Raw genomic sequence first — 115,343 nt, forward strand, 5'->3', positions numbered from 1 at the left:
AAAATCCCTAACCGAATGGTTGGGGATTTTTTATTGATGTTGTTTCGTTTTTATTTTGTTTAAGGTCTGCTGGTATCGTTCTTCAAAATTATTTTCGGGCATTAAATCATCTTCAACGGTAATACCATAATCTAGTATGGTGTCGTTTTCAATGTGGTAGAACTTCACATAGTTTGTACCGGTTAATCCGTAACAGGTTATAAGGTTGTTGTCGCTATCGTAACGGGGGTTAGGGATTTTCCCGAATCCTTTAATTCTTTTCAGCATGTTGTTTAGGGTATCGGTAATATATAAATTGTAAAATTCATTACTACGCGTACCTGTATAATGATGAATTAGTAAGTCGTTTACAGAATCGCCTGTAAAATCTTTATATAGCAGTTTAAAACGGTTACTTATAATACTATCCTGTATTATTGTTTTACCGTTCTGTGTAAGCGTAAAAATGGTATTATTACTGTCTTCATCTTCAAAGCTTCCAAACAGATAAAGAGTAGCTTTTGAGTTTTTTAATTGTAAAGTATCGCAGTTTACAATTACAGTATTTTCCTCCTGTGTTTCTGTAATGGCAGTTGTAGGGTTGCTGTTAACCTCCTGTACATAATTTGTTATGCGGTCTTTATTATTGCAGCTAAATAAAAGCACTGTTAGCCCAAGGCAGTAATAGTATTTAAATTGCATTTATAACTATTGTAGGATTAATATAAATCTATAAGTATTAATGAGGTGTCATCTACTTTAGAGACCTTATATTTTTTCCTGATAAGTGCTCCTCTTTCTTTTGTTTCCATCTCTATTACCGATGGTTTTAACCAACGCCATTTACCCAATACCTGAGTTTTAGGATTTATGTTAACGTCTTTATCTGTGCCACGCACTTTACTGGTGCCACAATTTACACCTTTATACTTTTCCAGTAAAATTCCGCTTTTATCAAATATAAAGGCATTAGGATAAGCACCAATGTCATTAATGGCTTCATAAGTGTAAACATCGCCATGCTTCCCGGTAGGTAGCCATGCTTTGTATAAGTTTGAGTTTTGTGCAAATCCGGATACGGAGAGCAATAAAAAAGTAATGTAGAGGAAGGTGTGTTTGATCATGATAAAATTATTTTTCAATAAGGTCTAACCATTGTTTAATTACGGTTTGTAAAGCCTGTTTTTTATTTTGCAGGTCGGTTATGTTAGTAACGGTTATCATACGGCGTCCATCAGTATAATTACCTTCCAGTATGCCTGTAGTATCATTAATAGTTGCTCCTGTAGGGAAAACAAGCATAATACTTCCGTTCTTCCTCAAATTGTATACCACAAGGTCCCTTTTGTATTCTTTAGCATCAAAAGCCTTCATTTCTCCTGTATAATAAAAGGCAGGAGAATTCCATTTTATATGTTCGTCTATTTCAGGAGAGCTTTCCAGTATCACCTCGCGTATGGCCTGCATGGTTTGAGCGACCTGTGGTGTCATTTTGGCTATGTGTTGTGTAACCTGTTCGTTTGGAGCTGGTTTACTCATAATGTATATTACGATATTGGTATTATGGCTTTGTCGGTTTTATAATATGTTCTGTTTTTAATAGTAGAACAGTCGCAGGGTAGGGTGGTTCGTGGTTTTTTTCGCATATCAATTATTACCTGTCGTTGTTTTACCCAGTAACCGCCACTTTTAAAAACTACAAGACTATCTATATTCTCATCTGATTTTTCGTCATAGTTAATATAAATCTCAGGGCATTTGAGTTTATATTTTAAGAGCCTTATTTCTTTTTTAGTTAAAGGCAAACTATCCAGATAATTTTCTCCTATTTCTATCTCGTAGTCAAAAAGCGGAAATATTTTATTGGCAATAGTTTCCAGTTCATCAGAGTGAAGCATGGCATTTCTTGGTACATTTCTGTCGGAAGCACATGAAACGAATATAAATGCTACTACTAATACTATAACTTTCTTCATGATATATGGTTTTGATACTCATGTTTTAAAAGCGAGTACATTACAGAATCTTCCATTTTACCGTTTACATTATAATGCTGGCGAAGTGTCCCTTCAAAAGTAAAATTGAAATGTTCCAGTATTTTAAGTGAACCTGTATTATAGGTTGCGGTAAGTGCTTCCACACGGTGCAGGTTCATTTTGGTAAACCCATAATCCAGTACTGTGTTAACCGCTTCGGTCATGAGTCCTTTTTGCTTATCACTGTCATAAAACAGGCCATAGCCTATTTCGGCACGGTCGTGCAACGGATACCAGGTATGAAAACCACAACCGCCTATTATACGATTGGTTTCTTTTTCTAAAAGCTGAAAATTTACAAAGCTCCTGTTGTAGGTTTGCAGTCCTTTTTTGTAACGTTCCTTTTCTTTTTTAAGAGATTCAAAATCGGCAAGGCCCAGAAAGTCGATTATGGAATGGTCATTCATTGTGGTAAAAACCTGGTCCATTACCATAGGGGTAAGTTTCCTGAGGCGTAATCTGTTGGTTTCCAAAATTTCCATTTCGGTTAGTGATTGGTTGTTTTTATACACCACCAAGTTATGGAATTTTTTGTTACATTAATTTTTCTATTCTTTTAAAGTCTTTTCTGTTTGGAGTAACCAAGGTTTTAATAAGTAGGTTATTATTGTTTAGTTCAACCTGTAATCCTTTTTGATTGCTAAATTTTTCAAGTATTTTTTTAGTATTGGTAACATCAAAACCTTTTTTTAAAGTATATGTACTGTAGTTTTCTACTTTGATATCTTCTTTATTTATAAAGCTGCCTAAAAGCTTATTTGTGGTGTTTTTGGGTTCCATAAAGTAATGCCCCGATGCATGATTTACTTTTATCCAAACCATAAGTTGTGATTCTTCATAATGAAGCTTTTTTAGCTTTACATAAGGAGAAAAAACTACTACTTCATCATTATTGATAAAACATTCGGTATAGCCCCAGTCATCATATTGGGTGAGTAGTGCTGACTGCTCTAAAAATTCGATTTGTTCGTCGTTGAGTTTTTTTGCTTTAAAGCCTTTTTCTTTTAACAGTTCAAAAAGATGCCCTGCTTCAATACCCTGTTCATTAAGGAAAATTTTCTGCTCTTCTTCATGTTTAGCTTTTTCTTCCTCTGATGGTAAATCCCAAACTCCCGACTGAGCCTGTTCTAAAGTTATTTTTGCACCTGTTTCGGGGTCGTATATAAGGTCGTCATTTATCCAGGCTTTTTGTTTTTCTTTTATAAGCTCTTTCTGTTTTTTTTCTTTGATGCCTTTAGGAGTGCGTTCACGAGCTGCTTTAGCACCCGAATTGAAGTTACTTATTATGATGAAAAGGGTAAGTACAAAAACGATTATAAAAACAATATCCATAAGGGTTTCCGGTTAAGTAGTTGGTCGGTTAATTTGTAGTTTACTCTTAATACGCTTTGTTTTGCCATGAGTTAGGGAATGTCGTTTACTAAAATTAACCCTACTAAAATATCATTTTTAAAATAAGCGGTAAAATGATAGCCGAAACTATCTTTAGCTAAGGGTTTATCATTTTGTATTTTTGGCTCCATATCAGCCATAATGTCACCAGTAAAGTTCCATGTATATTTCTCTATATCTTTGGTAGTATTAACCTCATCAGGATTATAAGGATACAGTTTAAGAATTTGCTTTTTAGTTTGTCCCAACTCAATTCCCTGTAAGGAAGTAAAGTAGTTTATATTTACAGGGTTAGCATTTTTGATATAGGATTTAAAAACCTCAACTTTATTTGAAGTATTGTGTGCCGATGAAAACCAATCGTCATTTAATAAAGCTTCGGGTATAATATTGTTGTAAAACAGATAGGTTTTAAACCTATGATAATCTGTCCCTAATTCAAAAACAAGGGTTTGTTTTAACTCTGTGTTTGTAAACCAAACATGATCGCCTTCGTGATAGGCATCTTTATGTTGAGTTAATAGATTATTTGTTATAGGGAAATTATCAGGAGTTATAGCAGGTTTAGTATCCTGAGCAAAACAACAAATGGTTAACGTGAAAAAAAGAAGTGTAAGGTGTAATTTTTTTACCATTAATCAAGTGTTTTCTTTTCCTTTTTCTTTACGATATAAACCTCATCATAACGTGTAAACTTAGGGTTGGTTTCTACCATTACCTTTTGTGTGTATGAAGAATCGGTTGTTTTTACAATTTCAACAGTAAGTATTCCGGCTTTAAGTACATCCCTGTTCCTTTCAATAGTAGTAGCAGTAGGTTTAACGGTATACTTGCAGTTATCTACCCATGTGATTTTAAAATCATAAGTTTGGTCAGAGTCTTCCATTCTCTCGGTTTGTGTATCTCCCTTACGGGTAATAATACAAACCTTTTTGGTTTCGGGATCAGTAACTTTAAAGGTACCGTTTTTAAATTTTAAACAGCCGTCATCCTGACTAAAGCCCCATAGGGGCAGGAGCAGCCCAAGTGTTAGTATAGCTGTTTTAAGTTTCATAGCTTATTTGTTTAGAAAACTGTTTTTATTCTTATTAGTTAACAGTTTTATTATTAGCATTATAACGGCGATAACCTGTATAATTGTGGCTGATATTAGCATAAGATGTGAGCCCGGCCAGTGCATTAGCTTAAAAAGAGCACCTACAATCATGATTATCGAACCCAATAAAAATACTACTATAATAGTTATGTACTTCATAATTAAATATTAAAATAAAGGCAAACCATACCGGCAATGGCGGGAACCGACTGGATATAAAAAATACTTTTTTGTACGGTGGCCGCACCAAATAATCCAGCAACTGCAACACATCCTAAAAAGAACATGGCTACATTAAACCTCCAGTCAGGAGTTTCAATAAGCAGTGACCATAACAGCCCGGCAGCCAGAAAACCATTATATAAACCCTGGTTGGCAGCCATTGGTTTTGTTTTTTCAAAAAGTTCGGCAGGAAACTTTTTAAAGACTTTCCTGCCTCTTGTTGTCCAGGCAAAGCTTTCTAACCAAAAAATGTAGAGGTGCAGCATTGCCACTATAACTATTATTGAAGAAGAAATTATTGCCATAGTTGTATGTTTTTTAGATTTTGAAATTCTTTTCGATAGCGCGAATCATCTCTCCGGCGATATCTTTGTTGGTAGCGCCTTCAATACCTTCAAGACCCGGTGAGGAGTTGACTTCCAATAATAACGGACCTTTAGAGGAACGGATAATATCTACACCAGCCACTTTAAGCCCCATAGCTTTGGTTGCTTTAATGGCAATTCTTTTTTCTTCGGGAGTGGCTTTAATAACAGAGGCCGTACCTCCCAAATGGATATTTGCCCTAAACTCTCCCGGCAATGCTTCACGTTGTATAGAGGCTACCACTTTGCCGTCTATTACAAAACAGCGTATATCCTTACCGTTTGCCTCTTTAATGAACTCCTGTACCAAAATATTGGCGTTAAGGCTCTTAAAGGCATTAATAACACTCTCTGCCGCCTTTTTGGTCTCTGCCAGTACAACACCTTTCCCCTGAGTACCTTCCAGAAGCTTAACGATAAGCGGAGAACCACCTACCATTTTAATAAGGTCGTTGGTATCAAGAGGGGAGTTGGCAAACCCTGTAGTAGGGATGTCAATACCACTGTTAAGCAGTAACTGTAATGAGAACAGTTTATCTCGTGACTGACTTATAGCTGCCGCCGAGTTAAGGCTGTATACTTTTAATGCTTCAAAATGACGGGTAAGTGCACAACCGTAAAACGTCATGCTTGGACGAATACGCGGTATAATAGCATCAAAGTCATTAAGTACCCTGCCGCCCCTGTAGTGTATTTCGGGAGTTTCGGCATCCAGTTTCATGTAGCAGTACTTAAGGTTAAGAAAGTGCATTTCGTGTCCGCGAAGTTCACCTGCTTCAATAATACGCCTGTTACTGTACAATTCAGGATTACTGGCTAAAAGCCCTATACGAAGCCCTTTTTTAGGCTCGTCGTTAGTGCTGTAGTATTCTTTAAGTTTTTCGGTAGTAGGTTGTCCCAGCAGGTATTTTTGCTCAGGGTCTACCAAAAGGCGTCCGCTCATGGCCTCACGGCCTAACAGCATACGGAAACCCATTGAGTCGCGGTTGGTAAGGGTAACCTCAATCTCCCACATGGTATCGCCCACCTGAAGGCTGGCTTTTATAACATAACGTTTTTCCCTGTATCCGCTGGAGCTTTTTACAATTCGCTTGTCAATAAGCGGAGCTTCACAGTGAATAACGGTTTTGGTATTGTTTTGTATGGGGTTAATGTCAAACTTAACCCAGTTGTCGCCATCTTTTAAAAACGGATTGATGTTAATGGCATGAAGGGCAGAGGTTTTTGCACCCGAGTCTACACGGGCTTTAATAGCCGGTATGCCAAGTGCCGGAAATGAGCACCATTCTTCACTGCCTACAATAACTTTGTCGAACATTTTAGTATAATTATATACTTCTAAAGTACTACTTTTTTTAAATAAGTAAAGGGGTGACTGTATTTTTATTTAAAATTTAATATAACTATCCTCACAAATTGACTATGAGGTTTTTAAATAATTTAAAAGAGTAAAACCTTTAATCTTGTTAAGTGATAGTAATTGCAATTAACAGAAAATGATATCTACAACTTTATTTTTCTTGATCCAGTTTGTCATACCGTAGCTCTTCGCTTATTAGCAGATAAAGTTTTCTGTTATTCATGAGTTTAAGGTTATGTTACGCAAAATAAAAAAGTTCAATTATCAGTTTATCGTTTTCTTTCCACTTAATCCAGCCATACTTGTTATTGTTGTTACTGTCTGCCCAAACGATTTGCATCCATTTGCCCGCTAACTGAACAGGTGAGTAAAAAGTATCGGGATCAAAGCTTATGGTTTTAGAATCGTCATTTGGATACTCGTGGATACTGTTTTTACTATAATCAAAACCTATAAACGGTACTTTTAAAACATGAATTTCCCATGGTTCAAACGTAAATTTATCTGATTTTTTAAGGTATAAAGTTTCGTTGTTATATTCCACTTTATAGTATAAACTATCTGTAGAAATACATTTAAAAGTGTGAATGTTATTTTCATCATTAAAAATAAACTGAGAGCTAATTTCTCCGTTTTCTTTTAAAAGTGTAATAGTATCACCAAATACAAAATTATCGTTTACAGTAGCTACTCCCTTAGCATTGTTTAATGTATTAAAGTAATAGTTTTTGTTATTGGTAAAGTACTTAATGGCTTGTTCCCTTATAGAATCGTGGTTAAATTTTTTGACCTTTTTTTGAGGGATTGAAGTTATGACAGTCTGTTTTTGAGGTGTTGTTTTTCGATCTGTTTCTTTACAGGAAATAATTAGTACAGTAACAGCCAGTATGTAAAGCTTTTTCATGGTATGGTTTTGGTTGTGCTAACATACGGATTTTTATAATTGTAAAAATTACTGCAAACAAAAAATCCCCAACAATACAGCAGGGGATAAGGGGTTATTTTGTAACCCAGTTGATGGCATAGTCAATAAATGCCTCGTTAATAAACGGAAATACCGTAACGTTAGGTATATGGTTTACTTCCAGTAAGTATTTTTGTCCGTCGTTGCCAACAATATAGTCAACACCAATCATTTGTGAGTTGAAATGTTTAGCAATGGCAATACTGTCATCTAATAGCTCGGTGTCAATTTCCATTTGGTCTGAACCGTTATTGTGTATTGATTTTAACCAGGTGTCACCGGTTAGTTTTATTTGCCATGACTTGTTGCCTATAAGCATAATTCTTACGGCTTCACCATCTATAAAATCTTCTATTACAGATGTTTCACTGCTTTGCCAGTTGCCGTTAAATTTGTGCTTGTCTTCACCACAATGCCAAATACCCCATTTTGCAACCACTTCCTTGTCGCTGTTCCATTGTTGCTGGTTAATAACCATGCTTCGGTTTAGAGTGTTGAATTTTGAGGCCTGTAACGATCTTACCAGTCCGGGTATGCGTTGCCTTAAATCCATCATCCCTAAGGCATTTGGTAGGCACGGACCATTCCATAATGCCAGTAGTGTTAAAAAATCGGCATCCTTTTCATAAATACCATGAAAAATTACTTTGTCTACTTTAAGGAATTTATCCGGCACCTGCGGACTCTCTACATAAAGCACGCCATCCATAAGCTTCACTACCGGAAGCATGTCATAATGTACGGTTAGGTATTCCCAACCTAATTCTTTACTTATTTTCTCTGTATCCCGGGGTTCAAGCCCAACGATCAATAAGCGTTTCTTTTCCATTTTAATTGAAATTGGTTTAATTTATAAATGTTTGTTTTTAAAGCCTCACGGCTTTGGTTATTAAATACTGTTGAAAACAAAAATCCCCGACAGTTGTTACTGCCGGGGATTTTTTAAATATATATCCTAAACTATTAACTAGCCGGATTCTCCGCTTTTTTAATAGTCACAGCAAGTTCTTGTTCATTATCGTCAAGATCCATAAAAATTTCGTCTCCTGCACCTATTTTAGAAGTGATAATCTCTTCAGCAAGTGTATCTTCAACATACTTTTGTATGGCTCTTTTTAGTGGCCTTGCACCATATTGCTTGTCAAAACCTTTGTCGGCAATAAAGTTTTTAGCCTTTTCGGACAGGGTAATGTTGTACCCAAGGTCTTTAATACGGGCATATAGCTTAGCCAGTTCGATATCGATAATTTTGTCGATGTCTTCTTTCTCAAGAGGATTAAACACAATAATATCGTCTATCCTGTTAATAAACTCCGGCGCAAATGTCTTTTTAAGAGCACTCTCAATAACACCTTTGCTGTGCTCGTCGGCCTGTGCTTTTTTTGCAGCAGTACCAAAACCAACTCCCTGACCAAAGTCTTTTAGCTGTCTTGCACCCACGTTTGATGTCATTATTATAATAGTGTTCCTAAAGTCAATTTTTCTGCCAAGGCTATCAGTAAGGTAGCCGTCGTCCAGTACCTGTAAAAGCATGTTAAACACATCTGGGTGTGCTTTCTCAATCTCATCAAGAAGCACAACACAGTATGGTTTTCTGCGTACTTTTTCGGTAAGCTGTCCGCCTTCCTCATAACCTACATATCCCGGAGGCGCACCTACCAGTCTTGATATGGCAAATTTCTCCATGTATTCACTCATATCAATACGCACAAGCGCATCTTCAGAGTCAAACAGTTCTTTAGCCAGTACCTTAGCCAGTTGGGTTTTACCTACACCGGTTTGACCAAGAAAAATAAACGACCCAATCGGTTTGTTAGGATCCTTAAGTCCGGCACGGTTACGCTGTATTGATTTTGAAATCTTAACAACAGCATCATCCTGACCTATAACCTTACTCTTAATAAGTTCCGGCAGGCCTGCAAGTTTGTTGCTTTCGGTTTGTGCAATACGGTTTACAGGAATACCTGTCATCATAGAAATAACATCTGCCACATTGTCTTCGGTAACGGTAACACGATTGTTTTTAGCGTCTTCTTCCCATTTCTCCTGAGCAATGGCAAGATCTTTCTCAATGCGTTTTTCGTCGTCACGAAGCTTTGCAGCCTCTTCATATTTCTGCTTTTTAACTACAGAGTTTTTAAGCTCACGTACTTCTTCCAGTTGTCTTTCAAGGTCAAGAATCTGTTTAGGTACATTAATATTGGTAATATGTACTCTTGATCCTGCCTCGTCCAGCGCATCAATAGCCTTGTCCGGAAGGAAACGCTCGGTCATATAACGGTTAGTTAACTTCACACAGGCTTCAATTGCTTCCGGTGTATAGTTAACATTATGGTGTTCTTCATACTTAGCTTTAATATTATTAAGTATAATGATGGTTTCATCTACAGATGTAGGTTCAACCATTACTTTTTGGAAACGTCTTTCCAGTGCACCGTCTTTCTCTATATACTGGCGGTATTCATCCAGGGTAGTGGCACCAATACATTGTATTTCTCCACGTGCTAATGCGGGCTTAAACATGTTACTGGCATCCAGTGAACCTGTAGCGCCACCTGCACCTACAATGGTATGAATCTCATCTATAAATAAGATGATATCGTCATTCTTTTCCAGTTCGTTCATCACCGCTTTCATACGCTCTTCAAACTGTCCGCGGTATTTAGTACCTGCCACAAGACTGGCAAGATCTAGCGTTACCACACGTTTGTTGAATAGAATACGTGATACTTTTTTCTGTACAATGCGCAGGGCCAGTCCTTCTGCTATGGCCGATTTACCCACACCGGGTTCACCAATAAGCAGCGGATTATTTTTCTTTCTGCGACTAAGTATTTGCGAAACACGCTCAATTTCCTTTTCACGACCAACAACAGGGTCCAGTTTGCCTTCTTCGGCAAGTTCGGTAAGGTCTCGGCCAAAATTATCTAAAACAGGAGTTTTAGATTTTTTGTTGGCTTTGCCACCCTGCGGGGTAGGGTTATTAAAGGTGCTCTCGCGCATACTGTCATCCTGTCCTGCATCATCATTGTAAGACTCAGCCCTTGGCTGGTTTTCCATATAGTCTTCTTCGCTTGATGTCATGTTGATAAATTGTTCTTTAACGGTTTCGTAATCGATTTTTAGCTTATTAAGCAATTTTGTTGTAGGGTCGTTTTCGTTGCGCAAAATACACAACAGTAAATGTGCCGTACTGATAGAGGTACTCTGGAAAACCTTAGCTTCCAGAAATGTGGTTCTTAGGGCACGTTCTGCCTGGCGCGTTAAGTGCAGGTTCTTTTTGTCGTTCCCGCGCTCCGCGTTAGGATTAGCAGGGCTTAATATTTCTACTTTTCTTCTTAAAAGATCTAAATCAACAGATATATTGTTAAGTATAGAAATTGCTTTGCCGTTTCCGTCCCTCAATATCCCCAGCATCAAATGTTCTGTACCAATAAAGTCGTGGCCCAGTCGTAAAGCTTCCTCTTTACTGTAGGTAATTACGTCTTTGACCCTTGGTGAAAAATTATCATCCATAATAAAAGAATTGATACTGTAAATTTAACTATTTAAATAAGATTTTACAAAAACCGTACCTACGGAAGGTCCTGTCATGCTAAGTGACAAAAAAAAAGCCAGAAAAAGAAATTATATAGCATTACTTTATTAACTGTTTAACCTATTTAAGGTGTTAATAAATGTTGGAAATTAATTGTTTTTTAGCTGGAAGATGCCAATAAAAATGCGTATATTGGCACGTTTTGTAATAAAAATAATTTTTAATATAACTATTTATGTCTGAAGGAGAAAAGTTAATTCCTATTAACATCGAGGACCAGATGAAATCGGCCTATATTGACTACTCAATGTCAGTAATTGTATCGAGGGCCCTTCCAGATGTTAGAGATGGCTTGAAACCCGTACATCGAAGAGTACTTTATGGAATGCACGAACTTGGGGTTCTTTCTAACAGAGCCTATAAAAAATCGGCAAGGATTGTAGGAGAGGTATTAGGTAAGTATCACCCTCACGGAGACTCCTCTGTTTATGATGCCATGGTACGTATGGCACAAGACTGGAGTTTGAGGTATCTTTTGGTAGACGGTCAGGGTAACTTCGGATCGATTGACGGAGACAGTCCTGCAGCAATGCGTTATACTGAAGCAAGGATGCGAAAAATATCTGAGGATATTATGGCCGACCTTGAAAAAGAAACTGTTGACTTCCAGTTAAACTTTGATGATACCTTACAGGAACCAACCGTAATGCCTACACGTGTACCTAACCTTTTAATTAACGGTGCGTCGGGTATTGCAGTAGGTATGGCTACTAACATGCCGCCTCACAACCTTTGTGAAGTGGTAGACGGTACCCTGGCATATATTGACAATAACGAGATTGAGATAGACGAACTGATGGAATATGTAAAGGCACCTGATTTTCCTACGGGAGGTGTTATTTACGGTTATGAAGGAGTTCGTGAAGCCTTTAAAACAGGTCGTGGTCGTGTCGTATTACGCGGTAAGGCAAGGTTTGAAGAGGTAGACGGTAAAGAATGTATTATTGTTACCGAAATTCCTTATCAGGTAAACAAGGCAGAGATGATTAAAAAGACTGCCGACCTTGTAAATGAAAAGAGAATTGAAGGTATATCCAACATACGTGACGAGTCTGACAGGAAAGGTATGCGTATTGTGTATATCCTTAAAAAGGATGCAGTGCCAAACGTAGTACTTAACATGCTTTATAAGTATACACAATTACAATCGTCTTTCAGTGTAAACAACATTGCGCTTGTGAACGGAAGACCTCATACATTAAACCTTAAAGAGCTTATCCATTACTTTGTGGAGCACAGGCACGATGTGGTAGTAAGAAGAACTAAATATGAACTACGCAAGGCTGAAGAGCGCGCGCACATATTAGAAGGTCTTATTATTGCTTCAGATAACATTGATGAGGTTATTGCGCTTATCCGTGGTTCTAAAGACGGGGAAGAGGCTCGTGAAAAATTAATAGAGCGATTTAAGCTTACTGAAATCCAGGCCAGGGCTATTGTAGAAATGCGTTTAAGGCAGCTTACAGGACTGGAGCAGGATAAACTGAGAGCTGAATATGAGGAAATCATGAAACTGATTGCCGAATTGAAAGCCTTATTAGAAAGCAAAGAGCTGAGAATGCAGCTTATTAAAGAGGAGCTTATTGAGGTTAGAGAAAAATATGGTGACGAACGCCGTTCACAAATTGAATACTCTGGTGCTGATGTAAGTATTGAAGATCTTATTGCCGATGAGAATGTGGTTATTACCATTTCGCATGCCGGTTATATTAAGCGTACTCCGCTTTCTGAATACAAAACCCAAAACAGGGGTGGAGTAGGTCAAAAAGGATCATCTACCCGCGATCAGGACTTCCTGGAGCACCTGTTTACTGCTACAAATCACCAGTACATGTTATTCTTTACACAAAAAGGTAAATGTTTCTGGATGAGGGTTTACGAAATTCCTGAAGGTAGCAAAACAAGTAAAGGCCGTGCTATACAAAACCTTATTAATATTGAGAATGATGATAAGGTTAAGGCATTCATCTGTACGCAGGATCTTAAAAACGAAGAGTATATTAATAACCACTACGTGATTATGGCTACTAAAAAAGGTATTGTTAAAAAGACCCTTTTAGAGCAGTATTCACGCCCTAGGTTAAATGGTATTAACGCAATTACCGTTCGTGAAGATGATGAGTTACTGGAGGCTAAGCTAACTACCGGAGACAGCCATGTGCTTCTTGCAGTGAAATCAGGTAAGCTTGTTCGTTTTGAAGAAAGCAAAACACGTCCAATGGGACGTAATGCATCGGGTGTGCGTGGTATTACCCTTAAAGATGATAACGATGAGGTAGTTGGTATGGTTTCTGTAAATGATATGGAAAGTGAAATCCTTGTGGTGTCTGAAAAAGGTTATGGTAAACGTTCAAGCCTGGAGGATTACAGGATAACCAACAGGGGTGGTAAAGGTGTTAAAACCCTTAATATAACCGATAAGACCGGTGAATTAGTTGCTATTAATAATGTTACCGATAATGATGATTTAATGATTATCAACAAATCAGGACTTACCATAAGAATGCGTGTTTCTGACCTAAGGGTTATGGGACGTGCCACTCAGGGTGTACGATTGATTAATATTAAAGGTAACGACTCTATCGCTGCTGTAGCAAAAGTTTTACGTGAAGAAGACGAAGATATCATTGATGCTGAAGCAGAAGATATCACAAATATTGATGGCGTAACAGGTGAAGCTGCTGCTCAGGATGATAACGAAAACAATCAGGAACAGGAATAAACTTAAAAAACCAGAATACAATGAAAGCTAAATATGCAATTGCTGCATCTTTATTAATTTCTGTTGGTGCTTTTGCTCAAAAAGATGAGCTTAAGGCTATGAAGAAACTAATGAAAAAAGATCCTTCTGCGGAAGTTATGCAGGAGATGAAATCGCTTATTGATAAGACTGAACCATTACTGGGAAGTGCAGACGATAAGCAAAAAGCAGATTTTTACTATTATAAAGGAAACTATGACCTATATATGGCAATGACCAAAATGGATCAAAACGCCTTAAATGGTGCTATTGCTGATTTTGACAAGGTAATTGAGCTTGAAAAAAACGGTAAAAGAGAGTACACTCCGGAAATTACAAAAGATATTTATCCTGAGGTTAGTGCTACTGTTTTAAAAATAGCAAAGAATTTCGGTCAGCAACAAAATTACAAAGCTGCTGTGCCATTATACGAAACGGCTTATAACCTGAATAAAAAAGATACTATTAACCTTTACAATGCAGCAGCTTTTGCTGTTAATGCTAAAGATTATGATACTGCACTTAGGTATTTTGAGCAGCTAGACCAGCTTGGTTTTACAAACAAAAGACTAAGCTATACGGCAAAAAGCCCTGAGGGTGAAGTTCAGTATTTTTCTGATAAAGCAACAAGAGATCTTTATGTTAAAGCACAGGGATATACAGATCCGGGTGTACACAAGGATCCTTCAATAAAAGGTGATATCATTAAAAACATTGCTCTTATTTATATCAATAAAGGTGATAATGCTAAGGCGATGAAGGCTATTGAGAAAGCTAAGAAGGAAAATCCTGATGATATAGGTTTGTTACAGGCAGAGGCTCAAATATATTATGAGTCTGGCGATATGGATGGTTATAAAAAAACAATCCAGAGTATATTAGATAAAGGTTCTAAAGATCCTAACCTATACTTTAACCTAGGTGTTACTTCGGCTCAGTCAGGTCAAAATGACGAGGCTATGCAGTACTACAAAAAAACGGTAGAGTTAGATCCTAAATATGCTAATGCTTACTACAACATGGGTATTGTTGAGCTTGCAGGAGAAGATGTTATCGTTAAGGAAATGAACGGTCTTGGTACTTCTAAAAAGGACATAGCGCGTTATGACGAGCTTAAAAAGAAAAGAGATGATATTTACAAGGCAGCTCTTGTAAATGTTAAGAAAGCTTATGATTTAGAGCCTGAAAGAGATGAGTTCAGAACACTTTTAAGTAACCTTTACATGGGGCTTGAAATGATGGACGAAGCTAAAGCGCTTAAAAAATAATAAATCATTTCAGTTTTATATTCTAAAGGACTACTTGTACAGGTAGTCCTTTTTTTATTTTTTACGTTATGGATATTTTAAAAAAGAGAGGTATTAAACTGGTTAATAAAGAGGTCGCAGGTTGTAATTATAAATGCAGTAATGGAGTAGATGCAGATATAGGCTTTATAGTAGAATACAGACATATTGATACAATTAACGAGATTATTGATGATATTGATAAGGCTTTAGCGGGAAATTTTGATCAGATAGGAAATGATTTTATTGGCACTGACGCAGGAGGTATAGCTTTTATTACGCCTAATGGTATTGAGTTTTATGATGAGGACGGGAAAAATATTTTACCTCCGGTATGTCCTTTAGATGAATTTAAAGATTTACTTATTGTATGGAGAGATTTTCTTAACAGGCCACCTTACAATGGTCAAAAAGTAAATTAAATAAAAAAGCCTCCTGTTTAGGGAGGCTCTTTAGTTTATTTATTGTTTGGTATTATCTTATCTTAACTGAGCACCGGTTTGGGTTTCCAGATTTTGTCTTATTTTATCCATTATTTTATCAATCTGAATGTCTGTAAGTGTTTTTGTGTTATCCTGAAGGATAAAGCTTACTGCATATGATTTTTTGCCTTCCGGAAGGTTTTTACCTTCATATACGTCAAACAGGTTAATATCCTTTAGTAATGATTTTTCTGTTTGTCTTGCAATGGCATAAATGTTTTGGAATGATACTTCATTGTCTACAAGAAGTGCAAGGTCACGTCTTACCTCAGGGAACTTAGCAATCTCTGTAAATTTTATTTTTGCAGAAACTACTTTTATTACTGCGCCCCAGTTAAAATCGGCAAAGAATACTTCCTGCTTAACATCAAAGTGCTTCAATACCTGTTTTTTAACCACACCCATCTCAACTAAAGTTTCACTGCCAAGAGTGTAAGCAAGTCCTTCACTAAATACATCGTTAGTGGCTGGCTGGGTTTGTACTTTGTTAATGCCTAGGCGTTGTAGTATCATGTCTACATAACCTTTAAACATAAAGAAGTCTGAAGGTTTTTGAGCCTGAGTCCAGCTTTCCTGAATACGGTTACCTGTTAGGGTAAGTGTTAGGTGCTTGTTTTCATCGTAACCTGAAGGTAGCTTGTGGTATGATTTACCAAACTCAAAGAACTTAAGGTCGCTTCTTCTTCTGTTTATGTTGAAGGAAACAGCCTCCAGTGCGCTAAACAGTAATGATTGCCTCATTGCTGAAAGATCACTACTAAGCGGGTTAAGCATTAAAACGTTGAACTCTTCTTTTAGGTTTTCGCTTAGCTTAACATAATCAGGAGTGGTAAGTGAGTTGGCCATCATTTCGTTAAAGCCAACAGAAACCAACTGGTTTGCGATTATATTTTGCAGTTTGTAATCTTCGGTACGCGCTGCGTTTGACATAGAGGCATTAAGCTTTTGTGAGAAACTCACATTGTTATAGCCATATACCCTTAATATCTCTTCAATTACATCTATTTCTCTTTCTACATCCACACGGTAAGAAGGAATAACAAGACCAATACCGGCGTCAGACATGCTGTTGATTTTAATATCAAGAGATACTAATATCTTTTTAATAGTCTCTTTGTTTATTTCCTGACCAATTACCCTTTCCACATTTTTGAAGTTTACAAATACCTGATGGTCTTCCATCTTTTTAGGGTAAATATCTATTACGTCTGATGTGATTTCGCCACCGGCAGTTTCCTGTATAAGCAGGGCTGCTCTTTTAAGGGCATATTCGGTAATGGTTGGGTCAATACCTCTTTCAAAACGGAAAGAAGCATCAGTATTTATACCGTGTCTTTTTGCTGTTTTTCTAATGGATACCGGGTTAAAGTATGCACTTTCCAGGAATATAGAAGCTGTATTTTCGTTAACCCCCGATCTTTTTCCGCCAAGAACTCCCGCAATACATATTGGTCCGTTTTCGTCACAAATCATAAGGTCGTCCTCATGTAGAGTACGTTCAACATCATCAAGAGTAATGTATTTAGTTCCGGCTTCAGCAGTTTGAACAATGATTTTATTGCCTCTTATTTTTCCTGCATCAAAAGCGTGTAGTGGCTGACCCAATTCGTGCATTACATAGTTAGTAACGTCTACAATATTGTTTTTTGGTGTAATACCAATAGCCAATAGCCTATTTTGTAACCATGCTGGTGAAGGTTGTACCGTAACGCCCGAAATGGTTACACCACAATAACGAGGTGTAAGTTTGTTATCGTCTACCTTAACATCAATTTTAAGGGTACGTTTGTCTATCCTGAAATTACTTACCGATGGAGTAATAAGTTCGGTATTTACATTACGCTGAATCATACCGGCACGCAGGTCACGGGCAACACCCCAGTGGCTCATTGCATCGGCACGGTTTGGCGTAAGTCCTATTTCAAAAACCTCATCGGTTTCAATATTAAATACTTTAGAAAGGGGAGTACCCGGTTTTAGGTCTTCGTCAAGAATCATTATACCGTCATGACTTTCACCTATACCAAGTTCATCTTCGGCACAAATCATCCCGAAACTTTCTTCGCCGCGTATTTTTCCTTTTTTGATTTGGAACGGGTTACCTTCCTTGTCATAAAGGTTGGTACCAATTGTTGCTACAGGTACTTTTTGTCCTGCTGCTACATTTGGTGCGCCACAAACAATTTGTACGGGAGCATTGCCATCGCCAAGGTCTACAGTTGTAACCCTCAACCTGTCGGCATTAGGGTGCTGTACGCATGTAAGTACATGGCCTACCACTACACCTTCAAGTCCGCCTTTAAGCGACTCAAACTTATCTACACCTTCTACTTCAAGGCCAAGATCTGTTAACAGGTTGGCAGTTTCATCTGAGTTCCAGTCTAATTTTATAAATTGTTTTAACCAATTGTAGGATATACGCATTGTATTTTTGTTTTAAAGCATGCAAAGATAATAATTGTGATTGAAACCACAGAGCCTTAAGCCTATGTTTAGCAATAAAAAATGAAAAATATTCAGACTAAAATTTTCTTAATTTTTAGCTTAAAATGATAAAACCCGTTGGTTGTCCAACAGGTTTTAGTGTAGTATTCTTATGGTTTTGCTTTTTGTAACAAGTAGCCTAGGCCTTTGGTTTGATTGGCTTAAGGTCGTTAATGTGTTCAGGAGAATTGGTTAATGCCTTTTCCTGTTGTTTCATTTCTTGTTTCCCGTCGTTATCCTGCTCGTGTGGTAATCTGCTGCACGCAGCTACTACCAATATCAGAACCATTACCGTGGGGGCAGTAATTAGTCGGAAGGTGCGTTTCATAATGTTTAAAATTTACTGAACTTAGTTTACTTTTACTTGGCTAATCTTCACAGTATGAATGTGGTTGGGGTAAAGCAAATTTATATATAAAAAGTTTTAATTGTTATTTTTAATTTAATTTTTTAACTAAAATTAGTAATATAATTAAAAAATAATTGAATCAGTCAGAATTTAATTGTGAAAGATGTAGTTCATCGGGTTTTATTGCTTTTCTTCTAATGTGAAAATTCACGGGTTTAAGTCTCTAAATGTATTAGGCTTAAAAATCTTACTTTTTTAGGAAAGTATTTATGTTTTAATAATTGAGATAAAACCATCTTAATAATAAGTTCGTTTTAGCATTACTAACGCAACTTGTGTAAATTGCTTACATTTGGTATTTAAATAAAGACCCTCAATGAAGAATTTGTTTTATAATCTGTTACTGCTTTTTACGGTAGCAGTACAGGCCCAACTACAAAGTCCGGCCGAATTTATTCCCGGTTACGGAAGTCAGGTAAGCTATTACCATGAACTGGAAAACTACTTTAACCACTTAACAGAAAATTCAGACTATATACTTAAAAAGCAATACGGCTACACCTATCAGGACAGGAGCCTTAATGCTTACTATATATCTACCCCTCAAAACCTAAAGGAGTTAGAGGATATAAGGAAAAATCATTTGTACCAAATAGGGATGCTTGCCGAAAAGCCTGCAAAAGTTAACGACAAAGCTATAGTATGGCTTAGCTTTAATGTTCACGGTAATGAACCCGGAGCTGCCGAAAGTGCCATGAGCGTAGCTTTTGAACTGATTAATCCTAATAATAAAAGAACAAAGGAATGGCTTGAAAATACCATAGTAATACTGGATCCCTGTTTAAACCCCGACGGATATTCCCGTTACGGAAACTGGCTTAGGGATGTAACCGGGCAAATGCTACACCCTGGGCATACCGACAGGGAGCACATGGAGCCATGGCCGGGCGGTAGGCAAAACCACTATGCTTACGACCTTAATCGTGACTGGGCTTGGCAAACTCAGGCCGAATCACAACAGCGCATTAAACTTTACAATAAGTGGATGCCAATGGTACATGTAGATGTGCACGAAATGGGGTATAATGAACCCTATTTCTTCCCACCTGCTGCCGAACCTATGCATGAGTACATTACTCAGGCACAAAAGGATTTTCATATGGCTATAGGTGAAATGACTTCAAAACGATTTGATCTTAAAGGTTGGAACTATTATACCCGTGAGCGTTTTGATTTGTTTTACCCTAGTTATGGTGATACTTACCCAAGCTTTAACGGAGCGGTAGGTATGACCTACGAACAGGGGGGGATTGGTGCCGGTAGGGCAGTAGTGATGAGTAACGGTAATGTGTTAACTCTGCAGGACAGGATAGACCACCATACAGAAGCAGTATTAACTGCTGTTGAAACTGCTTCCTGGCAAAAAGACAAGCTGGTTAAAAACTTCAGGGAATATTTTAAAGAAGCTCAGGATAAGCCTAAAGGGAAATACAGTACCTATGTTATTAAAAATGGCGGGAAAACTCAACAGCTTGCTGAGCTACTTGAACGTAATAACATTCAGTTTACGTTTGCTAACGATACCAAAAAACTTAATGGCTACAGTTATATGGATAATGATGATAGAGATTTTACGGTTGAGCCAAACGATCTTATCATTAATGTAAAACAACCTAAGGCGATATTGACACAGGTGCTGTTTGAGTCGGCACCAAAACTGACCGATAGTCTTTCTTACGATATTACAGCATGGGCACTGCCTTATGCTTATGGTGTAGAGAGCTATGCCTTAAAGAACAGTTTTAAAATTAAAACCAAAGCTGAAGTTAGCTACAAGGGTAAGCTGGACTTTGAAAGGGTATATGCCTATTATATTCCGTGGAATGGAAGGGCATCGGCAAAAACACTGTCATGTCTGTTAAAGAGTGGTATTAAAGTTCGTTCTGCCAGAAAGGCATCATCCTTTAGAGGAATAAAAATAAATCCGGGTGACCTTATTGTTTTAAAGGGAGACAATCAAAACATGTACGACTTTAAAAACAATATGGATATGCTGCTGGAAAACAAACCTGATTATGAGGTTATGGAAAGTGGCTTTTCGCTGGAAGGCGGAGATCTTGGCGGGGAATCTTATCCTTTATTGAGTGCGCCAAAAGTATTACTGCTTGCAGGAGAAGGTATTAGTGCTACCGATTTTGGGCAGGCATGGTTCTACTTTGACCAAATGATAGAATACCCTTTAAGTATTATCGATATAAGAAATGTGAACAGAGTAGACTTTAGCCAGTTTACTACCATAGTACTGGCAGACGGTTATTATGACTTAGATGAAAACCAGAAAGATAAATTAGATAGTTTTATTGAGGATGGTGGTAAGGTTATTGCTATTGGTAACGCGCTTACCGTTTTTGAAGACAGGGAAGGATACAGCCTAACCCGCTTCGCATCTGAAGCTGATAAGATGGCCGAAATGGAACGCAGGGAAGAGGAAACTCTTGAAGCCCGTTTTATGGATTACAAGAACGCCGAAAGAAGATCAATTTCTGAAGCAGTTCCCGGTGCTGTTATTGAAAATGTTATCGATAAAAGCCATCCGCTTTCTTATAGTTTAGGGAATAAGTATTTCAGTCTTAAAACCAGCGATATGCATTATCAGTTGTTAAAAGATGTTTGGAATGTGGCTTATGTGCCTCAAAACTATATCAGTTTCGGTTTTATAGGTAAGAATTTAAAACAAAACCTCGAGAATACCGTAACGTTTGCTGTAGAGCAAAAAGGTAAGGGACAGGTTATTTATATGGTAGATAATCCGTTATTCAGAGGTTTTTGGGAAAACGGAAACCTACTGTTTAGCAATGCCGTATTTTTAGTAGATTAATTATAATAAAATGAAAAATAAGTTATTAGATAAGGTGTTTTACATCTTTGCAATGGTTACAGCAATTACACTAACAAGCCCGTTTTTTAATTATAAACCAACAACAGAAGGAGCAGGAGAAACAGGAGATAACTGGTTTATATGGGGCGATTTTAATTTACTGGATGTAGTTACGGGTGGTTTACCAAGATTTGCTAAAGTACCTATAGCTCCGTTTTTTAAGGTACTTATAGTATTTTCTGCCTTAGTACTTGCAGCAACAGTATTTCAGTTTGTAGGTGCTTTATTCAGGCAGCGTAAACAGGTGCTTTTTGCAGCCCTTACTGTTTTTGTTTTCCTTTTAGGCGGACTTATTTATGTAACAACCGGTAGTTTTGGTGTAACAATAAAAACGGGATATTACCTGTTTATGGCATTTGAAGCCGCAGTGGTGGCTCTTGGTATATATGTAGGCAAAAAACAAAAAGCGGTAAGTGCTTAAATCAGATAAACCAACAATCAAACCAACAACCATGAAGAAATTTTTGTTTTTCCTTGCCTTTATGGCCATTCCTTTTTCTGCTTTTTCTCAGGAAACAGCTAAAGAAAAAATAAGTAGAGGGGTACAACTCCATGACCAAGGTAAGTACCGTGAAGCTATTGCTGTTTATGAAGAGGTTGTAGCTGAGGATGATAAGAACTGGGAGGCTTATTATGAAATGTGCCTGTCTTATGTATCATTAAATGAGTTTGATAATACTATTAAGTATGCCGATATCGTTATTGATTCTGATAGTGATATGGTGCCTAAGGGGTATTACATTAAAGGAGTGGCTCTCGATTATTCCGGTAAGCACAAGGAAGCAATAAAAGTTTTTAAAAAAGGTATTAAGGAAGCTCCTCAATTTCATTCATTATACTACTCTCTTGCAATAGTAGAGTGCAGGCTTGAAGAATATGATGAGGCAGAAAATTACCTTCAGGAGGGATTACAGCAAAACCCTTTACACGGCAGTAGTCATTTGTTGTTAGGAAAACTGAATTATGAGGAAAGGACAAAATCGCTTTTGGCACTATACAATTTCCTTATTATTGAGCCGACAGGGAAAAGGGCAAATGAAGCTTTAACACTTATTAAAAAACACCATAGCCTGGGGGTTGAGTTTAAGGATGATAATAAGGTAAATATCACATTAAACTCTTTGGCAGTTGATAGTGAGTTTGGAGGTGCAGAGGCCATACTTTCCATGTCACAGGCGTTAAGGAAGGGCGAGGAATATGCTGATAAATCAGATTTTGAATTTTTTGCCGATAATACCAAGTCCTTTTTCATGGTTTTGGGTGAGCTAAAGGAAAACAAGAAAAAGAAAGGTTTTTGGTGGGATTACTACGTAGATTTTTTCTATGACCTGGCTAAAAACGAAGAGATGTATGAAACTTTTATGTATTACATACATCAGGATATACAAAATACACAGGTAGAATTATGGTTACAGGATAACCCCGAAAAAGTAGATGCTTTTTTGGACTGGGTAACCAATTATAAAAGGGCATAAGCATATACACTACAACCACTATAAACCAAATAATGAAGAAACTTTTATTGCCTATCACGGCATTTTTACTGCTATCTTGCCATAATGATATGGACGATACAGGAGCGGAAAACTCTAATAATACAGGTGAAACCCCGGGTGAAACAGTTATTGATTACAGGCAGGAAATGCGTCAGCTTGTAATGAGTATCAGCGTGAAGGGGAAAGTTTCAAACGGCAATTTTGCAGTAATACCTCAAAACGGTATTGAACTGCTTACTAATGACGGAGATCCGTTTGGGTCACTTAATATCCCATACCTAAATGCTATTGACGGACACGGACAGGAAGATTTGCTTTATGGATATGATTCAGATGATGTTGCTACTCCTTCAGACGAGACCGATTATTTAATGGAGTTTTTAGACCGATCTAAGGAGTTTGGTAAGGCAATACTGGTTACGGATTATTGTACTACCGAATCTAAAGTGACAGATTCATACACCCGTAACGAAGATAATGGTTATATATCTATGGCGGCTCCGCAAAGGGAGCTTAATGCTATACCGGATCAGGCTCCGCATAACGAAAACGCTAATGATATAAACCACCTTAGCGATGCTAAAAACTTTCTTTACCTTATAAACCCTGAAAACTTTGCTACAAAGCAGGATTTTATTACTGCTGTATCGGCAACCAATTATGATGTGGTGCTAATTGATATGTTTCTTGGCGGAGAGAGTTTTACCCAACAGGAAATCACTCAGCTAAAAACCAAGGCAAACGGAGGTATCCGTATGGTAATTTGCTACATGTCTATAGGTGAGGCAGAGGATTATCGTTATTACTGGCAAAGCGGCTGGACAACGGGAACACCCGAATGGCTTGAAGCCGAAAATCCAAGTTGGGCAGGTAACTATACCGTGCAATACTGGAATGACGAATGGAAAAATATTATTTATAACACACCAGGCTCATACCTTGATAAAATACTAAATACAGGCTTTAACGGGGTTTACCTCGATATAATAGAAGCCTTTGAATATTTTGAAGAGTAATACATAAAAGCAGTTTCAGTAATGTCATTCTGAATGTAACGTAGTGAAGTGAAGAATCTCCAAATTATTTATAGGAGATTTTTCCTTCGTCAAAATGACAAAGTATTACTAACAGTACTTTTAGAACGGCTTTTTTTATTCTACTTATTTTTCATATTCATGTTTCATTTTTGTATTGCAATTAACCGAAACAGGATTTATGGATGTTTTAATGAAAATTAAAAAAACGTTCCAGTACCTCTTCCAGCATTTCGCCAGTTAAAGGTTTTGTTCTGAATGCCGAAAGTGCACCTCGTGACTTTGCTTTTTCTATATCATCCGGATTTTCGGAAGTAGTAAGCATCACCACAATCATTTTGCAGTGCAGGCTTTCATCCAGTTCAGAATATTCCTCAAGAAATTCCCATCCGTTCATTCCCGGCATGTTAATGTCAAGAAAAATAAGATCAGGATGCCTGTCACCGTTTTGATCCTTTTGTTTAATGTAATCCAAAGCTTCCTCTGCTGTTTCTTTTATTACAATATGCTTGGCAGCATGATTTTTTCTAATCACTCTTTCATGAAAAAAGTTGTCGATCTTATTGTCGTCAACCAGCATTATGCAATTTATCTGCCTGTTCATCACTTCGTTGCTCATTGTTTGCTATAAATTTTGAAATTGTAAACTTAAATATACTTCCTTCCCCGGGTTCTGATTCTACCCATATTTTTCCCATATGCAGGCCTACTATTTTATAACAGTGTGCCAGCCCAATTCCATACCCTTCAAACTCTCCGTCTTTATGCAGACTTTTAAAAATCTGGAAAATACGTTCAAAATACCTGGGGTTAATACCTATCCCGTTATCACTAACCCAAAACTCATAGTAATCTTTTTCTTCATGGCAATGAATTTTAATAATGGGGGCTACATCATTTTTACGGAATTTAATGGCATTGTTTATAAGGTTCTGGAAAACCAGTCGCAGCTCCAGCCTGTAGGCATAGAGATGAGGCATTATACCATAGCGCACTTCTGCCCCCGATGCTGATATGAGTCCGTTTAGGTCAGATACCACATCTTTAAGCACATCGTTACAGTCAATATAAACCAGTTGCCTGTTTTTACCCAAGCGGGCAAAATCCAGTAATGACCTAACTAACATGCTCATGCGCCCTGTGGCGAGGTTTATATGCTCGAGGTAAAGTTTTATTTCGGGGTTAAGTTCTTTACCATAATCTTCTTCTATAATTTGTATAAAGTTACTTACGGTTCTAAGTGGTTCCTGTAAGTCGTGTGAAGCGATGTAATTAAATTGTTCTAACTCCTCATTTTTGTTTTGAAGCTCTAAAACCTGCTGGTTTATGGTAGCTTCCTGTTCCTTACGTTTGGTAATATCTATGACCGATGCCAGTATAAGTGTACTGTCACCGGTGTTTAATGGGTTAAGTCCTATTTCTACAGGGAATTCGGTACCATCTTTCCTCATACCATGTAAATCCCTACCGGCACCAAAGTAACGTGCTTTTGGTGCAGCATGGTAGGAGTTCCTGTTTTTAGGATGACCGTGCCTGAATTTTGTAGGCACAAGCAAATCTATTTTTTGACCTATAAGTTCCTCTTTGGTATAGCCGAATATTATTTCGGTTTGTTTGTTTACAAGTGTTATGGTGCCTGTTTCGTCGGAAATGATAAAGGCATTGGGAGCCGACTCAATTACGCTTTTAAAATGTACTTCTGCAAGCTTCTGTTTCCTTTCCGACTGGTTTATGGCATTAGCAGCCTTATAGATAAAACCAAAACATATAAGAATAAACCCGATTGATGTAATGGCCAAACTTGGCTTTAATCCCATAATTGATCCGGAGTTTATACTAAAACCCGAATGCTCAAAAAATTGCAGTCTTAAGTATGTTACTATTATTATTAGCACAAATAATTGTAAAAAAAGCCGCTTTGCAATTATATTTCCTGTTTCTTTTACTGTGAATATTCTTGTAAACCCTAACTCAGGATAAAGCATACTGGCACTCATAGATAAAATACAAAAGCTTATAGCTGTATGTATTGCTATTGGTGTTAAAAAGCTGAATTTATATAGACTGGGAACACTAAAAAAATATCCTATTATACATATAGAAGATATTATAGTTACGAAATGAAAGGCATATTGGCAGTAAATTCGAAATTTTTGGGATAAGGAAGCAAAAAATAGCCCGGCTCCCATTATTATGAATAAAAAAGATGTTATGGGAGACATACGCCCAGGATAGACTTCCTGTTTTTCTATCCCTTTTAAATCAAGGAAAAAGAGTTGATCTATTCCAAAATTTACAGATAGAATTTCCTGTAATAAAGATGCTATGGCAAATATTGTTACAAATATTTCCATAAATAGTAGTGTAGCCGAAACTCTTTTAATAGAAGTAGAGGCTACAAGACAAAACGACAGTACTAAAAATGAAAACGCTGTATTGAACTTCATGGATATATATCCGTCCAAAATGCTTTTTAATATCTCTATATTAAAAACCCAACCTATTAAAACTGCTATTGCCAGGATAAAAACAAGCAGACTTCCAATAGTAACAAAGCGAATTTGATTAATTTTTTTGCTTAGCATAGTCAAACCGATGGTAAAATAATACTTACGTATATAGGATAGGATTGGATGCTAAATTATAATTAATTATTTGTATTTTAAATATTTTGTCTTTAAATAGTAGAATTGTTTCTTTAAAATACATTTTTCCTTAGATAAATGGTTTTTTTAACTAAAAAAAGATGATTTTTTTATTATATTAAATGTTGTTTAAAGCCACTTAGGGTCTAGTTTAGTGACTTTTTTAAAATTTTGTAATTTGGTTTCTGTCATAAAGTCAAAAACTACGCTTTGCCCTAATGAGTATACGGTAAATTTACCTTTTGTATTATACTTTTCGGTAAGTGCCTGAATGTTTTCAAAGAGAACATGGTCTGCCCAGTCGTTATCAAATGTTAGGTCATATTTATAGTGAGTTCCGTTAATGTCAAATGAAACCCATGCTGTTTCGTTGTCAAAGTCTATGTTGTCCTGCACATTAGTGAAATTGAGCTGACCATCGCTAATCCTTTCAAGGTTTTTAATTATATCCACATAGTCGCCTTTATTTTCGATAGACTCATAATCAAAATGCCAGCAGTTGTTTGATATAGGTTTGTCTTTAGTATCTGCAATTTCTGCCCAGGTGTAATAGAGTAAGCTATAAGGTTCTGCTTCATAATCTTCTTCATTATATAAATAAAGAAGGTCGTGTTTATCAATTTCTTTATTAAAGGTATAGCCAAGTTCTTTAAATGCAGTTAACTGCTCCTCAAAACTGGCTTTAGGTATTTTGTGTACATTTTCTTTAAAAAACTTGTAGACTTTAGGGCTGTAAAGTATTACAGCTACCGAGAGAACGATAAAAATACTTTTCATTTTAAGATGCTGTTAGGTAGAAAATCTCTTTTAAGATAAGCCAATGCTATTTCTATAGGGTTTTTATACCAATAACCTATGTCATAATCTTTGTCGTTGTCATATAGTACAATTTCAGTATAAAAATTCAGTTGTATTCCAAAAGCCGTGGTTCCGTCATTATATATAGCATAGCTATCTTCTGTTTGAGGTCCGTAAGGCATAACACATACACGCCTGTCTCGTATTTGCTGATAAAAGGTTAAATGCTTAAGTATTTTAGGGTATCTTTTTACAAGAGCTTCATAAAATCCTTTTCCAAAACCATCGTAACGGGCTAAAGCTTCTTCATAGGTTTCGGTTTTATAATCGCAGCAGTGCGACAGAAGTTCATGGTTTTCCATAATTATTTTAAAGTTTTTAAAAGTAATAAAAATTAAAATGTCATCTTGTCATATTGTTCTGTCATTTTTATAAAATTTTTCTCTTGGCATAATGATTGACTATTTACAACCAAACAATAAACATAAATCGAAAATCCAAAATAATAACTATTAAACGATATGAGTAAAATAATTGGAATTGACTTAGGAACAACCAACTCGTGTGTAGCCGTAATGGAAGGTAACGAGCCTGTAGTTATTCCTAATGCTGAAGGAAAAAGAACAACACCATCGGTTATCGCTTTTGTAGAAGGTGGTGAAATTAAGGTAGGTGACCCTGCAAAACGTCAGGCGGTTACTAACCCTACTAAGACAATATCATCCGTAAAACGTTTTATGGGTAATAAATTCTCTGAAAGTTCAAAAGAAGCCAGTAATGTTCCTTATAAAGTAGTAAAAGGTGATAACGATACTCCACGTGTGGATATTGACGGTCGTCTATACACTCCGCAGGAGCTTTCGGCTATGACGCTTCAGAAAATGAAAAAAACTGCCGAAGATTATTTAGGACAGTCTGTAACCGAAGCGGTTATTACCGTACCGGCTTACTTTAACGACGCTCAGCGTCAGGCTACTAAAGAGGCAGGTGAAATTGCCGGACTAAAAGTAAGAAGGATTATTAACGAGCCTACTGCGGCTGCCCTTGCTTACGGTCTTGATAAGGCTGGTAAAGACCAGAAAATTGCTGTATATGACCTTGGTGGTGGTACTTTTGATATCTCTATCCTTGAGTTAGGTGACGGTGTATTTGAAGTACTTTCTACTAATGGTGATACTCACCTTGGTGGTGATGACTTTGACCAGGTAATTATTGACTGGTTAGCTAACGAATTTAACAGCGAAGAAGGTGTAGACCTACGTAAAGATGCTATGGCATTACAACGTTTAAAAGAGGCTGCAGAGAAAGCTAAAATTGAACTTTCATCTTCTACGCAAACAGAAATAAACTTACCATATGTAACTGCAACTGCAAGCGGACCTAAGCACCTTGTAAAAACTCTTACAAGAGCTAAGTTTGAGCAACTTGCTGATGATTTGGTAAAACGTTCTATGTTACCATGTGAAAAAGCACTTAAAGATGCAGGTATCTCTAAATCAGATATTGATGAGGTTATCCTTGTAGGTGGTTCTACACGTATCCCTAGAATACAGGAAGAAGTAGAGAAATTCTTTGGTAAAAAACCTTCTAAAGGTGTTAACCCTGATGAGGTTGTGGCAATTGGTGCTGCTATTCAGGGTGGTGTATTAACAGGTGACGTGAAAGACGTACTTCTGTTAGACGTTACTCCGCTTTCATTAGGTATTGAGACTATGGGTGGTGTTATGACTAAATTAATTGAAGCTAACACAACTATCCCAACTAAAAAATCTCAGGTATTCTCTACAGCGGCAGATAACCAACCATCAGTAGAAATCCACGTGCTGCAAGGTGAAAGACCAATGGCACAGGATAACAAAACTATAGGTCGTTTCCACTTAGACGGTATTCCGCCAGCACAAAGAGGTGTACCTCAAATCGAAGTAACATTTGATATTGATGCTAACGGTATCATCAAAGTATCGGCTACAGATAAAGGTACAGGTAAGTCGCACGACATCCGTATCGAGGCTTCTTCAGGATTGACTCAGGAAGAAATCGAAAGAATGCGTCAGGAAGCAGAAGCTAATGCTGATGCCGATAAAGCTGCAAAAGAAAAAGTAGATAAGCTAAATGAAGCGGATGCTATGATTTTCCAAACAGAGAAACAGCTTAAAGAGTTTGGTGACAAACTATCTGACAGTAACAAGCAGCCTATCGAGTCGGCTCTTGAAGAACTGAAAAAAGCTTACGAAACTAAAGATGTTGCTACTATCCAACCTGCTCTTGATAAAATCAACGAGGCTTGGAAAAACGCATCTGAAGAAATGTACAAAGCACAGGCAGAAGCTGGTGCAGGTGCTCAGGGTGGTGCAGACCAAGGTCAGCCACAAGGTGATGCTCAGCCGGAAGGTGACAACGTACAGGATGTAGACTTTGAAGAAGTAAAATAATCCGAGTACTACAATAGTAGTACAAAGTATTTAGATAAAAAACGCCCCGCAATTGCGGGGCGTTTTTGTTTGTAGATGTTTCTGTTCTTATAGTTTGTAATTGTCATTCTGAATGCAGCGATACTAAGTGAAGAATCTAAATCAAATAAAAAAAGATTTCTCCACTCCATTTCATTGCGGTCGAAATGACAAAGCGTTATCGTTTATAATTTTCATAATGATAGAGCTTCTAATGCCTGAACCTTATTGTCATTCTGAATACAGCGATACTAAGTGAAGAATCTAAATCAAATAAAAAAAAATTCTCCACTCCATTTCATTGCGGTCGAAATGACAAAATGTTATTGTTTGTAACTTTCATAATGATAGAGCTTCTAATGCCTGAACCCTATTGTCATTCTTAATGCAGCGATAGCGAAGTGAAGAATCTAAATCAGATTAAAAGAGATTTCTCCACTCCATTTCATTGCGGTCGAAATGACAAAGCGTTATCGTTTATAATTTTCATAATGATAGAGCTTCTATCGACTAAATCTTACTGTCATTCTGAACGTAGCGACAGCAAGAAGTGAAGAATCTAAGTTTTATCATTATTTACTCAACAGTAAGCCCTAAGCCTTCAATGTAGCCTTTGTTTTGAAAACAGTTTTCATACAGGCAGTTTTCAAGAAACTGGTTTAATGCTTTTTGCACAATGCTTCTGTCGGGCATGTTTTCGCGTATTTTTTCAAACGAACTGCGGTCGCTTTGTGAGTAGCGTGAAATAGCGGCATAATCTTCGGGCATAGTGAAGTTCATAATACCTTTGGTGTTATCCATCTTTTTGTATGGCCAAAAGCACCAGTTAATATTATTTTGATCCAGCAGTAGCCTGAAATCCATAATCCACTCATCGGTGTTTTCTCCGGTTTCACCAATGTAAATAGGTACATTATGTTCGTCGCGGAAATCAACATATTTTTGAATAGCTCCCTGTTCTACATCAAACCAGTATTTGTGGAATTCATATACAATGTTATCGTCTAAAATAGATTCAAACACACCGAAATCTCCTGCCCAAACCGATCCGTTTAGGAAAATAGTATGTTCTTTATCAACCGAACGAATGTCTTTTATCATACGTTGATACAGCATAAATAGCCTGTGGTTGTAGTCGGGAATCTGTTCTGTAAAATAATGGGCAATGGGTTCGTTAACCACGTCATAACCTATAATGATAGGGTCTCCTTTATACTTTTTGGCGATTTTCATCCAAACCTCGCTCATTAAGTCCTGAGACGATTTACTGAAAAATAACCACGGGTAACCATAACTGTCGTCTATATTATCACCTGTTTGTCCGCCTGGAGCACAATGCATATCCAGCAGTACATACAGGTTTTCCTGCCTGCACCATTCAATTACACGGTCAAAATATTTAAACCCTGCGTTTTGGGTTCCCATATAGGTTTCATTGGTAAACATTTTGTAATGAAACGGCAGCCGAATGTGATTACAACCTATTCGTTTCAGGTACTTAATATCGTTTTGGGTAATGTAATTGTCCAGGTATTTGTGCCAAAAGGTGGTTAGACTATCCGGACCTATCATTTCATGAAGTAACTGATCTATTTGCCTTGGAGCGGCTACCTTACCGGTTTTAAACATATAGCCTTCGGGAACAAGCCAGTTGCCAAGGTTTGTACCTTTAAGGGTTATTGGGTTTCCGCTTGGCTCAATAATTTGTGAGCCGTTTGTTTTTGCTACTTTACTCTTTTGTGCTATGGCAGGAGAGGTAAATGCCAGGCATAAAGTAATTGCTGCGAGCAGCAGGTTTGAGGATTTCTTTAAAATCATTTAGATGCGTATTTTTAAATGTGCCCTAAAGATAAAGAATGTAAAAATTACTATCTAAAAAAATTACCTATGGAATGAAATACACGCCCGAAGAAAGTGCGTTCTCGTTCAACTACAATTAACCCGAGATTAGCATTATCTTCTGATGTAAATAAAACACTAATGTTGTTATTTGAACTAACTAATATATTTTTTGTTTTGTAACCTATAAAGCTAAATTCAAGTATATCACCTTTCTTTACTTTGATAGAATAATTTCCGTTTATATCTGTCTTTGTACTGGTTGATGTACCTTTTATAACGATATTCGCACTAGGTAAAGGTCCGGTTTCATCATTTACAGTTCCGGTTATAACAAAAGGTCCTGTTTTTTGTTCCTGTTCATTATAGTTTTTATCCTTTTTAAGTTTTATGTTTTTATGAGGACTTGATTTAACAGTTATGGTTTGGGTAATATATCCGTCAAGATAAAACTCTATAATATCGCCTTTATCAGCCAGTATTTCATAATCTCCGCTTAATAGGGAAACGGTGGTTTCGTTATTCGTTTTGTTTGTAATGGTAACATCTGCAAGGACATCGTTTTTATCACGAACAACACCTGTAAGTATTCCAACAGTTTCGTAGCTGTTGGTATAGTCAGTCTGTTCTGTTTTTATAGTCTCCTGTGCTGTAGCTTTATGAGACCCGATTGTAATAAAACTAATTACCCCGGCAGCAATAGCAGTCCATACTTTACTTTTTTCTTTCGGTACAATTAAATCCCTGTCCAGTTGAGAAGGAGAGAAGCGCCCACAAAGATTTTTATTGCTGTTAATTAACTGTACGATTTCCCTGTCTGATGTGTTTGTAAAATCAGTTACGCTTTTTTGGCAGGCAGCACAAAACCTTCCCTTGTCGGTAGGAGTCATTTCACTCCATTTTTCATGGCACGGCTGGGGGATTGCTATTTGGATTGGTTTTCTCATTACCTGAATATATTACCTATTGAATGGAATATACGCCCGAAAAATGATCTTCTAACTACTATATCACCAACAATATAATTTTCTGTTTGTTGCTCTGTCATGATTATATTGATTTCTGACGAACTATTTACTGTTATTTCTACAGGGTTGTGTACTACATATGAAAATTGGAGTATATCTCCTTTTTCTACTTCAATAGAATACCTTCCTTCTATATCTGTTTCAGTTGTTCTTGAAGTGCCTTTTATATTGATTTGGGTATAGGGTAATAGTCCTATTTCATCTCTTACAGTACCAGTTACAATCCATTTTTCAGGAAGAGTGTCTTGTGTAACAGAATCAGTTTTTACATCAGTCTGTTCTGTTTTTACATTTTCCTGTGCTGTGGCTTTATGTGACCCGAGTGCTATGAAACTAATTACTCCGGCAGCTATAGCAGTCCAGGCTGTGCTTTTTTCTTTAGGAATATTCAAATTGCTACTTAGTTGAGCAGGGTAGAGGCGACCACAAATTTTATCGTTAGTTTTAAGAGCCTCGGCAATTTCCCTGTCGGATGCTTTTGTGAAGTCCATAACGTTTTTCTGGCAGACGGCACAAAACTTTCCTTTATCGGTAGGAGTCATTTCATCCCATTTTTCATGGCACGGCTGTGGGATTGCTATTTGAACTGGTTTTCTCATTACCTGAATATATTACCAATTGAATGAAATATCCGTCCGAAGAATGACCTTCTAACCATAATACCTCCAGCTATTCCATGCTCTATGCATTCCTCGGTCATGGTTATATTAATTTCTGATGAACTATTTATTGTTATTTCTACAGGATTGTGTGCTATATATGAAAATTGTAGAACATCTCCTCTTTCTACTTCAATAGAATAATTTCCTTCTATATCTGTTTGAGTTGATCTTGTAGTTCCTTTCACAATAATATTAGTAGAAGGTAAGGCTCCTAATTCATCGCTTACAGTACCTGTTACAATCCATTTTTCAGGAACAGTTTCTTGCGCAATGGAATCAGTTTTTACATCGGTTTGTACTGTTTTTACAGTCTCCTGTGCTGTGGCTTTATGTGCCCCGAGTGTAATAAAACTAATTACTCCGGCAGCAATGGTAGTCCATGCTGTACTTTTTTCTTTAGGTACAATTAAATCCCTGTCCAGTTGAGAAGGAGAGAAGCGTCCGCAAAGATTTTTGTTGCCGTTAATTAACTGTACGATCTCCCTGTCGGTTGCCTTTGTGAAGTCAATCACGTTTTTTTGGCAGGCGACACAAAACTTTCCTTTATCGGTAGGCGTCATTTCATCCCATTTTTCATGGCATGGTGTAGGTATGGTTATTTGTACAGGTTTGTGCATGAAGTAAATATAAATAAAAAATGTAAGAAAAAAAGCAGGCTTTTTAGGCCTGCTTTACATTTAAGTTAGGTTATTATAATTGGTTAAAAATGGTTCTGGCAAAAAGGGATAAGCTTACTGTACATATCTGTAAGGGTAGCCAGATCCCAGTCAAAGTGTCCTCCGTTTGGATAAAGGGTATATTCGTTATACACTCCGGCATTATCAAGTGCTGCTTTAAGCAGTGGTCCCTGTGAGCTTGGTATTAGTTCGTCCTGACCTCCATAAAAACTGATTGTTGGCGGAGCCATACCGGTAATAAAATTAACAGGGTTTACTTCCTGTAACTGTTGTTGAGTAGGAGACGCTGTACCTACTAATGCCAGCGCTGCATTTTCATATTGCGGATGATCAGTATAAGCTTCATCAGTAAAGTCGGCAGGACCAACAATGTCACAAACGGCTTTTACGTTGTGTTCGGTATCATATTTATAAGCATACAGCATTGAGAGGTGTGCGCCTGCGCTAACGCCTACCAGTGCATAATCGTTTGAAATGGTGTAATCACTATTTTCCAGATGCTGAAACATCTGCTGAATGTCCTCAATCTGTTTAGGATAAGCCGGACTGTTTACATCGGCCAATCTGTAATTAATATTTACAATAGCATAATCAGGGAAGAATTGTTTAATGATGGGCACTGCCTGATTAAAGTCCTCTTTACTGCCGGCATACCAAAAGCCCCCGTGTATTAAAACAAATACCTTGGTATCCTCGGTTCGGTTAGCAGGCAGGTATACATCCATAGTCTGCTCTGGGTCATCGCCATATGCAACATCAAGATAGGTTGCTTCCGTTAAGGGTTGCTCGGTTTGTGTTACCTGTAAATCATCGTCATTACTGCAGCTTACAAGAAACAGCAGCATAAAAGGTAAGAATAATAGTTTTTTCATGTGGTTTTATTTAGTTGCCACAAACTAAACAAGCATCGTGCCTAAAATGAAAAATCCTGTTTCAATTAACAGGATTTTATTTTATATTGCTCATAACCGATGTTATATTATTTTCTTGATTACCCTTAATTTATGCGTATGCCTGCGGGTTTCGTTGTTATATATGCCTAAATGGTCCAATCGGTCAATACGTACTTTACCGTGCCCATGTATAATGTAGTTGTCTTCCATTATAATACCAACGTGGATAATATTACCCTCGTCGTTATCAAAAAAGGCAAGATCGCCCGGTTCGCTTTCCTCAATAAAACTTAATGCTTCACCCTGTGTTGCCTGTTGTGAGGCATCGCGTTTTAGGTGGTATCCGTTTAGTTTGTATACCATTTGTGTAAAGCCCGAACAGTCTATCCCAAAAGGTGTTTTTCCGCCCCATAGGTAAGGAGCGTTAAGGTACATAAAGGCTGTTTTAAGCAGGTTTTCTTTTGCAGTTATTCCAGATGTTTTTAATCCTTCAAACGAAAAAGCCTCAGTATTGATTTCAGGGAAATCCATGAAAGATAACGAAGCTCCCATAGGTATGGGAATAAGTAAATTGTTTGGTGTAGTTACATACTCTACCAAATCAGAATTTAATACGGCAGGGCAGGAGGACAGATTTTTATAATCTTCCTCGGTAATTGTTTTGTACTGTTTATTGTCTATCCATCCTCTATAACCATCATATGCCAGTTGTATGTGTGTCCATTTTGACTTTTGCTGTAAAATTTTAAAATGTTCACCAAATAAAACCTGTGATGTCATTTCGCTTCTGTCATTCGGTTCTAAACGAAGAGGGACAATAGCAAGATTACAAATACCAAACATTTATACTAATTAATTATTTGTTGTTTATTTTCAGTTGGTTGTTTGGAGCCTTTAAAAAAGTAACGCTGCTCCAAGCATAACCACAAATATAAAGGTTAATTCTGAAGCAGCGTTACAAGGTTTGGCTGTTTTCACAAAAGTTAATAACAGCCTACAGTATAATAACCAATTATTATGAACGTTCAATAACGATTGCAGATGCACCGCCACCACCGTTACAAATAGCAGCAGCACCGGTTTTGGCATTGTTTTGCTCTAATACATTAATAAGCGTAACAATGATACGTGCACCCGAGCATCCTAGTGGGTGACCCAGTGATACAGCACCACCGTTTACGTTTACCTTAGCAGCATCAAGGCCTAATATTTTTGAGTTAGCGATACCAACTACCGAGAAGGCTTCGTTAAACTCAAAGAAATCTACATCGTCTTTAGTTATACCTGCTTTATCAAGCGCTTTTGGTAACGCTTTTGCAGGAGAAGTAGTAAACCATTTTGGCTCCTGTTCTGCATCTGCATACGATTTGATGTAAGCAAGTGGCTTAAGTCCAAGTTCGTTTGCTTTATCTTCGCTCATTAATATAAGTGCAGCAGCACCGTCGTTAATAGTAGAAGCATTTGCAGCAGTTACAGTACCATCTTTAGTGAATACAGCGTTTAGAGATGGGATTTTATCTAATCTTACGTTAGTGTACTCCTCATCTTTAGTAACCATAACAGGTTCGCCTCTTCTTTGAGGAACCGCTACCGGTACAACCTCGTTATCAAACTTACCTGCATCCCATGCAGCAGCCGAACGGTTGTATGATTCGATAGCAAAAGCATCCTGCTCTTCTCTTGTAATTTTATATTCTGTAGCACAAAGATCAGCACATACACCCATTGCATTATTATCATAAGCATCTGTAAGTCCGTCTTTCTGTAATCCGTCAACCATAGTAGCCGGCCCGAATTTCTGACCGTTTCTCATGTGTACATAGTGAGGTATAAGGCTCATGTTCTCCATACCACCTGCAACAACTACATCGGCATCACCACACATAATGCTTTGTGCACCCTGCATAACAGCTTTCATACCAGAGGCACATACTTTATTTACAGTAGTAGCGATTACGTTATCAGGTAAGCCTGCAAATCTTGAAGCCTGTCTTGCCGGAGCCTGACCAACACCTGCCTGTACCACGTTACCCATTAACACCTCGTCAATATGCTTAGGGTCTAAGTTTATTTTTTCTAAAGCGCCTTTAATGGCAGCACCACCAAGGTGTGCAGCAGACACGGTAGAAAGAGATCCCATAAAGCTTCCTATAGGAGTTCTTACAGCCGATACGATTACTACTTTTTTACTCATTGCTATTGTCTTTAATATATTTGTTGAAGTTGCGAATTTAATGATTTTTTAGACTAAAAAAAACAAACTATTTAAAAATAAACAACAAATAACGTGTTTTATTGGGAATGATTTGAGGATATGTGGTTTTTGTATAAAAACACTGGTATTTGCACACGTTGACGATTTATTTTTACGCTTTACCGATGAGGTTTTTTAATCTTTTTTAAAACTAAATCGTTGTAAAAAACAATAATTGTAAGAAAATACTTTTTAATTTTGTGTTTGTATACTTAATTTACGTGATTTCTTACTTAGACTACGTGTTTTCCACATGGTAAAATCAGTGTTTTGTGGTATTTCACACATTCAATAAAGAAGGGATATTTGCATGTGTATTCTAACGAACAGGTAGTACCTGCTCAATATTTGAGTTTATGGTGGGAAAATCCCTCCGAAAGGAGGGATTTTATTTTAAACTCTTTTCCAAATTTTTGAAAGTAGTTTTTTATTAATAGATGCAGGATTAAAAATTGCTAAATTCCCCTCCTTACCAGGGGAATTTTCGTTTTTAGCCTTGTTCTTTTTTATACTAATGTTACGTTTAGGCTAATATCTGCATTTATAGCTTTTGATATAGGACATATCTGTTTTGCTTTATCGGCTATTTCGCTAAACTGCTGTGTTGTTATACCCGGTACACTTCCTGTAAGATCCAGTACTATAGTGGTAATGGTTCCATCTTCAAAAGTTACTTTAGCTTCGGTATCAAGATTATCGGCTGTAAATCCGGCTTCGTTAAGCAGGAAGCTTAGTTGCATGGTAAAGCATCCGGAGTGTGCAGCTGCAAGTAACTCTTCGGGGTTAGTACCCACACCATCTGCAAATCTGGTTTTGAATGATAACTGAGTGTCGTTTAATACTGTACTTTGTGTAGATACTTTACCTGTACCTTCCATTCCTGTTCCTTTCCAGTTTGCTGTTGCTTTTCTTGTAAATTTCATGATATTAAATTTTAAAAGTTGTTGTTATTATTTGTTTGTGATAATTAATTCAGTTTTTCTTTTAGGGCATCAATAGCCTGTTTTATTGCTGCTCTTGGTGCAGGCGTATTGGTAATAGGGTTTAGCATTACAAAATCGTGTATAGTACCTATGTATCTTGTAGCGGTTACTTTAACTCCTGCTGCATTCAGTTTTTTTGCATAGGCTTCGCCTTCATCTCTCAGTACATCATTTTCGGCTACTATTACAAGTGCTTCCGGTAATCCTTTTAATTGTTCAATATCGGCTCTTAAAGGTGATGCGGTTATATTATCCCTGTCGGCTTTGTTTGGAGCATAAGTATCCCAAAACCAAACCATAGCATTAAGGGTTAAAAAGTGCCCGGTTGAGAATTGCTGGTATGAAGCGGTATCAAATTCGGCATTAGTAACAGGGTAGAACAGTAACTGAAAGTCAATTTGAGGTCCTTTACGCTCTTTAGCCATAAGGGTTACGGCTATTGCCATATTACCGCCCACACTGTCGCCACCTACGGCAAGTTTTGTAGTATCAAGCCCTATGGATGCTCCGTTTTGTTTAATCCATTTTGTTGCTGCATACGCTTCTTCATTAGCCACAGGGAATTGTGCTTCGGGTGCCGGAGTGTAGTTTACAAATACTACGGCTATATTAGCGCCTACTGCCAGTTCTTTAATCAATCTGTCGTGAGTAAAGGCGTTACCTAATATCCATCCGCCACCATGAAAATACATTAGTACGGGTAGTTTTTCTTTACCTCCTTTTGGTTTTACTATTCTAATGGAAACTGTTTTTCCGTCCTGGGTAATGGTGCGTTCTTCCACATCGGCATCAGGTCTTTTATAATCGCCTGTTTGTGCATTGATAAGTACGTTGCGGGCATCTGCTATAGATAGCTCATAAATTTGCGGACCGTTACCGCTATGTACTGCTTTTAAAAATTCGCGGGTGTTTTTTTCCACGCTGTAGTTCCCTGCAAGGGTAATGTCTGTTTGACTCTGTGCAACTGTTACTCCCAGTAACATGATTGCTGATAAAAGTATTGTTCTCATCGTATTCAGTTTTAAATTTATATTTCGTTCGATTTGATGAGTCAAAATTATTGTAGTATGATATATAAATCAAATTAATAATTTTTTACCTTTATAAAAATATTTTATAATTATGACGATTCAGCAATTAAAATATATAGTGGCACTGGACGAACACCGTAACTTTGTTAAGGCTGCCGAGGAATGTATGGTAACCCAACCCGGATTAACCATTCAACTTAAAAATTTAGAAGAGGAAATAGGTATTAAGATATTTGACAGAACTAAAGTACCTTTAAAGCCTACTACACCCGGAAAGGAAATTATAAACCGTGCCAAAAAGATATTAAGGGAGGTAGATGATATAAGGGATTTTGTAATTCATGAAAAAAACCAACTGGAAGGGGAGTGTACTATTGGGGTAATCTCTACGCTGTCGCCTTACTTGGTTCCACAGTTTATTAAGAAGATGAAGGAGGTGGCTCCAAAAATTCATTTTACCATAAAGGAACTCCCCACAGGGTTATTAATAAACGATGCTCTTACAGGTGATATAGATATTGCTCTTATGGCAACACCTACGGGAGCTAATGGTTTAAAGGAACGCCCTGTATTTTACGAGCCATTTGTAGCTTATCTTAACAGTAACCACCCTATGGCTGGGGCTACTCATTATGAATTGCAGCCACAGGATAAGCCTCAGTTGTTATTATTGGAGCATGAATACTGTTATAATGCGCAGCTGCTTGATATTTGCGGATTAACGGGAAGTGCCGACAAGCACGACGGATTTACCTATGATATAAGTTCGATTGAAACATTAAAAAATCTTGTGAAAGCCGACTTGGGTTTTGCCATACTACCTTTATTAAGTGTAATTAACGAAAAGGAAAACCCGCTTTACAAGGAGTTTAATGATCCAAAGCCGGTAAGGGAAATTAGCCTGGTGGTAGCCGAAACCTTTTCGCGCAAACTGTTGCTTCAAAAAATAAGCGAAGCCCTTTACAGTTGCCTGCCTCATAGTATGAAGCAGGAGTTTAAATACAAAAAGATACAATGGAACGATTCGCCTTACTTTGTAGAGTCGGTTAAGGGGTTATTTTAATTCCAGTTCCATTTGGATATTGCAACGCTCATAAGGTGTTGCAGCCCTTTCTACTTTTACAAAGCCCGTTTTTTCGTATAGCGTAATAGCAGGGGTTAATATGGTGTTACTTTCCAGGTAAAGCCATCTGGCTCCTTTGCCTTTAGCTTTGTCAACTACGGCCTGCATCAGTTTTTTGCCAATGCCTTTTCCCTGTATGTTTGGTGAAACTGCCATTTTGGCGAGTTCGAAATCATATTTCTCATCGTCCATTTTAATTAGGGCGCAGGTCCCTACGGGTTCATTATTATATAGTGCCATAATAATGTATCCACCCTTATTAAGTATATAACTTTCGGGATTATCAAGTGCTTTATAGTCGGCTTCTTCCATTACAAAGTGTTTGGAAATCCATTCTTCGTTAAGTTGTTTAAAAGCCTGTTTGTATTCGGGAGAGAAATCGGTGATTATTACGGTGTCAGTATTCATTTTACTAAAAAATAATTCTTATGTAAAGATAGTGAATACAAGGGTTTACATGTTTATTGGAGTTATTTTTCAATTTTTTTCATAATCGTGTCCAATTTGTTTCTTTTCAGTCATCATTAGGGTGTAGTTCAATTATTAATCAATCAAAAATTAAGAAAAATGGAACAGAGAACAAATCCTTTTGAAAAACGTTACAATGCCTTGAAACCATTATTCAGCTTTGGGGCTTATTTAGCAAAATCGGCTATAGAGAAAGAGTTGCTGCATCTCATTTACTTTAGGGTGTCACAACTAAACGGATGTGCCTATTGCCTTGATATGCATGCCAAAGATTTAAGGGAACTGGGAGAGAGCGAACAGAGATTATACATGCTTTCTGCCTGGGAAGAATCGCCTGTGTATAGTAATCGTGAGCGTGCTGCTTTTACCTGGGCCGAAGCGGTAACCAACCTAGCCGAAGGTCATGTTAAGGATGCTGTTTATGCTTATGCAAGGGAAGAGTTTAGTGAAGAGGAACTTATAGATCTTACTATAGCAATAATCGCAATAAACGGCTTTAACAGGTTAAATGTTGCCTTTCGTACACCAGCGGGTAATTATGTGCCGGGTATGCATGCACATCATGTAAATAATAATTAAATGATGTTATTAAAATTTTTATATTCATCCTTAAAATTAAAACTATGAAAGAGTTTGCATTATTATTTCGCCATGTAGAAGACTTTGATACTTTACCTGAAGACGAAAAACCTGCTGTTGAAAAAAAATGGCAGGACTGGATAGGCGGTATTGCAGCACAGGGTAAACTTATAGGTGAAGCGGGTGTACGACTGGCATCGGGAGGTAAAGTGCTTAAACCCGCAGGAGTAGTGACCGACGGTCCTTTTGTGGAAATAAGAGAATGTCTTGGTGGTTTGATAGTGGTAAAGGCCGATACACTTGAAGAGGCCGTAACACTGGCACACGGTTGCCCTGCTATGGATAGGGGAGGTAGTGTTGAGGTTCGTCCTATTTTTGTATAAATACCTTAAATAAATATAAACCCGCTTAACAGGCGGGTTTCTCCTTTTGTATGGAAAACATAAACCTAAAAGAGCTTTTTAAGCAGGAATTCTCTAAAATGGTAGCTGTTATAAGTAACATTTATGGATTGGCACACATAGAAGTTGCTGAGGATGTGGTGAGTGATACCTTTCTGTTAGCTGCCGAAACCTGGGAGAGTAAAGGGGTACCGGATAATCCTACTGCCTGGCTGTATGCTGTGGCAAAACAGAAAACCCTATATCATTTTCGACGAAATAAGATATTTGATGAGAGGGTAGCTCCACATGTAAAGCATAATGCTGAAAAGACGACCGATGAACCTGATTTCTCTCCAAAACATATAAAGGACAGTCAGTTGCAAATGCTGTTTGCTATTTGTAATCCGGCTATAGCCAGTGAAGCACAAATAGGTTTGGCACTTCGCATACTGTGTGGTTTTGGTATTGATGAGATTGCCGAGGCTTTTATGTCTAACAAAGAAACAATAAACAAAAGGCTTTTTAGAGCAAAGGAAAAATTACGTACTGAAACTGTAGTAATGGAGCTTCCGCCAAAAAATGAGATAAGTGTCCGGCTGGATAATGTATTGCATATTATTTACCTGCTTTTTAATGAAGGTTATTACTCTAAAACCGAAAGTAATATTTTACGAAAAGATTTTTGCATAGAGGCTTTACGCTTGGGACTTATGCTTATGGATAACGAAATTACCAATGAGCCAAAAACCAATGCGTTGATTGCCTTAATGTGTTTTCATGCCTCAAGGTTTGATGCCCGTCAGGATAATGAGAATGCCCACATATTGTATGAGGCACAAAATCCTGACTTATGGGATAATGATATGATTCAACGGGGGATATATTATTTAAACGCATCCTTGCAGGGTGATGAGGTTACTTCTTACCATATTGAGGCTCAAATTGCCTATCATCATTGCCTTAATGACAATACGCCTAACAAATGGCAATCAATATTGCAGTTGTATAATCAGTTGTTGCTTATTAATTATTCCCCTGCAGTTGCATTAAACCGTACTTATGCATTGTATAGGGCAGATGGGAAAGAAGCAGCTCTTGTTGAAGCAGAAAAACTAAACCTGCAAAACAATCATTTTTATCATATACTGCTTGGCGAACTGTATACAGGTATTGATAATGCAAAGGCCCGAACGAATTTTGAAACGGCTTACAGTTTGGCAAAAACTACAGCCGAAAAAACTGGTATTAGCTTAAAGATAAGTAAACTGTAATGGTATAAAAGGCAAGAGGAGGCAAATGCCCCCTCTCTGGTTGTTAATTACTATTTAAGGATTATGGATTATGCTGTTTCCTCTTTAATAAATTCTCCGTCGTTTTTAAAGTATGCGGTAAGATCTTTACCGTCTTTAGTTAATATAAACTTATAGTCGGTACCATCGGCTGCTACATAAGCGTTTACTAATGAATATCCTCCGTATTTGTCTACCGCACTTTTAAGTACTTCCGGTGCAATGTCGCCCTGTTCAATTACTTTATACTCTTTTTCCTGATGATTTGCTACCGCTGTACATTCGTTAATGTTTGTTGTTGGGTTAACGGTTGTGGCGTTTAGTGCTAAAGCCAGCATTAAAGCGCCCGATAAAAATAGATTTTTCATAGTCTTTTTATTTATATTTCTCGGTTACGCTTAGTATAATGAAATAACTGTGCCGTTAGGTTTTTTTGGGGAATAGGGGCGTATTTTAACTGTTTTTATGGGGAACTGCGTGCCTTGATGTGTAGAGGTTCTACAGTTTCTGGTGGTTTGAATTCAAATTTAAGATTGGCTTAAGATTGGTTTTGGTATTCAATTTTTTTAAGGAGCTGTCCGTTAAAGAGATAAATACCGTACTATAAAATGAATAGGATAATACAACTGATTTTACTTTTACTACTTTGCCCTTATGTAGTAAAAGCGCAGCAAACCCAAACCGACACTATAACCGATACCACAGCTACAAAACACCACCGTTATAATTTCCGCCAGCTGGTAATACCCGCGGCACTGGTTGGCTATGGTGTGATAGGATTGGATAACGGACAGTGTAAAAAAATTAATTACAGTATACGTAATGAAGTGGTTGAGGATATTGATCAAAAACTTACTATTGATGACTTTATGCAGTATGCTCCGGTACTATCGGTTTATGCCCTTAACTTTTCGGGCGTAGAGGGAAAGCATAATTTTAAAGACAGGACTATTATCATGGCTACATCTTACATTGTAATGAGTAGTACCGTTCTTTCGCTTAAATCGGTTACACACCAGTTACGACCAGATGGCAGTTCGTATAATTCGTTCCCGTCGGGGCATACTGCTACCGCTTTTGCCGGAGCCGAGTTTTTATGGCAGGAGTATAAAGATGTATCTATATGGTATGGTATATCGGGTTATCTTGTGGCGACCGGTACCGGTATGTTCAGGATGTATAATAACAGGCACTGGCTAACCGATGTGGCTGCCGGTGCAGGTATAGGGATACTGAGTACTAAGTTTGCCTACTGGGTTTATCCGTTTTTAAGAGATAAAGTTTTTAAAGGTAAAAACGGCGAAAAGAAAATATCTGCCATGGCAATGCCTTATTATAACGGAGAGCAGCTGGGAGCAGCCGTAACGATAAAATTTTAGTTTTGTTTAATAGGAATTTATTTCCTTATTTTGGCGCCTTACAGATGTTAATACGACCCCTATACTATGATGAAAAAGCTGTTTTTACTGTTGGTGTTTTTTCCGTTATGGCTTGCAGCACAGGATAATAAGTTTGCTAATGATACGGTTAAGGTAAACGATTTTTCGGATGCTAAGTATCACTTTAATGTAAAACAGGTTATAATTCCAAGTGCGCTTATAGCTTATGGGGTAATTGGGTTACATAACGACGATATTAAAAAGCTGAATACTGATATAAGGACTAAGGTTTTGGAAAATGAGCATAAGGAGCGAAGGGTGGATGATGTTACCCGTTTTGTACCCATGCTTTCGGTATATGCCTTAAATTTAGTTGGAGTAGAAGGAGAGCATAACTTTGGTGACCGTACCATTATTCTAACTACATCGCTATTGGTAACTTTTACAAGCGTACGTAGTATAAAGAAGCTTACTAATGTGCAGCGACCTGATATTACATCATACAATTCGTTTCCGTCGGGGCATACGGCTACTGTTTTTGCCGGGGCCGAGTTTTTAATGCAGGAGTATAAGCACAAATCTCTTTGGTATGGTATATCGGGCTATGTGGTAGCTACCGGAACCGGACTAATGCGTATATATAATAACAGGCATTGGCTAACCGATGTGGCTGCCGGGGCAGGTATTGGTATACTGAGTACTAAAATAGCCTACTGGGTGTATCCTTTTTTAAAGAACAAGGTGTTTAAAGGAGGTAATACAGAAAGTAAGGTAACCGCTATGGCAATGCCGTTTTATAACGGAGAGCAGTTTGGCGGTAGTGTAGTAGTGAGGTTTTAGATTATTTAGTAATCACATTTCGCAATCTTTCTTCATTTTTATCACCCCATTCACCCATAAGTGTAATAACCGGGAGTAATGTTTTGCCAAAATCAGTTAGGGAATATTCAACTTTTGGCGGAACTACGGCATATACTTTTCGGGCAATCAATTCATGCTTTTCCAATTCCTTTAACTGCATATTTAAAACCCTTCGTGAAGCATCGGGGATTTTACGTTGTAACTCACTCGGACGTTTATTTCCTTCGTTAATAAACCACAGTAAACGGATTTTCCATTTGCCATATAGGACTTCTCCAATTAAATCGAGTCCGCAATTTAGGTTTAAAGGTATTTTTCTCTCATACATACTACAAAGTTACCCCAATGTTCCTAAGTGTACAATAGGGGAATAATTTATCCCTATGCAATTCGGTTTTCCGTACTTGTACAAACAATACATACTCCTGAACTTTGTATAAAAGTAATAAACGATGACACAGGAATTTAATTTTAACAAAGAACTTACAGGTAAAGTAGCTTTGGTAACAGGAGGTACTAAAGGAACCGGTAAAGCGATAGCAGAAAGGTTGTATGCAGCAGGAGCAACTGTAATTATTACTGCTAGGAACAGTCCTGCTCAGGAAAATAAAGATTTGTTTTTCATTGCGGCTGATTTAAGTAAGGCAGATGGAACTAAAAAGGTTGTTGATGAGGTTATGGCTAAATATGGCAAGCTTGATATTTTGATTAATAATTTAGGCGGATCTGATACTAAGGGAGGTGGATTTGTTTCGCTTAATGATAGTGATTGGGAAACAAGTATTCAAACCAATTTGCTTGCACCTGTCCGTTTGGATAGGGCTTTTTTACCCCAAATGATAACCCGAAAGAAAGGTGTTATTATTCATATAGCCTCTATTCAGGGAAAATTACCCTTATATGATTCTACCTTGCCTTATGCGGCAGCAAAAGCAGGATTGATTAATTATAGTAAAAACCTGTCTAATGAGGTTTCTCCAAAGGGTGTTCGTGTATTAACGGTTTCTCCAGGCTGGATTCAAACAGATGGTGCTACATCTATGATGAATGAAATTGCTGAAAGGACAGGTGTTACTTTTAACGAGGCAGTGCAAACAGTAATGGATAGCTTGGGAGGGATACCTTACGGAAGACCAGCTAAGCCTGAAGAGGTGGCAGAACTAATAGGTTTTTTAGTTTCACACAAAGCGGATTATTTAACAGGAACAGAGTTTGTAATTGACGGTGGTACTATACCTACCGTTTAAAAATTTTATATTATGGATACAACAGATTTACCAAAAGTAGTATTAGGTTTAGTAAAAGCACAAAATGATTTTGATGCTGTAGCTTATACAGATTGTTTTTCTGAAAATGCTGAGGTTTTTGATGAAGGAAAAACGTATAAAGGAAAAAAGGAAATTAAAGCCTGGATAGAAGATGCGAATAAAAGATATCAGGTTATGATGAAGCCCGTAGCTTATGCTGAAACGGGAACTGATACCAGTATTTTAAGTGCAGAAATTTCCGGTTCTTTTCCCGGGAGTCCCCTAGTATTGCAATATCACTTTAATATTGTGGAGGAGGAGATACACTCACTGGAAATAACGAGCTAAATTTTAATATACTTGTATAAACCCAAAAAGCCTTTGAGAAATCAAAGGCTTTTAAATTTATTGTATTTTAAATTTACTTTTTTGTTCGTTTGTTAAGTTATATGTAATCCCAAAAAATAATCCTATCCTATATTTAGAGGTAGTTAATTCTACACTATCATTAAGTTGAGTGGGGTCATAATCCTGATTAAGCTGGTAGTTTTCTTTTAATAGTTCAACTTTTTTGAAAGCTGGTCCGACTGTGAAAATAAATTTTTGTTTTTTTCCAATCAAGAGGCTAACTCCCGGGAAAAGAGAGTTTAGCTCAAATGTTTCAACATTTAGTGAAGCGCCAAGAGTTAGCCCAAAGCTAAAATTACCATTTTCCCTAAAGCTTGTATGAAACATTCCTGCTAAGGAAGGCTTGAACCTGTCTCGTCCTATTCCTTTAATCTGTTTACTTGTAATTTGTCCTAAAGAGTCTTTATAATCTTCAATTATATATTCTCCATAATAATAATTATTTTCGTTTTTGGCTAATTGAAAGTCAAAAACTGCACCTGTACTAAAATCAAAACGAACTCCGCCTTTGGTGTATTCTAGATAGGGGGAAAACTCTCTGTCTTTTGCTTCAGACTGTAAATCGGGATGCTTTCGTTTTAATTTAACTGAAAATGATACATAATCTTCTAAAGGCTGTATAGGGGAAGAAGCAAATTCATATGAATTTTTATTTGAGAGAATGTTATTAATAGAAATTACCTGTATTAACATATCAAAAATCTTTTTTGAAGCTATAATTTTTTGGATGTTATCAACTTCACTTTTTATTAAATTATATCTTAATAGGGTATTATCTTTAGCATTAGTTTCTAATTTGTCTAAGAGTCTCCAGTTATTAACCGCCTCCCTATAAAGTTCATTGAATTCGGTAATTTTTATTTCATACTCTTGAAGAATTTTTTTTGCTAAGTCTATTCTGTTACAAATTTTATTCTCACTTTTCTCAATATATGTATCATAGCTCAGGGTAGTACTTACAGCAAGTGCTCTATATTCGAAATAGTCATTTTCAAGTTTTAAAACTTCTTTACTTTTTGAAACAACATTTGCATATGCTTTACGTAGTTTATCAAAGGTAGAGTAGATACTTTCTTGAATACTCTCTTGAGTTCCTTTTTCTAGTCGAAGTGAAGATAACTCTTGTTCTAAATATTCTAATTTTATTTTTTGATTTTCTAAACTTTCAAAATTTTTATTTAGTTGTTCTCTTTTTTCTGTAATATCTTTTTCAGTTTTAACGAATTCTTCATCATTTTTATCTAATTGTTTAAGAAGGTTATCTAGCTGGGCGATATTAGACTTTAAATCGCTAATATCACTGTTAGTTTTTTTATATTCATCATTTTGTTCTTTAATTTTCTTTTGTATATTTTCTATTTCTTTGTCTAATTTTTCATCTGCTGTTTTACTGTTTTCTTTAATTTGTTGTGTTGTTAAAGTAGGGCTGGTTACATTTTTAGTTGTTATAGTCTCATCACTACTAGACTGTTTTGCAGTTTCTTCTATTTTTTTCTGTATTTCAGGATTAAAATATTCATCTGCAATGGCAATATCTTCCGATGTTATAGTGATGTCATAAGCCAGCCTGTTAATATTGATAATTTTATAAACAACCGGTATACCAACTCTGGGTTTTACTTTGTATCTGGTATAATGTCCTTTGCTAAAATCATAAATTATGGTTTTTAGGCTGTCGTCTTCTTTCTCTCTGAGTTTGTCAAGATCTTTTGTTATCTCACTCAATTTTTTATTGAGTTGTTCAATTTCCTGTTCAGTTTTCTTTTTTTCTTCTGATAAGCTAGAGGTCTGGTTTTTAATGTTAGTAATATTTATGTCTTTGTCTTGACCATAAATATTAACAAAAAAAAGGGCACATGTAATGAGTAATAATTTTTTCATGATAAGGTGTTTTTTAAATTGTATGTTAAAATTAACATAACAAACTGAAAAACAGCTTTATATAATTGTTAATTAAATGTAAAAATTTTAATTATTTAAGATAATGATGAGGAATAGTAAAGAAAGTATATAAACCAAAAAAGCCTTTGATTTCTCAAAGGCTTTTTGTGAACGATATGGTACAAAACTCGAACCAATTAATAGAGGATTTAAAGCTTTTAGCTGATATACTAGCTGCTTAAAAAATCAAACCACTTATTTATGAAGTAGTTTTGTTCAATTGCTTCTTTATTGCCCCTTTAAAGGCGTTTTTGCCCCTTTATTGCCCCTTTGAAGAAATATAGTATTTTCTTTCAATGAACTCCTTATGGACTTCCTATATTGGACTAAGAATAGTTTATCACAATTTACTACTATCAGTATTAATATCATTGTGCCTGATACCTATAACTTGAATGGAACAATAATTTGACGGACAAGATTAATTGACATTATTTACCATTCCAAGGTTGGGCAGATATTAAATCTTTGGATTTCCATTCTTCTAAAACGGTTAGTGCATTTTTATCGGGCACATATAAGAAATTAATTTTACGCTCATTGGCACTTTTTCGTAATTCATCAAATATAAATGTATCATCAAACCCAACTTTAGCGGCATCAGCATTTGTATTCGCATAATAGACTTTTTGAATTTTTGCCCAATAAATAGCACCTAAGCACATAGGACAGGGCTCTAATGTGGTGTACATTTGGCATTCAGATAATTGAAGATCATTGATATTTCTGCAAGCCCTTTCAATAGCGACCATTTCTCCGTGTGATGTTGGATTGACCCGCTCAAAAATTTCATTATGTCCCTCTCCAATAATTTTACCATTTCTAACAATTACACAGCCAATTGGAAGACCTTTGCCGCTCTTGTATGCCATTTTCGAAAGCTCAATTGCTCTCAACATAAATTTAGGATGATAATCCTGATCCATAATTTCGTTCATTACTTTAGCATTTGAGTTGCAAATTTATTCAATCCTTGCAGGTATCACTCTACTATAAATGAATTTTCCAGTTCACAAAAGGTATTTACCAACACCACAAACATACCTTGCATGAGCGTTTGGATTTTGGAAATCGGAACAAAGTAATTACCTGTGTGGAGACAGAGGCAGATTCAATATATATAGTTTTTGTACAATTGCTCTTTTATTGCCCTTTTGGAGACTATTTTACTCCTTTATTTCCCCTTTGGAGAATATAGTAGGTCCCCTTTCCTGTGGAACCTATTTTGGTTATAAAATTTCTATCAACAAGCATTTGTAAATCATAAGACACCATCCTCTTGGAGATTTCAAAAAGTGCTTGGTATTGTTTATTATTAATTCGACCATTCTCTTTAATAAACAATAAGGCCTTTATATGTCGAGATTCAAGATTGTATGTTTTCAGAATTTCTTCTGTATAAATATCTTTTAGAAAAATAACACTTACTCCACCTTGATCTTCCTCAATAATCGGTTCAGGCAATCCTGCCTCTTTACAGGCATCAATGATTTTATTTATCCCTCGCCCCCAGGATTCGATATAACCAGCTTTAAAAAATGCATTGGCTATATTTCGATTTCGGGGATAGGATGAATGTTCTTGTTTTAGTTTATCAATTGTCAATTCCTCTGGTAAAGTTCCCGGATTCCATAAAAGTAATCGATCATCATACACTCGAAGAAAGGTATATGTGCTGGAATAATCCTTATGAATAATAGCATTCAATATTGCTTCTCTTAATGCCGTTTCTGGATATTCCAACGGTTCCATACGCTCCAATCCCTTATAGGAAATAGGTCTAACCAAATATTTGGTTTTAAGGATTTCGATTACTTTATCAGCCATCTCAAAAATATTGGTTTCAACTATGTCTTGAAATAAAAGATCATGGCTGGACTTTCCAAATCGCCCAATCTTGAAACTTGCCGTTACCGATACCTTGATTAGATTTTTCCCAAATAATAAAACGGCGGCATTTGTTAGCTGCCCTTTTTCTGTAAGAAGTCCAAGGTTTTTGAATAGGGTTTGTTTGCCAATCTTTAGCGTATTTGGAGGAATACGATCTTTCTCAATTGCTTTAATAATAAATTTTTGAATGCTATTACCATTAAGGTCGGAAAATGTTATTCCTTCAACTGCCATATCCTCCCATTTCTTTCCCATTTTATTGAGCAACAGATTTTGTAAAGCAATTCCTTTAAGTTCTTGTTTGGTGCTTCCGCTTCGGTAGTGATAAACTCCATGATAAGCAATGGGTACATTACTAATCGGAACGATAATTTCAAGATAGTTTTTTCCTTCAGCCGCATGCAGATTCACATCAACCACAACTCCTAAATGGTTAACGGACTTATTTGGAATGTCTTCCATTAACTTTTTGTGATTATCTACGCCGATAATATTTCCATTATCATCAATACCAATATAAATATGCCCTCCTTTTGCATTGGCAAATCCACAAATCCATTTCAGGTATTCATCCCTCCAAGCCTGCTTGTATTCTATATTTTGAGTTTCTCCTCGCTCCATTTTCACTTTGCATTTTCTCAAATACAAAGCTACCTATTACGTGTTTTTTTATCCTACTCAAAATGTGGTGGGGAAACCTTGTTATTATGCGCCCTACATTCTCTTATACTATAATTCTATATCGTTGCTAAATTATATTTATTAATTGCAGAATTATCTATTTTTCTAACAATCATCAACAAGTATTTAATATGCTCCAAAAATTTATCTAATGACAGCTCATGCTGCTGATTAATAGAAAACTCACCCTGAAAGTATTGAAGAAACTTTTCATCAACAACCCCATTCTTATGTGCATATAAATGTCGAATCTGAAGTATCTTTTCTATTTCATTCTGTTCCTGATCTGTTATTGATTTGAGATCTCTTATCTGATTATTCTCAGAGATGAACCCTTTAACACTGCCTCTTTGAAGCTTGCTGAGTTTTTTCTTAGCGATATAATCAATGAACTCCTGAATATCGCTACAATTTAAAACCTCTTTTATAGAAACTTGTTGGTCCGACTTGAGAGTCTCTGGCTTTGCTAGATATATTTCATATAATAAATCCGATAAATAGGTCTCAAAGTTATCGGCACAAGATGAAAATAGTATTCGCATTAGAATTTTTCCTTCATTATTTGTAGTGGCAATGGAAGGTTGCTCTGGGTAGAGAATTTGATCAAGATCAGAAACAATATTTAATAGGCTTTTATAGTGATCTATAAATTTAGACATTGAACCGGAACAACTATTCTGATAATTATTAAGTTCAATGAATAAACTGCTAATTCCAATGTATGTATTAGTGATATTAATTTCATTGGGATTATTAAGAACATTTACAGAACCCTTTCTTTGGTAAATTTTACCTTCTATCGTAACCAAATCAGATGAAGCTTCTACCTGAATAACATAAACTCTTTTCTCTTGATGTAGATAGTAGTTGTAGTTAATATTGGGTTTCGGAGAAAGCAAATCCAGAGCTTTGTGAAGTATTGAATTGGCACGAAAATCTTCACTTAAACCATGCACAATCATTTTTCCATTTCGCTCTGTTACCCCTAATACTATTATTCCTCCTGCAGAATTAGCAAATGCACAAATAATCTGTCCCAAAGTTCTAGCAGGAGGTAAAACGGACTTGTATTCTAATTTTTCCCCTTCTGGTTTTCCAATTATATTAGAAATATCCGATATCGTTTCTTGCTTCATCTTTAAATGGGGAATTTTCTTATTTGTGCTGATTTCAAAATATGTCCTAAAGTTATTTGCTTAACATCAGTACCATCGTCAACCCATAGTTCGGATGATTCATAATCTAGCGTGTCACGTTCCGAACCATAATAGATAATAACCTCTCCACTGTAAGCAGGACGAAATACAATACTTATAGGCTGATTATTTTTATAAATTCCCGCTAAAATTGTAGTAGCCGTCTGATCATCCATCAACGATAAATCATATTCATCTAAAGTTTCCAAATGGTCGATTACTCTTTGTTTCGCTTGTGCAATAAATGACTGTGCTAGCACAAACATATCAGTAGTAGGGATAGAATCGTGAGCGAACAGGGATTTTAAATCCTTATCTTCTAACGCCTTTTTCCAATCTTCTATATTAGAAATTCCCATGCTAACTAAAAGCTCTTGAGTTATAGGTAACAAATTGTTTTCATCATTAGTGTTTTCACCAAGCAAAGCCCTTAAATCTTCTGTAGAGTTTACGTTAAACTCTTTCAATAGATCATCTAATTGTTCAGCTTTATCAATATTCTCAAGAATTTCCTCGTCATCATATAGCAAATGTTTACTTCGATATATTGTGGGGAATAATTGTTTTGCTTTTTCCGGGTACTTTCGAAAATATAATAGAAGTTGATTCAATGCATTGCGGAACTCTTGGGCTACTTCCCTGTCAATTGTTTTGGAATTCACTTCAGAAGTAATCTCTTTTATAACATAGCTTTGATCAATTATTTTGTCACCAAAATCAACGCCTATTTGATTATCTGCGAGTTTTGCTCTTATGTCGTTTCCAAATTCTTTTAGGATATCTTTAAACGTCTCCTCAATATCTCCTTTGTCTAGGCTTAATTGTGCTTTTTTCCAAAAATCACCGTTTTGGTCAGGAATCAAAACTCTATTTTCCATTATGGAGTGGAATTCTTTTTCATCTAGCTTTAATAATAAGTAGAAGTCATTGAGCCATTCAATCCCAGATCGATTTGCTAAAACTTTTTCTAAGTCACTTACCTTTTTTTTATATTCTACAAAAGCAGAAAACTGATCTAGAGTTAGTTTAGCACACTCATTCCATGCTAAACGATACCATAATTCAACTTGATCTTTTGCAGGGAGCTGGTGCGGAAACCACTCTTTTGCCAATCCCCACATTTTTTCGCGAATTTCTTTTCTATTAGAATATGGAAACCAGATATAAGCTTTATCATCATCGCCTAAAATTGCTGTTAGATTTCCATCTGCTGTATTAACTATTTTCGACCGTAAAATCTTTGATCTCAAAGGTTTTAAAACAGAATCGTTGAACCAACTTTCATTAATCCAATAAGGTGATTGTTTAAGTGGTGTTATTTCTGCTAATAAATGTAAATTTTTCCATTTGTTTTCGATGGCAAAATCTAGGAGAATAAAATATAGCTCAATAGCTTCATCGACTATTTTTTTATTCTCTTGAACTAGTGGGTTCGACCTTTGTTCTGTACTGTTAAGAAATACTCCATCCCTAGGATCAGTTGGATTAAAATTTGGATTATTAACAATAACAGGAAAAGGGAATATTTCCGTCCCAATAAGTGGGAAATCACAGAATAGCTTAGGCGTATCTTTATTAATGGGAAGGATTTCTATTTCACCCCCATTAGTATTAATGGGAACGACAATATTCGTAAAACCTTTAGTTAGCTTTACATATGTCAATTCTTCGGTAGTATCTTTATCTCCTTTTTGTATGAATACGGATCGATATTCCAAGGAAGTTTCTTCAGCTTTATTTTTATTTGTATAGTAAAGATGATTAAGGTGGAACACCTCTACAGCTTCTATTTCATTTACAAAAAGTAAAGCAAAAGGTAAACATTTTTGCAAATCTTCGAATCCAGCATTTGCTATTTGAATACTAAGCTTATCGGGTAGTGAATAAGAAAAAGACGTGTTAAGATTGTCTTTATTATATGATTTATAAGGTTCTATTTCGTCCAGATTAGCAACCGAGTCCTTTGCTTTTTGAACAGCTGTGGTAATCTCTTCAAGTTCATATCCACTTCTGTCTAATGTTAATGTAAATTTCCTGTATGGTAATTCTGGCTCTTTTGCTACTCCATTTACTGTCACCACTTCAGACAGAAGATGCGTGGTTAAGAAACCTGTACCAAACCTTCCTGTATTTTTTCGTTTGCCATCAGTATCTTTTGCCCGATCTTTTGTAGAAATTTGTTCAATTAAAAAGCGGATATTATCAGCTGTAAACGGCTTGCCATTATGTCTAAAGATAACCTTTGAAAGCAAATCATCATCTTCAAAGTCTATTCTTATATTAACACCGTTATCATAATGAACATCTTTAGCATTTTGTATTAGTTCCCATATCCATCGCCTTGGAGCTGTTACCGAATCTTGTGCTTTAGAACGTAAATCATTCATATCACGAAGAATTTTTGTGGCTATATTTTGATAGTGGGCTTTATGCTCAGACTCTTCAAATTTTTGCTTATAAGTTATTGTTGTATTAGTCATATTCCATATTTCTGTTTTTTAATTAATATTTTTATACCTATACCTGTTGTATCATATCAAAGACGTTTCAAGTCTTTCTTTCCATTTTTTCCAATCTGGCATGATTGCTTCTTGTAAAGCATAAAATGCTCGAGTATGATTATGGTGAACCAAATGGCATAATTCATGAATAATGACATATTCAATACTTCCTTTAGGAGCCTTTATCAATTCAGGGTTTAAAATTACTTTGCCTTGAGAGGTACAACTTCCCCAGCGAGTGGCCATTAGTCTAATTTGGAGTTCAGGTTCATCAATCTCAAATCGTTTAAAAAGTGGAATTGTTTTTTTTAAAGTTTCCGCAAAATGAACGAATGCTTTTTCTCTATACCATTCAGACAATAGACTTTTAGCGGATGTATTATCCTTTTTCAACACTAATAATCTTCCTCTAAATAACTTTACTTCATTAGTTTCCGACTTCTCTATTCTAAGTTTATATTGCCTACCTAAATAAAGATGAGTTTCTCCATTAACATATTTTCTTGGTGGTGTTAATGGATGATAGGATAAAAATTCAAGCTGCTGTTTAATGATCCAAGGTGCTTTTTCCCGAAGTTTGGCATCAAGTTTTTCCTCTGTGGTATTATATGGAGCAATCACCCTTACTTTACAATCAGGATACACCCGAATGCCAAGGGTTTTACGATCCTTATAAGAAAGTTCAAAGGTGATTTTTCTCGAACCAAATTCTATAGATTGTATGTTAAGCGTTTCAGACATATTTCAATTTAGCTACTTTAATTCCTTCTTCAACCAATTCATCTATTAGGTCAAAGGGCAATTCTATACCTTGCTGTGTCTTTAAATCGAATAAATAATCATCAATATCAATTTTTATCCTTCCTTCAATATCTGATTTATTTACCCAATCAATTATTGGCTTCCCGTTTTCAAATACAATAGACTTAATAACTTCGTCAATACCTTCAGCCATCAATGCAGCAATGTTTTGTGAGCCTTCCGAACGCTTTAAGTTTCCTTTAAAAATCTCATTCACTAAATTATAAATGGCAATACCGGTATCATTTCCAGTAAGGTTCTCCGGCACATTGTCCTGTCTACCATTATGAAATTGATCTTCGTATTCTCTCGCTTTATTTAAATAGTCAGCTTCTGAAATACGATGCTGGTGATAGTCTTCAATAGTATCTCTAATAAGTCTTGAAAGTTTTTTATAGTAAACTGGGTCTTCATTTATTTTCACATTGATAGCTTTTATAGTCCTGCTAGCAATATGATCGGCTTTGGCTGCCTTACTGGTTATCTTCTCAACTTCACGATCCCTTTCTTCTTTATCGAAAATATTGACCATTTCAGTAATACGAAGAATTTCACCTTCTGTGGTAATATGCTTGTCAATGAGTTTCTGAACTTGTGGCTCATATTCCTTATATTCCAGATCGTCAAAGTATCTTCGTTTGACCGCAATTCTTAATCCAAGGAAAAATTTAGCATCCTGTTTGTACTTACTTATTTGCTGCTCCGGAGTTTTACTGATAAACTCAAAACTCGATAGGGCTAGCTTTAACAAGCGAGAAAAAGCCGATACCTTTTCATAAAAAATGTGTCGAATAGCTTCATCCTGCAATAGTTCTTCGTAAGCCGGTTCGTCATACTTATTTTTCACTTCCTTGAAAATATCCCATACTTCTGAGTGAGCCTGAGGCAATCTCTTTATTTCTTCACTAATATTGGTTAATGTCCCTTCCAAATCCGCTGCATCATAGTTATCTGCTCCAGAGTAGGTCTCTAATGCCATATCCAGATTTTCCAAATTACCATAATAATCAATAATCAATCCATGCTCTTTGCCTGGAGCTAAACGATTCACTCTAGCAACAGCTTGAAGTAAAGTATGCTCTTTAAGTTGTCGGGTGAGATATAAAACGTAGTTATTAGGAGCATCAAATCCAGTAAGTAATTTATCTACTACTATGATGATTTCTGGTTGATCTTGCTTCTTAAATGAACTTATTAGTGACTTTTCATAATTCTCAGGACTACCATATTTATCCATCATGGCCTTCCAAAACTTTAATATTAAGTCGTCACTTTCTTCAAAGGCATCTTCATAATTCTCTCGAACATCAGGAGGGGAAATAAGGACTTCACAGGTTATTTTGCCTATTTGCCTGATAAACTCACGGTATCGTATAGCCGTCGTCTTATTTGGAGCTACTAACTGACCTTTAGCTTTTAAACTTCCAAAAAGTATGTCTTGAACGTTTTGCTCGTAGTGATCTGAAATATCCCAAGCACGGGCGTAGATAATCTCTTCCGCTTTATTAAGCTGATTGGTGGAACTAAACTTTCTCTTGAGAGCAGCTTTACCATAAGGTGTTAGAGGTTCGGATATTCGATCAAAATAATTATCCAAAGGCTTTTCATTCACTTCAATTAAGTTGTGGCGACCTTCATAAAGTAGGGGGACTACTGCTCCATCTTCAACTGCATCGGTAATAGAGTAAACATCTATCAAACCTCCAAAGCGATTTGCAGTACTTTTCTCTTTCTTCATTAACGGGGTTCCTGTAAAGGCTATAAAACAACCTTTAGGAAATACCTTTTGCATTTTGATATTGAATGTACCATATTGACTTCTATGTCCTTCATCTACCAAAACAAAAATGTCGGGTGAATCAAACCCTTCTTTGGCCTGATTAACAGCCGCTTCAAATTTATGAATCAAAGTAGTGATAACTGTATCACCTGTGCCGGAAAGAAGCTCTACCAAGTGCTTGCCTGTTTGAGCATTCTCTACTGGTATTTGACATTTTTTAAACGTCTCTGTGATTTGATCGTCCAAATCAATACGGTCAGTAACTAAGATGATTTTAGGATTCTTGATTTGAGGATGCGTAGCAATCAGTTGAGCCAACATGACCATAGTGAGGGATTTGCCACTTCCCTGAGTGTGCCAGATTACACCACCTTTTCTTAATCCTTCGCTATCTGTTTTTACGATCTTATCCAAGGTATTGTGAACGGCAAAGTATTGCTGATACCTAGTGACTTTCTTGATGCCATCATCATAGAGAGTGAAGTTGAAGAATAGGTCTAAAAGTCTCTCTGGCTTACAAATGCTAAATAGTAGCTTGTCTTGTTCTGTTACCGCCTGTTCTTCCTTTTCGAGGTTCTGGAAGAAAGTCCAGACGTTTTTATACCGTTCTTGAAAAAGCGTTGTTCTTTCGTTGGTAGGTAATGGCTGATTTTTTAAAGCTTGGAGCTTATCGAGCCAAGCAGTTTCTTCCGCTTTTGTTTTAAAGAGTTCTTTCCAAAAACTCCAAAACTCTTTCTGAGTGGCAGTTGTGGCGTATTTGGCTTCATTGGTGGCCAGTCCCATGGCCAAGTTGGAGTATTGATATAATGCACGTATTCCATCTTCCTGCTGATTCCTTAGATGTTGCTCAATTGATTTGTCGATTGGGTCTTTGATCTTTGGACTCTTACACTCAATAACCACAACTGGAATACCATTGATAAACAATACAATATCAGGGCGGTAATGTTCACTGCTTCCACTTCTGAGCACACTAAACTCTTCTGATACGTGATAAGTGTTGTTTTCAGGATGTTTCCAATCTATATAATGAAATGAGAAACTTTTTTTGTCCCCTAAAATAGATTGCTCAAAGCTTCTGCCTAATGTGATTAATTCATAAAATGCTTTATTGGCAGCAATAAAACCGTCCTGAATAGGTAGGTCACGTATAGCAAGAATTGCATTATTTATATTTGCATCTGAAAAAGGAAACTCCTTTCCTTTGTATTCTATAGTGTTTATTAATTGAAGTTGGTTCTTCAAAATAGTTTCCAATAGAACATTGGAGGTTCTGCCTCCACGAGCTTCTAAAGCCTGCTCTGGAGAAATGTATTTCCAGCCCATATTCATCAGTAGTTTCAATGCTGGAAGTTGTGATATATGGTCTTCTTTGAAAGATGGTACTGCCATAATTACTTTGTATTTTGGTAGCCAAAGGCTCTTAATATCATTTCTTGAAACTTGGTTTTTAATTTAGGAATAAAGTTTCCTGACAAACCTATAACTGCACCTAATCCTAAGATTAGATTCAAGTCGTTCACAAATAGCTTTTTGTCTTCAGGTAGCAATTGAAAGGCTTTATATGCTCCACAAAGAATCCCAATAATAAAAAGGTTGTATACTACAATTGAAAAAATATTGATTCGCTTTTTAAAACGACCCTCAAATTCTAATAAACGAGATACTTCATCGGCATCTCTAGGCAACTTAAACTGGATTACAATATCGAATGCACGGTAGTACACGATACGTATGAAGTCGCTGTTAAATGATTCTTTGGTGTCGCTCATTGTATTGTACGCTTCATTCAATTGGTCATTGGTTATTTTTGATTTATCCAGTAAAAAGAGAAACACCAAAACCATAGACTGATTATTGGCTTTGCTTAGATAATTACCAATCAATAAATTTTCAAAACTCGTAGTAACTTTACCTCTAGCTCGGTTTCGGATGACACCCAAAAGCCATTCTTTATCACATTCAAATTTCAGCACCCCTATAACCAATGTAAAAATCAGGAAATCGTCATGTATAAAAGGAGCTACAGAGTTCTCAGAAACTTTACGTTTTGATATTTTGGCATATTGAGACTCAAAACTTTCTTTTGAATTCTTTTTAATAGCCTGAATAGACGAGTAATAAATTGTATCAGGTTCTGAAAAGCTACCTTGAGGTAATTGAAATACCTCATCGGTAACCAAGGCAACCAAAGCAGCTTGCTTAGGTTGATTGGCTAGACTGCTCAAATAACTATGCTTTTCTTCTATAAAAACCATTTTTTTCGCTTTAAGGTATAGTTCAATTTATCAGCATCCCATTCTGGTATATGTCTCATTTTTCCAAGTAGTCTTGAAATAAGATTAGAATACAGCATAGTCGCAGGTTCTTCTCTCGGTAAAAAACCTCTCCAGGATAAATAGGTGAATGAATAAATCTGCTGGGTGATATAATTCAAATCATAAAACATCAAGTCTTTTAATTCGGGATCATCATAATTTCCTTGAGGCTTTCTTATTTTAATTTGAATAGGGGTACTCATACCATGCTTAGCCGTTTTTAGTTCCCTTGCTCCCAGCATCTGTACTAAACAGGTTTCATCATCTATAAAGACATTACTTCCTCGCTTTGGAATATACTTTCCTATAATTTGATGCGATCCATATTTTGATTCTCCTTGTTGACTAGTATCGAATAAAATGCTTGGATGGCTTTTGCTTATTGTTACGAAAGCAAACTTGATATTAAACTGTCCAATCTCTTTAACTAGCTGGCTAATAACTCCAAACTCCACATTTTTAATCGGTTTAAATATGTGAAAAATCAATCTTACAGTATCTCCTTCTTGCCATGCATATTCATCTGAAAGACGGCCAATAGAACTTTTAAGGCTTTTGAGCAATTCTTCAAAATAACTTTCGTACGGAACATCTTTTACCTTGTCTCCTAAAAGATATTGTCCGTCACTCGACATAAAGGTGGTAATTCCCACTACACGACTACTTTCAGCTCCCTTGTATATTGTACTTCTCAGCCAACTATGTCCTATCCCTATTACAATTTCTCTGTCCACCGACCTTTGGGCGGGCAATACCCACGGTGTTCCTCCTAGCTTTGCATAAATCTGAAGAGCTAATGGGTTTAATATATATTCCGTATAGTTAGATATGGTAGATGATCTTACAAACTGTACCGGTATTTCGAAAGAAAGCAGTTTCGCCTTAATCTTATAATATGGATTGTCTCTATCTGAAAGAGCTTTAAATCTATCAGGTATCTCGATTATAGCAAGATGTGGCTTCTCATTATCATAATTACTTATTATACTTAAATAGTCCTTTAAGCCATAATCAGAAATTTCCTGTATATCAAAATTAATGTCTTGAAGCTCATATTTTTTAAGTAATCCTTTTTGGAAGTATCGAGAGTTTGCTATACCATCCTTTAAATGAGACAAGAATCTTGTGAAATCACCTCTCTTGGCTCTATGACAAATACTTATTATTCTTGGATTTTTTATATCAAAACTAATGCTGTCATAAGGTCCATAATTTGACAGTCCCATATCGGCATTTATATTATTCTTTTTTGTGCCAGCATGATCATAGATAAATGTTGGTGTTTGCAAATTCATGCTATTTTGAACTTGCAATGGCGATGTATCTACTTTAAAACAAAAACCATCTCGGTTTTGAAACAAAATTGGATTATCACTATCCGAAAAAAGGTGCTTGGCAATCTTATTTATTTCAGCAAGCTGGCTAACAGGATTTTGCTTTTTAATACGTTCTTGTTTTACAGCCTCTAATATTTGATCACATTTTTGCTCATTAATAGCAAAGTTTAAATAGGCTTGAATATTTCTCCTCGTTTTACGAATAAAGAGTTCGTTCAGTTGATAACTCTCGTCACCATCATTTGTGGAAACTATCGCTATATTGTCACTGATCGATTTTATTACACCTACAAAATCTTCGTTTGGAGCAAGTATATTATCTAATCCCGGAAGCGTTTCAGTATGTAATACTTCAAAATCAATCAGATCAAAGCCTTCCTGAGATAGTTCCAAACATGAAATATTAAATACCCAGTTTCTACGAATGTTAACTAAAAAAGCAAAACCTTTAGAGTCATTAATGTTTGTTTCTCGGAGTTGTATCTCGATAAGTTTCTTGAACGCAATTTTATGTTTTAATCTTTCTGGCAGAAAATTTAAAATTAAATCATCTTTATCTTGGCGTGAATAAAACCTAAAAGGATAAAAATCAACCGGTATAAAGCCTTGAAACCTATCTTTAAACGTTCTAAAAAAAATGTGTTTTACTAAAGATGCGGTTACCTTGGCATCACCAAATACCGATCGCTTTTCTACCTTACCGCTAAGCAGGCCTTTCTCATCATCTTTATTAGAAATAACAATCAAATTACCATCCCTAAAAAATGAGTAAGAACTATTATAGTTTTGCCTCAATTCTTGCAATCGTTCATCAGAATATGTCTCCGTTATTATCTGGTAATCTGAAAAATCAAACCGTATGGGGAAGTAATTTAATTGCATATTATTTGTCCTTGTATTTAATTGATATTTATAATCTCTTTTACTGGAATACATTAAACATTATCCTCTTCGTAAACTCTCTGGCAAGAACTTGTCTATTTCAGAATCCGAGAAGGTAAATTCTTCATTTTTCTTTAATGCCTTTGAAGCGCTTTGATAAGCTTTATTTATAGTTTTCGGAGCACCTCGATAGGTATTCATGAGCTTTTCATTTAGGCCATCTCGAATTTGTTGTAATTGTTCAATTTCTTTGTTGCCAATTCTAATGTCGACCAGCAATGAGAGAAGGCTTTCTCTGATCTCTAAAATATCCTGTGCTGCTTTTTTATGTTTTTGGACAATCTCCAAAAGATTGATATCCTTAGTGTACAGTGTTAGTGCTAAAAGTATTGTTGAAAAGAAGGCAGCTATAAATTGGACAAGTTTCCCTTCTCCTAATAGTACTACAAGCAAGGTAGTAGTAGTTAAAGCAGAAAGGATTATTTCTGATAACTTGATACAATCACTTCTCCTTTTAAGTAGGTCAGCACATTTCTCATGCGTTTTGTGCGTATAAACTACACGGCCATATATCTCTCTTATTTGAGATTCAAGTAATATTTCACTTTCTGTCATAACTTTTCATTTTATTCTTCCGAAATAGGTACGTCTATTGAGTCCATAGCTACAACCATATTGTCTTTGATGATATAGCATTCAACAAAATGGCTTCCTTTAAAATTGGTGGATTCTTTTCTTTCGAGAGATCCAGCATCATCAATAATCTGTCCTCGAATGCAATCCCTCTTAATGGCTTGTTCCCCTCTGTTGGTCACCTTCCATTTCACAAAATATGGGCGAGGAACGTCCATTTGATTAATATAAAATCGTAATGATTTATTGGGCAACAGTTTGATTCTTTTGACGAGAAACTCTCGGAGTAATCCGTTTCTAAAACCATTCTGTTTTATCTCACAGTCAATTTTGAGGTCGTATCTTATATTTATTGGATAATATGATTCAATAAATTCCTCTGTATTCCTGTAGCTTTCGTTAATGTAACAAGCTTCAGACTCTTCATTCTGGTATTTTGGAAAGTTATTTCCAAATATATCTCTCCATTTTCTATGTTTCTTTTTGTCTGATACAGAGTCAATAGCCTCTACTGCTAAATCATATGCTTTCTTCGACTTTCTTCTAAAAGATTTTCGGACCTTAACTCGCTGTTTACTACCTAATGCACCATATTCTTTTTGGTCTTTTGGTTGGTCATATAAGAACTTGAAGAAGTCTCTGCACATTAAATCATAGAAGGAAAAGCTTGAGCTATCGTAATCTGTCGTTGAATGTAAAAAATTATAAGCAAGAGTATCTATTAGAAGTCCTCCCATACAAACTCCATTTTTATTCTTCCATGCCCTAGCCATTTTGCATAACCTTCGAAGGTTTTTATTCTTTTGATCCTCAGCTTCCCGCATTGCTGACATTTCTTTTCTTGGTTTTGTTATTTTCCAAGAGCCACTATTATATGTGTCGGGATATTTGTAATCCTGATCCTCTAATTCAAATACAGGTTGAACATCAATGTGAGAATCTAAAAAATTCACTGTAACCACACATCTATCTACTTTTATATCGGAAGCGGAATACGTGTTGGAAATAGCCGATTTTGTATCGTTCAATAGTTTAGATTGACCTCCGCTTACATTGTACTCAGGCCACTTGCTATTAGGCATGATGTACAACATATCCAAATCAGAAATTCCTTTTATACCAGTGTACCGTCCATAAGAGCCAACCTGCAAAGAGTTCGCTGTTTTAGAATCAGTACCACGATGCTTCTCATTAAGAGCCTTCGTAATTCTACCATACCTATATGAAATTGTATCCGCCTGATTTTCGGGAATCTTAATATTAGAGACAAACTCCTTAAATGTATCTGATGTATTCATAATTAATTTGTCAGCTTTAAATGGTTCTTATCCTTCCAGTCAAAAGTTTTTGCATCAATCCTTTCTTTTGCTCTTTCAGAACAGCTACTTGCTGCTTCAACAATTCAATTTCTTTATCGGCTTCTGATAGAACCTCTACTATTCTTTTTTGCTCTGCTAATGAAGGAACTGGAATTTTAAGCTTAGCAAACTCTCCTTGACCTAAGGTTTTGTTTCTTCCCGCTCCACCAGGAGAGGCTAAGCCTAAAAGATGCTTACCTCTGGCGGTTTTGAAAAAATAAAGCAGGTAGTCCAGATCAAGAATTTCTTTCTTGGGCTTGTACATCGGGAAACGGTGAGAGGCAATCATACTTATCTCCGCTTCTGTGGTTTTGGCAATAGCGTGTTCCCATGCAAAAACTATATTAACTATAAAGCAGTCCGGTTCAATCCAGAAAACAGACTTGTTGCCAAGACTAGCTCCGCTAACTTCTTCTTTATGAAAAATACCTTTACAGTGTGAGCGAATGCCTATTTCCCGATAATGTGTTTCAGGTTCTGGGGTGAACGGCTTTCTGACGCGCTTAACAATTTCTGATATGTACTTTAGTTCCCAATCAGAAGGAATAGCACCTAAATATGTGTTTGTCTTTTCTGTATTTTCCTGAAATTCTGCAAAGCGAACTTCCCCACGAAACAATCCTATTTCTAAGCCCTTTCTTCTCTTCAAAAGTTGATTACAAAGGCTTTCCTTTTTCTGAATAGCCAATTCCCATGTGTCAAGAATATCTACAATCTTATTTTGCTCAGATTCTGAAGGAATAGGGATTTTCAGGAATTGAAACTCAGAGATCCAGTATCTTTTATGATCATCTGCTCTAAATTTTACTGTGTTAAAAGCATTAAATATGTATTTTAAATTCAGGCTCTTTCGATTGGGTTTTAGAATTTTTGTTGCTGAACTTCTGATTTTAAACGGAAAGTCAACATACTTTCGATCTGTAGTGAAATCATCAAATAGTATTATTGGGTGCTTATCAAAGATTCCACTTGTATCGGATGAGTAGCCTAACAAGAATGACTTGTTTGAAGTAAGAACTGGCACCCCGCTTTCTGAGTCAATATCTTTTGTAATGTACTTAGTCGGTTGTTCATAATCCAATAACTCGCCAAGACGCATAGTATCCCAATCTGTAGGTATTAAACCAATATTTGTTAATCTATATCCTGTTTTGACTTCCATATATTAAAATCCTAGTTCAGATAAGTAATCATTCATTTGGTTTTCAACTAAGACAAGTTCCTTTTTTAATTGGGATATATTGCTCTGAGTAGCAAGTATATCTATTTCTTCTTCCTCTTCAAATGTATCTACATAGCGAGGGATATTGATGTTATATTCGTTTTCTATGACTTCTGATAATGGAGCACGGTAAGCATATTTTTCTTCTAAGACTTCACCTTCTTTAGAAGTTAAAGGAGTGGCTTTTTGAAATGCTTTATATGTATTAACAATCTTGTCTATATCACTATCACGAAGACGATTTTGATTTGTGCTGGATTCATATCCTTCACTGGCATCGACAAAGAGGATATCTTTATTTTTTCCTTTTGCTCTATTAAAAATTAGAATACTTGCAGGAATACCTGTTCCATAAAACAAATTAGCTGGCAATCCAATCACAGCTTCCAACAAGTTTTCTTCAATTAACTGCTTTCTTATTTTACCTTCACTACTTCCTCTGAAAAGAACCCCATGTGGCAGAATAACACCAACGCGACCTGTGTCATGATACGTAGACTCTATCATGTGAGACACAAAAGCATAATCTCCCTTGCTCTTTGGAGGAGTTCCCCTATGGAATCTGTTGAACTGATCAGAAATAGCGTTGTCAGCTCCCCACTTGTCTAATGAAAACGGAGGATTTGCTCCTACTATATTCCCTTTAAGCAGGCTGTCTTCTTCCAGCAACTTAGGATTGTTTAAAGTGTCACCCCATTCAATAGTAGCATCATCTATCTCATGCAAAAACATATTCATACGAGCAAGAGCCCAAGTGCTTCCGTTGATTTCCTGACCATAAAGTGAATAATTTTTATTCCCTACCTCTTTAGCAAGTTTAATCAACAAAGAACCTGAACCACATGTCGGGTCAATAATACGATCACCAGGTTGGGGGTTGAGCAGCTTGGCTAAAAGTTTTGAAACTTGAGCAGGTGTATAAAATTCCCCCGCCTTCTTTCCGGCGTCACTGGCAAATTTTTCAATTAGATATTCATATGCATCACCAATAACATCATTATCCTCTAAATGGGAAGGCTGTAGATCTAACGCAGAAAAGTCAACCAATAGATTTTTAAGTCTTCTGTTTCTATCTTTAGTCTGACCAAGATTAGCTTCTGAATTGAAGTCAATATTTCGGAATACACGCTCCAGTTTACTTCGGTTGGCGTCCTCCATACTTTCCAGTGCAGTGTTGATCAACTCTCCAATATTTGCCGCATTTCTGTTTTCAAATAAATAGTCGAAAGTACAAGTATCGGGCAATTGGAAACGCTCATTCCTCAAAGCTCTTTGCACTCTGATTTCATCACCGCTATACTTTTCTGCATAGAAATTTTTTTTGTCTTTCCATACATCTGATACATATTTCACAAAAAGCATAGTAAGGATATAATCCTTGTACTGGGATGGATCAATAACCCCTCTAAAGGTGTCACATGCCTTCCAAACAATATTATTAATCTCGTTTTGTGTAATTGGTTTTTTACTCATGCTAATCGTTTATTATTATATATATAGAGGTATATGATTCTATATTTTCGTTAATGAATATTTCCTTATGTTCGAGAATCCTGTTATCGGGAATTTGCACACCAAGTTTCTTTAATTCAATAGCTTCCTTTTTTGGAATCTCAAAACCTCTATTACTCTTGTGATGTGCTGTGCCATCGGTATTTACGGCATAAATCTCTTTTTTGCTATTCCTTGGGTAAATGTGATAATGTCCCTTAACAGGAATATTTTTATCTTCAGGATGATAGGTGTACCTATTCTGAGTTTTCTGGAATTTTTGATAAGTTTTATGTTCAAGAATTAATTCCGAAAAGATATTGATGTCAAAAGATATTTCAATAGCATAGCTATTCTCAATACCCATTAATTCCTTTTGCCTTTTTAATATTTCACTTAATTTTTTCATTATCTAATTAATCATAACGCCATTAATGATTTTTCCTATTATACCCTGATATACTTTTTGTTTTTCTAAAATAATCTGTTTTGATATTTCCATATCTCTATAATGCAAGGACTTAATAGCTATTGCTTTTTGTTGTAATTCCAAAGGAGGAAGCTTCACTGCAAAAGCTTCTAATTCAGATTTACGAATGGAAGGAATAGAACTCCCAGCACCAAGAGTCTGGAAATAAGCCTGCGTTTGTGGCATATTAAATAGGGTAGTCAAAAATTCAGGTATTACTTTTAAAGGATCAGGCTTGATAACAAAAAATATTGAAGATGCTATGGCTGGACCGAACTCTTTATTATAAGTCCAAGCAAAGTTCCTCATTCCTTTTCCAACCAACAGAATATCTCCATCTTCAAGAAGGTGAGCTTTCTTTTTTTGATCTATCTGAACGAAAGCGTCAACCTCATCCGTTTGATTCCCCCAATCATCAAAATGCTTAGCCTGCAAATACACCGCATCACCAATACTTTTAGGCTTCACGTATAAACCAAACTGTAATTGAGCAATATCTCCTAATTTTACCTTCATTTAATTTGTAGCTTATTTCAAATTCACTACAAATATATAAAAAACATTCAATATTTGATAAAATTATTTTGTAGAGTTTTTCAAATTTTGAAAACAACAGAAAAAATCATTCTTATCCAAGGAAAAAAAACGAATATGCTATTATTTCTTTACCACCAAATGGCTCAATCCCGGATCATTCAGCAACCGCTCCATTTCTGACTGTATAATGTCCTGAATATCCTGTTTGATTTGGAAATAGCTACGCTGTACCATACCTGAATCCAACTTTCGGATGATTTCAATGTCCTTATAATTTTGTTCCTCACGTTTAAGGCTGTCATGGTCATTAATAATCTCACAATGGAAAGCTTTTAGGTCAATCTTACAATCTGGATTATCAGCCACCATGCCCACAAATTCACCGGAGCTTAACCCTGATATTTTGGAAGGTGGTATGGCTGCTTCCAATTGTTTGGATCGGCTGATGGAAGTGTCCCCGCTGTTAATAGAATAACTTTCCCTATCCTGCATGATTTTCCCAAAGCGTTCGGAGAGTTGTTTGGCAGTATCACCTGTAACCTGACCGCTAACAATATTCCCCGTAATATTCATAATTACATCTGCCTGTTCACGACCATAATCCTTTCGAAGCTGACTAAAATCCTGAATACCCAGACAGGTAGAAACTTTATTGCTTCGGGCAGTAGCAATCAGACTATCCATATTGTTCAGGTAGATGGTCGGGAATTCATCAAAAATGAGACTACTCTTTAGCTTTCCTTTTTTGTTCACCAGCTTGATTAGCCGGTTTACATAGAGGGATAATACCGCTCCATAAATCTGTATTTTTTGTGGGTTGTTTCCCATACATACAATCTTTGGGTCATCAGGATTATTAATATCCAAATCAAAATCATTACCCGATAACACATAGTATAGTTGTGGGGATGAAAGCCTTGCCATTGCCACTTTTGCGGAAGCGATCTGACCTTCCAATTGTTCCATAACATCATTGAGGTACGCATTAACAAATGGATTAATCAGCACTTCAATTTCCTTCTCGGTTCGTAATAATGTGAACAGGCTATCATAATCTACCTGCATCAATTCAATTACATGCGGTAAGGTACAGAATTCACCATCCTTGTATTTTTTTAAATACCAGATAATAGCCGTTAAAAAGTTAATCGGGGATTCCACGAAGAAGTCTCCCTGGCGTTTAATCCATTCCCTGTTTAACCCCATCAAAATAGTGCGGGCACTTTCTGCTGCATCGGTAATATCGGTCATCGCAGAAGGCTCTAAGGGATTGCAACGATGACTACGGGTAAGGTCATCGAAATTAATCACATAAAATGCCGGGGGTTTGGTATATCGATGTTGGTTTTTCAGCCAGGTATTATAGGCTATTTTGGAAAGGTCATCAAACTTAAAGTCGTACACAAACATGGTAAATCCTTTACGGATATGCTGGGTAATTACATGACGTATCACAAAGTAGGATTTTCCGGAACCGGGAGTTCCCAATACCATAATCGCCCGGAATGGATTAATGATATTGACCCAGCTTTTCCGTTGCTTGTCTTTTAATTGGTACTGCGCCGGAAGGTTAATGGAATATTCATTTTCCAGCAATCGTTCTTCCTGAGGAAAGGTTTCATTTTCCTTATTAAAGATGTCCTTATTATTGATTTTATTCCTGATAATTCGGGAAAGCAAGGTGCCTCCTGTCAATACCAGCAGAAAGCCTACTCCTGTAAATGCCATATACAGGATAGCAGTCGTTATTATAGGTGTGTTCAACTTCATACAGAGATAGCTGATAAAATAAATGAGCAATCCGGTAATCAGGTAAGCAAAGGCTGTTCTGTGATTTAATTTCTCATCCTTTCTCCCCTTGGCTCCTAAAAGGGATATACCCAAAAAACCAAGGGCAATAAATTTCGATTTATGAAAATTGCTGAACAATCCCGTCTTATAAATATTGCTTAAAATACGGTCACTAAAAGTGCTTTGCCATCCCCATATTTCAAAAGCACTGTAACAGTAGAAATAGAAATGGATGATTAATATGGTAATACTGATAAGCCTGGTCATATCCAGTATTTTTCTCAGCGCCTGTTCATTTTCTCCGGTGTGCATTGCCATAGCTTTATTTTTCTACTGGTTATTATTCAGATTTCTTTTTTTCTTCTTTTTGCGTTTCTTTTTAAGCTGATTAGGTAAATAATCTGAGGTGTTTTCTGCCTGAGTTAAAACCTCCAATACATTTTCTTTTCCTGTTGGTATAGTAGCAGATTGAACCTCTTTATCAGCTTCTTTGGTTTCTGCCGCAGCGGTAGTCTGTGGCTGTAACCCAATGGTCTGTTTCGGGTCGGGATGCCTTAGTAAATCCTGTCCCGAAACACCTTCCGACCAACACCTTTCCTGAATAGCTTTGGCACTATAGGCTTTACCCAAAGCACTTCCGTTAAAAACACATTTGGTTTGGTGATCCACATAGGTGATGCCATATAAAATTCCGTTAGTGTTTTGCCTGAGTACAACATAAATCCCTTGTTTTTCTAATGCTTTTATTAGTTCTGGAATGGATATCTTTTTTGACAACAATTCCTTGTCCACAGCATTTTTTATCCGTCTTTTAAAAGGTGTTCTTTTTGTTACATTTTCTTTGAATTTCTGCTCTAGAAATTTCAGGGTAGGTTTATTATAAAACAAGCTGGCTTTGATAGGGACGCCTACCGGATTACCATCAGTATCTAGTACCCGATATAACAATCCGCCAGTCTGATAAACTTTTGAATTTTCTGTTCCCCGTTCTGCCTTTACATTATATTGATTGAGTACTGCATTCAATTCCGGAAGGCTGGTATATTTGTATGGATTTATTACATTTTCCAGAATGTTTTGGATAGCCATTTTGGTTTGCGATTTACCATACTTTGCCTTGCCGACAGCTACGGGTTTTAACTTATAATTTTCATCTTTCTTTTGGGATTCGGCCTGCACCAAACCGAACTCTTTTTCCAGTGCTTTACGAGCTGGTTCAGATTTACGGATACCCAAATGGTGCAGGTCAATTCGTTTGCCATCCGCTTCAATATTGGTAGTGACCAAATGGATGTGCGGATGTCCTGCATCGTGGTGTTGATAGACCAGGTAAGGTTGCTCCCCGAAACCGATTTTATCCAGATAACTGTCAGCTATTTCAAGCAATTTTTGCTTTGATAAATGGTGCTCTGAAACATCAAAATTGAGTGAAATATGAACACTGTTCCGCTTTGTTTTTTCATTTAATTCCATCTGTTTTAAAAAGCAATTGAGCTTCATGGTAAAGCTCATTTTATCCGGGTCAACCGGATAATTTCCTGCCCCGATACATTCCGCAACTCCCTGTTTCACCTTGTTTTCATTGTAGTTTAAAATGCGGTGAATGGAGTGCCCTGTTTTGATTACTGCAACCATATTTCCGCCATTTTTTGGATGTGCTTTTTAATCTCATCCACTTTATTGAACAGGGTTCGTTTTTCCACTTCATAGGCAATCAGCCAGCTTTTAAATTCTGTAACTTTTTGAAGTGTATGGAGCTTTTTTACCGCCTGATTAAAGTTGTTGCCTACGTGGTTAAGTTCTTTTCTAAGCTGAGCCATTTCTGCCATAAAATCATCGGCAGATTGATTGCGATACGTCGTTACAATGGGCTTTTCAAAAAGGCTGTGTCGAACATATTCGCTTAGCTTTCGGCAGGTACTGTTTTGCCATTTCTTTTCGATTTTCGCATACTCATCGGGTGTTAAACGTAACCCGATAATGCGTGTCCTGTTTGATTTTTTTCCTTCCATCTCCTTCTTCTTTATCCTGTTATCAAACTCAAAAATTCATTCTATACGCCCTGCCCACGAGTTCCGAGTGATAGGCAGCAAGATGTCGGTTGTTTAACAACCGTTCATCTTGCCGTTTGCAGGAACGTAGCAAACTCATCGTTTTGCCAAAGTCTCCCAGAGGCTTATTATGTACTTTCAGGGATTCCGGCGATTTACTAAATAGTGAAGTTTTCAAAAATGCTTAGAAACACTATTACAGTTTATTCCCTAAGCGTTTCTTCTTCTTCTTCTTCTTCTTCTGCTGCTTTCCAATATGCACCAACCAGTCATTAAGGTCTTTGTGGTTTTGGTAAAGCTTGCTATAATCGTTATATCTCTTGCTATTAGACAATGCTTCCCTGGCAACTTTTTTCCCGGCAGCATCATTGTCCAAATACAGGTTTATTGACTTGTGCGATTCCAGAAATGGACGTGCTTTTTCGAACAGGGAAAGGGAATTTAAAATGACAAAATCAGGAGTCTTATTTAGCTCATTTCTACTGATACATTTGAACGAAAGAAAATCCATAAAGCCCTCGAATACGGTCACCTCATCGGAAGCATTTTTTACTTTGGTAATGTCCTTTGGAGAACTGCTTGCTTTGAAATAAGGATTACGTATTTCAAATCCACCGGAATCATTTTTAAAACCAATCCCATAATAGTTTTTTGCATTCAATTCATAATATACTTCCCGGCAATATTGGGTTGCAATTTCAACAGGGATTTTTCGCTGTTCCAAATAGTGAATCAATGCATATGAATTGAGCTCATCATCCTTTACAATTTTAAGTGGATGCTCCGGTTGATTTTCTGTTTTGGAGCGATTTTTAAATGGCTTTTGAAAAGAAATACCGCTATCCAATTTTTTTAGAAATTCTCCAACGGAACAACCAAAATATGCAATCCCAAAATCGATAATATTGCCTCCTTCACCAAGGCCATGATCGTACCATCGGTTCAGCTTTCGATTTACCTTAAATGAGGCTGTATTTTCTTCCCTTAACGGAGAATGATACCAGTAGTCATTGTTCCTGATTTTCGAAGGTTCATGACCTAATGAGGACAAGTACTGAACCATGTCCATTTCTTTTGCTTCCGCAATGGAAAGTTTTTGTTTCCTGAAATCCATAACCACACATTTTCACCTTCACTATTCAGTTTACTGACGTAAAGTTAAACAAGTGGTATGGCTTCTACCTATCCTCTCTATATTTTGAATGGGATGGTAATCAATAGGTTAAAAGATAATTAAGAATGAATTTTGCTCTTTTTAAAACTGTAGTTTTAGGCAATTCAACCAATTCATATCCCAAGAAAGAATAGGTTTCCTTCATTATATGATACGTGGCAACCGCTTCTTCAAAAGTCTGTTTTCTCTCGGCATCATTAACATAAATTGATTTCCAAGGTGGGGTAATAAAAACCTTAGGATAGTATCGCTTTTCTTTCGCTGCCTGCCACATTGTTTCAGGAATGGAAATATTGCACAATTTTAGGTATCCGATAACATCGGGAATACCACGGTCAAAAAATGTTAATCCACTCTTCTCCGATACATTTTGAAAATCTTTAAGGGATTGCTTAAACATAGCCATTGCAAACCCTTCTTTATCAAGCCAAGGTAAACGATTTCCATCTGTTTTCAGTTCTTTTTGGATAATGCTTCTACCGGTTTCTTCAACGGAATGATATCCCATAACTGAAAGTTGTTCTAACACGGATGTCTTTCCCATTCCGGGACCTCCTGTAATAATAATAGCGCTTGATTTGTTTTTCATAGTTCTAATAATTATCTCCTTCATATTTTGATGAGGATGATTTCTTTTACTCTTAATACTTTTGTTATTAATGTTGAATGATTTAAAACGTGTGATTATGTTGACAACAAATGATGTAGCCAAAGTTTATGATACGATCTTAAGTATCCCTGGCATGAATGACACAGTGAAGATTGATTTGAGGATCTCACGTAAAAATGTGCTATTACTAAACCATGTAATTGAGCGTGGATTAGTCTTGAAAGATGATGAGAAAAATGATGGACTTCTATCTAATGTGCCCGAAGAAAACCTGGTAGAATTGAAAAGTATTGCCGGTCAATATCTCGAAAAAGCCGGACTTATTGAACTCAAAGAAAAGTTGAATGAGTTAGGAAAAGGGAAGTAAAGTATTCAGGCTGGTTATTCGGTTATCCAGCCTTCTTCTTTTCTGATATTTTGAACCTTATTTGCTATGAGCCAATCTTCAAATAATGAATCGTTAATAGGAGTAAATTTAATAAATTCTCCTGAGGATAGCATTAAGGTAAAATCGTTAGCTACGGTAATGTATTTGAGGAGTTCTGAAGCTGAATATTGAAATCCGGGAAAATGCTGGGCGGCTGCTTTCATATCAATATTTTTATGGATTAATACCGCCTGATTTAAAATAGCGCAGGCAGCAACTTACAGCACTGAGGTCTTAGGAAACCCAACAACAATAAGTGCGCCCACGCAATAGCATGAGCGTTCTTCACTTGTTGTCCTGCTGTTATCGAAATTTCCTAAGTTTCAGTGCCGGACTCAAAGCAAAACGCTTCAAGAATATTTTTTACAAAGATAGCTTTTTGAGTTCAAACTTTATATAAAAAGATGTCCTTACAAATAGCTATCTATACCTAGTAAATCATAGAACAGATTATTTAACAATTACGACATTCTTTTAGCAATTCTTCCTAATTGTTTTAGTTTATCTTCTATATGTTCTGACCAACGTTGTCCATAGCTTAGACGCATACAATTGTTAAATTGATTTTGTAAGGTAGACATCCTGCCCGGGGCAATGCTTATATTTTGGCGGATAGCCTTTTCGTATAGTTCTACAGTATTTATTTTTTCTTCCAATTCTACCCACAACATGAATCCTCCCTGAGGGTTGCTGATTTTGGTTTTCTCCGGAAAATATTCTGCTATTGCCCTGGCATAGTGCAAACTATTGGAATGTAATGTTTTTCGCAACTTTCTCAAATAATTCTCATAACGTCCTTTCTCCAAAAAGTTGGCAATTGCTTCTTGTGTTATGGTTGTAGAAGAAACGGTATGGATTAATTTCTGATGAATGATTTTTTCTTTGAATTTTCCGGGGGCTATCCAACCTACCCGATAGCCTGGAGCAAGAGTTTTAGAAACCGATCCTATCCATAAAACCAATCCTTCTTTGTCAAACGCCTTACAGGGCTTAGGGCGGTTGCTTCCAAAATATACATCTCCATACAGATCATCTTCTATCAAAGGAATTCCATACTTGGCTAGCATAGAAACCACTTCCTTTTTATGTGTTTCAGGCATACAACTCCCCAATGGATTGTTAAAATTAGAAATCAGAATACAGGTTTTAATTTTAGGAATTACTTTTTTCAAAGCTTCCAGTTCCACGCCGGTAATAGGATTTGTAGGAAGTTCAATAACGTGCAGTCCCAGGCTTTTTGCTAATTGTAATATTCCAAAATAAACAGGGCTTTCTACTGCAATGGTATCTCCCTTTTTGGTAAGTGCCATCAATGCAAATGAAAGGGCATTCATTGCTCCTGCGGTAGTAATAATATCTTCCTCCTGTAAATTACCATTCCAAGTATAGGTGAACCGGGCAATATCCCTGCGTAGTTTCTGGTTCCCCTGTATATTTTCATACTCAGTTCCACCTCCTTTAAGGTTTCGCATGGCATTCACCAGTTCCTTGTTCAATTTTGCTATAGGCAACAATTCATTCTCCGGTACTCCCAAAGAGAATCGGGTAATCCTAGTATCATTTAATGAGGTATATACTTTAGCGATTAGGCTTTCCACACATTCCGGCTCCTCAATTCCTTCCGGATTACTGGTTGAGGGTACAGATAATCGATTGGGTTTGTAATTAACAAAATACCCTGATTTAGGTCTGGAGATAATTAACCCTTGTGATTCCAGTTCCAGGTAGGCCTGAATAACCGTGTTCATACTAACCCCATATTCTCTCTTTAGATCTCTAAGAGAAGGCATTTTTTCCCCGGTCTTTATAGTGCCGCTTTGAATCTGATCTGATAATGTTTCGGCAATTTTTTGATATAGTGTAGTCTTCATTATAAAATCTGTATCCGTCAAAATTAATAAAATTGTATCTGTAACCATTCATTTTTTCTGCTTTATTTTGTTATAAAAATTACCTACTTGCTATGAATAAAAATCTATTAGCATATTTATCTCTTATTATCGTATGCTTAGTATGGGGCTCTACCTACTTTGCAATCCGAATAGGCGTAGCCACTTTTCCTCCCTTTCTATTTTCTGCTATTCGGCAAATCATGGCAGGAGGCATCATGCTGGTCGCATTAAAAATCATTGGAAAACTTCAGCTTAGAAGATCGGATTTAATTAATCAATCCATTACCGGTATTTTAATGGTCACTTTAGGCAATGGCGTAATTGGTTGGTGCGAACGTTACATTACCAGTGGACTGGCCGCATTGATATTATCACTTATTCCTGTATTTGTGGTAGTAATCAGCTATCTATTTGGTTTTGATAGAAGAAGACCGCACATTTTGATCTTATTTGGATTGATATTGGGTTGTTTGGGAATCATACTCATTTTCAGCGATAATCTAAAAGATATTGCCAATCCGGAATATTTTCTAGGAATGCTTATTGCATTTGGAGCCTGCCTGGCATGGGCTTCGGGAAGTGTCTTCAGTAAGTTCAAAATTTTAAATCATAAAAATGTTTTCCAAAATGCAGCCTTACAACTGCTCATGGGAGGGATTACATTAGTGCTTTTTAGTCTCTTTTTAGACGACTACACAGAGCTAAAAGTAATTTCAGGCAAAAGTATATGGGCATTGGCATACCTTATCGTATTTGGCTCTATTATCGCTTACTCCAGTTTTGTATATGCCCTGAAACATTTACCCATTGGTGTCTCCTCTTTATACGCATACATCAATCCTTTTATAGCCATTATGCTAGGGTATTTTTTCCTGAATGAACCCCTTACGGATATAACGCTATTAGCTTTAACCGCTACACTTTCCGGTGTGTATTGTATTAACAGGGGATATCGAAAAATGGCAATACAATGAGAATAGAACAAACCATCATAACAGATATTTCCAGTGTTGAAAAAATATACACAGAAGCAATTGCATATCAACATCAACAAACCGGTTACAGTTGGTATCCATTCAGCCCATCTTTCATAAAACAAGAGATTGAAGAGAAAAGACATTTTAAGGTAGTGACTGACGAAGATGAAATTGCAGGCGTTTTTTCCGTAATGAATGTCGACCCCATCATTTGGAATGATGATAAAGGAAAGGAAGCCATCTATCTACATCGAATGGCAATTCTCAACAATTACAGAGGGAAAAATATAGCTAAAAGAGTTGTAGAATGGGCTATGATTGAAGCCTTTAAAAGCAAAAAGAAATTTATAAGAATTGATACCTGGGCCAGTAATAAGAAATTGATAACCTATTACCAAAACTTAGGGTTCCGGTTAATCGGGAAAAAACAATTGCCCCCTAAAAGTAATCTTCCTGCCCATTACAACAATATTGAAGTCAGCTTATTTGAAATAAAATTATGACAAACATACACATAGCACCTTACCGTCCTGAATGGCAACCTTACTTTGAAAAATTCAACAAAGCTTGGATTGAAAAACATTTTGTATTGGAAGCTATTGACAACTATGTCCTAACTCATCCTGAAAAAGCTATTTTAAAAGATGGGGGAGAAATTTTATTTGCGCTTCATAATCAAACGGTAATAGGTGCAGTGGCACTAAAAAAAATAGACAATGCTACTATGGAACTTACCAAAATGGCTGTGGACGAGGCTTTTCACGGACTTGGGGCAGGTACAAAACTATGTAAATCAGCCCTGGAAAAAGCAAAAGAACTAGAAGTAAAAAAATTAGTGCTCTATACTCAATCTGCTTTAAAACCTGCTTTAAGCATTTATAAAAAATTTGGGTTTCAACAAATACCCATAGAACAGGGCATTTATAAAAGAGCAGACACTAAAATGGAATTAAACATAAAATAGTAAGCTATGGAAACAATGGCAATAGACATTCACAAAAATGATCAGAGTAAACAATCAGCATTCAATTATGATGATTTTAATTTTGGGACACAGCCTACCGATCACCTATTCCTGAGCGAATATGATCATGGAAACTGGAGGTCTCATAGAATTGTACCCACACAACATTTTTCATTAAGTCCTTTTGCGCTTTGTCTTCACTATGGGCAAACCGTTTTTGAAGGAATGAAAGCTTTTCGTCAAGATAACGGTCAAGTACATATTTTTCGCCCCGAAAAGCATCACCAACGTTTCAATCGTTCTTTGGAGCGTATGTGCATACCGCCCATAGAAAAAGAGCTTTTCATCAATGCTTTGGAAGAATTAGTAAGGCTTGAACAGCATTGGATTCCACAGGATAAAGAAGTAAGTCTATATATCCGCCCGTTTGTTTTTGCTACGGAGTCCCGTTTGGGGGTTAAAGTGGCTGACAACTATACGTTTTGTATTACCTGTACCCCGATGGGGCTGTACTACCCCAAACCGGTAAGGGTAAAAGTTGAAACCGAATACGTTCGGGCAGCAGAAGGCGGTGTGGGCTACGTAAAATGTGGCGGAAACTACGGAGCTGCCTTTTACCCTACACAACAGGCAAAGGAACAGGGTTTCGATCAAATTATCTGGACAGATGCCAAAACACATCAGTTTTTGGAAGAAGCCGGAACTATGAATATGATGGTAATGCTCAAGGATACACTCATCACTCCACGTTTAAGCACTTCTATCCTGGATGGGGTAACCCGAAATTCCATTATCCAGATTGCCAGGGATAAAGGAATGAAGGTGGAAGAACGGGCTATTAGCTATCAAGAGCTGGAAGATGCGTTTAATGCCGGAAATCGAGTGGAACTTTTTGGTGTGGGTACTGCAGCAGTCATTTCCCCTGTATATAGCATTCAGATACAAGACAAAGACTATTCCCCTTATATAGGGGACGATGCTATGATGTTTCAACTGAAAACAGCTTTGGAGAACATCCGAAAAGGAAGAACTAAAGACACCCACTCGTGGAATCACTTTATCTAAAATAAGCATCGTATGAATGAAAAAGATCAATATCCAATAGGCCGATATAAAGAAAACCTGGAATTGCATCAGCAGATGCAACAACAATGGATTGCTACTATTGCATCATTGCCTTTCCGTATCAAAGAAGAAGCACAGTCGCTCACGCAGCTTCAATTGGACACCCCGTACCGGGAAAATGGTTGGACAGTCAGGCAGGTTATTCATCATCTGGCAGACAGTAATATAAATTGTTTTGCACGTATCAAATTTGCGTTGACCGAAGAAAATCCAAGTATTAAACCTTTTGCAGAAAAGCCTTGGGCAGACCTGTTTGATGCCAAACTAACAGACATTGAACCTTCTCTAAAAATTCTCGAAGGGATTCATGAGCGCTGGGTTGCTCTTTTGGAAAATCTGGAAGAAAAAGATTGGCAAAAATCTTTTTTTCATCCTGAACTCCAAAAAAACCAGACTATAGCTCAGGCAATGGACAAATACAGTTGGCACTGCAAACATCATTTGGCGCACATTGTAAATACAAAAGAAAAAATGGGATGGAATTGAAGAAAAACTACAGCATAAAAACAGGGTATAACAATATGGATATCCAGGCTATTCACCAATTTCTATGCATGGAGAGCTATTGGGCAAAAGGGATTTCTAAGGAACAGGTTGAAAAAGCATTGCAGCACTCTTTTTGTATCGGAGTGTTTCTAGCCGACAAACAAATAGGCTTTGCCAGACTGATTACGGATTATACCACATTTGCTTATTTGGCAGATGTGTATATTCTGGAACAGCACCGAGGAGAAGGACTCTCCAAAAAACTGATGGAATATATAATGAGTTTAGACAACGTAAAAGGAATGAGAAGGATATTATTGGCTACACTCGATGCACACGCACTATATAGCAAATTCGGTTTCCAATCTCCTGAAAACCCGGAAAGACTTATGGAGATAAAAAGAAATAATTTATACAGCAAATAGCTGTTGAAATAACATAAAAGGTCGGATGGCTGAGTGGTTAGGCAAGGATACGCAATATCCTTTACAATGGTTCAAATCCATTTCCGACCTCAAATCAATAACCTTGGGGCGATTCCACAATTTATGAATCGAACCGCCTTTTTAAAATTTTGGGGCAGGCCTCGAAAAGAGAAACCCTCAATTAGGGATTAAAACTTTAGAAAATACAACCAATATTCATTTTCGAAAAATGAATATTTAGAATAGCAATAAATTTATGAATGTATATGATCTGCTTATAAATGATAAAGAAAAGGTTCTCCTTGATGAGGTCTTACTTGACTGTGAAAATCAAGATCAAATAAAGCAACTCATTAGGGAACACAAACACATTAACGAACTATCAAAATACGGGCTGCCTGTTAATAATAAAATTTTGCTTCACGGCAGTTCAGGATGTGGTAAAACAATGACTGCAAAAGCTATTGCAAGTAGTTTGGGTAAAAACATCCTTATACTCAATTTGAGCAATATTGTCTGTTCTCGAATAGGGGAAACATCAAAAAACCTCAAACAGATTTTTGATAAAGCAGGCAGGGAAAAGTCGGTGTTGTTTTTAGATGAATTTGACCAGGTAGGCAAAGCAAGGGGAAACGATGAGAAGGATGTAGGGGAAATGAGAAGATTAGTAAATACCATTATCCAATTAATGGATTATTTCCCTGAAAATGCCTTGTTGATTTGCGCCACGAATCATAAGGAAATGATTGACACAGCACTGATAAGGAGATTTCAGATTAGGATTAAATACAGCTTGCCTAACAAGGAATTATTAGACAGCTATTACAACAAATTGCTGGCTGTATTTCCTGAAAATATACAAACTATTAAAAGGGATTATAGTCTATCATTTGCTGAAGCTAAAGATTATACCTACACACTTATAAAATCTATGTTGCTGGATGAGTTAGAGCAACAGGAAAAAGCAATGCAATATGAACAGTGAAATAATACATAACCTGCAAACTATTCAACAGCGAATACAAAACGCCTGTACCGAAAGCAATCGTGATTGCAATGAGGTAAAATTACTATTGGCCACCAAAACCGTTTCGCCAGAGCGTATTAAAGCAGCTTTAAATTCAGGACAAACATTGATTGCCGAAAATAAGGTGCAGGAATTAAAAGCTAAATACGATGCCTTAAAAGGCACCCCGCACATCAGTCATTTTATCGGACATTTACAGACCAATAAGATCAAAGAAATTTTAAAACATGAGGTCTCTTGCATTCAATCCCTTGACCGGTTGGACTTAGCAGAGAAATTACAACAGCGATTGGAATTTGAGAACAAGGAAATAGAGGTTTTTATACAAGTAAACACTTCTAATGAAGAAAGTAAATTCGGTGTACATCCAAGCAAAGCTATTGACTTGGTGCAACAAGTAGCAAAATTCGATAGACTAAAAATAAAAGGATTAATGACCATAGGATTATTTAGTGCCGAAACGGAAAAAGTCCGTCAATGTTTCCGCTTACTGAAAAACATACAGCAGGAAATTATTGCTTTAAATATCCCCAACGTCGTAATGAAGGAATTGTCAATGGGAATGAGTGCAGATTTAGAAACAGCCATAAAAGAAGGGGCTACAATAGTCAGGGTGGGCACAGCAGTCTTCGGGCAGCGTATGTACCCTGACAGTTATTATTGGAATGAAAATAAAGCATACCTATGAATGTCCATTATTTACAACACGTACCCTTTGAAGGTTTAGGAGCTATTAAAATCTGGTTGGATGACAAAGGACACAAAATATCCTCCACAAAATTTTATGATCCCGGGTTTCTACTACCTGATATTTCAGAGATAGATGCCTTGATTGTACTGGGAGGCCCAATGGGTATTTACGAAGAATCGGTATATCAATGGTTAAAGGCAGAAAAATTGTTTATCAAATCCTGTATAGCCGCAGGCAAAAAAGTATTGGGAATTTGTTTGGGTGCACAACTCATTGCGGATTGTTTAGGTGCAAAAGTATCTCCTGCCACTCATAAAGAGATAGGTTGGTTTCCGGTTTTTCCTACCGAAGAAAGTAAAAAGCTACCTTGGTTTTATAAGCTGTTCAGCAATAAACCCATCGTCTTTCACTGGCACGGAGACCGGTTCGATATTCCTGATAACGGAAGTTTAGACCTATTGTATTCAGAAGCTAATGCGCATCAGGCTTTTTACTACAATAAAAATGTAATAGGACTTCAATTTCATTTGGAAGTAACACAAACCAGCTTATTGCAAATGCTTGAAAATGGAAAAGAAGACATAGAACCGCTTCCTTATGTACAATCTGAAGCAGAAATCCATACAGGGGCACAAAACACAAGTACGTGCAACACACTTATGAATGAATTTTTAAATAATTGGTTCTATGAAAACAATCAGTAACGAACGAAAAAAGCAATTACAGGAAAGTTTTAACCGTTCCAAAATGATGGAATTATTTGGAGCAGAAATAACCGGAATTGGCGAGGGCTATTTTGAAATTACCGTTGCTAAACAAGAATTTATGGCTCGCCCCGCAGGAATGTTCAACGGCAGTACCATTGCTACTTTAGTAGATGTTTCCTCTGGTTATGCAGGAGCTTCGGCAAAACCGGAAGACAGTTACTTTACTACGGTTGAATTAAAAGTGAATTATCTAAATCCTGCTTTTGGAGAACAATTGGTGGCTAAAGCGCAGGTGGTAAAAAACGGAAAAGTACTTACTGTGGTACGTTCGGATGTATTTAGTATTACGAATAAAGGCGAGGAAACACTAGCGGCAACTTCATTAGTAACCTTAATGCAGTTATCTAAAAAAGCGCCTGACAAACAAATAGACTGAACGAATTATGGAAATAACCAATATCAACACCTTTCTGGACTATTACGGAAAAATCAGGGAACGGACGAACCGATTGATAGCTGTTATTCCACCAGAATACATGGATTGGGCGTATAGACCCGGAAAGTTTACCATAGCCGACCAAATACGTCATATTGCAGCAATAGAAAGATATATGTTTGCCGAAACCATTTTAGGAAAGCCATGTAGCTATAGCGGTTGTGGTAAAGAATTAGCAGATGGATACAATGAGATAATCGGGTATTTTAATGAGAAACACGAGGAAACATTAGCCATTTTAAAAAAGCTTAGCAATGATGATTTGCAACGAAAATGCCTGACACCAGCCAATACACCTATTACGGTATGGAAGTGGCTTCGTGCAATGACCGAACACGAAATTCATCACAGAGCACAGCTTTATATTTATCTGAACCTGTTGGATGTAAAGACACCGCCAATGTTTGGATTGAGTTCAGAAGAAATTATTCAAAACAGTCGATTAAAATAAACGGATATGAATACAGATTTTGCACAGGAGTGGCTCATGGCGTGGAACAGTCACGATTTGAATAAAATAATGGAGCATTACAGCGAAAAAATTGATTTTGTATCTCCTATTATCCAGAAAATGGGAATAAACGCAGAAGGTAAAATTTCCAATAAAAGTGATTTAAAGGATTATTTTTCAAAAGCCCTGCAAAAATACCCCGACCTGCACTTTGAATTATATCACGAACTCAAAGGATCTCATTCAATCGTTTTGTTTTACCGAAGTGTAAATAACTCCTTTTCGGCAGAATATATGGAATTGAATAATGAAGGAAAAGTAAGTAAAGTAAGAGCACATTATAAAATCCAGTAAGAAAATGGAATACACAAAAATGAATTGGAATAGGAGTGCCTTGATCATCATTGACATGCAAAAGGATTTTGCAAAAAAAGATGGTGCATCATATATACAGGGAACCGAAGACGTTACGGAAAATATTGCCAAACTGGCATCTGTATTTCGTAACTGCCAACTTCCGGTCATCCACGTCATTAGACTTTATAAAGAGGATGGCAGTAATGCTGAGCTATGCAGAAAGAGCTTGTTTCAAGATGGTAAAAAAATCGTTTCCCCGGGTAGTAATGGAGCTAAAATAGTTACGGAATTATTACCCGAAAATGCAGAAAATTATTCAGATATATCGCTGCTAAACGGTCAGATTATACCAATAGCCCCTTATGACTTTATAGTCTATAAACCTCGCTGGGGAGCTTTCTATAGCACACAATTAGATGATTGGCTTACCAGTCATCAAATCAATTCGTTGTTGATTGCAGGCTGCAATTTCCCCAATTGCCCCAGAGCTACCATATATGAAGCTAGTGAAAGAGATTACCATATTAGTATTGTTCCTGAGACTATCTCCGGAATTTACCCCAAAGGTATCGATGAATTGAAAGGGATAGGTGTAGGTATTTGCTCCGTTAAAGAATTAAAAAATATAATCAAAACCAAAAGAGATGAATAGTTATTTGGAAAGCATTAAAAAACAGTTTCTCTATTATAAAATGTTAGGAGAAAAAGCGATGGAACAACTAACTGAAGAACAATTGTTTTGGCAATACAATGAAGAAAGCAATAGCATCGCCATTCTAGTAAATCATATTGCTGGAAATATGTTATCAAGATTTACCGATTTTCTAACCACAGATGGAGAAAAGGGCTGGCGTAATAGGGATTCTGAATTTACGAATTCATTTTTGAACAAAACAGAAATGATGAACTATTGGAATAAAGGATGGGAATGTCTCTTAACTACGCTTGAACAATTATCAGAAAAAGACTTAGAGAAAATTGTTTATATACGAAATGATGGCCATACCGTAGTAGAGGCCATTAATAGACAATTAGCTCACTACCCATATCATATTGGGCAAATGGTTTTCATTGCCAAAATGCTGAAAAACGAAGCGTGGAATACATTATCCATAGCCAGAAATAAATCAGGGGATTACAACAATCGAAAATTTTCACAGGAGAAAAGCAAAAGACATTATACAGATGACTTATAACCTCTGAAAATTATGATTACAAATACAGAAAATACCCCTCACTACACATGGGGAAATCATTGTGATGCCTGGACATTAATACAATCAGACCAAGTCATCATCAAAGAAGAAAAAATGCCACTAAATACGGAAGAACAAACACATTATCATAATGAAACTGTGCAATTCTTTTATATTCTTGAAGGCGTTGCAACATTTCTACTCAACAAAAAAGAAATTGTTGTAAAACAAAATGAAGGGATTAAAATTGAAAAAAAACAATCTCATAAAATTTGTAATAGACACTCAGAATACCTACGTTTTTTAGTGATATCATTTCCCGGCAATCCTATGGATAGAATCAATTTATAATCCTATAAAACAACCTGAATATTATAAAAAGGAAGAATATATAATTAACTGTAAGAATAGAGTCCGCAAATGAATTATCTTGAAAAATGCAAACAAATCATATCCACTTGAATGGCTCGATCTACTTATTACAGTCACGCTCAACCCCTCCAAAACAGATATAGGGGCAATTACCGATGTGCAGTTAAATAATATTATCCTTCGAATTTCTGAAGAAAATCTTCGTTTACAACTACTCATAAAAAGCCAGGTCTTTTCCACAAACAAGGAAAATGAAATAAAACTGCTTATCAAACAATACCACTCTTCCTTTATCATATTATTAAATCAAACTCTAGAAAATCAAAAAGCGGCAATCCCAAGGAAATTAATTTTAAAGAATACCTATAAAAACTTACTTGTAAATATTGACGAACTTCTTTCTTTCATAGAAACCCACTTTGCCAATTATCTAAGCCCTGAAGAAGAGGTCCCAGAAACCTATCTTTCGGTAACACGTAAAGAGCTCAGGAAAAAATTGGATAGATTAAAATCAAAACATAAAAGAATTACAAATCCTGTTATGGATATTGTATTAAAGCGATTATATCGTTTTACAGACACCAACTTGAGATATAAAATAGCTTTTAGAGATATTTTTTACAAAAAAGATCTGGTACGGGGGTTGGAAGAAATAGATTGGAATTCAGTAAATAATAAAGCTTTTTCTCCTATTGATGAGCTACTAATCTATTTAAATTTCAACAGTAAAGGCTACATTAATTTACTTACTGAACGTATTTCTCAATGTATTAATAGCTGTGATAATTCTATTGAGAAAATGGATAGATTGCTATACTATTACAAAGCTTTCAACCAATTACATCGCAAGCCAGGTTTAGTACTGAACCCTAACTATCATGATCTGGAAACAATTTTGGGAAATTGGTTTACACAAGAGATTCTTTACCTAGAAAAGAAATTACATCTATCAGTTGTCCCGCTGCAAAGTAAAAAGGAAAACCCAGTAGAAAAGCAATCAACCGCAAAGGAGAAGCAGAAAGTTCTTTGTATGCTTTCTACTGACCAGATAGGACTTATCCTTCGTGCTTCCGATGAGCTACGAATATTGGTTGCAAAGTCAATGAGCCAGGTATTTAAAACTATAGTACCCCATTTATCAACCCCTTATAAAGAAGACCTGTCCTACGATGGCATGCGCAGCAAATCGTATGTAGCAGAAGAACGAGACAAACAAATAGCCATTGAAACCCTGGAACGAATTATTAAAAAAATCCAAGAATATTAAATTCACAATACCATGAAAAAGCTATTTCTCATATTCATTGTCATCCCTATTATTGGATGTCAAACAAATCAAAAACCTGATAAAGAGACCGTCTTAAAAATAATCAATGATGATCTAAACTTTCCACGTACTATTGATTATGAAATCTTTTGTAGTGATCCTGCTCATGCTAAAAAGTTGCTGGATTTAAAACTTGATGAGAAAAGAATGGTAACGATTCAGAAAACACAGAAACTAAAAGATATCGGTTCACCTATGATATCTTTTACCAAAGTAGCCCAACCGTATCTGATTAAACCTACAGAAAAGGAAAAGAGGCTGGACATTCAAAAAGTAAAGATTGCAGAAGAAACCATAAGCGATATCAAACTCGGAAATAGTTCTGAATACATTGGAAAAACATCTATTCCGGTAACTTATACAGTAACCTGTACCAATATTACCCCATTTTCTGTCTTGATGAAACGTGATCTTTCCAAACCAATAACCCGCTCCGGTACACTACTTTTCATTGACGGAAAGTGGAAATTGATGAAGCCATAAAAATCATTTTTCAATATCATAGTTACAAAAGAGAACTTTTAAAGAATGTTCTCTTTTTTTTGAATAATCTCTTCCCGAAAGACATCTATTTCATTAAGGTTCCAATGGTTACAAAAAGGTTCCAAGCAAAAGTTGGACTTGTAGCACCCTGCCTGCCTTCGTTTCTTTGCTATCGAGATTAATGTAAACGACCCGACATTAAATGCCGAGTTGAATTGTAGAACGATAAAATGAGAGGCGTATGTTTACCCAGATTTCATGGACAGACTACCTGTTGGCGGTCTCCATACTACTAGCTATTTATTATTTGTTTGTTGGGGTACGGTATTTTTCCGGTGACCTTAAAGCCCTGTTGGCAGGAAAACGAAAACTTACCTTAAAGACATCTGGTTTTCCGCAAAGTGAACCCTTGCAAACTGAAGTTTCAGAAGATATTTCGGTAACTACAGATGAAGATAGCGATGATGAATTCGCAGAAGTAGAACACCTGATCGAAAAAGTGAAAGCCATGATTGCTGATGCGCTCGGCAAACAACTTGTCAAGGAAGAATTTAGGCAGTACCTACGCCTTGTCCTTAAAGAATTTCCCTCCGTAAAAACATCCGTACTCCGTCCTTCGGTCAACGAACTGATTGTATCGGAGTGCGAGAAACAAGGGATTGGTGCCTTTAATGAAGATGAAGTGGATGCGTTGTGGAGTGATGAAAGGTAGCAATCCCGGCGGAACGTGTTTCCCTGTTCAACCCCGGGCGTAAGGCGATGTGTGACAGAATGGATGGGTCAGTAACGGCGAAACCGTTCCGCTTTTTATTTCAAAAAAAGCTTTTGATTTTAAACTTTAATACATGTGAGTTATGAAAATGTGCAGCAAGAAAACAACAAAGTTTAACCGTAAAAAGGTGATCACCATTTGTGCCGCTATGGTATTATTAGCCATTCAATACAGTGCTTATGCACAGGATGGTATTGAGGGGATCAATGAAGCCAACACCAAAGTACGCAGCTACTTTGCCGCAGGCACCAACCTGATGTATGCCGTGGGAGCTATCCTTGGCTTAATCGGGGCGGTCAAGGTGTATCAGAAATGGAACAATGGCGATCAAGATACCGGCAAAGTGGCCGCCGCCTGGTTTGGTAGTTGTATTTTCCTGGTGGTTGTGGCTACCGTGATCCAGTCGTTCTTCGGTATCTAAAATCCCTGAAGTATGCAGACAAAATTAAAAGAAAAGTTGTGGGCGTTTATCGTCCACAACAATCCTGAATTGATGTTCAATTTGCAGGAAGACTATTCGGTGACCAACTATCTGGATTCAAAAGTAAAGGACATTATGCCTTTGGCGGAACAGTTACTTTCTGAAAACCGACCCGGCTATATTGTGGAAGAATTATGCCTGGAGCAGATGACTGAAGAACTAAAACCTTCCCGTTACCACTACCTCCTTTCCATACTTGAGGAAGAATTTACTGCCGACTATGAGCGGTTACGGGAAAGCGGGACGCTCACCTATGAAGTCGTCAACCTGATTGCTTACTGCAAGGACATTTTTAACGGATATGGATTCAATGCAGCAAATGAAGAGGACAGGCAGCTACGGCACACTGTCATCGGACAGGTACAAGAGTACCTGAATTAACTACCAATACGAAAAAAACCGTCATCAGGAAAAGGTGACGGCTTTACAGCCATAAAGGAATTGTGCGAATGAAAAATGTGTGGATATGGCTTACAATATTTCAGAAAAACTACAGGACAATATCAGGGCGATCCGGATCGCCCTGAGCTATCAAGACGGAAAGGAACTAAGTCCGGATGAAGTTTCCAACCTGAAAAAATTCTCAGGTTTTGGAGGTATCAAGGCTATCCTATACCCTTATGGCACACAGGAAGAATGGTCAGCTAATGGGGCTACCAAAGAAGACCTGAAACACCATGCAGGTATTATGGAGCTTCATGAGCTGCTAAAGGAAAATTACAGCGAAACTCAATATAGGAATATCATTTCTTCTTTGCGTAATAGTGTGCTGACCGCCTTTTATACCCCACAGGTAGTTCCCGAAACTTTATATACTGTCCTAACAGCCCAAAACCTGCAACCTAAACGCTTGTACGAACCTTCGGCAGGTTCCGGTGTTTTTATCAGTGAAGCTGTAAAGGCTTTTCCTGAATTGGAACAGATTACCGCCGTCGAGAAAGATACCCTTTCCGGACTGGTACTCTCTACTATCAACGGTACACTGCCTGTTCCGGCAGAAACACATATCACCGGTTTTGAAGAAACTCCGGTAACCGAAAATTCCAGCTATGACCTAATGGTCAGCAATATTCCGTTCGGTAATTTTTCGGTATATGATGAGGTTTATCCCGATAAAGCACTATCCGGAAAAATACACAATTACTTTTTTGCCAAAGGCTTGGACAAACTGGCTGATGGCGGTCTCATGGCTTATATTACCACCGATGCTTTCCTAAATAGCCCATCCAATCAAAAAGCAAGGGAATACCTATTTGGCAAATCGGATTTTATAAGCCTATCCGTTATGCCTGATAACCTGATGAAGGATACCGGAAATACCGAAGCTCCCAACCACCTGCTGATTGTTCAAAAGAATGCAACAAAGAAGACCCTATCCGAAGAAGAAGCCTTACTGGTGACTACCGTATCATTAGAGAATAAATACGGAACTTATCATATCAATAGCTATATCCAACAGCACCGGGACATCATTACGGGCAATATCCTCCAACCGGGTAAAAATCAATACGGGCAGGCACACGAAACCATATGGCAACAAGGCGACCTCAATGACATTCGTAAAAAACTTGGACAGACGATTACCGAAGGTTTTAATGCCCGCTTAAATCGGGAGCGTTATTTCCAAAGTCAATCCTTACCAAAAGAAAAACAGGAATTTGATGGCGGGAAGCTCACCTATCTTCCGATGCCTGAGAATAAAGCAGAAACCGTTTCGGTACAGTTAGGGCTTTTTGATACCGCTCCGGCAGAACAAATTAACCGTGCCATAGCCTATATCAACCCTTTGGATGCCACCGTTGTTCGAAAAGAAAGCGTACGGATAATCAGTACCATTCGTACTACTGATAAGCCTACACACGAGAGTATCGTGCTACTAGCGGCCAAACAACAAAAATCCAATCGCTACCTATATAAACTGTATTCCAACGTCAAGGAGATTGATTATTTCTCTGCCAACTGGATGGATGCACGCTTATTGGGGCATGAACTGCAAAACCTGTCCGGGGAGTTACAAGGATTTGCCCATACATTTACCTATGAAGGCGACCAAACCTTAGAAGGAATATTTCAATTAAACGGGCAGGCAGCACGTCCCTTTACCGATATACAACCCTTTCATAAAGAAGGTACGCTGATCGTCTATCAGGGACAAGTGGGTACACTTTCCGAAATTGATAATGATTTTAAAAATGCGGTGTTCCAACCCCTGGGTATGCAAACCGATAAGCGTTTCTATGAACACTATATAACCCTTCGGGATGAGTACCTAAAAATCTCCGAAAAAGAAACTACAAGAACTCCGGTTCCCCAAACCGAACGGGATGAGTTGAACCAGCGTTATGATCAATTTATTTCCCAATATGGGCAGTTAAACAGCCAAGGTAACCGTAGACGCATATTGGAAGATACCGCTTTCGGTTTGACCATGTTATCCTCTTTGGAACGCAGGGAAGGTGAACATTTTGTCAAGTCCGATATGCTGACCAGCACTGCTCAGGTATCCGTAAAACGTTTTGTCACCGATGACCCGATTGAAGCCCTGGCACACAGCCTGAACGATACCGGAAAGGTGGATATTGGGTTTATTGGTGCAGCCATGGGATTGGAAGAACCGGAAACGATTGCCCGTTTGGGCGAACATATTTACTTGAACCCGGTTAGCAAAGATTGGGAGACCGCAGATCAGTTCCTGAGCGGTAACGTAGTGGAAAAATTGCGACAGGCAAAACAACAAACGGCTACTGAAAATGATATCCCACAAGCAGAGCGAAGCCTAACCGCTTTGGAAAAAGTTCAACCCGAACGCATCCCTTTCGAACTATTGGATTTTAATCTGGGGGAACGCTGGATTCCCGTAAGCTATTACGAACGTTTTGCAGCGGAACTCTTCGAGCAACATACGGATATCAATTATTTTCCTTCCCTGGATGCCTTTAAGGTAACCACCGGGATGAACACCAAAGTAGCCCGGGAATTTGCGGTTACTCCGAAAAGCGGACGGACTACTTACGGTTATACCTTGCTCGAACATGCTTTGGAAAATACAACACCGTTTTTTACCTATGAGGTATCCGTTGGGGATGGCAAAAGCATACGGGTTCCCGATAATGAAGCCATTCAACTGGCACATCAAAAAATCGACCAGATACGCAACGGTTTTATAGACTGGCTCAAGGAATTGCCGGATACCGATAAAAAGCATATCGAAAACCTGTACAATGACACTTTCAATTGTTATGTACTGCGGGAATTCGACGGCAGTCACCTGAATTTCCCGGGACTCGATAAAAAGGCTTTGGGTATTGAAGATTTGTACAGCAGTCAGAAAAATGCCGCCTGGCGCATCATCCAAAACAGGGGCGCACTGATCGATCACGAAGTGGGGTTGGGCAAAACCCTTACCATGATTGTTTCCGCTCAGGAAATGAAACGTCTCGGTATTGTCCAAAAACCGATGATCCTTGCCCTGAAAGCTAATATCAATCAAATTGCGGAAACCTATCGCAAAGCCTATCCCCATGCCAGGATATTGTCCCCGGGGCAAAATGATTTCACCCCAGCTAAAAGGCTGCGCTTATTCCACGAAATCAAAAACAACAACTGGGATTGTATCATCCTGACCCATGACCAGTTCGGTAAAATACCACAGTCTCCGGAAATGCAGCAACAGATCTTCCAGACGGAACTGGATCATATCCAGCGTGACCTGAATACTGTCAGGGAGTTGGGCGGGGCGATTTCCAAAAAGATGCTCAAAGGACTGGAAATACGAAAAAACAACCTCGAAGGAAAATTAAAAACGGTACTCAAAGACATTGAAGAAAAGAAAGATACGGGCATCAACTTTAAGGAAATGGGTGTTGACCATTTGTTTGTGGACGAATCCCATAAATTCAAAAACCTGACCTTTACCACACGTCATAACCGAGTGGCCGGACTGGGGAATATGGCGGGGAGCCAAAAGGCACTCAACATGCTTTTTGCCGTGCGCACCTTGCAGGAACGCTTCAATTCCGATCTCTGTGTGACCTTCTTATCAGGCACACCGATTTCCAACAGCCTGACGGAAATGTACCTTCTTTTTAAATACCTGCGACCTAAAGAAATGGAACGTCAGCGTATTGAAAATTTTGACGGCTGGGCAGCGGTATTTGCCCGTAAAACCACGGACTTTGAGTTTAGTGTCACCAATGAGATCATTGCCAAAGAACGCTTCCGCCATTTTATCAAAGTTCCTGAACTGGCTTTGTTCTATAACGAGATTACCGATTACAAAACCGCCAGGCACATCAACCTGGATAAACCGGAACTGAGTGAAACCCTGGTCAATATTCCGCCTACACCGCAGCAATCGGTCTTTATAAAAAACCTAATGCAATTTGCCAAGACCGGTAATGGAGAACTGATCGGGCGTGGCAGGCTGACCCCGGAAGAAGATAAAGGGCGTATGCTTATAGCAACCAATTACGCCAAGAAAATGGCAGCGGATATGCGATTGGTAGATGACTGGAAATACGGAGACCACCCGGATAACAAGGTGAATACCGCCGCAAGAAAGATTGCTGAAATTTATCACCACACCCAACCTCATAAAGGGACGCAGATTGTTTTTTCGGATATAGGGACACCCAAACCGGATCGGTTTAATATTTATGATACCCTGAAGGAAAAACTGGTGAGGGATTTCCATATCCCTGTCTCGGAAGTCACTTTTATCCACGACTGGACGGATCGCAAGAAACCGGAACTCTTCCGTAAAATGAACCGGGGTGAAATCCGCATCCTGCTTGGAAGTACGGAAAAAGCGGGTACCGGTTTGAATGTACAGGAGCGTGTGGTAGCGATGCACCACCTGGATATTCCCTGGAAACCTTCGGAACTGGAACAGCGCAATGGCCGTGGGGCGAGACAGGGTAACCGTATTGCCAAAGAGCATTACGGCAATCAGGTACAGAATTTTGTCTATGCCGTGGAGCAATCGCTGGACAACTACAAATTCAACTTGCTTAAAAACAAACAGACCTTTATTTCCCAAATGAAAAACAGTGAACTCAATGTCCGTACCATTGATGAAGGGGCTGTAGATGAAAAAAGCGGTATGAACTTCTCCGAATACATCGCCATCCTTTCCGGGGATACCTCCCTTTTGGAAAAAAGCAAACTGGAAAAGAAAGTGGCGGTAATGGAAAGCCTGAAACATTCCCATTTTAGGGAACTCACCCGTCATAAATACCAGTTGGAAAAACTGCAAAACGATCATGCTTCCACGGAAAAAACACTCGGAAAGCTTTCTGCCGATGTAGCCGTGTATAAAGACCGTCTCCAGATGACCAAAGAAGGTACTAAAGCTAACCCCATTCAATTGGACGGGAAAACTGGTCGGGACAGTGAAGCTATAGGCAAACACATTATCCAGTTGTATCAAAACTGGAAGCCAAAAGCCGGGCAGCACGAAGAAAAAATTGGTAACCTGTACGGTTTTCAGCTATACATCCGCAGGCAACAGGAAGCCTACGAAGAAAACGGATTGTTCGAATACCGGTATTCCAATAGCTTCTATGCACAAAGGGAAAGTGAGGGGATTAAATATACCTACAATAACGGTTTGCCCAATACGGATAATCCGAAACTGGCAGCACGGCATTTTTTAAATGCCATTGACCGGGTGGAGCATCTTAAAGAGCGGTATGAACGGAACCTTTTCGATCTGAAAACCGAACTTCCCAAGATTGAAAAACTCACCTCCAAACCTTTTACCAAGGAGCACGAGCTGCGGGAACTGAAAACAGAACTCGCCAATCTGGAACGGCAGATCGCCATTAAGATTCAGGAAAACCAGTTAAAGCAACACCAACCCAATGAACCGGATGAAGAACAAACCCCGGTCATCAAACTCGGGGAACATCAAACAAACGGGCATGCCGTCAAAGAGTCTGTAGTAGCTGCTTCGGCATCGGAGCGTCCCCGTAGCAGGATGCGATTGTAACATTAAAAAAGAAACGTATGGCAAATAGTGTGTATCAGGTCAATAAAGGAATTAACCGCAGTATCGAATTTAAGGGATTAAAAGCCCAATATATCTGGTATTTGGGTGGCGGTGTGGTAGGATTGCTCATCGTATTTGCCATCATGTATATCATCGGGCTGCCCACACTGGTATGTATCGGTGTCATTCTCGGCTTAGGCACCCTGCTGGTGATGAAGATCTACCGAATGAGCAATCAATACGGGGAATACGGACTTATGAAAACCCTGGCACGAAAACAGGTTCCCAAAGCGCTCCGCTCCAGAAGCCGCAGGGCATTTTTAAAACGATAAAAAAATAAGTAATAATCCGGTAAATACTATAAGAATGGAAAAAATGTTGGATAATCTATTACCGATTATGGATGTGGAACACGACAGCATCCTGAGCAAACAAGGCGATGTCACCGTCGTGTTTAAAGCAGACCTGCCGGAGATCTTTACCCTTTCCGATCAGGAATATGAAGCTTTTCATCAGGCCTGGGTAAAAGCCATTAAGGTATTGCCCAAATTCAGTGTACTGCATAAACAGGACTGGTTTTTGCAAACCGGGCATCAACCCGATTTTACCAAAGCCGATACCAGTTTTTTAAGCCGGGCAAGTGAGCGGTTTTTTAATGAACGCCCCTTTCTGGATCATAGCTGTTATATCCTACTGACCAAAAAACCGGATAACCGCAAAACGGCAACTTCTGCCTATTCCAGCCTGCTGCGCAGAAGCATCGTCCCGGAAGAAACATTGAAACCCTCTTTGTTACAGGATTTTCTGGACGCTGCCGGTCAGTTTCAACGTATCATGGAAGATAGTGGCTTTGTGAAACTGACCCGATTACGGGAAAAGGAACTTTGGAGTGGCAAACGGACAATGGGTATCATTGAAAAGTACTGCTACCTGTCGGAGCACAATGACCAGTATCTCATGGGAGACATCAACTTCCAGGAAGGCTTACAGGTAGGTTCAAAGCATTGTCAACTTTACACCCTGGGGGATGCTGCTGACCTGCCTGCACTTTGTGGCAGTCGTATCAATTACGATAAGTACAGTACGGACAAAACCAAATTCAGTATCGGCTTTGCCTCTACGCTGGGTCAACTACTGCCCTGTAATCATATTTACAATCAGTATCTCTTTCTTGAGGATGCCCAGAAAACGATCACTAAACTGGAATCCAAAAGGCTACGGTTGCAATCCCTGTCCGCTTACAGCCGGGAAAATATGATTGCCCGTGATGCGACCAATGATTTTTTAAATGAAGCTATCAGTCAGCAACGCCTTCCGGTAAAAGCCCATTTTAATGTACTGGTTTGGACGGAAGATAAGGAAGAACTCAAAGACCTGAAAAACAAAGTATCCTCTGCACTGGCGCAAATGGATGCGGTAGCCAAACAGGAAACCATCGGAGCTCCCCAGATTTTCTGGGCGGGTATTCCGGGCAATGCTGCTGACTTTCCCATGAATGATACCTTCGACACCTTTGCCGAGCAAGCTACTTGTTTTCTCAATCTGGAAACGGGTTACCGTACTTCCTTAAGTCCTGTCGGGATTCGTCTGGGAGATCGGATGACGGGCAAACCTGTACATGTGGACATTAGTGATGAACCCATGAACATGGGGATTTGTACCAACCGTAACAAGTTTATACTAGGCCCCTCAGGGAGCGGAAAATCCTTTTTTACCAATCATATGGTACGCAGCTATTACGAGCAGGGAACCCATATTGTACTGGTGGATGTGGGACATAGCTATAAAGGCTTGTGTGATATGGTCAACGGCTACTATTTCACCTACAGTGAAGAAAACCCAATCCGTTTCAACCCCTTCTTTATCGGGGAGGGTGACAACCTGGACACGGAAAAGAAAGAAAGTATCAAAACACTGCTGCTCGCCCTTTGGAAAAAGGATGATGAAGCCTTTAAACGCAGTGAGTATGTGGCACTTTCCAATGCCATTACAGGATACTACCGGCATCTTGAAAAAAATCCATCGGTGTTTCCTTGTTTCAATAGTTTTTATGAATTCCTGCGAGATGAGTATATATCTGTACTTCAACAAGATCGGGTAAAAGACCGGGATTTTGATATGGATAATTTCCTATATGTACTCCGCCCGTATTACCAGGGCGGTGAATTCGATTACCTGCTCAATGCTACGGAAAACCTGAACCTCTTACAGGAACGCTTTATCGTATTTGAACTGGACAATATCAAAGATCATCCCATCCTCTTCCCGGTAGTGACCATCATTATCATGGAAGTCTTTATCAACAAGATGCGCAAAATGAAAGGCATCCGAAAGATGATCTTAATTGAAGAAGCCTGGAAAGCCCTGATGAAAGAAGGTTTTGCGGAATACATCAAATACCTCTTTAAAACGGTACGGAAATTCTTTGGCGAAGCTATCGTGGTGACCCAGGAAGTAGAAGATATTATTTCTTCCCCCGTGGTCAAGCAGGCAATCATCAATAACAGCGATTGCAAGATACTGCTCGACCAAAGCAAGTACCAAAACAAATTTGACCAAATACAGGAACTCTTAGGGTTAACGGAAAAAGAAAAAGCCCTTGTGTTATCGGTCAATAAAGCCAATGACCCTGCCCGAAAATACAAAGAGGTCTTTATCAGCCTGGGTGGAATGCTCAGCAAGGTGTACCGCACCGAAGTGAGCCTGGAAGAATACCTGGCGTACACCACCGAACAGACTGAAAAGGTAAAACTGATGGAATATGTGGCAAAATTTGGTGGAGACATCCGTAAGGGCATTGCTGCAATGGCTGAAGATCTAAAACTTAAAAAATGATGAACCATGAAAAAATATGCAAGAATGTTACTGCTTGCCCTTTGTATCTCTTTTACGGTGCTACCGGTACAACAGGCGAATGCTATGCAGATACCGATCGTAGAAATCATCAAGGCAGGCATTAAAAAAGTAATCAAAGCCGTGGATTTAAAAATCCAGCGTTTACAGAACAAGACTATCTGGTTACAGAACGCCCAGAAGACATTAGAAAATACGCTTTCCAAGCTCAAACTGGATGAGATTTCCGAGTGGACGGAAAAACAAAAAGAGCAATACCGGGAATATTATGAAGAGCTGGCTAAGGTAAAGGCTATTATTTCCTATTACCAGCGCATCCGGGATATCACCCAAAAACAGGTTCGGCTGGTCAATGAATACCAACATGCCTGGCAGCTCATTCAGCAGGATGAACACTTTACCTCGGATGAAATTGAATATATGTCAGAGGTGTACTCCGGTATCCTGGAAGAGAGCCTAAACAATATTGACCAGATTACCCTGATCGTTCAATCCTTTACCACCACCATGAGTGATGCCAAACGCCTGGAGATCATCAACAATGCCGCCGATCAGGTTGATGCCAATTATGATGACCTGATGCGCTTTAATCAGCAAAATGTATTGCTGAGCCTTTCCAGGGCAAAGACTTCAATTGAAGTACAAACCGTGAAAAAATTATATGGACTTCCTCAATAACACGAACTATGAGAAAGATAATTTTAATAGGACTCATGCTGTTTCTGGCAGCAGGAACCGTTCAGGCACAGACTTTTTCAGAGTGGTTCCGCCAGAAAAAGACACAGAAGAAATACCTGCTTCAGCAGATTGCCGCTTTACAGGTATATATCGGATATGCTCAAAAAGGCTACCGTATTGCCAAAGAAGGTTTGACCACCATCGGAGGGTTTACCAAAGGGGAATTCGACCTGCACAGTGATTTTATAAAATCCTTAAGTACAGTCAACCCTGAAATCAAACATTATGCAAAGGTCGCAGACATCATTGCCCTTCAAATACGCATTGTAGAGCATTACGGGAAAACCTACGGACAGCTTGACAATAGCGATGCTTTTACCGAAGCAGAACTCAGCTATATCGGGCGGGTTTTTACCCGGCTCTTGGAGGATTGTGAACAGGTACTGGATGAACTTATTGCAATAACTACGGATGCCGAGTTGCAAATGGAAGATAATGAGCGTATGAATCGCATCGACAAACTTTACTTGCGGATGCAGGACAATTACACCTTCTCCCAAAGTTTCGGCAATGAAGCCAAGGTCATGGCAGCCGTTCGGATCAGGGAATTCCATGAAGTACAATACGGCAAAACACTCAGGAACCTTCAAAACGAAAACCCATGAAAAAAACAGGAATACTTATAGGACTTGTGATCTGCGGGCTCTTCTGCTCGTTTAGGGCATCAGCGCAATCCGCAGAGATACAACAGCTCTTGCTCAATGTAGAAAAACTGACCCAGTTCAAACAGATATTGAGCGATATGAAAAAAGGCTATCAGATATTGGAAGGGGGTTACAATACCATCAAGGATATATCGGAAGGGAACTTTAGCCTACACAAAGCTTTTCTGGACGGGCTGATGGAAGTAAGTCCCACCGTTCGCAACTACAAACGTGTGGGCGATATTGTGAATTATCAGGTGATACTGGTCAGGGAATACCGGAATGCGTATGACCGATTTCAAAGTGACGGGAATTTCAATCCGCAGGAACTGGCGTATCTCGGACGGGTGTATGATAACCTCTTTGATGAAAGCCTGCGAAATCTCGATGAATTACTGGTCATCATTACGGCAGGTAAAGCCCGTATGAGTGATGATGAACGTTTACAGGCCATTGACCGGATCTATGCCGATATGCAGGACAAACTAATGTTCCTCAGACACTTTAATAATAATACGACCATTCTTGCGGTGCAAAGGGCAAAAGAAAGAAATGATGCCCGCACCATTCGCAATATATATAGTATAAACAACTAAAAATCAAAAATTATGGCAACATATAGAAAAACCGCCTGGCTGGCGGTTATAGGATTGCTATTGCCTTTTATGGGTAGTGCACAGGGAATTGCCGGTGAGATGAACGGCTTGCATAGCGTATTGGAACAACTTTATGATGAAATGATGCCACTGTGCAGTCAGCTTATCGGCGTGGGACAGGCACTGGCGGGATTTGCCGCCATGTGGTATATCGCTTCCAGGGTCTGGGGACATTTGTCAAGAGCGGAACCTATCGACTTTTACCCTCTTTTTCGCCCATTTGTCATCGGGTTTTGTGTGCTGATATTCCCTTCCGTTCTGGGATTGATCAACGGGATCATGAAACCCACGGTGACCGCTACCGCTTCGATGGTGGAAGGCTCCGACAGGGTAATTGCGGTGCTTTTGGAAAAGAAGGAAGAAGCTATCAAAAAAACGGATGTATGGCAGATGTATGTAGGTGAAAGCGGTGACGGTGACCGGGACAGGTGGTATAAATACACCCATGATAATGCCAGTCCTTCCGATGAAGGCTTTTTTGAAGGGATTGGCAACGACATCAAGTTTGCCATGTCCAAAGCCTCTTACAATTTCCGCAATTCGGTCAAGGAATGGATGAGTGAAGTACTGCGGGTACTCTTTGAAGCCGCAGCCTTATGTATCGATACGCTACGAACCTTTCAATTGGTGGTACTTGCCATATTGGGGCCGCTGGTATTTGGGATTGCCGTCTTTGACGGGTTCCAGCATACCCTGACGGTTTGGATTGCCCGCTATATCAATATTTTTCTCTGGCTTCCGGTAGCCAATATTTTCGGGAGCATTATCGGAAAAATCCAGGAGAAAATGCTGGAAATGGACATTGCCCAGGTACAGGATTACGGGGATACTTTTTTCAGCCGGACGGATATGGCGTATCTGGTCTTTATGATTATTGGCATTGTGGGATACTTTACCGTGCCTTCGGTAGCCAATTACATTGTCCATGCAGGAGGTGGTGGTGCTTTGGGACAGAAAGTCACCAGTATCTTCAGCAGTTCCTCCAGAGCGGTTATGGGAGCAGCTACAGGCGGAGCCAGCATGGCGGCGGATGCAATGGGTAATGCTGCAAGTCGTATTTCCCAGAGTATGGCCAGCAATGGTACAACCAATCCTTATTTCAAGGATGGCAATTCGGATGGCGGTGGCTCCGGCTATATGAATGACAAACTCAAAGGTAATTCTTAACCCCAAAAAGGAGAAATCATGTTTAAAAAAATGAAAAATATCGATACGGCTTTTCGGCATATCCGGGGATTTACCATGCTCATTATTGCAGGCTCAGTGCTATTATCCTGCTTTGCCCTATATAAGAGTTTCAGTCTGGTATCCGAAATGCAGGACAGGATTTACATTCTTGCCAATGGCAAGGCACTGGAAGCCTATTCCGCCGGACGTAAGGACAATATCCCAGTGGAAGCACGGGATCATGTGAAAACCTTCCACCAATTGTTCTTTACCCTTGACCCGGATGATAAAGCAATTGAAACGAATATCACTAAAGCTTTATACCTGGCGGATGGCAGTGCCAAACGGATTTATGATGACCTGAAGGAGAACGGATATTATGCCGGGCTTATTTCCGGAAATGTTAACCAGACCATCCATGTGGATAGCGTGGCGGTGGACATCAATGAATACCCCTATAAATTCCGGTGCTACGCTACCCAGCGCATAATCCGTCCGACCAGTATCACTACCCGAAGCCTGATTACCGAAGGGGCGTTGCGTAATGTATCCCGAAGTGATAATAATCCGCATGGTTTTCTGATAGAACGCTGGGCAACCATCGCCAACAAGGATTTGAAAACGACCGCCAGACGGTATTAAGCCCATAATGGACATTTATTCAAAATTAATACAAACAAAGTCAATTGAGTGGCTTATAAAACTTTGTACAAATGAAACGAAATACAAAACAGAAAAAGGAGGCTCCTAAAAACGGACTGTTAATCCTGGGATTACTTGCCTTATACAAATGGCTGCAAAAAGCATGGGCAAAATGGATGTCGAATAAGACAAAGAGTATTTCCAAGCGGGCAGTAACCATAGCACTGGTCGTTTTTATAAGCCTCACCAGTGGATACTGTATCTACCTTGGGGTACACGCCATCACGGGAAAAAGTAAGGGCAATGCCTTTACAGTAACCTCGATCAAACGTCCCCGGCATCTTACGGAATCCGGAGCTATAGCATCACCGCTCCCTCCGGTATCCAAACAGGATTACAGGCGCATCCAAAAGTTCCGGTTGTATATGGATAGCCTTGCCCGAAGTCCATCGGGCAGAAATATCTATGACAGTATTATAGCAACCCGTCCGGGACTGATGGATTCGGTTCGCTATATCGAAAAAGAATATCAAAACTTTAAAAATCAATAACTATGGAAAAACAGGTAATAACACCAAAAATGAAAAGACAACGCAAGTTCCTATTGGTATTGCCGCTGCTCGTACTTCCTTTCACCACTCTGATATTTTGGGTATTGGGAGGCGGACAGGTACAGGAACTACAGGCACAAGAAACTCCACAGAACGGGTTTAACCTTCACCTGCCGGAAGCAAAACTGACCGATGACAAGCAAATGGATAAGATGAGCTATTACAACCGGGCAGAACAGGATTCGGCAAAATTCAGGGAACTCCGTAAAAATGATCCGAACTATAAAAACAGTGTGATTTCAGATATGGATGATGTATTACCCCAACAGGAAGTAAAACCCGGTCAACTATCTTCCGGTGGACTGAAAACTTCCCTCTACGGAAGCGGTCAGGGCAACGATCCGAATACGGATAAAATTTATAAAAAGCTGGAAGCTTTAAACAGGGAATTGAACAAACCGGTGGAACGAACCCAGCTTCCTGAAGATTCCCCGAAACAGGAAACAAAAACCAATTATGGTAATACATCGGTGAGTTCCAGTGATGTGGACAGGCTGGAAGAAATGATGCACACCATGACCCAGCCGGAAGCACCTGACCCGGAACTGGAACAACTCAACAGTATGCTGGAAAAGATTCTTGATGTACAGCATCCCGAGCGGGTTCAGGAGAAACTAAAACAACTATCGGAGGATCGCAGGGAACAATTGTACAAAGTATCCACTGCACAGAAAGATGATAGTATTTCGCTGATGCATACCGGACGCTTTGTTACTCCTACGGCAAATGGATTTTATTCCCTGGACGATGACCAAATTGCTGAACAACCAGAAAATGCCATACAAGCGGTTATTCACGAATCACAGACCGTAGTGAACGGGTCTACCGTAAAGCTTCGCCTGGTCAATGATGTATTCATTAATGGGGTGCATATTCCCAAAGACAACTTTGTGTTTGGAATTGCTTCCCTTAGCGGGGAAAGGCTGCATATCAAGATCAACAGCATTAGAAGCGGTAATTCCCTTTTCCCGGTAGAACTCTCCGTGTACGATATGGATGGATTGGACGGGGTTTACATTCCCGGCGCCATTACCCGGGATGTCGCCAAACAATCGGCTGACCGCTCCATGCAAAACATCGGATTGACCTCTCTTGACCCTTCCTGGCAGGCACAGGCCGCAGGTGCCGGTATAGAAACGGCTAAATCACTGTTCAGTAAAAAAGTAAAACTGATAAAAGTAACCCTGAAAGCGGGCTATCAGGTATTGCTCCGTGATGAAAAACAAAAACAGATCAGTAATCAATAAGTAATAACCATTTAAAATTCCATAAAGATGAAAAAGATAAATGCACATATGGTAATGGGATTTTTCCTGTTCCTTTTCGGATTAAATGTAAACGCTCAAAGCAGGACTATGCTTGAGCCCAAATCCATCGCTCCCTATCCTTTGGAGATTACCTATTTTAAAACGACCAATATTATATTTCCAAGTGCCATTGTGGGTGTGGACAGGGGTAGTAAAGATGTGTTGGCGCAAAAAGCTAAAGGAGCTGCCAATATTCTACAGCTCAAAGCGGCAAGGGACAGTTTCCCGGAGACCAACCTGACGGTGATTACCGCAGATGGGAAATTGAATTCCTTTGTGATTAACTATGCCCTAAAGCCGTCCGTGTTGAATGTTTCCATGAAGGAAAGGGATAACAAAAACAGTATTTTCCTTTCATCCGGATCGGTTAATGAAGCTGAAGTCACTACCTATGCTACACACGCCTTGTATTCCAAATACAAAGACCGTAAGGTAAAGCACCGTAAATATGGTATCCGTTTCGGATTGAACGGGATATTCATTCGGGACAACCTGATGTACCTGCGGTTAACCATTACCAACACATCCAATATCAGCTATGATATTGACCAGTTACGCTTTTTTATCCGTGACCAGAAAAAGGCTAAACGTACAGCTTCACAGGAAATCGAAATTAATCCGGTACACCTCCAAAATAACGTAACAAAAATTAACGGTCGGTCTTCACAGACTTTGGTGGTTGCGGTTCCCAAATTTACCATTCCCGATAAGAAATACCTCGCCATTCAATTGTTTGAAGCAAACGGCGGAAGGCATATCGAGCTCAGTGTAAAAAACAGGACGATTATAAAAGCAGCAGTACTTACCACATTACAAATCAACAGGAAGTACACCTATCAATAACTTTTAAATCAATTATCATGAATCAGAAGAATTTAGAATACCTGAAAGATCAGATTAAATATACCGGTTTTGGAGAAGGTTTTGAAGCTCCTTTAAAAGGAATGATGGAAATAGAAAAACCTGTCTTTAAGCTGGTACATGAAACGCAATTTGGTACCGATAAGGTGGAAGCCCGAATGAATTTTAGCAAATCCAAGCAAACGGATATGTATTTCTTTAACTCCTATCAGGTGAGTGTACAAAAGGAAAATAATCCCGATGAAACCATGAAACAGACCTTCTATATCAACAAAGGGAATAACATTACCCTCAAAGAAGCCTACAACTTAATGGAAGGCCGGTCGGTCAATAAGGATTTGACCAACAAGGAGGGGCAACTCTACAATGCCTGGTTACAGATGGATTTTAAACAGAGTGATGACAATGGAAATTTCAAAATACAGCAGTATCATCAAAACTATGGGTATGACCTGGAAGCAACACTCTCCAAACATCCTATTAAAGAACTGGAGAACGAAACCTATAAATCCAACCTAATCGATTCCCTTAAAAAGGGAAACCTGCAATCGGCAACTTTTCAAAACGAAGGTTCGGAGCAAAAACAGTACATCGAGGCGAATCCACGGTTTAAGACTATCAATATCTATGACAGTAATATGCAACGGGTGGATAACCGCCAGTCCAAGACGGAAAAACAATCGGAAGCACAAAGCCGCTCTGCTAAACAGGAGCATAAAGGTCAGCAGCAGCCGATTGCAGATGAAGCTCCGGACATACCGAAGGCTAAGAAGAAAAGAAAGAGACCCACCATAACCTAAATGATATGGAAGAGTTAAAGCCTTTATCTGATTTTTTTACGGCTATTGAGCAAGATGGCCGTATCAGTATTACACATATAGGGATATATGCTGCCCTGTTAGAGTACAGGGCAAAGATGGGCAATAGCAATCCGATAGTGGCATTCAGTTATGACATTATGAAGATTGCAAAAATATCATCTGCCATGACGTATCATAAATGTGTAAAGGATCTCAATGCCTACGGGTATATACGGTATGAACCCTCATTTAATAAAAACAAGGGGAGTAAAATCTACTTTCACGAAAGCGATGGGTAGCATGAATTAATTTTTCGGTATAAAGCCCTTCGGGGCTTTTGCTGTTTTAAAGCGGAGGTGTAAGATGGAAAATGAAGTAAAGAGAATTCCGCCGGAAAAAGCAATAGCACTATTAAAAGAAGACGGTATAGAAGTAACAGCTGAACAGGTGAAAGTAATACTGGATTTTATGTATGAGATAGCGGATATTGTAGTAGATCAGTATCTGGCAAAACCTGCCTGAATTTCGTATATTTATAAACGAAATCAGTCTGTTAGATGGTACAACCTTAAGACACTCAAAAGATGAAAATTGCAGATTTATACATACGGGTAAGCACGGATGAACAGGCCGATAAGGGATACTCACAACGGGATCAGGAAGAGCGTTTGCGTAAGTATTGTGAAATCAACCATATTCAGGTACGGAAAGTGATTTATGAGGATCATTCTGCAAAAACCTTTAAACGTCCTTCCTGGACAAAACTGTTGGGCATCCTTCGTAAATCCAGAGGGCAGTCCGATTTGATATTATTTACCAAATGGGACAGGTTCAGCCGAAATGCGGGAGATGCTTATCAGATGATCGGCACGTTGAGAAGATTGGGGGTAGAACCGCAGGCAGTCGAACAACCGCTCGATTTATCAATCCCTGAAAATAAAATGATGCTCGCCTTTTATTTGGCTGCTCCTGAAGTGGAAAATGACAGAAGGGCATTGAATGTATTTCATGGGATGCGCAGGGCTAAAAAAGAAGGTCGCTGGATGGGAACAGCGCCGATTGGATACGTCAATAAAACCAACGAAAGCGGTAAAAAATATATTGCCCCAAGGGAAGTTCAGAGCGATATTATGAAATGGGCGTTCAAAGAGTTGGCAAAAAATATGTTCAGTACCGAGCAGGTTTGGAAAATGGCAAAGGAAAAGGGGCTGAAATGCAGTAAGAATAATTTCTGGACAGCTATCCGTAATCCTATGTATTGCGGTAAAATATTTATTCCTAAATACAAAGATGAAGAAAGTCAATTGGTAATGGGGCAACACGAACCCCTGATATCTGAAGCCTTGTTTTATGATGTACAGGATGTGCTTGACGGTCGTAAAAAAGTGATGCGGGCTAAAATGAAGGTGGATGGTCATTTTCCATTACGTGGATTTGTGATTTGCCCGGATTGCGGACGTATGCTGACCGGTAGCAAGTCGAAAGGGCGTTCCCAGTATTATTACTATTACCATTGCTCTGGTGGCTGTAAATTCAGACACAAGGCTGAAGATATGAATGAAAAGATCGTTTCCGAAATTGGGAAATATGTGTATTCCATTCCTAAGCTGAATCTATTTAAAGAAGTCATTACTTCGGTATATAAAACAAAAACCAGAGACAGGATTGGAAATATACAGCAGTTGAAAATCCGTTTACAGGATGAAAACAATAAACTGGCTAAAGCGAGGGAACTGCTTTTATGTGGTGATATTGAAGCGGACGATTACCGAATGATGAAAGCGGATGCCGATAAAAAAATAAACAGGCTGGAAGCCAAACTCACAAGTTCGATTACAGACACGCAAAACGTGGAACCCCTGTGGGATAAGGCTATCAGCAATCTTTCACAATTGGGCTATTTGTATGAAACAGGGACAATTACGCAAAAAAGAAAAATCATTGGTTCGGTCTTTCCTGAAAATCTGACTTTTGACGGATTTGAATATCGAACCACTCGGGTCAATGAAGCAATCAAGTATATCACACTGATAGACAAAGACTTAAATGGAAATAAAAAAGGGACAAATTCATCATTTTTGAATTTGTCCCATCAAGTGATCGCGACAGGATTCGAACCTGTGACCGCCTGCTTAGAAGGCAGGTGCTCTATCCAGCTGAGCTACGCGACCGAAGTTTGTGTTAGTTTTTTTGTCGGGGTGGCAGGATTCGAACCTGCGACCTCCTGGTCCCAAACCAGGCGCGATAACCGGGCTACGCTACACCCCGAAAAGAAGCGGAGAGACAGGGATTCGAACCCTGGCGACGGTTACCCGCCGACAGATTAGCAATCTGCTCCGTTACCACTCCGGCACCTCTCCTCTTTGCTCAAGACGTTAAGCCTTTTTTGCGGTTGCAAATGTAGATGATGATTCTGGTTTCTGCAACTATTTTTAAAGGTTTTTTTAATTTTTTTGAAACTTTAATTTAAAGTATTTAACAGTCAGCATTATAGCAACATTAAAAAATTGTAGTTTTTTACTTAATACATTTGAGGTATTGAATAAAATAGCTATCCGGCTTGTAATTTTTGCCCATAGTTTCTGATTCAAGGTTGCTTCTTAAAGGGTAATCTACGGTTTCAGCCGAGTAAAGTACCCTCATAAAAAGTATGGGAGATGCCTCTAAATCTTCAATTGATCCTTTAGTAAACAAAAAATGTCCGTTAAGCATTCTTAAATTTTTCTTTTCGGCTTCGTCATACAACAATTGTGAGCAGGCATCTTCATCTATACAATACAGGGTTATAACTTTTCCGTTGGTAAGCTGCAGGTGTATGCGTGATTTTTTGGTAAAGCAATACGCTTTAGGGAAATCATCACTTTTTGCCAGTAACTGGAAGTTTAGTACCGGTATGTCGTCATGTAATGTCATGGAGAAGAATACAAAGCTCGATGTTCCGTTAAATACCTTTTCGTGCATTAAATATTCGGGTGTCGATTTTGTTTCTCCTGTATCAGTAGTTACAACAGTGAAATTACAGTCGTCCTGCTGAGCCTGTGCTGTAAGGCCTGAAGCCAGCAATAGCATCAGTAAGTATTTTTTCATGTATGCGGTGTGCTTTAAATTAATGAGATAAGAGCCAAATATAATTAAAATGCTATATCCATGCTTTTAAATTTTAGGTTTAATTTAATAATACCCTTTTGGTTTTGCATTGCACGAGCCACTATGTTTTTGTACTTTGATAGCTTAAAAATCTGCATCATGACTATTAAAACATTTGTATTTCCTGTAATTGCTGTAACCAGTGTTGTATTGTTTTCCTGTAAAGACAAAAAGGAAGCCTATACAGTGACTCAGGAGGTCACAGTAACGGGCAATCAGGACAGAGCTGCACAAAACTACCAAAACTACTGTAGCGGCTGCCACGGTGAGAAAATGGACATGTTTGTAGACAGGCAATGGAAACACGGAAGTGAACTAAAGGATTTGGTTTTTGGTATTAAAAACGGATACAGTAACGACGGTATGCCGGCTTTTGCGGCAACCTTTAGTGATGATGAGACCGAAGAACTGGCTCAATATATCCTTACCGGAATAAAAAATGTGGAGCAGTATTATTTTGAAGACTCTCCCAAGTCCAACATATTTAAAAGCGAAAAACTTACTGTAAGGGTAGATACCATAGCAACCGGGATTGCTGTTCCCTGGGGTATTGCTTTTTTACCTGATAATGAACTGCTGGTGACCAACAGGGACGGACAGCTTTACAGGGTAAAGAACAGAAAAAATACTAAAGTTAACGGTGTGCCGGAAGTGGTTGCCGAAGGGCAGGGCGGATTATTGGACGTGATTTTGCATCCTGATTACGCAAACAACCACCGTATTTATTTTTCGTATTCCAAAGGGAAAAAGGTAAACGGACGAAAACTGGCTACCACAGCAGTTATGACTGCTATACTAGAGGGTAACAGTTTAAAACAGCAGAAGATAATTTTTGAAGCTAATCCGTACGCATCTACACGCCATCATTACGGTAGTAGACTGGTGTTTGATGATAAGGGCTATCTGTTTATCTCGGTAGGGGAAAGGGGTAACGAAAACGGAAACCCACAAACGCTTGGCGATAACCAGTTGGGTAAAATACATCGTATAAAGGACGACGGAAGTATTCCGGCTCATAATCCGTTTAAGGATAAAAACGGTAAGCCTACCAGCTTATATTGCTATGGTAACCGTAACCCACAGAGTTTGGCTATTAATCCGTTTACGAAGGAATTATGGGAAACCGAACACGGTCCGCGCGGTGGTGATGAGATTAATATAATCACTCCCGGTACCAATTATGGTTGGCCATTGGTAAGTTATGGCATTAATTATAACGGAGAGGTAATAACCGATAAAACAGAAGCACCGGGCATACAGGATCCGTTGCATTACTGGATACCTTCTATCGCACCAAGCGGAATGGCGTTTGTAACTTCTGATGTGTATAAGCCCTGGAAGGGTGCTTTGCTTGTAGGGTCGTTACGCTTTAAATACCTTAACCTTTGCTACCTTGACGGAGCTAAGGTTACCCACGAAGAAAAATTACTTAAAAACATAGGCCGGCTTAGAGATGTAAGGCAGGGACCTGACGGTTATATTTATGTAGCTGTTGAAGATACCGATGCCAGTGTACTAAGGCTCATACCTGTACAATAATCAGGCTTTACTGCAAATAAGCATAAGTTTGTTGTTATCCTTATCCGTAGTAAAAAAGGCGTAAGTATCTCCACCGTCCTTTATTTTCCATTTCTTACGGAGTTCTTCTACCGATATAGGGAAGTTACGCACGGTAATATTCATTTTTTGCCCTGTAGCGTATTTTTTCATCTCGGTCTTACCATAAGGTACAATTTCGTTAATAACGAATTTACGCCCCGGAAAATCAATCAATGTATGGTTTGTATAAAGTTGCGTATGCCTGTGTAGTTTGTACAGGTTAAACTGTTTTGCAACATCATTAAACGCGCCCGATTTCATTATGGCACTATTGGGCTCATACAGGTACTGTTGAGGTAGAGAATAGGAGACGTCAGGTTCGTCTTCAACCGTAGTGGTGAATATTTCCGGTTCGCCGTCTTTACTAAGGTTTACCGCATGTATGGCAGGTATTCCTGTAAATCCTTTTTCAATATGCCAAAGCAACTCCTTAACCTCGTTATTAAGGGCTGTAATGTATATTTCCTTAACCGAATGCAGCTCACTTAGTCCGGCAGCTATATCCAGTAACGGAGCTGTTTTAATGAGTATGTTACTACTGTAGTTAAAGTAAGTGTCTAAAAGTTCGGGTACATTAGGCAGGCAGTCTTTTAACATAAAAACCTTTCCTTTAACATCACTTCGGCGAGATGGGTCTATGTAAATCCAGTCCCACTGTTGTTTCAGTTCGGTAAGGGTATCAAGGCTGTCGCCTGTATAGCATTGTATATTATTAACTCCCATATTGCTAATATTATGAGCAACAATTTGTGAGAGCTGTTCATTCATTTCGCAATGTGCTATTTTGCTAACGGTTTTAGCAAAATAATAATCGTCCACACCAAAACCTCCGGTAAGGTCAATAAGGCTTTCGCCCGATACAAGGGAAGCTTTGTATTGTGCCGTGATTTCCGATGAGGTTTGCTCTACCGATACTTTTGAAGGGTAAATAATATTACTGCTCTCAAACCAGGTAGGGAGTTTGTCTTTTGCTTTTTGGCGTGCAGCGATTTGGTTTAGTATATCAGTCCATTCCACATCGTGGAACGGGTTTTTCTGCAATGCGAGTTTGCTCACATCGGTATTGGTATTCTGTAAAATAAATTCCTGAACCTGCGGACTTAAAATGGTAAGAGGCAAACTATAAATCTTTCGTTAGTACTTTTACTATCGGGTTTTGCGGGAAAAACTCTTTGGCAACCACTTTAATGATGGTATACATAGGTACGGCGATTATCATACCCAGTATTCCGAAAACAAAACCACTGCCCAAAATTACTATAAATATTTCCAACGGATGCGAGTTTACACTGTTAGAAAATATAAGTGGCGTGCTTACATTGTTATCAATTACCTGAGCAAGGCTGTAACCAATAAGTACATAAATGGTTGTAGAGAGCATTTCGCCCTGTGCTTCGGGGCCTATGTGTCCCAGCATAGTAAGTACTATAACCAGCACGGTAGCGATTAACGGACCAATGTATGGTATAATGTTTAGCAAAGCTGTGATAAAGGCAATGATAAAGGCATTTTCTACACCAAAAATAAGCAGTACTATAAGATACATAACAAATAATATACTCATTTGCAGTATTAGCCCAATGAAGTAACGGCTTAACAGATGGTTTACTTTTCTTATGGAGTGCAATATTTTTTCTTCATGCTCGTCCGGAAGTATTTTCCTGAAACTTTTGGTAAACAGTTCGGTATCCTTTAAAAAGAAAAAAGTAATGAATAGTACCGATGCCAGCCCTACACCAAATCCGCTAAGTATACCTACCAGCGAATTAATAAAGTTTGGTATAAATGTAAAGTTGATACTCGAGGTAATATCGGCCTCTTTCATCAGTTTACTGGTATCTATATTATAGTCGGAAAAATAGCTTTTAACCTGCATTACAACACTGTTAAGATCCTGTTGCAACTGTGCCGTATCAAGCAGGGAGAGGTTATGACTCTGCGTAATGATAAGCGGAACAAAAAGCATAATAAAACCTATAAGCAACAGCAGGAAAAAGGCAAGTGTGGTAATAACGGCCAGGGTGTGTTTAAACTTTAGCCTCCTTTCAAAAAAGTGTATTACCGGCGATGCTATAAGGCTTACAATAAGGGCAATAAAAAGATAAATGAATAATAGTTTTATCTTATATATAAACAGCAGGGCTAAAAATATGACAGCCAGTATAAGTACTGCCCTTACAATCCCGTTAGCTATAGTTTTTGATGTGATCATTGTTTGATGATTGATTTGTTAGCGTGAATGTAAGAAAAAAAAGCCTAATGCCGATAGTCTTTAACCAATTTTTGAGGTTATATCATAAAGGGCTATGCCTACTGCCTGTACTACATTCATGCTGCTGTTATCGCCAAACATTTCTATATGTACCGCCTGATGCGCTACGTTTAAAAAGCTTTCACTAATGCCCGATATTTCACTCCCTGCAATAAGTACTATAGGCTTATCACTGCTAAATTGTGCTTTGGTGAGGGGTATACTCTTGTCGGTAATTTCCAGTGCTACAATATGACTGTCGGTTTGGGTGATGAGGTTAATGGCATCTTCGGTTTTTTCAATAACCTGATGCTTAACCATATTATGCGTACTGCGGGAAGTACGGTTTATTTTGCGCGGAGTAAGAGCAATATCTTCACCTACAAAAATAATTTCGCTTACGCCGAAAGCCTCTGCTATACGGAACAGTGAACCGATATTAGGCTGAAATACGATATTATCGCAAACCAGTGTTACGGGAAATGTTTTTTTACTGAAAATAGATTCGTTGTGGGTAAGCTGCTGCGACATTAATTATTAAAAGCGTAGTTAACAATGTTTGCACCCATTTTAAGCGCCTTTTCCCTTACTTCCTTAGGGTCGTTGTGTACTTCGGGGTCTTCCCATCCGTCACCAAGGTCGGTTTCGTGAGTATACAGCAATACCAGTCTGCCCTCTATAAAAATACCAAAGGCATCGGGTTGCTTGTTATCGTGTTCGTGTATTTTAGGCATTCCGTTAGGGAAGTTAAACGGACCTTTAAATATTTCGTGTGTTATGGGTACGGCAATCAGTTCCTTGTCGGGAAAAATACGTTTTATTTCGCGGCGTATGTATTGATCCATACCATAATTATCATCAATATGTAAAAAACCGCCCGAGGTTAGGTAATTGCGAAGGTTGGTAATATCGTTATCGCTAAATACCACGTTACCGTGCCCCGTCATGTGTATAAAGGGGTAGGAAAACAAATCAGGGCTTCCCGGTTCTACGGTTGCTATTTTGGTGTTTATTTTGGTATTGATGTTCTGGTTACAAAATTTGGCAAGATTTGGTACCGATGTTGGGTTACCATACCAGTCGCCACCACCCGAATATTTTAATACCGCAATATCCTGCGCCAGTAACAGGGCAGGGGACAGCAATAGTAGTGTAAGGAGTTTTTTCATGATGTAAATATAAGGAAAGAGGAATTAGTAGCAAAGGGGTAAAGTTTGACGGTTTGAGTTTATTTGTTTAGATTTATTTTTTATAATTTTAAATTCCTTTGCATGAGAATAGATCTGTATGTTCTTGTATTATGTCTTGTAAGCTGTGGTCACAAAAAAGAAGAGTCACGTGAACTTGTAAACAGGGCTAATGCAGTTTATTTAAATTTTGATATAGATACAGAAGAAAGGATAGACAGTGCATTAACCTTAGTTGACAGTGCTATAATTTTAGATGATGAAAATTTTCAGGCTTACTTAAATAAAGCAACCTATTTGGTAGGAAAAAGAGATATAGAAGGACTTCTTGTTAATAATTTAAAAATGATAGCGTTAAAACCAGATCAGCCTCATTGGAAAGCCCAAAGAGGTCTTTTTCTTGAATTAACAGGTAATTTAACCGATGCTAACAAATTATATAATGAAGCAACAGAACAGTATGAAGAGATTCTAAAAAGCGATACATTAATGAATAATGATATTAATTTTAGATTAGAATATATAATTGCACTACAATTAAAAAGAGATTCTTTAAAAATTAAAAAAGAATACAATGAATTAAAAGTAAAGTTTCCGAATAATGAAATTTTAGAAATGTATGATTCGGTTGGTTTTCAGAGTAAGGAGAAGCTTTTTGAAGTATGGAATGAAACTAATTAAACGATATGATTAATGAATAATCAGACTGATGAAATGCCTGATGTCGACAGAGTTTCAAAAATATGGAAAACCATTCGTTTTGAGCCTTGTGACCAATGGAGTGCAGAAGCAAGGAAACTTGAGGACACCATGAGCTATACCCACTGTAATGGCGGGGTACAACTGCACAAGTATAAAGTAATAGGTAATGATGATTTTAAATGGTTTGTGCAAAACAACAAGTTGCATCAAATTAAATTTTTAAAGAATGTTATTAAGCACCCTGATTTAAAAAATTATAGGGAAGATTTAGAGATAACCGAAGATAAACCAAGAATAAGTTGCTATAATAGTTGGGATGATATTTATGATTTACCGGGAATGCTGTCCAGAATTATGGGGCAGGGAGGCGCATATAACAATATTGACCAACACACCGCCTGGCAAACTACGCTAAACTTTATTGAAGGAGAGTTTCAAAACAGGTTTCAGGATGTAACGTTAGATACTATAAACGTAATCCCGAGGGCTGAGTGGTTTTATGATGTTATATGGGATTACTCAATGGTATTGTTTGACAGAATAAACTGTGAATTACTGTTTATTGATATAACAGATACTGATTAGATAGTCTATTCTCTCAAAATCTTTTCCATAGCCTTACCTTTAGCCAGTTCGTCTATTAGTATATCCAGATAGCGTATTTGCTGCATTAGGGGTACTTCAATATCCTCAACACGGTAACCGCAAATTACACCTGTAATTTTTGATGCGTTTGGGTTAATGGTTGCCTGCGTGAAAAAATCCTCAAAATTGGTTTTGTTATCAAGGTGCTGTTGCAGTGTTTTTTCATCGTAGCCTGTTAGCCAATGAATAATCTGGTTAACCTCTTGTGTGGTACGTCCTTTTTTTTCGGCTTTGGTTATGTAGTGCGGATACACACTGGCAAACGACATTTTAAGTATCTTTTGGTAGTTCTTATCGTTCATTTGGAATGTGTTTTCTTGTTTAAGCTAAGATATAAAAACTTAATTACTCGTTTACAAACGCTACGCTGTGTGCAGCAACAACAGCGGCAGTTTCGGTACGCAGGCGGGTATTACCCAGTGATACGGGTACAAAACCACGACTTAATGCAAGCTGAATTTCCTTTGGGGAGAAATCACCTTCGGGGCCTATAAGTATAGTAATCTTTTCCTTTGGGGTAAGTTCGTTTTTAAGGAGTTTCTTTTCGGTTTCCTCACAGTGTGCTATGTATAGTTTACAATCCTTTTCGGTAGCTTCCACAAAATCATTGAACGATGTAGGCTCGTTTAGTTTTGGCATATAAAACTGCACCGACTGTTTCATGGCACTATGAAGTATTTTTTCAAACCTGTCGGTCTTTACATTCGTACGCTCACTATGCTCACAAATAATTGGTGTAATCTCGTTGATACCAATTTCGGTGGCCTTTTCCAAAAACCACTCATAACGGTCATTCATCTTGGTAGGAGCCACGGCAAGATGCAGGTAGTAAGGCATAGGCTCAAAAAACTCCCTTTTGGTTATTTTAACCTCACATTTTTTCTCGTTGGCAAAAGCAACTTCGGCAATAAATAAAATACCTTCTCCATTGGTAATGTTAATGGTATCACCTTCTTTTTTACGTAATACTTTAACAATATGTCGGCTTTCGTCCTTATCAAAAGTAAAGGAAGTATCTTCTGCTTTAAGCTGTGGGGTATAAAATAACTGCATATTAAAGTTCTATCCTTGCTTTAGATACCACAGTGGCATCGTTAAACTGGTTTTTAAGGTATTTATGGTAACCTACAATGCCTATCATGGCAGCATTATCGGTAGTATATTCAAATTTAGGAATAAAGGTTTTCCAGCCGTATTTCTTTTCGGCATCCTTAAGTGTTTTTCGTATACCGCTGTTTGCCGAAACACCTCCGCCAATGGCAACACTTTTAATTCCGGTTTCCTTAACGGCAAGTTTTATCTTATCCATCAGGATATTAATAATGGTGTACTGTATGGATGCGCAAATGTCCTGTAGGTTTTCCTCAATAAAGTTGGGGTTTTCCGCAGTTTGTTTCTGTACAAAAT

117 protein-coding genes, 3 tRNA genes and 1 pseudogene (1 of these 121 running past the window's edge) are annotated in these 115,343 nt (G+C 37.9%); 56 read left to right on the forward strand and 65 right to left on the reverse strand.

Annotated features, from left to right (window positions below; genetic code table 11):
- Positions 1–30: 30 nt before the first annotated feature.
- The 14 genes from Q763_RS17460 to Q763_RS09130 form a co-directional block, all read right to left on the reverse strand.
- Positions 31–681: an XAC2610-related protein gene (locus tag Q763_RS17460; RefSeq protein WP_052123342.1), complete on the reverse strand. Its 651-nt coding sequence runs from the start codon at positions 679–681 to the stop codon at positions 31–33.
- Between the two features lie 17 nt (positions 682–698).
- Positions 699–1,103, reverse strand: coding sequence for a hypothetical protein (locus Q763_RS09070; protein ID WP_157499405.1), 405 nt, complete (start codon positions 1,101–1,103; stop codon positions 699–701).
- Positions 1,104–1,110: 7 nt separating this feature from the next.
- Positions 1,111–1,518 carry a DUF1801 domain-containing protein gene (locus Q763_RS09075; protein WP_035133460.1) on the reverse strand — a complete coding sequence of 136 codons (408 nt, stop codon included), beginning with the start codon at positions 1,516–1,518 and terminating at the stop codon, positions 1,111–1,113.
- A gap of 8 nt (positions 1,519–1,526) precedes the next feature.
- Positions 1,527–1,955, reverse strand: coding sequence for a hypothetical protein (locus tag Q763_RS09080; RefSeq protein ID WP_035133461.1), 429 nt, complete (start codon positions 1,953–1,955; stop codon positions 1,527–1,529).
- Positions 1,952–2,497, reverse strand: coding sequence for a GNAT family N-acetyltransferase (locus Q763_RS09085; RefSeq protein WP_035133761.1), 546 nt, complete (start codon positions 2,495–2,497; stop codon positions 1,952–1,954). Before Q763_RS09085 ends, Q763_RS09080 begins: the two co-directional genes overlap by 4 nt.
- A 52-nt stretch (positions 2,498–2,549) precedes the next feature.
- Positions 2,550–3,347 carry a hypothetical protein gene (locus tag Q763_RS09090; RefSeq protein ID WP_035133463.1) on the reverse strand — a complete coding sequence of 266 codons (798 nt, stop codon included), beginning with the start codon at positions 3,345–3,347 and terminating at the stop codon, positions 2,550–2,552.
- A 71-nt stretch (positions 3,348–3,418) separates the two neighbouring features.
- The gene (locus tag Q763_RS09095) at positions 3,419–4,042 is read right to left on the reverse strand and encodes a hypothetical protein (protein WP_035133465.1); all 624 of its coding nucleotides are present in this window, start codon (positions 4,040–4,042) and stop codon (positions 3,419–3,421) included.
- Positions 4,042–4,461, reverse strand: a complete 420-nt coding sequence (locus Q763_RS09100; RefSeq protein WP_035133467.1) for a hypothetical protein — start codon at positions 4,459–4,461, stop codon at positions 4,042–4,044. The genes Q763_RS09095 and Q763_RS09100 overlap by 1 nt, the downstream gene beginning before the upstream one ends.
- Before the next feature lie 3 nt (positions 4,462–4,464).
- A complete protein-coding gene (locus Q763_RS18090; protein WP_035133469.1) occupies positions 4,465–4,662 on the reverse strand; it encodes a GldL-related protein in 198 nt (65 codons plus the stop codon).
- Positions 4,663–4,664: 2 nt separating this feature from the next.
- A complete protein-coding gene (locus Q763_RS09110; protein WP_035133470.1) occupies positions 4,665–5,030 on the reverse strand; it encodes a DUF1304 domain-containing protein in 366 nt (121 codons plus the stop codon).
- 13 nt (positions 5,031–5,043) lie between these two features.
- A complete protein-coding gene (gene rimK, locus Q763_RS09115; protein WP_035133471.1) occupies positions 5,044–6,408 on the reverse strand; it encodes a 30S ribosomal protein S6--L-glutamate ligase in 1,365 nt (454 codons plus the stop codon).
- A gap of 280 nt (positions 6,409–6,688) precedes the next feature.
- Entirely contained in the window at positions 6,689–7,354 is a 666-nt protein-coding gene (locus tag Q763_RS09120; protein ID WP_035133472.1) for a hypothetical protein, read from the reverse strand.
- Between the two features lie 94 nt (positions 7,355–7,448).
- Positions 7,449–8,243 (reverse strand): ATP-grasp domain-containing protein, encoded by a 795-nt coding sequence (locus tag Q763_RS09125; RefSeq protein ID WP_035133473.1) that lies wholly within the window; start codon positions 8,241–8,243, stop codon positions 7,449–7,451.
- 134 nt (positions 8,244–8,377) lie between these two features.
- Positions 8,378–10,930 (reverse strand): ATP-dependent Clp protease ATP-binding subunit, encoded by a 2,553-nt coding sequence (locus Q763_RS09130; protein ID WP_035133474.1) that lies wholly within the window; start codon positions 10,928–10,930, stop codon positions 8,378–8,380.
- Between the two features lie 257 nt (positions 10,931–11,187).
- On the opposite strand from Q763_RS09130, the gene gyrA reads away from it, so the two are divergent.
- From gyrA to Q763_RS09145, 3 genes are all read left to right on the forward strand, one after another.
- Positions 11,188–13,734: a DNA gyrase subunit A gene (gyrA, locus tag Q763_RS09135; RefSeq protein WP_035133475.1), complete on the forward strand. Its 2,547-nt coding sequence runs from the start codon at positions 11,188–11,190 to the stop codon at positions 13,732–13,734.
- Between the two features lie 20 nt (positions 13,735–13,754).
- Positions 13,755–15,020 (forward strand): tetratricopeptide repeat protein, encoded by a 1,266-nt coding sequence (locus Q763_RS09140; protein ID WP_035133476.1) that lies wholly within the window; start codon positions 13,755–13,757, stop codon positions 15,018–15,020.
- Between the two features lie 68 nt (positions 15,021–15,088).
- Positions 15,089–15,460: a hypothetical protein gene (locus Q763_RS09145; protein WP_035133478.1), complete on the forward strand. Its 372-nt coding sequence runs from the start codon at positions 15,089–15,091 to the stop codon at positions 15,458–15,460.
- 57 nt (positions 15,461–15,517) lie between these two features.
- Here the strand turns inward: Q763_RS09145 and pheT are convergent, their stop codons facing one another.
- Positions 15,518–17,944 carry a phenylalanine--tRNA ligase subunit beta gene (gene pheT, locus Q763_RS09150; protein WP_035133479.1) on the reverse strand — a complete coding sequence of 809 codons (2,427 nt, stop codon included), beginning with the start codon at positions 17,942–17,944 and terminating at the stop codon, positions 15,518–15,520.
- Between the two features lie 199 nt (positions 17,945–18,143).
- Complete coding sequence (locus tag Q763_RS09155) at positions 18,144–18,332, reverse strand: hypothetical protein (protein ID WP_035133488.1); 189 nt, start codon at positions 18,330–18,332, stop codon at positions 18,144–18,146.
- Between the two features lie 397 nt (positions 18,333–18,729).
- On the opposite strand from Q763_RS09155, the gene Q763_RS09160 reads away from it, so the two are divergent.
- Genes Q763_RS09160 through Q763_RS09175 form a run of 4 tightly spaced genes read left to right on the forward strand, consistent with a single transcriptional unit; the run spans position 18,730 to position 23,803 of the window.
- Positions 18,730–21,231 (forward strand): M14 family zinc carboxypeptidase, encoded by a 2,502-nt coding sequence (locus Q763_RS09160; protein ID WP_035133490.1) that lies wholly within the window; start codon positions 18,730–18,732, stop codon positions 21,229–21,231.
- A 10-nt stretch (positions 21,232–21,241) separates the two neighbouring features.
- On the forward strand, positions 21,242–21,712 hold the full coding sequence (locus Q763_RS09165; protein ID WP_035133492.1) for a hypothetical protein: 471 nt from the start codon (positions 21,242–21,244) through the stop codon (positions 21,710–21,712).
- Between the two features lie 31 nt (positions 21,713–21,743).
- Positions 21,744–22,766 carry a tetratricopeptide repeat protein gene (locus Q763_RS09170; RefSeq protein ID WP_084596046.1) on the forward strand — a complete coding sequence of 341 codons (1,023 nt, stop codon included), beginning with the start codon at positions 21,744–21,746 and terminating at the stop codon, positions 22,764–22,766.
- Between the two features lie 32 nt (positions 22,767–22,798).
- Complete coding sequence (locus Q763_RS09175; protein ID WP_035133496.1) at positions 22,799–23,803, forward strand: endo alpha-1,4 polygalactosaminidase; 1,005 nt, start codon at positions 22,799–22,801, stop codon at positions 23,801–23,803.
- A 208-nt stretch (positions 23,804–24,011) separates the two neighbouring features.
- Here Q763_RS09175 and Q763_RS09180 read toward each other — a convergent pair whose 3' ends face one another.
- A complete protein-coding gene (locus tag Q763_RS09180) occupies positions 24,012–24,440 on the reverse strand; it encodes a response regulator (protein WP_232297516.1) in 429 nt (142 codons plus the stop codon).
- Positions 24,391–25,638, reverse strand: a complete 1,248-nt coding sequence (locus tag Q763_RS17930) for a sensor histidine kinase (protein ID WP_084596054.1) — start codon at positions 25,636–25,638, stop codon at positions 24,391–24,393. The genes Q763_RS09180 and Q763_RS17930 overlap by 50 nt, the downstream gene beginning before the upstream one ends.
- A 508-nt stretch (positions 25,639–26,146) precedes the next feature.
- On the opposite strand from Q763_RS17930, the gene Q763_RS17935 reads away from it, so the two are divergent.
- Positions 26,147–26,386 (forward strand): hypothetical protein, encoded by a 240-nt coding sequence (locus Q763_RS17935; protein ID WP_035133498.1) that lies wholly within the window; start codon positions 26,147–26,149, stop codon positions 26,384–26,386.
- A gap of 209 nt (positions 26,387–26,595) precedes the next feature.
- Here the strand turns inward: Q763_RS17935 and Q763_RS09195 are convergent, their stop codons facing one another.
- Positions 26,596–27,243, reverse strand: a complete 648-nt coding sequence (locus Q763_RS09195) for a hypothetical protein (protein ID WP_035133500.1) — start codon at positions 27,241–27,243, stop codon at positions 26,596–26,598.
- The gene (locus tag Q763_RS09200) at positions 27,240–27,626 is read right to left on the reverse strand and encodes a hypothetical protein (protein ID WP_035133502.1); all 387 of its coding nucleotides are present in this window, start codon (positions 27,624–27,626) and stop codon (positions 27,240–27,242) included. Before Q763_RS09200 ends, Q763_RS09195 begins: the two co-directional genes overlap by 4 nt.
- A 159-nt stretch (positions 27,627–27,785) precedes the next feature.
- On the opposite strand from Q763_RS09200, the gene dnaK reads away from it, so the two are divergent.
- On the forward strand, positions 27,786–29,696 hold the full coding sequence (gene dnaK, locus Q763_RS09205; protein ID WP_035133504.1) for a molecular chaperone DnaK: 1,911 nt from the start codon (positions 27,786–27,788) through the stop codon (positions 29,694–29,696).
- A 594-nt stretch (positions 29,697–30,290) separates the two neighbouring features.
- On the opposite strand, the gene Q763_RS09210 is transcribed toward dnaK, so the two are convergent.
- The 9 genes from Q763_RS09210 to Q763_RS09250 all read right to left on the reverse strand — a co-directional run bounded on the left by Q763_RS09210 (position 30,291) and on the right by Q763_RS09250 (position 39,060).
- The gene (locus Q763_RS09210; RefSeq protein ID WP_157499407.1) at positions 30,291–31,532 is read right to left on the reverse strand and encodes a glycoside hydrolase family 5 protein; all 1,242 of its coding nucleotides are present in this window, start codon (positions 31,530–31,532) and stop codon (positions 30,291–30,293) included.
- 50 nt (positions 31,533–31,582) lie between these two features.
- The gene (locus Q763_RS09215) at positions 31,583–32,500 is read right to left on the reverse strand and encodes a carboxypeptidase-like regulatory domain-containing protein (RefSeq protein WP_084596047.1); all 918 of its coding nucleotides are present in this window, start codon (positions 32,498–32,500) and stop codon (positions 31,583–31,585) included.
- Positions 32,500–33,180, reverse strand: coding sequence for a carboxypeptidase-like regulatory domain-containing protein (locus Q763_RS09220; RefSeq protein WP_084596048.1), 681 nt, complete (start codon positions 33,178–33,180; stop codon positions 32,500–32,502). Before Q763_RS09220 ends, Q763_RS09215 begins: the two co-directional genes overlap by 1 nt.
- Positions 33,180–33,860, reverse strand: coding sequence for a carboxypeptidase-like regulatory domain-containing protein (locus Q763_RS09225; RefSeq protein WP_035133509.1), 681 nt, complete (start codon positions 33,858–33,860; stop codon positions 33,180–33,182). Before Q763_RS09225 ends, Q763_RS09220 begins: the two co-directional genes overlap by 1 nt.
- Before the next feature lie 83 nt (positions 33,861–33,943).
- A complete protein-coding gene (locus tag Q763_RS09230) occupies positions 33,944–34,792 on the reverse strand; it encodes an alpha/beta hydrolase (protein ID WP_035133511.1) in 849 nt (282 codons plus the stop codon).
- A gap of 102 nt (positions 34,793–34,894) precedes the next feature.
- On the reverse strand, positions 34,895–35,656 hold the full coding sequence (locus Q763_RS09235) for a C40 family peptidase (protein WP_035133513.1): 762 nt from the start codon (positions 35,654–35,656) through the stop codon (positions 34,895–34,897).
- A 172-nt stretch (positions 35,657–35,828) separates the two neighbouring features.
- Entirely contained in the window at positions 35,829–37,007 is a 1,179-nt protein-coding gene (locus tag Q763_RS09240) for an acetyl-CoA C-acyltransferase (protein ID WP_035133515.1), read from the reverse strand.
- A 566-nt stretch (positions 37,008–37,573) separates the two neighbouring features.
- Positions 37,574–37,990 (reverse strand): OsmC family protein, encoded by a 417-nt coding sequence (locus tag Q763_RS09245; protein ID WP_035133517.1) that lies wholly within the window; start codon positions 37,988–37,990, stop codon positions 37,574–37,576.
- A 44-nt stretch (positions 37,991–38,034) separates the two neighbouring features.
- Complete coding sequence (locus tag Q763_RS09250) at positions 38,035–39,060, reverse strand: alpha/beta hydrolase (protein WP_084596049.1); 1,026 nt, start codon at positions 39,058–39,060, stop codon at positions 38,035–38,037.
- A 112-nt stretch (positions 39,061–39,172) separates the two neighbouring features.
- Between Q763_RS09250 and Q763_RS09255 the strand changes: the two genes are divergently transcribed.
- Complete coding sequence (locus tag Q763_RS09255; protein ID WP_035133519.1) at positions 39,173–40,144, forward strand: hydrogen peroxide-inducible genes activator; 972 nt, start codon at positions 39,173–39,175, stop codon at positions 40,142–40,144.
- On the opposite strand, the gene Q763_RS09260 is transcribed toward Q763_RS09255, so the two are convergent.
- Complete coding sequence (locus Q763_RS09260; RefSeq protein ID WP_052123343.1) at positions 40,136–40,612, reverse strand: GNAT family N-acetyltransferase; 477 nt, start codon at positions 40,610–40,612, stop codon at positions 40,136–40,138. The two genes, Q763_RS09255 and Q763_RS09260, sit on opposite strands and share 9 nt — an antisense overlap.
- A 159-nt stretch (positions 40,613–40,771) precedes the next feature.
- On the opposite strand from Q763_RS09260, the gene Q763_RS09265 reads away from it, so the two are divergent.
- From Q763_RS09265 to Q763_RS09275, 3 genes are read left to right on the forward strand one after another with little or no spacing between them, the layout of a single operon-like run.
- Positions 40,772–41,251, forward strand: a complete 480-nt coding sequence (locus Q763_RS09265) for a carboxymuconolactone decarboxylase family protein (RefSeq protein ID WP_035133522.1) — start codon at positions 40,772–40,774, stop codon at positions 41,249–41,251.
- A gap of 44 nt (positions 41,252–41,295) precedes the next feature.
- Positions 41,296–41,634: a YciI family protein gene (locus Q763_RS09270; RefSeq protein ID WP_035133523.1), complete on the forward strand. Its 339-nt coding sequence runs from the start codon at positions 41,296–41,298 to the stop codon at positions 41,632–41,634.
- A 50-nt stretch (positions 41,635–41,684) separates the two neighbouring features.
- Positions 41,685–42,905 (forward strand): RNA polymerase sigma factor, encoded by a 1,221-nt coding sequence (locus tag Q763_RS09275; RefSeq protein ID WP_035133525.1) that lies wholly within the window; start codon positions 41,685–41,687, stop codon positions 42,903–42,905.
- Between the two features lie 68 nt (positions 42,906–42,973).
- Here Q763_RS09275 and Q763_RS09280 read toward each other — a convergent pair whose 3' ends face one another.
- Positions 42,974–43,291 carry a hypothetical protein gene (locus tag Q763_RS09280; protein ID WP_157483118.1) on the reverse strand — a complete coding sequence of 106 codons (318 nt, stop codon included), beginning with the start codon at positions 43,289–43,291 and terminating at the stop codon, positions 42,974–42,976.
- 240 nt (positions 43,292–43,531) lie between these two features.
- Here Q763_RS09280 and Q763_RS09285 point away from each other — a divergent pair, with 240 nt between their 5' ends.
- Together Q763_RS09285 and Q763_RS09290 are read left to right on the forward strand one after the other, a co-directional pair.
- Complete coding sequence (locus tag Q763_RS09285) at positions 43,532–44,302, forward strand: phosphatase PAP2 family protein (protein ID WP_035133529.1); 771 nt, start codon at positions 43,532–43,534, stop codon at positions 44,300–44,302.
- 66 nt (positions 44,303–44,368) lie between these two features.
- A complete protein-coding gene (locus tag Q763_RS09290; protein ID WP_232297517.1) occupies positions 44,369–45,142 on the forward strand; it encodes a phosphatase PAP2 family protein in 774 nt (257 codons plus the stop codon).
- 1 nt (position 45,143) lies between these two features.
- Here the strand turns inward: Q763_RS09290 and Q763_RS09295 are convergent, their stop codons facing one another.
- Positions 45,144–45,491 carry a winged helix-turn-helix transcriptional regulator gene (locus Q763_RS09295; protein WP_035133531.1) on the reverse strand — a complete coding sequence of 116 codons (348 nt, stop codon included), beginning with the start codon at positions 45,489–45,491 and terminating at the stop codon, positions 45,144–45,146.
- A gap of 124 nt (positions 45,492–45,615) precedes the next feature.
- Between Q763_RS09295 and Q763_RS09300 the strand changes: the two genes are divergently transcribed.
- Positions 45,616–46,410, forward strand: a complete 795-nt coding sequence (locus Q763_RS09300) for an SDR family oxidoreductase (protein WP_035133533.1) — start codon at positions 45,616–45,618, stop codon at positions 46,408–46,410.
- 12 nt (positions 46,411–46,422) lie between these two features.
- Positions 46,423–46,758 carry a hypothetical protein gene (locus Q763_RS09305; protein ID WP_035133535.1) on the forward strand — a complete coding sequence of 112 codons (336 nt, stop codon included), beginning with the start codon at positions 46,423–46,425 and terminating at the stop codon, positions 46,756–46,758.
- A 57-nt stretch (positions 46,759–46,815) separates the two neighbouring features.
- Here the strand turns inward: Q763_RS09305 and Q763_RS17465 are convergent, their stop codons facing one another.
- The 20 genes from Q763_RS17465 to Q763_RS09405 all read right to left on the reverse strand — a co-directional run bounded on the left by Q763_RS17465 (position 46,816) and on the right by Q763_RS09405 (position 73,460).
- Positions 46,816–48,699, reverse strand: coding sequence for a coiled-coil domain-containing protein (locus tag Q763_RS17465; RefSeq protein WP_052123345.1), 1,884 nt, complete (start codon positions 48,697–48,699; stop codon positions 46,816–46,818).
- 491 nt (positions 48,700–49,190) lie between these two features.
- Positions 49,191–49,697 (reverse strand): nucleoside deaminase, encoded by a 507-nt coding sequence (locus Q763_RS09315; protein WP_052123347.1) that lies wholly within the window; start codon positions 49,695–49,697, stop codon positions 49,191–49,193.
- A gap of 223 nt (positions 49,698–49,920) precedes the next feature.
- Complete coding sequence (locus Q763_RS09320; RefSeq protein WP_035133537.1) at positions 49,921–51,270, reverse strand: ATP-binding protein; 1,350 nt, start codon at positions 51,268–51,270, stop codon at positions 49,921–49,923.
- Between the two features lie 116 nt (positions 51,271–51,386).
- Positions 51,387–52,466 carry an AlbA family DNA-binding domain-containing protein gene (locus tag Q763_RS09325; protein WP_035133539.1) on the reverse strand — a complete coding sequence of 360 codons (1,080 nt, stop codon included), beginning with the start codon at positions 52,464–52,466 and terminating at the stop codon, positions 51,387–51,389.
- Positions 52,467–52,468: 2 nt separating this feature from the next.
- Positions 52,469–55,006, reverse strand: coding sequence for a sacsin N-terminal ATP-binding-like domain-containing protein (locus Q763_RS09330; protein WP_035133541.1), 2,538 nt, complete (start codon positions 55,004–55,006; stop codon positions 52,469–52,471).
- Between the two features lie 51 nt (positions 55,007–55,057).
- Positions 55,058–55,768, reverse strand: coding sequence for a M48 family metallopeptidase (locus Q763_RS09335; RefSeq protein WP_035133543.1), 711 nt, complete (start codon positions 55,766–55,768; stop codon positions 55,058–55,060).
- Complete coding sequence (locus tag Q763_RS09340) at positions 55,761–59,000, reverse strand: type I restriction endonuclease subunit R (protein ID WP_035133545.1); 3,240 nt, start codon at positions 58,998–59,000, stop codon at positions 55,761–55,763. The genes Q763_RS09335 and Q763_RS09340 overlap by 8 nt, the downstream gene beginning before the upstream one ends.
- A 2-nt stretch (positions 59,001–59,002) precedes the next feature.
- The gene (locus tag Q763_RS09345; protein WP_035133547.1) at positions 59,003–59,866 is read right to left on the reverse strand and encodes a hypothetical protein; all 864 of its coding nucleotides are present in this window, start codon (positions 59,864–59,866) and stop codon (positions 59,003–59,005) included.
- Positions 59,854–62,145: a Piwi domain-containing protein gene (locus tag Q763_RS09350; RefSeq protein WP_035133775.1), complete on the reverse strand. Its 2,292-nt coding sequence runs from the start codon at positions 62,143–62,145 to the stop codon at positions 59,854–59,856. The genes Q763_RS09345 and Q763_RS09350 overlap by 13 nt, the downstream gene beginning before the upstream one ends.
- A 60-nt stretch (positions 62,146–62,205) precedes the next feature.
- Positions 62,206–62,760, reverse strand: coding sequence for an SLATT domain-containing protein (locus Q763_RS09355; RefSeq protein WP_035133549.1), 555 nt, complete (start codon positions 62,758–62,760; stop codon positions 62,206–62,208).
- Positions 62,761–62,771: 11 nt separating this feature from the next.
- Entirely contained in the window at positions 62,772–64,076 is a 1,305-nt protein-coding gene (locus Q763_RS09360) for a nucleotide-binding domain-containing protein (RefSeq protein ID WP_035133551.1), read from the reverse strand.
- 16 nt (positions 64,077–64,092) lie between these two features.
- A complete protein-coding gene (locus tag Q763_RS17470; RefSeq protein ID WP_052123349.1) occupies positions 64,093–65,298 on the reverse strand; it encodes a restriction endonuclease subunit S in 1,206 nt (401 codons plus the stop codon).
- Positions 65,299–65,301: 3 nt separating this feature from the next.
- Positions 65,302–66,831, reverse strand: a complete 1,530-nt coding sequence (locus Q763_RS09370) for a type I restriction-modification system subunit M (RefSeq protein WP_035133553.1) — start codon at positions 66,829–66,831, stop codon at positions 65,302–65,304.
- 1 nt (position 66,832) lies between these two features.
- Positions 66,833–67,258 carry a hypothetical protein gene (locus Q763_RS09375; RefSeq protein WP_035133554.1) on the reverse strand — a complete coding sequence of 142 codons (426 nt, stop codon included), beginning with the start codon at positions 67,256–67,258 and terminating at the stop codon, positions 66,833–66,835.
- 3 nt (positions 67,259–67,261) lie between these two features.
- Positions 67,262–67,834 carry a restriction endonuclease subunit S gene (locus Q763_RS09380; protein WP_035133556.1) on the reverse strand — a complete coding sequence of 191 codons (573 nt, stop codon included), beginning with the start codon at positions 67,832–67,834 and terminating at the stop codon, positions 67,262–67,264.
- A gap of 141 nt (positions 67,835–67,975) precedes the next feature.
- A complete protein-coding gene (gene mobC, locus Q763_RS09385; protein ID WP_035133777.1) occupies positions 67,976–69,958 on the reverse strand; it encodes a conjugal transfer protein MobC in 1,983 nt (660 codons plus the stop codon).
- Positions 69,959–69,976: 18 nt separating this feature from the next.
- Positions 69,977–71,281, reverse strand: coding sequence for a relaxase/mobilization nuclease domain-containing protein (locus Q763_RS09390; RefSeq protein WP_035133558.1), 1,305 nt, complete (start codon positions 71,279–71,281; stop codon positions 69,977–69,979).
- Positions 71,269–71,658: a plasmid mobilization protein gene (locus Q763_RS09395; protein ID WP_035133560.1), complete on the reverse strand. Its 390-nt coding sequence runs from the start codon at positions 71,656–71,658 to the stop codon at positions 71,269–71,271. Before Q763_RS09395 ends, Q763_RS09390 begins: the two co-directional genes overlap by 13 nt.
- Positions 71,659–71,893: 235 nt before the next feature.
- Positions 71,894–72,811, reverse strand: a complete 918-nt coding sequence (locus tag Q763_RS09400) for a toprim domain-containing protein (RefSeq protein WP_035133779.1) — start codon at positions 72,809–72,811, stop codon at positions 71,894–71,896.
- Between the two features lie 100 nt (positions 72,812–72,911).
- Positions 72,912–73,460: an AAA family ATPase gene (locus Q763_RS09405; RefSeq protein WP_035133781.1), complete on the reverse strand. Its 549-nt coding sequence runs from the start codon at positions 73,458–73,460 to the stop codon at positions 72,912–72,914.
- Positions 73,461–73,557: 97 nt separating this feature from the next.
- Between Q763_RS09405 and Q763_RS09410 the strand changes: the two genes are divergently transcribed.
- Positions 73,558–73,848 (forward strand): hypothetical protein, encoded by a 291-nt coding sequence (locus Q763_RS09410; protein ID WP_035133783.1) that lies wholly within the window; start codon positions 73,558–73,560, stop codon positions 73,846–73,848.
- A gap of 14 nt (positions 73,849–73,862) precedes the next feature.
- Here Q763_RS09410 and Q763_RS09415 read toward each other — a convergent pair whose 3' ends face one another.
- On the reverse strand, positions 73,863–74,072 hold the full coding sequence (locus Q763_RS09415; protein WP_035133562.1) for a hypothetical protein: 210 nt from the start codon (positions 74,070–74,072) through the stop codon (positions 73,863–73,865).
- A gap of 297 nt (positions 74,073–74,369) precedes the next feature.
- Complete coding sequence (locus tag Q763_RS09420) at positions 74,370–75,779, reverse strand: aminotransferase-like domain-containing protein (RefSeq protein WP_198133453.1); 1,410 nt, start codon at positions 75,777–75,779, stop codon at positions 74,370–74,372.
- Between the two features lie 92 nt (positions 75,780–75,871).
- Between Q763_RS09420 and Q763_RS09425 the strand changes: the two genes are divergently transcribed.
- The 35 genes and pseudogenes from Q763_RS09425 to Q763_RS18095 all read left to right on the forward strand — a co-directional run.
- Complete coding sequence (locus Q763_RS09425) at positions 75,872–76,774, forward strand: EamA family transporter (protein ID WP_035133564.1); 903 nt, start codon at positions 75,872–75,874, stop codon at positions 76,772–76,774.
- Positions 76,771–77,280, forward strand: coding sequence for a GNAT family N-acetyltransferase (locus Q763_RS09430; protein ID WP_052123350.1), 510 nt, complete (start codon positions 76,771–76,773; stop codon positions 77,278–77,280). The genes Q763_RS09425 and Q763_RS09430 overlap by 4 nt, the downstream gene beginning before the upstream one ends.
- Complete coding sequence (locus tag Q763_RS09435) at positions 77,277–77,741, forward strand: GNAT family N-acetyltransferase (protein ID WP_035133565.1); 465 nt, start codon at positions 77,277–77,279, stop codon at positions 77,739–77,741. The genes Q763_RS09430 and Q763_RS09435 overlap by 4 nt, the downstream gene beginning before the upstream one ends.
- A gap of 15 nt (positions 77,742–77,756) precedes the next feature.
- Positions 77,757–78,806 (forward strand): branched-chain amino acid aminotransferase, encoded by a 1,050-nt coding sequence (locus Q763_RS09440; protein WP_052123371.1) that lies wholly within the window; start codon positions 77,757–77,759, stop codon positions 78,804–78,806.
- Between the two features lie 12 nt (positions 78,807–78,818).
- The gene (locus tag Q763_RS09445) at positions 78,819–79,352 is read left to right on the forward strand and encodes a YfiT family bacillithiol transferase (RefSeq protein WP_035133570.1); all 534 of its coding nucleotides are present in this window, start codon (positions 78,819–78,821) and stop codon (positions 79,350–79,352) included.
- Positions 79,343–79,777: a GNAT family N-acetyltransferase gene (locus Q763_RS09450; RefSeq protein WP_035133571.1), complete on the forward strand. Its 435-nt coding sequence runs from the start codon at positions 79,343–79,345 to the stop codon at positions 79,775–79,777. The genes Q763_RS09445 and Q763_RS09450 overlap by 10 nt, the downstream gene beginning before the upstream one ends.
- A 256-nt stretch (positions 79,778–80,033) precedes the next feature.
- Positions 80,034–80,762 carry an AAA family ATPase gene (locus tag Q763_RS09455; protein WP_035133573.1) on the forward strand — a complete coding sequence of 243 codons (729 nt, stop codon included), beginning with the start codon at positions 80,034–80,036 and terminating at the stop codon, positions 80,760–80,762.
- Positions 80,752–81,492 carry a YggS family pyridoxal phosphate-dependent enzyme gene (locus Q763_RS09460; protein WP_035133575.1) on the forward strand — a complete coding sequence of 247 codons (741 nt, stop codon included), beginning with the start codon at positions 80,752–80,754 and terminating at the stop codon, positions 81,490–81,492. Before Q763_RS09455 ends, Q763_RS09460 begins: the two co-directional genes overlap by 11 nt.
- Positions 81,489–82,199 (forward strand): type 1 glutamine amidotransferase, encoded by a 711-nt coding sequence (locus Q763_RS09465; protein WP_035133577.1) that lies wholly within the window; start codon positions 81,489–81,491, stop codon positions 82,197–82,199. The genes Q763_RS09460 and Q763_RS09465 overlap by 4 nt, the downstream gene beginning before the upstream one ends.
- On the forward strand, positions 82,183–82,638 hold the full coding sequence (locus Q763_RS09470; RefSeq protein ID WP_052123353.1) for a PaaI family thioesterase: 456 nt from the start codon (positions 82,183–82,185) through the stop codon (positions 82,636–82,638). Before Q763_RS09465 ends, Q763_RS09470 begins: the two co-directional genes overlap by 17 nt.
- A gap of 7 nt (positions 82,639–82,645) precedes the next feature.
- On the forward strand, positions 82,646–83,149 hold the full coding sequence (locus Q763_RS09475) for a DinB family protein (protein WP_035133579.1): 504 nt from the start codon (positions 82,646–82,648) through the stop codon (positions 83,147–83,149).
- A 6-nt stretch (positions 83,150–83,155) separates the two neighbouring features.
- Positions 83,156–83,503 (forward strand): nuclear transport factor 2 family protein, encoded by a 348-nt coding sequence (locus tag Q763_RS09480; RefSeq protein WP_035133581.1) that lies wholly within the window; start codon positions 83,156–83,158, stop codon positions 83,501–83,503.
- A gap of 4 nt (positions 83,504–83,507) precedes the next feature.
- Positions 83,508–84,158, forward strand: a complete 651-nt coding sequence (locus tag Q763_RS09485; protein ID WP_052123355.1) for a cysteine hydrolase family protein — start codon at positions 83,508–83,510, stop codon at positions 84,156–84,158.
- Positions 84,151–84,702, forward strand: a complete 552-nt coding sequence (locus Q763_RS09490) for a DUF1572 family protein (RefSeq protein WP_035133583.1) — start codon at positions 84,151–84,153, stop codon at positions 84,700–84,702. Before Q763_RS09485 ends, Q763_RS09490 begins: the two co-directional genes overlap by 8 nt.
- 12 nt (positions 84,703–84,714) lie before the next feature.
- Complete coding sequence (locus Q763_RS09495) at positions 84,715–85,053, forward strand: cupin domain-containing protein (RefSeq protein WP_035133584.1); 339 nt, start codon at positions 84,715–84,717, stop codon at positions 85,051–85,053.
- A gap of 79 nt (positions 85,054–85,132) precedes the next feature.
- On the forward strand, positions 85,133–86,341 hold the full coding sequence (locus Q763_RS09500; protein ID WP_035133586.1) for a hypothetical protein: 1,209 nt from the start codon (positions 85,133–85,135) through the stop codon (positions 86,339–86,341).
- 12 nt (positions 86,342–86,353) lie between these two features.
- A complete protein-coding gene (locus Q763_RS09505; RefSeq protein WP_035133588.1) occupies positions 86,354–86,884 on the forward strand; it encodes a hypothetical protein in 531 nt (176 codons plus the stop codon).
- Positions 86,885–87,125: 241 nt separating this feature from the next.
- Positions 87,126–87,596, forward strand: a complete 471-nt coding sequence (locus tag Q763_RS09510; protein WP_035133590.1) for a hypothetical protein — start codon at positions 87,126–87,128, stop codon at positions 87,594–87,596.
- 142 nt (positions 87,597–87,738) lie between these two features.
- Positions 87,739–88,077 carry a DUF4134 domain-containing protein gene (locus Q763_RS09515; protein ID WP_035133592.1) on the forward strand — a complete coding sequence of 113 codons (339 nt, stop codon included), beginning with the start codon at positions 87,739–87,741 and terminating at the stop codon, positions 88,075–88,077.
- 12 nt (positions 88,078–88,089) lie between these two features.
- A complete protein-coding gene (locus Q763_RS09520; RefSeq protein WP_035133594.1) occupies positions 88,090–88,518 on the forward strand; it encodes a DUF1896 family protein in 429 nt (142 codons plus the stop codon).
- Between the two features lie 85 nt (positions 88,519–88,603).
- Positions 88,604–94,126 carry a helicase-related protein gene (locus tag Q763_RS09525; protein ID WP_035133793.1) on the forward strand — a complete coding sequence of 1,841 codons (5,523 nt, stop codon included), beginning with the start codon at positions 88,604–88,606 and terminating at the stop codon, positions 94,124–94,126.
- 17 nt (positions 94,127–94,143) lie between these two features.
- Entirely contained in the window at positions 94,144–94,458 is a 315-nt protein-coding gene (locus tag Q763_RS09530; protein WP_035133596.1) for a DUF4133 domain-containing protein, read from the forward strand.
- Positions 94,459–94,492: 34 nt separating this feature from the next.
- Positions 94,493–96,961, forward strand: coding sequence for a TraG family conjugative transposon ATPase (locus tag Q763_RS09535; RefSeq protein ID WP_035133598.1), 2,469 nt, complete (start codon positions 94,493–94,495; stop codon positions 96,959–96,961).
- 6 nt (positions 96,962–96,967) lie between these two features.
- Positions 96,968–97,657 carry a hypothetical protein gene (locus tag Q763_RS09540; RefSeq protein ID WP_035133600.1) on the forward strand — a complete coding sequence of 230 codons (690 nt, stop codon included), beginning with the start codon at positions 96,968–96,970 and terminating at the stop codon, positions 97,655–97,657.
- Positions 97,658–97,665: 8 nt separating this feature from the next.
- Entirely contained in the window at positions 97,666–98,322 is a 657-nt protein-coding gene (locus Q763_RS09545) for a hypothetical protein (protein WP_035133602.1), read from the forward strand.
- Positions 98,319–98,957: a tellurite resistance TerB family protein gene (locus tag Q763_RS09550; RefSeq protein WP_035133603.1), complete on the forward strand. Its 639-nt coding sequence runs from the start codon at positions 98,319–98,321 to the stop codon at positions 98,955–98,957. The genes Q763_RS09545 and Q763_RS09550 overlap by 4 nt, the downstream gene beginning before the upstream one ends.
- Positions 98,958–98,969: 12 nt before the next feature.
- Positions 98,970–100,184 carry a conjugative transposon protein TraJ gene (traJ, locus tag Q763_RS09555; protein WP_052123358.1) on the forward strand — a complete coding sequence of 405 codons (1,215 nt, stop codon included), beginning with the start codon at positions 98,970–98,972 and terminating at the stop codon, positions 100,182–100,184.
- 30 nt (positions 100,185–100,214) lie between these two features.
- A complete protein-coding gene (traK, locus tag Q763_RS09560) occupies positions 100,215–100,826 on the forward strand; it encodes a conjugative transposon protein TraK (RefSeq protein WP_262493973.1) in 612 nt (203 codons plus the stop codon).
- Between the two features lie 71 nt (positions 100,827–100,897).
- A complete protein-coding gene (locus Q763_RS09565) occupies positions 100,898–101,377 on the forward strand; it encodes a hypothetical protein (RefSeq protein WP_035133607.1) in 480 nt (159 codons plus the stop codon).
- Positions 101,378–101,379: 2 nt separating this feature from the next.
- Complete coding sequence (gene traM / locus Q763_RS09570) at positions 101,380–102,684, forward strand: conjugative transposon protein TraM (RefSeq protein WP_035133608.1); 1,305 nt, start codon at positions 101,380–101,382, stop codon at positions 102,682–102,684.
- 27 nt (positions 102,685–102,711) lie between these two features.
- Entirely contained in the window at positions 102,712–103,587 is an 876-nt protein-coding gene (gene traN / locus Q763_RS09575; protein WP_035133610.1) for a conjugative transposon protein TraN, read from the forward strand.
- Positions 103,588–103,604: 17 nt separating this feature from the next.
- Positions 103,605–104,405: a hypothetical protein gene (locus Q763_RS09580; protein ID WP_035133612.1), complete on the forward strand. Its 801-nt coding sequence runs from the start codon at positions 103,605–103,607 to the stop codon at positions 104,403–104,405.
- Between the two features lie 5 nt (positions 104,406–104,410).
- Complete coding sequence (locus Q763_RS09585; protein ID WP_035133614.1) at positions 104,411–104,704, forward strand: hypothetical protein; 294 nt, start codon at positions 104,411–104,413, stop codon at positions 104,702–104,704.
- A 64-nt stretch (positions 104,705–104,768) separates the two neighbouring features.
- The gene (locus tag Q763_RS17940) at positions 104,769–104,927 is read left to right on the forward strand and encodes a hypothetical protein (RefSeq protein ID WP_013072897.1); all 159 of its coding nucleotides are present in this window, start codon (positions 104,769–104,771) and stop codon (positions 104,925–104,927) included.
- A 62-nt stretch (positions 104,928–104,989) separates the two neighbouring features.
- Positions 104,990–105,922: pseudogene (locus Q763_RS18095) on the forward strand (recombinase family protein); the annotation flags it as partial.
- 580 nt (positions 105,923–106,502) lie between these two features.
- Here Q763_RS18095 and Q763_RS09590 read toward each other — a convergent pair.
- From Q763_RS09590 to Q763_RS09605, 4 genes are all read right to left on the reverse strand, one after another.
- Positions 106,503–106,576, reverse strand: a tRNA-Arg gene (locus Q763_RS09590).
- A 22-nt stretch (positions 106,577–106,598) separates the two neighbouring features.
- A tRNA-Pro gene (locus tag Q763_RS09595) sits at positions 106,599–106,673 on the reverse strand.
- Between the two features lie 8 nt (positions 106,674–106,681).
- Positions 106,682–106,765 (reverse strand) — tRNA-Ser (locus Q763_RS09600).
- 157 nt (positions 106,766–106,922) lie between these two features.
- Complete coding sequence (locus Q763_RS09605; protein WP_035133617.1) at positions 106,923–107,492, reverse strand: hypothetical protein; 570 nt, start codon at positions 107,490–107,492, stop codon at positions 106,923–106,925.
- Between the two features lie 159 nt (positions 107,493–107,651).
- Between Q763_RS09605 and Q763_RS09610 the strand changes: the two genes are divergently transcribed.
- Entirely contained in the window at positions 107,652–109,091 is a 1,440-nt protein-coding gene (locus Q763_RS09610; RefSeq protein WP_084596050.1) for a PQQ-dependent sugar dehydrogenase, read from the forward strand.
- Here the strand turns inward: Q763_RS09610 and Q763_RS09615 are convergent, their stop codons facing one another.
- Genes Q763_RS09615 through Q763_RS09630 form a run of 4 tightly spaced genes read right to left on the reverse strand, consistent with a single transcriptional unit; the run spans position 109,092 to position 112,571 of the window.
- Complete coding sequence (locus Q763_RS09615; RefSeq protein WP_035133619.1) at positions 109,092–110,270, reverse strand: THUMP-like domain-containing protein; 1,179 nt, start codon at positions 110,268–110,270, stop codon at positions 109,092–109,094.
- Position 110,271: 1 nt separating this feature from the next.
- Positions 110,272–111,363: an AI-2E family transporter gene (locus tag Q763_RS09620; RefSeq protein WP_035133621.1), complete on the reverse strand. Its 1,092-nt coding sequence runs from the start codon at positions 111,361–111,363 to the stop codon at positions 110,272–110,274.
- Between the two features lie 60 nt (positions 111,364–111,423).
- Positions 111,424–111,933: a TrmH family RNA methyltransferase gene (locus tag Q763_RS09625; RefSeq protein ID WP_035133624.1), complete on the reverse strand. Its 510-nt coding sequence runs from the start codon at positions 111,931–111,933 to the stop codon at positions 111,424–111,426.
- Positions 111,933–112,571 (reverse strand): DUF4159 domain-containing protein, encoded by a 639-nt coding sequence (locus tag Q763_RS09630; RefSeq protein WP_035133627.1) that lies wholly within the window; start codon positions 112,569–112,571, stop codon positions 111,933–111,935. Before Q763_RS09630 ends, Q763_RS09625 begins: the two co-directional genes overlap by 1 nt.
- A gap of 102 nt (positions 112,572–112,673) precedes the next feature.
- Here Q763_RS09630 and Q763_RS09635 point away from each other — a divergent pair, with 102 nt between their 5' ends.
- Both Q763_RS09635 and Q763_RS09640 read left to right on the forward strand, forming a co-directional pair.
- Positions 112,674–113,270, forward strand: coding sequence for a tetratricopeptide repeat protein (locus Q763_RS09635; RefSeq protein ID WP_035133629.1), 597 nt, complete (start codon positions 112,674–112,676; stop codon positions 113,268–113,270).
- 12 nt (positions 113,271–113,282) lie between these two features.
- Positions 113,283–113,876 carry a hypothetical protein gene (locus Q763_RS09640; RefSeq protein WP_035133631.1) on the forward strand — a complete coding sequence of 198 codons (594 nt, stop codon included), beginning with the start codon at positions 113,283–113,285 and terminating at the stop codon, positions 113,874–113,876.
- A gap of 5 nt (positions 113,877–113,881) precedes the next feature.
- Here the strand turns inward: Q763_RS09640 and Q763_RS09645 are convergent, their stop codons facing one another.
- The 3 genes in view from Q763_RS09645 to tsaD are tightly spaced (at most 43 nt apart) and all read right to left on the reverse strand, a layout consistent with a single transcriptional unit that may run on beyond the window.
- The gene (locus tag Q763_RS09645; protein WP_035133633.1) at positions 113,882–114,238 is read right to left on the reverse strand and encodes a DUF2200 domain-containing protein; all 357 of its coding nucleotides are present in this window, start codon (positions 114,236–114,238) and stop codon (positions 113,882–113,884) included.
- 43 nt (positions 114,239–114,281) lie between these two features.
- The gene (locus Q763_RS09650; protein ID WP_035133634.1) at positions 114,282–114,989 is read right to left on the reverse strand and encodes a 16S rRNA (uracil(1498)-N(3))-methyltransferase; all 708 of its coding nucleotides are present in this window, start codon (positions 114,987–114,989) and stop codon (positions 114,282–114,284) included.
- Position 114,990: 1 nt separating this feature from the next.
- A protein-coding gene (gene tsaD, locus Q763_RS09655; protein WP_035133636.1) for a tRNA (adenosine(37)-N6)-threonylcarbamoyltransferase complex transferase subunit TsaD crosses the window boundary here: on the reverse strand, positions 114,991–115,343 show its end. Its footprint extends 670 nt past the window's final position; the window shows 353 of its 1,023 coding nt (coding positions 671–1,023); its start codon lies beyond the right edge, outside the window; it ends in the stop codon at positions 114,991–114,993.

This window comes from Flavobacterium beibuense F44-8, from assembly GCF_000769915.1.
Lineage (GTDB): Bacteria > Bacteroidota > Bacteroidia > Flavobacteriales > Flavobacteriaceae > Flavobacterium > Flavobacterium beibuense.

Bases quoted from the DNA above. Each gene is read 5' to 3' on its own strand.
- mobC (WP_035133777.1), bottom strand. From the start codon at position 69,958: ATGCACACCGGAGAAAATGAACAGGCGCTGAGAAAAATACTGGATATG.
- Q763_RS09650 (WP_035133634.1), bottom strand. From the start codon at position 114,989: ATGCAGTTATTTTATACCCCACAGCTTAAAGCAGAAGATACTTCCTTT.
- Q763_RS09245 (WP_035133517.1), bottom strand. From the start codon at position 37,990: ATGAAATTTACAAGAAAAGCAACAGCAAACTGGAAAGGAACAGGAATG.
- Q763_RS09325 (WP_035133539.1), bottom strand. From the start codon at position 52,466: ATGAAGCAAGAAACGATATCGGATATTTCTAATATAATTGGAAAACCA.
- Q763_RS18090 (WP_035133469.1), bottom strand. From the start codon at position 4,662: ATGAAGTACATAACTATTATAGTAGTATTTTTATTGGGTTCGATAATC.
- traJ (WP_052123358.1), top strand. From the start codon at position 98,970: ATGGCAACATATAGAAAAACCGCCTGGCTGGCGGTTATAGGATTGCTA.
- Q763_RS09430 (WP_052123350.1), top strand. From the start codon at position 76,771: ATGAGAATAGAACAAACCATCATAACAGATATTTCCAGTGTTGAAAAA.
- Q763_RS09175 (WP_035133496.1), top strand. From the start codon at position 22,799: ATGAAGAAACTTTTATTGCCTATCACGGCATTTTTACTGCTATCTTGC.
- Q763_RS09495 (WP_035133584.1), top strand. From the start codon at position 84,715: ATGATTACAAATACAGAAAATACCCCTCACTACACATGGGGAAATCAT.
- Q763_RS09130 (WP_035133474.1), bottom strand. From the start codon at position 10,930: ATGGATGATAATTTTTCACCAAGGGTCAAAGACGTAATTACCTACAGT.
- Q763_RS09420 (WP_198133453.1), bottom strand. From the start codon at position 75,779: ATGAAGACTACACTATATCAAAAAATTGCCGAAACATTATCAGATCAG.
- Q763_RS09210 (WP_157499407.1), bottom strand. From the start codon at position 31,532: ATGATTTTAAAGAAATCCTCAAACCTGCTGCTCGCAGCAATTACTTTA.
- Q763_RS09435 (WP_035133565.1), top strand. From the start codon at position 77,277: ATGACAAACATACACATAGCACCTTACCGTCCTGAATGGCAACCTTAC.
- Q763_RS09285 (WP_035133529.1), top strand. From the start codon at position 43,532: ATGAATAGGATAATACAACTGATTTTACTTTTACTACTTTGCCCTTAT.
- Q763_RS09220 (WP_084596048.1), bottom strand. From the start codon at position 33,180: ATGAGAAAACCAGTTCAAATAGCAATCCCACAGCCGTGCCATGAAAAA.
- Q763_RS09515 (WP_035133592.1), top strand. From the start codon at position 87,739: ATGAAAATGTGCAGCAAGAAAACAACAAAGTTTAACCGTAAAAAGGTG.
- Q763_RS09635 (WP_035133629.1), top strand. From the start codon at position 112,674: ATGAGAATAGATCTGTATGTTCTTGTATTATGTCTTGTAAGCTGTGGT.
- Q763_RS09305 (WP_035133535.1), top strand. From the start codon at position 46,423: ATGGATACAACAGATTTACCAAAAGTAGTATTAGGTTTAGTAAAAGCA.
- Q763_RS09260 (WP_052123343.1), bottom strand. From the start codon at position 40,612: ATGAATACTGACACCGTAATAATCACCGATTTCTCTCCCGAATACAAA.
- pheT (WP_035133479.1), bottom strand. From the start codon at position 17,944: ATGCGTATATCCTACAATTGGTTAAAACAATTTATAAAATTAGACTGG.
- Q763_RS17465 (WP_052123345.1), bottom strand. From the start codon at position 48,699: ATGAAAAAATTATTACTCATTACATGTGCCCTTTTTTTTGTTAATATT.
- Q763_RS09390 (WP_035133558.1), bottom strand. From the start codon at position 71,281: ATGGTTGCAGTAATCAAAACAGGGCACTCCATTCACCGCATTTTAAAC.
- Q763_RS09450 (WP_035133571.1), top strand. From the start codon at position 79,343: ATGGAATTGAAGAAAAACTACAGCATAAAAACAGGGTATAACAATATG.
- Q763_RS09165 (WP_035133492.1), top strand. From the start codon at position 21,242: ATGAAAAATAAGTTATTAGATAAGGTGTTTTACATCTTTGCAATGGTT.
- Q763_RS09610 (WP_084596050.1), top strand. From the start codon at position 107,652: ATGACTATTAAAACATTTGTATTTCCTGTAATTGCTGTAACCAGTGTT.
- Q763_RS09250 (WP_084596049.1), bottom strand. From the start codon at position 39,060: ATGAGAACAATACTTTTATCAGCAATCATGTTACTGGGAGTAACAGTT.
- Q763_RS09395 (WP_035133560.1), bottom strand. From the start codon at position 71,658: ATGGAAGGAAAAAAATCAAACAGGACACGCATTATCGGGTTACGTTTA.
- Q763_RS09540 (WP_035133600.1), top strand. From the start codon at position 96,968: ATGAAAAAATATGCAAGAATGTTACTGCTTGCCCTTTGTATCTCTTTT.
- rimK (WP_035133471.1), bottom strand. From the start codon at position 6,408: ATGTTCGACAAAGTTATTGTAGGCAGTGAAGAATGGTGCTCATTTCCG.
- Q763_RS17935 (WP_035133498.1), top strand. From the start codon at position 26,147: ATGGCAAATATTGTTACAAATATTTCCATAAATAGTAGTGTAGCCGAA.
- Q763_RS09170 (WP_084596046.1), top strand. From the start codon at position 21,744: ATGAAGAAATTTTTGTTTTTCCTTGCCTTTATGGCCATTCCTTTTTCT.
- Q763_RS17930 (WP_084596054.1), bottom strand. From the start codon at position 25,638: ATGGGATTAAAGCCAAGTTTGGCCATTACATCAATCGGGTTTATTCTT.
- dnaK (WP_035133504.1), top strand. From the start codon at position 27,786: ATGAGTAAAATAATTGGAATTGACTTAGGAACAACCAACTCGTGTGTA.
- Q763_RS09460 (WP_035133575.1), top strand. From the start codon at position 80,752: ATGAACAGTGAAATAATACATAACCTGCAAACTATTCAACAGCGAATA.
- Q763_RS09605 (WP_035133617.1), bottom strand. From the start codon at position 107,492: ATGAAAAAATACTTACTGATGCTATTGCTGGCTTCAGGCCTTACAGCA.
- Q763_RS09330 (WP_035133541.1), bottom strand. From the start codon at position 55,006: ATGACTAATACAACAATAACTTATAAGCAAAAATTTGAAGAGTCTGAG.
- Q763_RS09530 (WP_035133596.1), top strand. From the start codon at position 94,144: ATGGCAAATAGTGTGTATCAGGTCAATAAAGGAATTAACCGCAGTATC.
- Q763_RS09230 (WP_035133511.1), bottom strand. From the start codon at position 34,792: ATGAAAAAACTATTATTCTTACCTTTTATGCTGCTGTTTCTTGTAAGC.
- Q763_RS09335 (WP_035133543.1), bottom strand. From the start codon at position 55,768: ATGTCTGAAACGCTTAACATACAATCTATAGAATTTGGTTCGAGAAAA.
- Q763_RS09070 (WP_157499405.1), bottom strand. From the start codon at position 1,103: ATGATCAAACACACCTTCCTCTACATTACTTTTTTATTGCTCTCCGTA.
- Q763_RS09505 (WP_035133588.1), top strand. From the start codon at position 86,354: ATGAAAAAGCTATTTCTCATATTCATTGTCATCCCTATTATTGGATGT.
- Q763_RS09455 (WP_035133573.1), top strand. From the start codon at position 80,034: ATGAATGTATATGATCTGCTTATAAATGATAAAGAAAAGGTTCTCCTT.
- Q763_RS09585 (WP_035133614.1), top strand. From the start codon at position 104,411: ATGGAAGAGTTAAAGCCTTTATCTGATTTTTTTACGGCTATTGAGCAA.
- Q763_RS09125 (WP_035133473.1), bottom strand. From the start codon at position 8,243: ATGGAAAAGAAACGCTTATTGATCGTTGGGCTTGAACCCCGGGATACA.
- Q763_RS09255 (WP_035133519.1), top strand. From the start codon at position 39,173: ATGACGATTCAGCAATTAAAATATATAGTGGCACTGGACGAACACCGT.
- Q763_RS09550 (WP_035133603.1), top strand. From the start codon at position 98,319: ATGAAAAAAACAGGAATACTTATAGGACTTGTGATCTGCGGGCTCTTC.
- Q763_RS09075 (WP_035133460.1), bottom strand. From the start codon at position 1,518: ATGAGTAAACCAGCTCCAAACGAACAGGTTACACAACACATAGCCAAA.
- Q763_RS09380 (WP_035133556.1), bottom strand. From the start codon at position 67,834: ATGAAGGTAAAATTAGGAGATATTGCTCAATTACAGTTTGGTTTATAC.
- Q763_RS09415 (WP_035133562.1), bottom strand. From the start codon at position 74,072: ATGAAAGCAGCCGCCCAGCATTTTCCCGGATTTCAATATTCAGCTTCA.
- Q763_RS09215 (WP_084596047.1), bottom strand. From the start codon at position 32,500: ATGAGAAAACCAATCCAAATAGCAATCCCCCAGCCGTGCCATGAAAAA.
- Q763_RS09535 (WP_035133598.1), top strand. From the start codon at position 94,493: ATGGAAAAAATGTTGGATAATCTATTACCGATTATGGATGTGGAACAC.
- Q763_RS17470 (WP_052123349.1), bottom strand. From the start codon at position 65,298: ATGGAAGTCAAAACAGGATATAGATTAACAAATATTGGTTTAATACCT.
- Q763_RS09405 (WP_035133781.1), bottom strand. From the start codon at position 73,460: ATGAAAAACAAATCAAGCGCTATTATTATTACAGGAGGTCCCGGAATG.
- Q763_RS09470 (WP_052123353.1), top strand. From the start codon at position 82,183: ATGAAAACAATCAGTAACGAACGAAAAAAGCAATTACAGGAAAGTTTT.
- Q763_RS09180 (WP_232297516.1), bottom strand. From the start codon at position 24,440: ATGAGCAACGAAGTGATGAACAGGCAGATAAATTGCATAATGCTGGTT.
- traM (WP_035133608.1), top strand. From the start codon at position 101,380: ATGGAAAAACAGGTAATAACACCAAAAATGAAAAGACAACGCAAGTTC.
- Q763_RS09155 (WP_035133488.1), bottom strand. From the start codon at position 18,332: ATGAAACGCACCTTCCGACTAATTACTGCCCCCACGGTAATGGTTCTG.
- Q763_RS09350 (WP_035133775.1), bottom strand. From the start codon at position 62,145: ATGCAATTAAATTACTTCCCCATACGGTTTGATTTTTCAGATTACCAG.
- Q763_RS09630 (WP_035133627.1), bottom strand. From the start codon at position 112,571: ATGAAAAAACTCCTTACACTACTATTGCTGTCCCCTGCCCTGTTACTG.
- Q763_RS09355 (WP_035133549.1), bottom strand. From the start codon at position 62,760: ATGACAGAAAGTGAAATATTACTTGAATCTCAAATAAGAGAGATATAT.
- Q763_RS09480 (WP_035133581.1), top strand. From the start codon at position 83,156: ATGAATACAGATTTTGCACAGGAGTGGCTCATGGCGTGGAACAGTCAC.
- Q763_RS09370 (WP_035133553.1), bottom strand. From the start codon at position 66,831: ATGAGTAAAAAACCAATTACACAAAACGAGATTAATAATATTGTTTGG.
- Q763_RS09195 (WP_035133500.1), bottom strand. From the start codon at position 27,243: ATGAAAAGTATTTTTATCGTTCTCTCGGTAGCTGTAATACTTTACAGC.
- Q763_RS09315 (WP_052123347.1), bottom strand. From the start codon at position 49,697: ATGAACGAAATTATGGATCAGGATTATCATCCTAAATTTATGTTGAGA.
- Q763_RS09080 (WP_035133461.1), bottom strand. From the start codon at position 1,955: ATGAAGAAAGTTATAGTATTAGTAGTAGCATTTATATTCGTTTCATGT.
- Q763_RS09100 (WP_035133467.1), bottom strand. From the start codon at position 4,461: ATGAAACTTAAAACAGCTATACTAACACTTGGGCTGCTCCTGCCCCTA.
- Q763_RS09300 (WP_035133533.1), top strand. From the start codon at position 45,616: ATGACACAGGAATTTAATTTTAACAAAGAACTTACAGGTAAAGTAGCT.
- Q763_RS09280 (WP_157483118.1), bottom strand. From the start codon at position 43,291: ATGAAAAATCTATTTTTATCGGGCGCTTTAATGCTGGCTTTAGCACTA.
- Q763_RS09645 (WP_035133633.1), bottom strand. From the start codon at position 114,238: ATGAACGATAAGAACTACCAAAAGATACTTAAAATGTCGTTTGCCAGT.
- Q763_RS09295 (WP_035133531.1), bottom strand. From the start codon at position 45,491: ATGTATGAGAGAAAAATACCTTTAAACCTAAATTGCGGACTCGATTTA.
- gyrA (WP_035133475.1), top strand. From the start codon at position 11,188: ATGTCTGAAGGAGAAAAGTTAATTCCTATTAACATCGAGGACCAGATG.
- Q763_RS09400 (WP_035133779.1), bottom strand. From the start codon at position 72,811: ATGGATTTCAGGAAACAAAAACTTTCCATTGCGGAAGCAAAAGAAATG.
- Q763_RS09490 (WP_035133583.1), top strand. From the start codon at position 84,151: ATGAATAGTTATTTGGAAAGCATTAAAAAACAGTTTCTCTATTATAAA.
- Q763_RS09290 (WP_232297517.1), top strand. From the start codon at position 44,369: ATGATGAAAAAGCTGTTTTTACTGTTGGTGTTTTTTCCGTTATGGCTT.
- Q763_RS09110 (WP_035133470.1), bottom strand. From the start codon at position 5,030: ATGGCAATAATTTCTTCTTCAATAATAGTTATAGTGGCAATGCTGCAC.
- Q763_RS09275 (WP_035133525.1), top strand. From the start codon at position 41,685: ATGGAAAACATAAACCTAAAAGAGCTTTTTAAGCAGGAATTCTCTAAA.
- Q763_RS09580 (WP_035133612.1), top strand. From the start codon at position 103,605: ATGAATCAGAAGAATTTAGAATACCTGAAAGATCAGATTAAATATACC.
- Q763_RS09320 (WP_035133537.1), bottom strand. From the start codon at position 51,270: ATGGAGCGAGGAGAAACTCAAAATATAGAATACAAGCAGGCTTGGAGG.
- Q763_RS09440 (WP_052123371.1), top strand. From the start codon at position 77,757: ATGGCAATAGACATTCACAAAAATGATCAGAGTAAACAATCAGCATTC.
- Q763_RS09360 (WP_035133551.1), bottom strand. From the start codon at position 64,076: ATGAATACATCAGATACATTTAAGGAGTTTGTCTCTAATATTAAGATT.
- Q763_RS09465 (WP_035133577.1), top strand. From the start codon at position 81,489: ATGAATGTCCATTATTTACAACACGTACCCTTTGAAGGTTTAGGAGCT.
- Q763_RS09160 (WP_035133490.1), top strand. From the start codon at position 18,730: ATGAAGAATTTGTTTTATAATCTGTTACTGCTTTTTACGGTAGCAGTA.
- Q763_RS09095 (WP_035133465.1), bottom strand. From the start codon at position 4,042: ATGGTAAAAAAATTACACCTTACACTTCTTTTTTTCACGTTAACCATT.
- Q763_RS09225 (WP_035133509.1), bottom strand. From the start codon at position 33,860: ATGCACAAACCTGTACAAATAACCATACCTACACCATGCCATGAAAAA.
- Q763_RS17460 (WP_052123342.1), bottom strand. From the start codon at position 681: ATGCAATTTAAATACTATTACTGCCTTGGGCTAACAGTGCTTTTATTT.
- Q763_RS09640 (WP_035133631.1), top strand. From the start codon at position 113,283: ATGAATAATCAGACTGATGAAATGCCTGATGTCGACAGAGTTTCAAAA.
- Q763_RS09340 (WP_035133545.1), bottom strand. From the start codon at position 59,000: ATGGCAGTACCATCTTTCAAAGAAGACCATATATCACAACTTCCAGCA.
- Q763_RS09545 (WP_035133602.1), top strand. From the start codon at position 97,666: ATGAGAAAGATAATTTTAATAGGACTCATGCTGTTTCTGGCAGCAGGA.
- Q763_RS09425 (WP_035133564.1), top strand. From the start codon at position 75,872: ATGAATAAAAATCTATTAGCATATTTATCTCTTATTATCGTATGCTTA.
- Q763_RS09410 (WP_035133783.1), top strand. From the start codon at position 73,558: ATGTTGACAACAAATGATGTAGCCAAAGTTTATGATACGATCTTAAGT.
- Q763_RS09240 (WP_035133515.1), bottom strand. From the start codon at position 37,007: ATGAGTAAAAAAGTAGTAATCGTATCGGCTGTAAGAACTCCTATAGGA.
- Q763_RS09520 (WP_035133594.1), top strand. From the start codon at position 88,090: ATGCAGACAAAATTAAAAGAAAAGTTGTGGGCGTTTATCGTCCACAAC.
- Q763_RS09510 (WP_035133590.1), top strand. From the start codon at position 87,126: ATGTTTACCCAGATTTCATGGACAGACTACCTGTTGGCGGTCTCCATA.
- traN (WP_035133610.1), top strand. From the start codon at position 102,712: ATGAAAAAGATAAATGCACATATGGTAATGGGATTTTTCCTGTTCCTT.
- Q763_RS09625 (WP_035133624.1), bottom strand. From the start codon at position 111,933: ATGTCGCAGCAGCTTACCCACAACGAATCTATTTTCAGTAAAAAAACA.
- Q763_RS09445 (WP_035133570.1), top strand. From the start codon at position 78,819: ATGAATGAAAAAGATCAATATCCAATAGGCCGATATAAAGAAAACCTG.
- traK (WP_262493973.1), top strand. From the start codon at position 100,215: ATGAAAAATATCGATACGGCTTTTCGGCATATCCGGGGATTTACCATG.
- Q763_RS09200 (WP_035133502.1), bottom strand. From the start codon at position 27,626: ATGGAAAACCATGAACTTCTGTCGCACTGCTGCGATTATAAAACCGAA.
- Q763_RS09265 (WP_035133522.1), top strand. From the start codon at position 40,772: ATGGAACAGAGAACAAATCCTTTTGAAAAACGTTACAATGCCTTGAAA.
- Q763_RS09085 (WP_035133761.1), bottom strand. From the start codon at position 2,497: ATGGAAATTTTGGAAACCAACAGATTACGCCTCAGGAAACTTACCCCT.
- Q763_RS09345 (WP_035133547.1), bottom strand. From the start codon at position 59,866: ATGGTTTTTATAGAAGAAAAGCATAGTTATTTGAGCAGTCTAGCCAAT.
- Q763_RS09565 (WP_035133607.1), top strand. From the start codon at position 100,898: ATGAAACGAAATACAAAACAGAAAAAGGAGGCTCCTAAAAACGGACTG.
- Q763_RS17940 (WP_013072897.1), top strand. From the start codon at position 104,769: ATGGAAAATGAAGTAAAGAGAATTCCGCCGGAAAAAGCAATAGCACTA.
- Q763_RS09270 (WP_035133523.1), top strand. From the start codon at position 41,296: ATGAAAGAGTTTGCATTATTATTTCGCCATGTAGAAGACTTTGATACT.
- Q763_RS09475 (WP_035133579.1), top strand. From the start codon at position 82,646: ATGGAAATAACCAATATCAACACCTTTCTGGACTATTACGGAAAAATC.
- Q763_RS09375 (WP_035133554.1), bottom strand. From the start codon at position 67,258: ATGAAAAAATTAAGTGAAATATTAAAAAGGCAAAAGGAATTAATGGGT.
- Q763_RS09120 (WP_035133472.1), bottom strand. From the start codon at position 7,354: ATGAAAAAGCTTTACATACTGGCTGTTACTGTACTAATTATTTCCTGT.
- Q763_RS09145 (WP_035133478.1), top strand. From the start codon at position 15,089: ATGGATATTTTAAAAAAGAGAGGTATTAAACTGGTTAATAAAGAGGTC.
- Q763_RS09090 (WP_035133463.1), bottom strand. From the start codon at position 3,347: ATGGATATTGTTTTTATAATCGTTTTTGTACTTACCCTTTTCATCATA.
- Q763_RS09525 (WP_035133793.1), top strand. From the start codon at position 88,604: ATGGCTTACAATATTTCAGAAAAACTACAGGACAATATCAGGGCGATC.
- Q763_RS09485 (WP_052123355.1), top strand. From the start codon at position 83,508: ATGGAATACACAAAAATGAATTGGAATAGGAGTGCCTTGATCATCATT.
- Q763_RS09140 (WP_035133476.1), top strand. From the start codon at position 13,755: ATGAAAGCTAAATATGCAATTGCTGCATCTTTATTAATTTCTGTTGGT.
- Q763_RS09235 (WP_035133513.1), bottom strand. From the start codon at position 35,656: ATGTTTGGTATTTGTAATCTTGCTATTGTCCCTCTTCGTTTAGAACCG.
- Q763_RS09620 (WP_035133621.1), bottom strand. From the start codon at position 111,363: ATGATCACATCAAAAACTATAGCTAACGGGATTGTAAGGGCAGTACTT.